Source organism: Bradyrhizobium sp. USDA 4504, from assembly GCF_054063995.1.
In genome coordinates this window covers 5859146-5967868 of record NZ_JBSSGV010000001.1, presented here as the reverse complement: position 1 = coordinate 5967868, position 108723 = coordinate 5859146, and the positions used below count along the sequence as shown (strand labels likewise).

The 108723-nt window shown below is 65.2% G+C and carries 114 protein-coding genes, 1 tRNA gene and 1 pseudogene (2 of these 116 only partly in view); 61 read left to right on the top strand and 55 right to left on the bottom strand.

The window, feature by feature from the left end; translation table 11 throughout:
- Window positions 1-205, top strand: partial view of a carbon-nitrogen hydrolase family protein gene (locus tag ACVMB1_RS28195; protein ID WP_141342314.1) — the 3' portion only. Its footprint begins 779 nt before the window's first position; the window shows 205 of its 984 coding nt (coding positions 780-984); the start codon falls outside the window, past its left edge; it ends in the stop codon at window positions 203-205.
- 59 nt (window positions 206-264) lie between these two features.
- Here the strand turns inward: ACVMB1_RS28195 and ACVMB1_RS28190 are convergent, their stop codons facing one another.
- The 3 genes from ACVMB1_RS28190 to ACVMB1_RS28180 form a co-directional block, all read right to left on the bottom strand.
- On the bottom strand, window positions 265-1632 hold the full coding sequence (locus ACVMB1_RS28190) for an MFS transporter (protein WP_076829638.1): 1368 nt from the start codon (window positions 1630-1632) through the stop codon (window positions 265-267).
- A gap of 79 nt (window positions 1633-1711) precedes the next feature.
- A complete protein-coding gene (locus tag ACVMB1_RS28185) occupies window positions 1712-3241 on the bottom strand; it encodes an aldehyde dehydrogenase (RefSeq protein ID WP_076829640.1) in 1530 nt (509 codons plus the stop codon).
- Complete coding sequence (locus tag ACVMB1_RS28180) at window positions 3238-3891, bottom strand: GntR family transcriptional regulator (RefSeq protein WP_076829643.1); 654 nt, start codon at window positions 3889-3891, stop codon at window positions 3238-3240. Before ACVMB1_RS28180 ends, ACVMB1_RS28185 begins: the two co-directional genes overlap by 4 nt.
- A 157-nt stretch (window positions 3892-4048) precedes the next feature.
- On the opposite strand from ACVMB1_RS28180, the gene ACVMB1_RS28175 reads away from it, so the two are divergent.
- Both ACVMB1_RS28175 and ACVMB1_RS28170 read left to right on the top strand, forming a co-directional pair.
- Complete coding sequence (locus ACVMB1_RS28175) at window positions 4049-4843, top strand: alpha/beta fold hydrolase (RefSeq protein ID WP_076829645.1); 795 nt, start codon at window positions 4049-4051, stop codon at window positions 4841-4843.
- Between the two features lie 131 nt (window positions 4844-4974).
- A complete protein-coding gene (locus tag ACVMB1_RS28170; RefSeq protein ID WP_076829648.1) occupies window positions 4975-5460 on the top strand; it encodes a Crp/Fnr family transcriptional regulator in 486 nt (161 codons plus the stop codon).
- Here the strand turns inward: ACVMB1_RS28170 and ACVMB1_RS28165 are convergent.
- Entirely contained in the window at window positions 5399-6226 is an 828-nt protein-coding gene (locus ACVMB1_RS28165; RefSeq protein WP_076829651.1) for a metallophosphoesterase family protein, read from the bottom strand. The genes ACVMB1_RS28170 and ACVMB1_RS28165 overlap by 62 nt on opposite strands.
- 162 nt (window positions 6227-6388) lie before the next feature.
- Entirely contained in the window at window positions 6389-10264 is a 3876-nt protein-coding gene (locus tag ACVMB1_RS28160) for a PAS domain-containing protein (protein ID WP_076829654.1), read from the bottom strand.
- A gap of 356 nt (window positions 10265-10620) precedes the next feature.
- Between ACVMB1_RS28160 and ACVMB1_RS28155 the strand changes: the two genes are divergently transcribed.
- The 5 genes from ACVMB1_RS28155 to ACVMB1_RS28135 all read left to right on the top strand — a co-directional run bounded on the left by ACVMB1_RS28155 (window position 10621) and on the right by ACVMB1_RS28135 (window position 13186).
- Window positions 10621-11019 carry a phasin family protein gene (locus tag ACVMB1_RS28155; protein WP_057019032.1) on the top strand — a complete coding sequence of 133 codons (399 nt, stop codon included), beginning with the start codon at window positions 10621-10623 and terminating at the stop codon, window positions 11017-11019.
- Window positions 11020-11290: 271 nt separating this feature from the next.
- A complete protein-coding gene (locus tag ACVMB1_RS28150) occupies window positions 11291-11725 on the top strand; it encodes a phasin (RefSeq protein ID WP_028336028.1) in 435 nt (144 codons plus the stop codon).
- 185 nt (window positions 11726-11910) lie between these two features.
- Window positions 11911-11987, top strand: a tRNA-His gene (locus ACVMB1_RS28145).
- A gap of 200 nt (window positions 11988-12187) precedes the next feature.
- On the top strand, window positions 12188-12481 hold the full coding sequence (locus ACVMB1_RS28140; protein WP_371852154.1) for a hypothetical protein: 294 nt from the start codon (window positions 12188-12190) through the stop codon (window positions 12479-12481).
- 387 nt (window positions 12482-12868) lie between these two features.
- Window positions 12869-13186, top strand: coding sequence for a hypothetical protein (locus tag ACVMB1_RS28135; protein WP_016841357.1), 318 nt, complete (start codon window positions 12869-12871; stop codon window positions 13184-13186).
- 13 nt (window positions 13187-13199) lie between these two features.
- Here the strand turns inward: ACVMB1_RS28135 and ACVMB1_RS28130 are convergent, their stop codons facing one another.
- Window positions 13200-13334: a hypothetical protein gene (locus tag ACVMB1_RS28130; RefSeq protein ID WP_256521274.1), complete on the bottom strand. Its 135-nt coding sequence runs from the start codon at window positions 13332-13334 to the stop codon at window positions 13200-13202.
- Between the two features lie 34 nt (window positions 13335-13368).
- On the opposite strand from ACVMB1_RS28130, the gene ACVMB1_RS28125 reads away from it, so the two are divergent.
- Entirely contained in the window at window positions 13369-14049 is a 681-nt protein-coding gene (locus ACVMB1_RS28125) for a ParA family protein (RefSeq protein ID WP_028336032.1), read from the top strand.
- Between the two features lie 163 nt (window positions 14050-14212).
- Here the strand turns inward: ACVMB1_RS28125 and ACVMB1_RS28120 are convergent, their stop codons facing one another.
- Both ACVMB1_RS28120 and ACVMB1_RS28115 read right to left on the bottom strand, forming a co-directional pair.
- The gene (locus ACVMB1_RS28120; RefSeq protein WP_162832441.1) at window positions 14213-14359 is read right to left on the bottom strand and encodes a hypothetical protein; all 147 of its coding nucleotides are present in this window, start codon (window positions 14357-14359) and stop codon (window positions 14213-14215) included.
- 152 nt (window positions 14360-14511) lie between these two features.
- A complete protein-coding gene (locus ACVMB1_RS28115) occupies window positions 14512-14808 on the bottom strand; it encodes a DUF4282 domain-containing protein (RefSeq protein WP_028340592.1) in 297 nt (98 codons plus the stop codon).
- Between the two features lie 319 nt (window positions 14809-15127).
- Between ACVMB1_RS28115 and ACVMB1_RS28110 the strand changes: the two genes are divergently transcribed.
- The 3 genes from ACVMB1_RS28110 to ACVMB1_RS28100 all read left to right on the top strand — a co-directional run bounded on the left by ACVMB1_RS28110 (window position 15128) and on the right by ACVMB1_RS28100 (window position 16393).
- A complete protein-coding gene (locus tag ACVMB1_RS28110; protein ID WP_057019033.1) occupies window positions 15128-15586 on the top strand; it encodes a MaoC family dehydratase in 459 nt (152 codons plus the stop codon).
- A gap of 8 nt (window positions 15587-15594) precedes the next feature.
- On the top strand, window positions 15595-16077 hold the full coding sequence (locus tag ACVMB1_RS28105; RefSeq protein WP_076829845.1) for a MaoC family dehydratase: 483 nt from the start codon (window positions 15595-15597) through the stop codon (window positions 16075-16077).
- 172 nt (window positions 16078-16249) lie between these two features.
- Complete coding sequence (locus ACVMB1_RS28100) at window positions 16250-16393, top strand: hypothetical protein (RefSeq protein WP_016841369.1); 144 nt, start codon at window positions 16250-16252, stop codon at window positions 16391-16393.
- A 107-nt stretch (window positions 16394-16500) separates the two neighbouring features.
- Here ACVMB1_RS28100 and ACVMB1_RS28095 read toward each other — a convergent pair whose 3' ends face one another.
- The 6 genes from ACVMB1_RS28095 to ACVMB1_RS28070 all read right to left on the bottom strand — a co-directional run bounded on the left by ACVMB1_RS28095 (window position 16501) and on the right by ACVMB1_RS28070 (window position 20307).
- Window positions 16501-16641: a hypothetical protein gene (locus ACVMB1_RS28095; RefSeq protein WP_167350365.1), complete on the bottom strand. Its 141-nt coding sequence runs from the start codon at window positions 16639-16641 to the stop codon at window positions 16501-16503.
- A 386-nt stretch (window positions 16642-17027) separates the two neighbouring features.
- Window positions 17028-17450 (bottom strand): hypothetical protein, encoded by a 423-nt coding sequence (locus tag ACVMB1_RS28090; protein WP_076829847.1) that lies wholly within the window; start codon window positions 17448-17450, stop codon window positions 17028-17030.
- Window positions 17451-17605: 155 nt separating this feature from the next.
- Window positions 17606-18547: a hypothetical protein gene (locus tag ACVMB1_RS28085; RefSeq protein ID WP_076829850.1), complete on the bottom strand. Its 942-nt coding sequence runs from the start codon at window positions 18545-18547 to the stop codon at window positions 17606-17608.
- A gap of 249 nt (window positions 18548-18796) precedes the next feature.
- Window positions 18797-19231: a nuclear transport factor 2 family protein gene (locus ACVMB1_RS28080; RefSeq protein ID WP_026193357.1), complete on the bottom strand. Its 435-nt coding sequence runs from the start codon at window positions 19229-19231 to the stop codon at window positions 18797-18799.
- A gap of 284 nt (window positions 19232-19515) precedes the next feature.
- Window positions 19516-19776: a hypothetical protein gene (locus ACVMB1_RS28075; RefSeq protein WP_028336038.1), complete on the bottom strand. Its 261-nt coding sequence runs from the start codon at window positions 19774-19776 to the stop codon at window positions 19516-19518.
- Window positions 19777-19836: 60 nt separating this feature from the next.
- A complete protein-coding gene (locus ACVMB1_RS28070) occupies window positions 19837-20307 on the bottom strand; it encodes a nuclear transport factor 2 family protein (protein WP_057019035.1) in 471 nt (156 codons plus the stop codon).
- Between the two features lie 312 nt (window positions 20308-20619).
- On the opposite strand from ACVMB1_RS28070, the gene ACVMB1_RS28065 reads away from it, so the two are divergent.
- The 4 genes from ACVMB1_RS28065 (at window position 20620) to ACVMB1_RS28050 (ending at window position 23433) form a co-directional block, all read left to right on the top strand.
- Window positions 20620-21738, top strand: coding sequence for an alpha/beta fold hydrolase (locus tag ACVMB1_RS28065; RefSeq protein ID WP_057019036.1), 1119 nt, complete (start codon window positions 20620-20622; stop codon window positions 21736-21738).
- A 419-nt stretch (window positions 21739-22157) separates the two neighbouring features.
- On the top strand, window positions 22158-22391 hold the full coding sequence (locus ACVMB1_RS28060) for a hypothetical protein (protein ID WP_057019037.1): 234 nt from the start codon (window positions 22158-22160) through the stop codon (window positions 22389-22391).
- Window positions 22392-22485: 94 nt separating this feature from the next.
- The gene (locus ACVMB1_RS28055) at window positions 22486-22677 is read left to right on the top strand and encodes a hypothetical protein (protein WP_233475299.1); all 192 of its coding nucleotides are present in this window, start codon (window positions 22486-22488) and stop codon (window positions 22675-22677) included.
- Between the two features lie 255 nt (window positions 22678-22932).
- A complete protein-coding gene (locus ACVMB1_RS28050; protein ID WP_076829853.1) occupies window positions 22933-23433 on the top strand; it encodes a GNAT family N-acetyltransferase in 501 nt (166 codons plus the stop codon).
- A gap of 27 nt (window positions 23434-23460) precedes the next feature.
- On the opposite strand, the gene ACVMB1_RS28045 is transcribed toward ACVMB1_RS28050, so the two are convergent.
- The 6 genes from ACVMB1_RS28045 to ACVMB1_RS28020 form a co-directional block, all read right to left on the bottom strand.
- On the bottom strand, window positions 23461-23877 hold the full coding sequence (locus tag ACVMB1_RS28045; RefSeq protein ID WP_076829856.1) for a pyridoxamine 5'-phosphate oxidase family protein: 417 nt from the start codon (window positions 23875-23877) through the stop codon (window positions 23461-23463).
- A gap of 3 nt (window positions 23878-23880) precedes the next feature.
- Entirely contained in the window at window positions 23881-26793 is a 2913-nt protein-coding gene (gene uvrB / locus ACVMB1_RS28040; RefSeq protein ID WP_076829859.1) for an excinuclease ABC subunit UvrB, read from the bottom strand.
- A gap of 112 nt (window positions 26794-26905) precedes the next feature.
- On the bottom strand, window positions 26906-27112 hold the full coding sequence (locus ACVMB1_RS28035; RefSeq protein WP_371852155.1) for a hypothetical protein: 207 nt from the start codon (window positions 27110-27112) through the stop codon (window positions 26906-26908).
- Entirely contained in the window at window positions 27109-27345 is a 237-nt protein-coding gene (locus ACVMB1_RS28030; RefSeq protein ID WP_038377734.1) for a hypothetical protein, read from the bottom strand. The genes ACVMB1_RS28035 and ACVMB1_RS28030 overlap by 4 nt, the downstream gene beginning before the upstream one ends.
- A 108-nt stretch (window positions 27346-27453) precedes the next feature.
- Window positions 27454-28674: an NAD(P)-binding domain-containing protein gene (locus ACVMB1_RS28025; protein WP_076829861.1), complete on the bottom strand. Its 1221-nt coding sequence runs from the start codon at window positions 28672-28674 to the stop codon at window positions 27454-27456.
- Complete coding sequence (locus ACVMB1_RS28020; RefSeq protein WP_018273588.1) at window positions 28667-29569, bottom strand: LysR substrate-binding domain-containing protein; 903 nt, start codon at window positions 29567-29569, stop codon at window positions 28667-28669. Before ACVMB1_RS28020 ends, ACVMB1_RS28025 begins: the two co-directional genes overlap by 8 nt.
- 112 nt (window positions 29570-29681) lie before the next feature.
- Between ACVMB1_RS28020 and ACVMB1_RS28015 the strand changes: the two genes are divergently transcribed.
- A complete protein-coding gene (locus ACVMB1_RS28015) occupies window positions 29682-29915 on the top strand; it encodes a hypothetical protein (RefSeq protein WP_076829863.1) in 234 nt (77 codons plus the stop codon).
- 106 nt (window positions 29916-30021) lie between these two features.
- Here the strand turns inward: ACVMB1_RS28015 and ACVMB1_RS28010 are convergent, their stop codons facing one another.
- The 3 genes from ACVMB1_RS28010 to ACVMB1_RS28000 are packed head-to-tail and all read right to left on the bottom strand — an operon-like array spanning window position 30022 to window position 32059.
- Window positions 30022-30720 (bottom strand): SCO family protein, encoded by a 699-nt coding sequence (locus ACVMB1_RS28010; RefSeq protein ID WP_083715108.1) that lies wholly within the window; start codon window positions 30718-30720, stop codon window positions 30022-30024.
- Entirely contained in the window at window positions 30717-31832 is a 1116-nt protein-coding gene (locus ACVMB1_RS28005; protein ID WP_456849394.1) for an MBL fold metallo-hydrolase, read from the bottom strand. Before ACVMB1_RS28005 ends, ACVMB1_RS28010 begins: the two co-directional genes overlap by 4 nt.
- A 47-nt stretch (window positions 31833-31879) precedes the next feature.
- On the bottom strand, window positions 31880-32059 hold the full coding sequence (locus ACVMB1_RS28000; RefSeq protein ID WP_057019045.1) for a hypothetical protein: 180 nt from the start codon (window positions 32057-32059) through the stop codon (window positions 31880-31882).
- Here ACVMB1_RS28000 and ACVMB1_RS27995 point away from each other — a divergent pair.
- Complete coding sequence (locus tag ACVMB1_RS27995; protein ID WP_057019046.1) at window positions 32058-32765, top strand: glutathione binding-like protein; 708 nt, start codon at window positions 32058-32060, stop codon at window positions 32763-32765. The genes ACVMB1_RS28000 and ACVMB1_RS27995 overlap by 2 nt on opposite strands.
- A gap of 118 nt (window positions 32766-32883) precedes the next feature.
- On the opposite strand, the gene ACVMB1_RS27990 is transcribed toward ACVMB1_RS27995, so the two are convergent.
- Complete coding sequence (locus tag ACVMB1_RS27990) at window positions 32884-33675, bottom strand: crotonase/enoyl-CoA hydratase family protein (protein WP_076829865.1); 792 nt, start codon at window positions 33673-33675, stop codon at window positions 32884-32886.
- Window positions 33676-33762: 87 nt separating this feature from the next.
- Here ACVMB1_RS27990 and ACVMB1_RS27985 point away from each other — a divergent pair, with 87 nt between their 5' ends.
- Window positions 33763-34365, top strand: a complete 603-nt coding sequence (locus ACVMB1_RS27985; RefSeq protein ID WP_076829867.1) for a TetR/AcrR family transcriptional regulator — start codon at window positions 33763-33765, stop codon at window positions 34363-34365.
- Window positions 34366-34562: 197 nt separating this feature from the next.
- On the opposite strand, the gene ACVMB1_RS27980 is transcribed toward ACVMB1_RS27985, so the two are convergent.
- Complete coding sequence (locus tag ACVMB1_RS27980; protein WP_076829870.1) at window positions 34563-35237, bottom strand: HAD family hydrolase; 675 nt, start codon at window positions 35235-35237, stop codon at window positions 34563-34565.
- A gap of 315 nt (window positions 35238-35552) precedes the next feature.
- Here ACVMB1_RS27980 and ACVMB1_RS27975 point away from each other — a divergent pair, with 315 nt between their 5' ends.
- The 3 genes from ACVMB1_RS27975 to ACVMB1_RS27965 all read left to right on the top strand — a co-directional run bounded on the left by ACVMB1_RS27975 (window position 35553) and on the right by ACVMB1_RS27965 (window position 38787).
- On the top strand, window positions 35553-37136 hold the full coding sequence (locus ACVMB1_RS27975) for a DUF1800 domain-containing protein (protein ID WP_076829875.1): 1584 nt from the start codon (window positions 35553-35555) through the stop codon (window positions 37134-37136).
- Window positions 37133-38362: a DUF1501 domain-containing protein gene (locus ACVMB1_RS27970; protein ID WP_076829878.1), complete on the top strand. Its 1230-nt coding sequence runs from the start codon at window positions 37133-37135 to the stop codon at window positions 38360-38362. Before ACVMB1_RS27975 ends, ACVMB1_RS27970 begins: the two co-directional genes overlap by 4 nt.
- 80 nt (window positions 38363-38442) lie before the next feature.
- On the top strand, window positions 38443-38787 hold the full coding sequence (locus ACVMB1_RS27965; protein ID WP_057015131.1) for an endonuclease domain-containing protein: 345 nt from the start codon (window positions 38443-38445) through the stop codon (window positions 38785-38787).
- Window positions 38788-38854: 67 nt separating this feature from the next.
- Here the strand turns inward: ACVMB1_RS27965 and ACVMB1_RS27960 are convergent, their stop codons facing one another.
- The 3 genes from ACVMB1_RS27960 to ACVMB1_RS27950 form a co-directional block, all read right to left on the bottom strand.
- Complete coding sequence (locus ACVMB1_RS27960; protein WP_076829881.1) at window positions 38855-39796, bottom strand: aldo/keto reductase; 942 nt, start codon at window positions 39794-39796, stop codon at window positions 38855-38857.
- Between the two features lie 271 nt (window positions 39797-40067).
- The gene (locus tag ACVMB1_RS27955) at window positions 40068-40529 is read right to left on the bottom strand and encodes an N-acetyltransferase family protein (RefSeq protein ID WP_456849392.1); all 462 of its coding nucleotides are present in this window, start codon (window positions 40527-40529) and stop codon (window positions 40068-40070) included.
- A gap of 103 nt (window positions 40530-40632) precedes the next feature.
- A complete protein-coding gene (locus ACVMB1_RS27950) occupies window positions 40633-41448 on the bottom strand; it encodes a PAS domain-containing protein (protein ID WP_076829885.1) in 816 nt (271 codons plus the stop codon).
- A gap of 212 nt (window positions 41449-41660) precedes the next feature.
- Between ACVMB1_RS27950 and ACVMB1_RS27945 the strand changes: the two genes are divergently transcribed.
- Complete coding sequence (locus tag ACVMB1_RS27945; RefSeq protein WP_076829887.1) at window positions 41661-42014, top strand: DMT family protein; 354 nt, start codon at window positions 41661-41663, stop codon at window positions 42012-42014.
- Between the two features lie 190 nt (window positions 42015-42204).
- On the opposite strand, the gene ACVMB1_RS27940 is transcribed toward ACVMB1_RS27945, so the two are convergent.
- From ACVMB1_RS27940 to ACVMB1_RS27930, 3 genes are all read right to left on the bottom strand, one after another.
- Window positions 42205-42360: a hypothetical protein gene (locus ACVMB1_RS27940; protein WP_168859260.1), complete on the bottom strand. Its 156-nt coding sequence runs from the start codon at window positions 42358-42360 to the stop codon at window positions 42205-42207.
- A gap of 61 nt (window positions 42361-42421) precedes the next feature.
- On the bottom strand, window positions 42422-42598 hold the full coding sequence (locus tag ACVMB1_RS27935; protein WP_168859259.1) for a hypothetical protein: 177 nt from the start codon (window positions 42596-42598) through the stop codon (window positions 42422-42424).
- Between the two features lie 180 nt (window positions 42599-42778).
- Entirely contained in the window at window positions 42779-43432 is a 654-nt protein-coding gene (locus tag ACVMB1_RS27930; RefSeq protein WP_057015955.1) for a glutathione S-transferase family protein, read from the bottom strand.
- Window positions 43433-44050: 618 nt separating this feature from the next.
- On the opposite strand from ACVMB1_RS27930, the gene ACVMB1_RS27925 reads away from it, so the two are divergent.
- From ACVMB1_RS27925 to ACVMB1_RS27915, 3 genes are all read left to right on the top strand, one after another.
- On the top strand, window positions 44051-45253 hold the full coding sequence (locus tag ACVMB1_RS27925) for a pyridoxal phosphate-dependent aminotransferase (RefSeq protein ID WP_076829889.1): 1203 nt from the start codon (window positions 44051-44053) through the stop codon (window positions 45251-45253).
- Between the two features lie 248 nt (window positions 45254-45501).
- Window positions 45502-46023 carry a DUF992 domain-containing protein gene (locus tag ACVMB1_RS27920; protein ID WP_076829891.1) on the top strand — a complete coding sequence of 174 codons (522 nt, stop codon included), beginning with the start codon at window positions 45502-45504 and terminating at the stop codon, window positions 46021-46023.
- 319 nt (window positions 46024-46342) lie between these two features.
- Window positions 46343-46825, top strand: a complete 483-nt coding sequence (locus ACVMB1_RS27915) for a DUF992 domain-containing protein (protein WP_456849390.1) — start codon at window positions 46343-46345, stop codon at window positions 46823-46825.
- Here ACVMB1_RS27915 and ACVMB1_RS27910 read toward each other — a convergent pair.
- Entirely contained in the window at window positions 46822-47754 is a 933-nt protein-coding gene (locus tag ACVMB1_RS27910; RefSeq protein WP_083715109.1) for an alpha/beta fold hydrolase, read from the bottom strand. The two genes, ACVMB1_RS27915 and ACVMB1_RS27910, sit on opposite strands and share 4 nt — an antisense overlap.
- A 124-nt stretch (window positions 47755-47878) precedes the next feature.
- Here ACVMB1_RS27910 and ACVMB1_RS27905 point away from each other — a divergent pair, with 124 nt between their 5' ends.
- The 6 genes and pseudogenes from ACVMB1_RS27905 to ACVMB1_RS27880 all read left to right on the top strand — a co-directional run bounded on the left by ACVMB1_RS27905 (window position 47879) and on the right by ACVMB1_RS27880 (window position 54222).
- Window positions 47879-48793 carry a LysR substrate-binding domain-containing protein gene (locus ACVMB1_RS27905; RefSeq protein WP_076829893.1) on the top strand — a complete coding sequence of 305 codons (915 nt, stop codon included), beginning with the start codon at window positions 47879-47881 and terminating at the stop codon, window positions 48791-48793.
- A 159-nt stretch (window positions 48794-48952) separates the two neighbouring features.
- Window positions 48953-51003 (top strand): annotated as a pseudogene (locus ACVMB1_RS27900) (elongation factor G).
- A gap of 139 nt (window positions 51004-51142) precedes the next feature.
- Entirely contained in the window at window positions 51143-51784 is a 642-nt protein-coding gene (locus ACVMB1_RS27895) for a YoaK family protein (RefSeq protein ID WP_076829899.1), read from the top strand.
- A gap of 31 nt (window positions 51785-51815) precedes the next feature.
- The gene (locus ACVMB1_RS27890; RefSeq protein ID WP_076830082.1) at window positions 51816-52658 is read left to right on the top strand and encodes a shikimate dehydrogenase; all 843 of its coding nucleotides are present in this window, start codon (window positions 51816-51818) and stop codon (window positions 52656-52658) included.
- Between the two features lie 116 nt (window positions 52659-52774).
- The gene (locus tag ACVMB1_RS27885; RefSeq protein ID WP_194295382.1) at window positions 52775-53353 is read left to right on the top strand and encodes a hypothetical protein; all 579 of its coding nucleotides are present in this window, start codon (window positions 52775-52777) and stop codon (window positions 53351-53353) included.
- Between the two features lie 260 nt (window positions 53354-53613).
- Window positions 53614-54222, top strand: a complete 609-nt coding sequence (locus tag ACVMB1_RS27880; RefSeq protein ID WP_057015947.1) for a single stranded DNA-binding domain-containing protein — start codon at window positions 53614-53616, stop codon at window positions 54220-54222.
- A gap of 175 nt (window positions 54223-54397) precedes the next feature.
- On the opposite strand, the gene ACVMB1_RS27875 is transcribed toward ACVMB1_RS27880, so the two are convergent.
- Entirely contained in the window at window positions 54398-55534 is a 1137-nt protein-coding gene (locus ACVMB1_RS27875; RefSeq protein ID WP_016846679.1) for an alpha-hydroxy acid oxidase, read from the bottom strand.
- A gap of 142 nt (window positions 55535-55676) precedes the next feature.
- Here ACVMB1_RS27875 and ACVMB1_RS27870 point away from each other — a divergent pair, with 142 nt between their 5' ends.
- From ACVMB1_RS27870 to ACVMB1_RS27820, 11 genes are all read left to right on the top strand, one after another.
- Entirely contained in the window at window positions 55677-55850 is a 174-nt protein-coding gene (locus ACVMB1_RS27870; RefSeq protein WP_162832399.1) for a hypothetical protein, read from the top strand.
- Window positions 55851-56066: 216 nt separating this feature from the next.
- A complete protein-coding gene (gene glmM, locus ACVMB1_RS27865) occupies window positions 56067-57413 on the top strand; it encodes a phosphoglucosamine mutase (protein WP_016846677.1) in 1347 nt (448 codons plus the stop codon).
- 305 nt (window positions 57414-57718) lie between these two features.
- A complete protein-coding gene (locus tag ACVMB1_RS27860; protein WP_057017932.1) occupies window positions 57719-58969 on the top strand; it encodes an MFS transporter in 1251 nt (416 codons plus the stop codon).
- 301 nt (window positions 58970-59270) lie between these two features.
- Window positions 59271-60116: an outer membrane protein gene (locus ACVMB1_RS27855; RefSeq protein ID WP_057017933.1), complete on the top strand. Its 846-nt coding sequence runs from the start codon at window positions 59271-59273 to the stop codon at window positions 60114-60116.
- Window positions 60117-60317: 201 nt separating this feature from the next.
- Entirely contained in the window at window positions 60318-61202 is an 885-nt protein-coding gene (locus ACVMB1_RS27850) for an outer membrane protein (RefSeq protein ID WP_229190707.1), read from the top strand.
- 82 nt (window positions 61203-61284) lie between these two features.
- The gene (locus ACVMB1_RS27845; RefSeq protein WP_076829905.1) at window positions 61285-61875 is read left to right on the top strand and encodes a glutathione S-transferase family protein; all 591 of its coding nucleotides are present in this window, start codon (window positions 61285-61287) and stop codon (window positions 61873-61875) included.
- Between the two features lie 18 nt (window positions 61876-61893).
- Window positions 61894-62364: a GNAT family N-acetyltransferase gene (locus ACVMB1_RS27840; RefSeq protein WP_076829907.1), complete on the top strand. Its 471-nt coding sequence runs from the start codon at window positions 61894-61896 to the stop codon at window positions 62362-62364.
- Between the two features lie 168 nt (window positions 62365-62532).
- Window positions 62533-62745 (top strand): hypothetical protein, encoded by a 213-nt coding sequence (locus ACVMB1_RS27835; protein ID WP_050382779.1) that lies wholly within the window; start codon window positions 62533-62535, stop codon window positions 62743-62745.
- A 78-nt stretch (window positions 62746-62823) separates the two neighbouring features.
- A complete protein-coding gene (locus ACVMB1_RS27830) occupies window positions 62824-63996 on the top strand; it encodes a phosphoserine transaminase (RefSeq protein WP_076829910.1) in 1173 nt (390 codons plus the stop codon).
- A gap of 228 nt (window positions 63997-64224) precedes the next feature.
- Entirely contained in the window at window positions 64225-65814 is a 1590-nt protein-coding gene (gene serA, locus ACVMB1_RS27825) for a phosphoglycerate dehydrogenase (protein ID WP_076829913.1), read from the top strand.
- Between the two features lie 260 nt (window positions 65815-66074).
- Window positions 66075-67247, top strand: a complete 1173-nt coding sequence (locus ACVMB1_RS27820; protein ID WP_057017940.1) for a thiolase family protein — start codon at window positions 66075-66077, stop codon at window positions 67245-67247.
- 73 nt (window positions 67248-67320) lie between these two features.
- Here ACVMB1_RS27820 and ACVMB1_RS27815 read toward each other — a convergent pair whose 3' ends face one another.
- Window positions 67321-67779, bottom strand: a complete 459-nt coding sequence (locus tag ACVMB1_RS27815; protein ID WP_076830085.1) for a MarR family winged helix-turn-helix transcriptional regulator — start codon at window positions 67777-67779, stop codon at window positions 67321-67323.
- A gap of 81 nt (window positions 67780-67860) precedes the next feature.
- Between ACVMB1_RS27815 and ACVMB1_RS27810 the strand changes: the two genes are divergently transcribed.
- The 3 genes from ACVMB1_RS27810 (at window position 67861) to ACVMB1_RS27800 (ending at window position 72155) form a co-directional block, all read left to right on the top strand.
- Window positions 67861-69294 carry an MFS transporter gene (locus ACVMB1_RS27810; protein ID WP_083715110.1) on the top strand — a complete coding sequence of 478 codons (1434 nt, stop codon included), beginning with the start codon at window positions 67861-67863 and terminating at the stop codon, window positions 69292-69294.
- Between the two features lie 181 nt (window positions 69295-69475).
- Window positions 69476-71149 carry a mucoidy inhibitor MuiA family protein gene (locus ACVMB1_RS27805; RefSeq protein WP_076829916.1) on the top strand — a complete coding sequence of 558 codons (1674 nt, stop codon included), beginning with the start codon at window positions 69476-69478 and terminating at the stop codon, window positions 71147-71149.
- 169 nt (window positions 71150-71318) lie between these two features.
- Window positions 71319-72155, top strand: a complete 837-nt coding sequence (locus tag ACVMB1_RS27800; protein WP_076829918.1) for an enoyl-CoA hydratase-related protein — start codon at window positions 71319-71321, stop codon at window positions 72153-72155.
- Window positions 72156-72533: 378 nt separating this feature from the next.
- Here ACVMB1_RS27800 and ACVMB1_RS27795 read toward each other — a convergent pair whose 3' ends face one another.
- From ACVMB1_RS27795 to ACVMB1_RS27775, 5 genes are all read right to left on the bottom strand, one after another.
- Entirely contained in the window at window positions 72534-73886 is a 1353-nt protein-coding gene (locus ACVMB1_RS27795; RefSeq protein ID WP_057015588.1) for an esterase-like activity of phytase family protein, read from the bottom strand.
- A gap of 108 nt (window positions 73887-73994) precedes the next feature.
- Window positions 73995-74798 (bottom strand): heme ABC transporter ATP-binding protein, encoded by an 804-nt coding sequence (locus tag ACVMB1_RS27790; protein WP_076829921.1) that lies wholly within the window; start codon window positions 74796-74798, stop codon window positions 73995-73997.
- The gene (locus tag ACVMB1_RS27785) at window positions 74795-75895 is read right to left on the bottom strand and encodes a FecCD family ABC transporter permease (protein WP_076829924.1); all 1101 of its coding nucleotides are present in this window, start codon (window positions 75893-75895) and stop codon (window positions 74795-74797) included. The genes ACVMB1_RS27790 and ACVMB1_RS27785 overlap by 4 nt, the downstream gene beginning before the upstream one ends.
- Window positions 75892-76842, bottom strand: coding sequence for a heme/hemin ABC transporter substrate-binding protein (locus tag ACVMB1_RS27780; protein WP_076829927.1), 951 nt, complete (start codon window positions 76840-76842; stop codon window positions 75892-75894). The genes ACVMB1_RS27785 and ACVMB1_RS27780 overlap by 4 nt, the downstream gene beginning before the upstream one ends.
- Before the next feature lie 8 nt (window positions 76843-76850).
- Window positions 76851-77057 carry a hemin uptake protein HemP gene (locus ACVMB1_RS27775; protein WP_076829930.1) on the bottom strand — a complete coding sequence of 69 codons (207 nt, stop codon included), beginning with the start codon at window positions 77055-77057 and terminating at the stop codon, window positions 76851-76853.
- A gap of 251 nt (window positions 77058-77308) precedes the next feature.
- Between ACVMB1_RS27775 and ACVMB1_RS27770 the strand changes: the two genes are divergently transcribed.
- The 6 genes from ACVMB1_RS27770 to ACVMB1_RS27745 all read left to right on the top strand — a co-directional run bounded on the left by ACVMB1_RS27770 (window position 77309) and on the right by ACVMB1_RS27745 (window position 82892).
- Window positions 77309-79654, top strand: coding sequence for a TonB-dependent hemoglobin/transferrin/lactoferrin family receptor (locus ACVMB1_RS27770; RefSeq protein WP_141342807.1), 2346 nt, complete (start codon window positions 77309-77311; stop codon window positions 79652-79654).
- Window positions 79655-79801: 147 nt separating this feature from the next.
- Entirely contained in the window at window positions 79802-80134 is a 333-nt protein-coding gene (locus tag ACVMB1_RS27765; RefSeq protein WP_021080657.1) for an antibiotic biosynthesis monooxygenase family protein, read from the top strand.
- Entirely contained in the window at window positions 80131-80655 is a 525-nt protein-coding gene (hutX, locus tag ACVMB1_RS27760; RefSeq protein WP_244558898.1) for a heme utilization cystosolic carrier protein HutX, read from the top strand. The genes ACVMB1_RS27765 and hutX overlap by 4 nt, the downstream gene beginning before the upstream one ends.
- Before the next feature lie 224 nt (window positions 80656-80879).
- On the top strand, window positions 80880-81617 hold the full coding sequence (exbB, locus tag ACVMB1_RS27755) for a tonB-system energizer ExbB (protein ID WP_371852156.1): 738 nt from the start codon (window positions 80880-80882) through the stop codon (window positions 81615-81617).
- Between the two features lie 3 nt (window positions 81618-81620).
- The gene (gene exbD, locus ACVMB1_RS27750) at window positions 81621-82067 is read left to right on the top strand and encodes a TonB system transport protein ExbD (protein WP_076829938.1); all 447 of its coding nucleotides are present in this window, start codon (window positions 81621-81623) and stop codon (window positions 82065-82067) included.
- 3 nt (window positions 82068-82070) lie between these two features.
- Entirely contained in the window at window positions 82071-82892 is an 822-nt protein-coding gene (locus tag ACVMB1_RS27745; protein WP_076829939.1) for a TonB family protein, read from the top strand.
- Window positions 82893-83070: 178 nt separating this feature from the next.
- Here ACVMB1_RS27745 and ACVMB1_RS27740 read toward each other — a convergent pair whose 3' ends face one another.
- From ACVMB1_RS27740 to ACVMB1_RS27725, 4 genes are all read right to left on the bottom strand, one after another.
- Window positions 83071-83913 carry a carbohydrate ABC transporter permease gene (locus ACVMB1_RS27740; RefSeq protein WP_016840579.1) on the bottom strand — a complete coding sequence of 281 codons (843 nt, stop codon included), beginning with the start codon at window positions 83911-83913 and terminating at the stop codon, window positions 83071-83073.
- Between the two features lie 46 nt (window positions 83914-83959).
- Window positions 83960-84916, bottom strand: a complete 957-nt coding sequence (locus ACVMB1_RS27735) for a carbohydrate ABC transporter permease (protein ID WP_076829942.1) — start codon at window positions 84914-84916, stop codon at window positions 83960-83962.
- A 128-nt stretch (window positions 84917-85044) separates the two neighbouring features.
- A complete protein-coding gene (locus ACVMB1_RS27730) occupies window positions 85045-86391 on the bottom strand; it encodes an ABC transporter substrate-binding protein (protein WP_016840581.1) in 1347 nt (448 codons plus the stop codon).
- A gap of 141 nt (window positions 86392-86532) precedes the next feature.
- The gene (locus ACVMB1_RS27725) at window positions 86533-87576 is read right to left on the bottom strand and encodes a C-terminal binding protein (RefSeq protein ID WP_028340530.1); all 1044 of its coding nucleotides are present in this window, start codon (window positions 87574-87576) and stop codon (window positions 86533-86535) included.
- A 276-nt stretch (window positions 87577-87852) separates the two neighbouring features.
- Between ACVMB1_RS27725 and ACVMB1_RS27720 the strand changes: the two genes are divergently transcribed.
- Window positions 87853-89538, top strand: a complete 1686-nt coding sequence (locus ACVMB1_RS27720; RefSeq protein ID WP_057015598.1) for a methyl-accepting chemotaxis protein — start codon at window positions 87853-87855, stop codon at window positions 89536-89538.
- A 209-nt stretch (window positions 89539-89747) separates the two neighbouring features.
- Here ACVMB1_RS27720 and ACVMB1_RS27715 read toward each other — a convergent pair whose 3' ends face one another.
- Entirely contained in the window at window positions 89748-90725 is a 978-nt protein-coding gene (locus ACVMB1_RS27715) for a Bug family tripartite tricarboxylate transporter substrate binding protein (RefSeq protein ID WP_076829944.1), read from the bottom strand.
- Between the two features lie 259 nt (window positions 90726-90984).
- The gene (locus ACVMB1_RS27710) at window positions 90985-91368 is read right to left on the bottom strand and encodes a nuclear transport factor 2 family protein (RefSeq protein ID WP_076829947.1); all 384 of its coding nucleotides are present in this window, start codon (window positions 91366-91368) and stop codon (window positions 90985-90987) included.
- A 135-nt stretch (window positions 91369-91503) separates the two neighbouring features.
- Between ACVMB1_RS27710 and ACVMB1_RS27705 the strand changes: the two genes are divergently transcribed.
- The gene (locus ACVMB1_RS27705; protein ID WP_076829948.1) at window positions 91504-92460 is read left to right on the top strand and encodes a LysR family transcriptional regulator; all 957 of its coding nucleotides are present in this window, start codon (window positions 91504-91506) and stop codon (window positions 92458-92460) included.
- Window positions 92461-94457: 1997 nt separating this feature from the next.
- Window positions 94458-94985, top strand: coding sequence for a hypothetical protein (locus tag ACVMB1_RS27700; protein ID WP_141342808.1), 528 nt, complete (start codon window positions 94458-94460; stop codon window positions 94983-94985).
- 10 nt (window positions 94986-94995) lie between these two features.
- Here ACVMB1_RS27700 and ACVMB1_RS27695 read toward each other — a convergent pair whose 3' ends face one another.
- The 3 genes from ACVMB1_RS27695 to ACVMB1_RS27685 all read right to left on the bottom strand — a co-directional run bounded on the left by ACVMB1_RS27695 (window position 94996) and on the right by ACVMB1_RS27685 (window position 97445).
- Window positions 94996-95229 carry a hypothetical protein gene (locus tag ACVMB1_RS27695; RefSeq protein ID WP_057015605.1) on the bottom strand — a complete coding sequence of 78 codons (234 nt, stop codon included), beginning with the start codon at window positions 95227-95229 and terminating at the stop codon, window positions 94996-94998.
- A gap of 176 nt (window positions 95230-95405) precedes the next feature.
- Window positions 95406-96374, bottom strand: a complete 969-nt coding sequence (locus tag ACVMB1_RS27690) for a DMT family transporter (protein ID WP_076829957.1) — start codon at window positions 96372-96374, stop codon at window positions 95406-95408.
- A gap of 225 nt (window positions 96375-96599) precedes the next feature.
- Window positions 96600-97445 carry a metal-dependent phosphohydrolase gene (locus tag ACVMB1_RS27685; RefSeq protein WP_076830093.1) on the bottom strand — a complete coding sequence of 282 codons (846 nt, stop codon included), beginning with the start codon at window positions 97443-97445 and terminating at the stop codon, window positions 96600-96602.
- A 129-nt stretch (window positions 97446-97574) separates the two neighbouring features.
- On the opposite strand from ACVMB1_RS27685, the gene ACVMB1_RS27680 reads away from it, so the two are divergent.
- The gene (locus ACVMB1_RS27680; RefSeq protein ID WP_076829959.1) at window positions 97575-97976 is read left to right on the top strand and encodes a DUF1330 domain-containing protein; all 402 of its coding nucleotides are present in this window, start codon (window positions 97575-97577) and stop codon (window positions 97974-97976) included.
- A 125-nt stretch (window positions 97977-98101) separates the two neighbouring features.
- Here ACVMB1_RS27680 and ACVMB1_RS27675 read toward each other — a convergent pair whose 3' ends face one another.
- A complete protein-coding gene (locus ACVMB1_RS27675; RefSeq protein ID WP_076829962.1) occupies window positions 98102-98716 on the bottom strand; it encodes a TetR/AcrR family transcriptional regulator in 615 nt (204 codons plus the stop codon).
- Between the two features lie 75 nt (window positions 98717-98791).
- Between ACVMB1_RS27675 and ACVMB1_RS27670 the strand changes: the two genes are divergently transcribed.
- Window positions 98792-99196, top strand: a complete 405-nt coding sequence (locus ACVMB1_RS27670; protein WP_076830096.1) for a hypothetical protein — start codon at window positions 98792-98794, stop codon at window positions 99194-99196.
- 205 nt (window positions 99197-99401) lie between these two features.
- On the opposite strand, the gene ACVMB1_RS27665 is transcribed toward ACVMB1_RS27670, so the two are convergent.
- The 5 genes from ACVMB1_RS27665 to ACVMB1_RS27645 all read right to left on the bottom strand — a co-directional run bounded on the left by ACVMB1_RS27665 (window position 99402) and on the right by ACVMB1_RS27645 (window position 104371).
- Window positions 99402-100619 (bottom strand): alpha-hydroxy acid oxidase, encoded by a 1218-nt coding sequence (locus ACVMB1_RS27665; RefSeq protein WP_307720399.1) that lies wholly within the window; start codon window positions 100617-100619, stop codon window positions 99402-99404.
- A 145-nt stretch (window positions 100620-100764) separates the two neighbouring features.
- Window positions 100765-101574, bottom strand: coding sequence for an MlaD family protein (locus tag ACVMB1_RS27660; protein ID WP_057015610.1), 810 nt, complete (start codon window positions 101572-101574; stop codon window positions 100765-100767).
- A gap of 76 nt (window positions 101575-101650) precedes the next feature.
- Complete coding sequence (locus ACVMB1_RS27655; RefSeq protein WP_057015611.1) at window positions 101651-102580, bottom strand: DMT family transporter; 930 nt, start codon at window positions 102578-102580, stop codon at window positions 101651-101653.
- A gap of 218 nt (window positions 102581-102798) precedes the next feature.
- A complete protein-coding gene (locus tag ACVMB1_RS27650) occupies window positions 102799-103185 on the bottom strand; it encodes a hypothetical protein (protein WP_076829965.1) in 387 nt (128 codons plus the stop codon).
- A 412-nt stretch (window positions 103186-103597) separates the two neighbouring features.
- Window positions 103598-104371: a helix-turn-helix transcriptional regulator gene (locus tag ACVMB1_RS27645; RefSeq protein ID WP_016842683.1), complete on the bottom strand. Its 774-nt coding sequence runs from the start codon at window positions 104369-104371 to the stop codon at window positions 103598-103600.
- An 81-nt stretch (window positions 104372-104452) separates the two neighbouring features.
- Here ACVMB1_RS27645 and ACVMB1_RS27640 point away from each other — a divergent pair, with 81 nt between their 5' ends.
- Genes ACVMB1_RS27640 through ACVMB1_RS27630 form a run of 3 tightly spaced genes read left to right on the top strand, consistent with a single transcriptional unit; the run spans window position 104453 to window position 106690 of the window.
- Window positions 104453-105109: an acyl-homoserine-lactone synthase gene (locus ACVMB1_RS27640; protein ID WP_076829968.1), complete on the top strand. Its 657-nt coding sequence runs from the start codon at window positions 104453-104455 to the stop codon at window positions 105107-105109.
- Complete coding sequence (locus ACVMB1_RS27635; RefSeq protein ID WP_246786783.1) at window positions 105069-106433, top strand: cytochrome P450; 1365 nt, start codon at window positions 105069-105071, stop codon at window positions 106431-106433. Before ACVMB1_RS27640 ends, ACVMB1_RS27635 begins: the two co-directional genes overlap by 41 nt.
- 53 nt (window positions 106434-106486) lie before the next feature.
- The gene (locus ACVMB1_RS27630; protein ID WP_244558900.1) at window positions 106487-106690 is read left to right on the top strand and encodes a hypothetical protein; all 204 of its coding nucleotides are present in this window, start codon (window positions 106487-106489) and stop codon (window positions 106688-106690) included.
- A gap of 53 nt (window positions 106691-106743) precedes the next feature.
- On the opposite strand, the gene ybaK is transcribed toward ACVMB1_RS27630, so the two are convergent.
- The gene (gene ybaK / locus ACVMB1_RS27625) at window positions 106744-107226 is read right to left on the bottom strand and encodes a Cys-tRNA(Pro) deacylase (RefSeq protein ID WP_076829980.1); all 483 of its coding nucleotides are present in this window, start codon (window positions 107224-107226) and stop codon (window positions 106744-106746) included.
- A 347-nt stretch (window positions 107227-107573) separates the two neighbouring features.
- Between ybaK and ACVMB1_RS27620 the strand changes: the two genes are divergently transcribed.
- Window positions 107574-108723, top strand: the 5' portion of a protein-coding gene (locus ACVMB1_RS27620) for an adenylosuccinate synthase (RefSeq protein WP_076829982.1). It continues 143 nt past the right edge of the window; only the first 1150 of its 1293 coding nucleotides appear in the window; it begins with the start codon at window positions 107574-107576; its stop codon lies beyond the right edge, outside the window.

Genomic DNA, 108723 nt, shown 5'->3' with positions numbered 1-108723 from the left:
GGTCATCGCAGGTCCGGCGCAGGGCGAGACCATCCTGATCGCGGACGGCTCGCGGGAGGCCGTGCTCGCCGCCAAGGCGCTGTGCGATATCGGCGGCCATTATTCGCGCCCCGACCTGCTGCGGCTGATCGTCGATCGCAATCCGCAGGAGCGGGTCATCGACTGCGGCTTCGCCGGGCGTGTCACGCCGGAGATGTGGGAGTGACGCGAACGGCGCGGGTATCCCGCGCCGTCAAAGCTTGTCGCGAGAGAGGTCGCTCCGCCTCACGAAGCTTCCTGCGGAATTGCGGATGGTGATTCCTCGCCCTTGAGCTCCTCGAGGCTGCGGTGCCGCGGCTCGATGCCGAGCGCCCATACGGTGATGATCTGCACGATGAGCAGTCCGATCATCAGGGCCATCACGCCGGCGACGCCGCGCGCTTCGAACAGCATCACGACCAGGAATGGTGTCACGATGGTGGCACCTCGACCGAGTGTGTTGACTATGCCGGATGCCCGCAGCCGCACCTCGGTCGGGAACAGTTCGGGAATATAGATGCCGAACAACAGTGCGACCAAGACATAGATCGGCACGGTCAGCGCGAAGCCGACGGCCGGCAGCAGGAATGGATCCGAGATCATCGGATAGATGACGCCGAGGATGATCGATATCAGCGATGCGCCGATGATCGTGGGCTTGCGGCCCCAGCGGTCGGCGGTCAGGGCGCCGATCGCCGAGCCGATCGGCGCGCCAAGCGCCATCAGCAGCGAGTAGCCGAACGAGGTCGCGACGGACAGGCCCTGCTTGATGAAGAACACCGGCAGCCAGGTCACGAAACCGTAGAGCAGCGTATTGATGGTAATCAGGCATACCGCGCCGACGATCATGCGGGACAGCAGCGGCGCAGCGAACAGCGTGGCGAGATCGGGCGACACCGGTGCCGGCGTTGCAGCCGCGGGCGCCGGCAAGGGCTGACCCTGGGAAGCTTCCTTCTCGATCGCCTGCATCAGCGCCTCGGCCTCGGCGGTGCGTCCCACCGCCTCCAGCCAGCGCGGCGACTCCGGCAGCGACTTGCGCAGGTACCAGACGATCAAGGCGCCGACGCCGCCCAGCACGAACATCGCGCGCCAGCCGAATTGCGGGACGACGACCGATGCGACCAGCAGCGCGATGGGCAGGCCGGTCACGACGCAGACGGCGGTGAAGCCGAGCCACTTGCCGCGGCTCCGGGCCGGCACGAACTCGGTCATGGTGGAATAGCCGACAACATTTTCGGCGCCGAGACCGACGCCCATCACGAAACGGCAGGCAATCAGAAAGGTCATGTTTGGCGCAAGCGCCGCCGCCAGGGACGCGATGCCGAACAGCAGCAAATTGAACTGGTAGGTGAAACGCCGTCCGTAACGGTCGCCGAGGAAGCCGGTGCCGAAAGATCCGAGCATCATGCCGACGAAGGTTGCGGAGATGAACGCGGCGTTTTGGGCGAGCGTCGAGAACCCGGTTTTCAGCGTCACGCCGAGCACTGTGCCGGCGATATAGATGTCGAAACCGTCGAAGAACATTCCGATCCCGATCAGGATCATGATCCGGCGATGGAATGGTCCGATCGGTAGCCGATCGAGGCGGCTCCCGGCATTGACCGATGTCGACATATGCGCTCTCCCCTTGACTGTTTTCCTCGGTGATGCGGCCCGCCATCTGTGGGCGGTTTGCCGCTTTGCTCGACTGCGGCTAGTTCAACCGGCGCTGGCTGGCCGTGTCGCGGTACCAATCGAACGGCTGTTCGTGGGTCGCGACCATCACGCTCTTGGTGTTGAAATGGTCGTCGAAGCTCTCGGTGCCGCATTCCCGGCCGATGCCGGAATCGTCAACGCCGCCCCAGGGCGAGGCCGGATCGAGTCGGTGGTGATCGTTGATCCAGACGATCCCGGCCTTGACCGCGGCGGCCACGCGATGCGCGCGCGCGACGTCGCGGGTGCGAATGGCGGCGGCGAGGCCAAAGGGCGAATCGTTGGCGAGCCGGAGCGCGTCGGCCTCGTCCTTGAAGGGTGTCACCGAGGTGAAGGGGCCGAACACCTCCTCCTGGAAGATCCGCATGTCGGATTTGACGTCGGCGAACACGGTCGGTTCGACGAAAAAGCCGTTGTCGTGGCCCGCGACCTTTGCGGCCACGCCGCCGGTGAGCAGCCGCGCGCCGTCTTCATGACCGTAGCGCGCATAGCTGAGAACGCGGTCGCGCTGGCGTGCCGAGATCACCGGCCCAAGCTGCGTGTTCGGATCGAACGGATCGCCAATGCGGATGGTGCGGGTCTTGGCCTGCAGCTTTTCGACGAACTCGTCGTAGATCGAGGCCTGCACGATATGGCGCGACGCGCAAACGCAGGTTTGGCCGGCGCCGATGAAGGCGCCGAACGCGGCATAGTTGACGGCGCGGTCGACGTCGAAATCGTCGAATATCATCACCGGCGTCTTGCCGCCGAGCTCCATGGTCTGGTGCGCGAACACCTTCGCCGCGGCGCTGCCCGCGATGCGGCCGGCTTCGGTCCCGCCGGTCAGCACAAGCTTGTCGATGTCGCCATGCTCAGCGAGCATCTTGCCGGCGCTCTGGCCGAGGCCAAGCACGATGTTGAAGACGCCGGGAGGCAGTCCGGCCTCGCTGAAGATCTGGGCGAGCTTCAGTGTCGTCAGCGGCGTGTATTCCGATGGCTTGACCACGGTGACGCATCCGGTCGCCAGCACGACGGCAAGCGACTTGCACAGGATCATGAGCGGGTGATTGAAGGGCGTGCAGTTGGCGACGATTCCGATCGGCGTGCGCAGGGTGTAGTTCAGATACGCGCCTTCGACCGGGATGACGGAATCGCGGCGCGACAGCGCCAGTCCGGCGAAGTAGCGGAAGAAATCCGGCAGGCGCGAAAGCTGCGCGCGGGTTTCGTTGACCGGACGGCCGTTGTTCAACGTCTCCAGCCGGTACAGCGTGTCGAGATTGGCCTCGAACGCGTCGGCGAGCCTGTTGACGAGCCGGGCGCGCGCCCTCGTGTCCATCCCGCCCCACGCCTTGCCTTCGAATGCAGCGCGAGCGCTCTTCATCGCACGGTCGATATCCGCGGCGGTCGAATTCGGAATGCGGGCGATGACGTCGCCGGTCGCGGGATTGCGGACGTCGAGCATCTCGCCGTCTCCGGCCCCGACCTCGCGTCCGTCGATGAAGTTGCCGTGGATCTCGACGTCGATCGTCGCGGGCTTCGACGGAATGTTCATGATGACCTCTCTTCGACGATGACGGCGTTGCGCTTGAGTGCCGGCAGCACGCGCTTTTCGGTCGCCGCGATGTGAGCCTTGATGATGCGGGCCGCGGTGCGTGCCTCGCGCCGCTGCATGGCGTCGATCAATGCGACATGCTCGGCCACGAGCTTCGCCGGGTCGTGGCCCTTCAGATTGGAGACGCTGACGCGCACCAGCCGATCGGCCTGGCCGATCAGGTCGCAGAGCGTGGTCGCCATGCGGCGGTTGCCCGATGCGTGCGCCAGCGCCGAGTGGAAGCCGCGATTGTAGGTGATGAAGTCCTCATGGCTGCCGGAGAAGCGACGGAATTCATCGAGTGATTTCAGGATGCTGTCGGGCGCGCTCTCGATTGCTTCGGCGACGCAGGCCGGTTCGAGCGCAAGGCGGAAGCGCAGCAGATCGCGGGCGTCGGACAGCGAGATCGGATTGACCCGGTAACCCTGGCGGGGCTGCACCGTCACGAGGTGCTCGCGCTCGAGCCGCAGCAGGGCGTCCCGGACCGGCTGGCGGCTGACCGCGTAACGCTCCGCCAGATCCTGCTCTCGTATTTCATCACCGGGAGCAAGCTGGCACGATAAAATATCAGATCGCAGGTTTTCGTAGATATTCTCGCGGAGAAGGATCATTTTTATTGGGCCTCCCTGCCCAGTAAAATGCAGTTTGTGAAATATCACGTCAAGCTGAAATCCTTGAAATCCGCGTGATTTGATTTATCAATCGTCCGCAGGGGCGCTTTGGAGCCCCAATGCGCGAATTTCGGGCGCGATTTGAAAGAGAGCGACGATGGACAGGCTTTTGGCCAACCGCACAGTCAACGCAGCCCAGTCGGGCGAAGGGCCGCCGCTGGTCCTGTTTCACTCGCTGCTGTCGGATCGCGCGAGCTTCGATGCGATCGTGCCGGAACTTGCCCGGTCGTTTCGGACCATCGTGCCGGAACTGCCGGGATTTGGTCGGTCGAGCGCGGTTGAGGGTGGCCTTGCCGCGATTGCCGACCGGATGGCGGACGCGGTGCATGACGCGGCTGATGGCACGCCGGCCATCGTGCTCGGCAATGGTTATGGCGGGTTCGTCGCGCTGCAAATGGCGATCCGCCACCCGGCGATCGCGAGCCGGCTGATCCTCGCCGACAGCGGTGCGGCATTCTCCGAGCCGGGCCGCGAGGCGTTTCGCAACATGGCCAGGGTTTCACGCGAGAAAGGGCTCGCCGCGATCACCGACATTGCAATGCGCCGGCTGTTTGCACCGGATTTCCAGGCACAGCATCCCGCGCTGATGCAGGATCGCCGCGACGCATTCCTGCGCACCGATCTCAACGTGTTCTGCGCGGCCTGTGACGCGCTGGCGAGCCTCGATCTTCGTGCCGAACTACGCAGCGTGACGGTACCGACACTCGTCGTGGTCGGCGAATATGACGAGGCGACGCCGCCGCCGATGTCATACGAATTGGCAGGCGGCCTGCCGAGAGTCAGGCTCAGGGTCATTCCGGGATGTGCGCATGTCCCGCAACTGCAATCGCCAAAACTGTTCCTCGATACGATCGGCGATTTCCTGGCGGTCAAGCATAACGCGCCCGCCTGAGGCGCGCGCAAAGGGCTGGATCGCGCCGCGGGTCACGCGGTGGCGTGCCGACAATTTGGGCAGAACGCCCAGCTAATGCCGTTTGACGCGACAGCATCTCTGCCTAGTCTGACCGGAGACGGAGATGAAACATGCGAGCGATCCTTGATCACTGCACCGGCGGTCGCAGGCGCAGCCTGCCGGCGGGCACGGATTTCATCGAGGAGGGAGGCAAGACCGGTCATCTGTTCGTGCTGCTCGAGGGCAAGGTGGAAGTCGTCAAGGGCGACAGCCTGGTCGCCGTCATCGACGAGCCCGGCGCGGTGTTCGGCGAGATGAGTGTGTTGCTCGACCGGGCGCACAGCGCCAAGGTGCGCACGGCCACTGATTGCGTCCTGTACGAGTTCGACGATGCGGCGTCGTTCCTGCGCGAGCAGCCGGAGGTGGCGCTGCTGATCGCGCAGCTCCTGGCGCAACGGCTTCATGTCGCCACGACCTATCTTGCCGACCTGATGCACCAATATGCCGATCACGGCACCCATCTGGCGATGGTCGGCGAGGTGTTGCAGAGCATGATCAACCTGCCGCCGATGCAGGTCGCGCCAGGCTCGGATCGGCAATCCGATCCAAGGATATGAGCCAGTCCGGCGCCTCGCGCACGGGAGCCGCCGGCCGCGACAGCGGCGCCTTGAGATCGATCATCTGCGCATCGCCGGCGGCGAGCCAGAACGCCTTGTCCTGCGCGAGATCGAGCACGATGTAGACCGGAGGCCGGCCGGGCTGCAGGCCGGTGTTGAACACCCAGCTCGCTCCGATCCGGTCGAACCACGAGCCCATCTGGATGAACGGCGACTGATGCACATGGCCCGAGATCACCAGCGCCGGATGGTGGCGCTCGATCCAGCCGAGCAGCTCGGCGTCGCCGAAAAAGCGCTTGCCGCCCCAGCTGGTCGGCGAATCCGCCGGCGGGGCGTGATGGACCCAGACCCAGCGGCGGTGCGGCATCGCGGCCGCCGCGCGAAGCTGATCGTCGATCCGCGCCTTGACCAGCGGGCCGTCCCACCACGGGCACACCGTGAACAGCGTGTCGCCGATGGCCAGATTGTCGCCGTCGCAGGCGACGCCGAACTCCCTGATGCCCGCGACCCAGCGCGCGATCTTCTCGCCCTCCGGGTTGCGCTCGTCGAGGTCGTGATTGCCCGAGCAGAAGATCACCCGCGTGAGATCGGCGAGCCGCGACAGGTATTTCGTGACGACGACGATCTGGGCGCGGAAATCGACCGCCGAGCCGAGGTTGAGCGCATCGCCTGCGAAGATCACGAGATCGAATTGCGGTGCCGCCGCCAGCAGCCAATCGAACTGCGGCAACGAGTAATGCAGATCGGCGACGACAAGACAGCGCATCGGTGAAATCCGAATGCCCGGAAAACGGGCGGGGCCGCACGGCAATGATTTCAAACAAGCCAAATCGCAGCAAGATCTATGCCGCGCCGCGCGGATCCGACGCGACAGATGTTCGCAGTGTCCTGGAATCGGCCGGCAAGAGCGGGAAGGGCGGATCGCTGCTCACGCCCTTGCTGTGGCGTGGGCGAAGGTCACCTCGATCAGCGTGCCGGTGCGGCCGCCGGTCCGGATCTGGAATTTGGCGCGATTGGCTTCGACCAGCGCCTTGGTCAGCGACAGGCTGACGCCGCCGGAGCCGGCCTGATCTGATGGCGTCGGGGCGCGGAACGGCTCCAGCGCGGCGGCGACCTCGTTGTCGTTGAGACTCTGCCCGGTGTCGCGCACGCGCAGCATCACCTCGCCGAAATCCGACAGCGCGGTCGAGACGATCACCTGGCCGCCGGCATTGGCGAGATGGATCGAATTGCCGATCAGGTTCAGCGTGATCTGGCGCAACGCGCGGGCGTCAGCGACCACAGGCGGCAGCGTGTGGGCGAGCGAGGTGCGGATGATGATGCGCTCGCGGTTGGCCTGCGGCTGCATCACAGCGACGCAGCTCTCCACCATCTCGTTGAGGTTCTGGCTGGCGAAGGCGAGGTCGAGCTTGCCGGTCTCGATCCGCGACAGGTCGAGCAGATCGTTGACGATCGCGATCACCCGCTCGCCGGAGGCGCGGATGTCCTTCATGTATTCGACATAGCGCTCGTTGCCGAGCGCGCCGAAGCGCTCGCCGATCATCACCTCGGCAAATCCGATGATGGCGTTGAGCGGCGTGCGCAGCTCGTGGCTGATCCGCGCCAGCATGTCGGACTTGGCGTTGGCGGCGCGTTCGGCGAGCCGCCGCGCCTCGCGCAATTCGCCCTCGCTCTTCTTCGTTTGCGACAGATCACGGAACACCGCGAAGAAGTTCGGTCCATCGGCGCGGGTGCGGCCCATCGTCACCGACAGCGGGATGATGCCGCCCTGGCGGACGCGGCCGAGCGTCTCGCGGCCATGGTCGAGCAGGCTGGCGACGCCGGCCGATTTCAGGCTGGCAAGATAGTCGAAGATGCCGTGCTGGCTTTCCGGCGCGAACAGATCGGCGAGCTTGCGGGTGACGAACTCGTCGCCGTCATAGCCGAACAGCGCCTCGGCGCTGCGGTTGCAGGAATGGATGTTGCCGTCGGCATCGAACATGATGATGCCTTCGGCCGCGGTGTCGAGGATCGCGCCGAGCTCTTCGGCGTCGGCCTGGCCGGCTTGCGGCTCAGCCGGCGCAAGCAGCGGCTCGGCGGCCGCCGCAGGCTCCGGCTCGGATAGCGCGGCGGCGATCGAGGCATCCTCGTCCAGCGTGCGCGAGAAGATCAGCGCCAGCGCGGAATCGTCGTCCCAGGTGATGGTGTGCAGCCGCGCCTCGGCGGACACCGACTGCGCGCCGTGCTCGGTGCTCTGGTTCGCGGAGATCGTCACCGGCGTGCCGGTGCCCGACGTGCTGCTCGCCTGCGAGACGCCGGGCTCGACATAGAGCGCGTCGAGACCGCCGGCGGCTTCCAGCGCGTGCAGGCTGTCATGGCCCATGCGCGAGAGGAAGGCGCGGTTGGCATAGAGCAGGCGGTCGAGCCGGTAGATCAGGATGCCGACCGGCAACAGATCGAGCAGCGCGCGGTCGCGCCGGGAGTCGGCGCGCGGCGCCGGCTCCGCCGCAGCCAGCCAGCTGGCCTTTGGTGTTTCCGCCGGTGTCTCCAGCCGCGCGATCGCCTCTTGCGCTGGCGCCTCTGCTTGCTGCGGCGGTTCGCTTGCGGGCGGCGCTTCGGCGACCGGCTCGGCCGGCACGCTGTCGTCCGTCGTCGCGGCGAGGCCGGCCTCGTTCTCGAGCCGCGCCGACAATTGACGGGCGAGCTCGTTGAAGGCGTTGTTCTCGACCGGCGTCAGCGACGGCGGCCGGGTGTCGCCGGCGGGACGGAACGGCACCACATTCGGTGGCGGGTCGTGACGCACTTCGTGCGTTTCCTCGTGCGTTTCCACGGCGTGATCCGGATCGGCTCGGTGTGAAGTCTCTGCGGCTGTCGGCTCGGTCAATTCCTCGGGTGGTGCTGCTGCGGTCGTGTCGGGCGGCGGCTCCGCGTGCGGCGGAGGATTGTCCTGTGGCGCGGCGGGCCCAGGCGGCGCAACGGTGCGCGGCGCCGGTGCGACATCGGCCGACAGCGATTGCGGCGCGACCGTGCCGCTGAAGAACTCATAGCGGCGCAATGCGGCGAGTCGCGCAAGCCCGTCGAGGTCGCGACACACACCAAAGCCGCGATAGCCGGCGAAATTCCTGGCACGATCGAACACCGGCAGGCCGGACAGTTCGACCGGCAGCCGGCCGCCGCCGTCGACCGGCCAGTGCAGCGTGATGCCGCTCCAGGTGTCATGGCTGGCGAACGCCTGCATGACGCGGCCTTCGGGATCGAGGCCAAAACTCTCGGCGATGTCGCTCCACAGCCGGCCGAAGCCCGCCGCGGTGTGCAGGCCGATCAGGCGGGTGAATTCATCGGAGCCAAGCGAGAAGCGGGCCTCATGGTCCATCTGCCACATGAAGCGCAGCGGATGGCGCCGCACCGGCAACGGCTCGTCGAGCCATGATGGTGGTGGCACCGGCGCCAATGTCGCGGGCTCCGGCTCGGCGGCAGGCGGCGGCGCGGGCGCATCCGCGATCGCATAAGGCGAGGGGGCGGGATCGGCCGGGGGCGCCGATATTTCCGGCGCGTGCGTGCGTGCCGTCTCTGCGAGATCAGGCGCAGGCTGTTCGACCGGCGCTTCAGCGGGTGCTTCGATCAGCGCTTCCGACAGCGGCTCCTCGACGGCGGGGCTTTCGTCGGGCGTGGTGTCGAGAGGTGCAGTCTCGACGGGCGTCGGCTCTGAATGCGTGAGTTCTGCCGACGCAAGTGGCGGGGCAAGAGGCGTAGGCTCTTCGATCTGCGCGCCGTCCGGCACTTCGATCAGTGCTTCCGACAGAGGTTCCTCGGCGGCAGCTGTTTCGTCTTGCGTGGTGTCGAGAGCTGCGGTCTCTACGTGCGCCGCCTCTGCTGCCGCGGCAGATGGAGCAGCATTCTCAGGTTCGGATTTAGCCGCGCTGACGATCGGCTCGATCGTGACGCGCTCTTCCAACTGCGGATCCAGCGCGTCGAACAAGGCGATCGGTGCTGCGCTGGCCGTCGCGGGCGCTTCGTCATGCGCAACGGCTTGTTCGATAACTGCAGGTGCTGGCGGCGGCTCTACGGCCATGGCCTCTTGCTGCGCTGGCGCTGCGGGAGCCGGTGCTTCGCGCGCCGGCGTCTCCGGCTCAACCGGCGCAGGCACGATCGGCGCCGGCCTTGCGGCGAGATGCGCCGCCGGCTTGATCAACGCGACCAGCGCGCGATCGGCGCCGTGCCCGATCCGCTGCAGCACGACGCGGCCGATCGCAACGCTCGCCGCCGCGCGGCCCTGCGCCAGCGCCTCACCGCGCGCGGCATCGAGACCGGCTTCGGTGAGGTCGTGCAGGCCGGGCAGCGTACGCGCCGCCTCATTGGTTGCGACCAGCAATCCGTTGCTGGTGAAGGCGGCGGCCGGACGCGGCAAGCCCTGCAGCAGCCGCTGCAGGCGTTCCGCGAGCGGCATGCCGCGGCCGGTCGCGTTGAGCGCCGTCATCAGGATGCCGTGGCTGCCGTCCGGCAGGTCGATCCGGGCGCAGCCGCAGGTCGCGAGCATGCCGGGCGCAGCGCCGAAGCCGCGCAGCCGCTCCAGGCGGACCGCGCCATTGGCGTTCAGGCTGTGGCCGAGCCGCGCGACCTGGCGGCGGTGCGGATCGGCCGGGCCGAAGCCGCGCTTCGCCAGCTCGGCGCCGTTGGCGGCACCGAATACCTGCGCGCCGACCGGATTGGCCCAGAGAATCCGCGCGCCGTCGGCCGCCCACAGCCATGCCGGCAGGGCGCCCGTCGCATGATCCGCCAGCCTGACATCGCCGAGCGCCTGGATCTGGAATTCCGCGTCACTCATCACGCAAGATTTGACCGCATGGGTTTGGCTTTCTTCCTTAAGCTCAGCCGAAGGCCCGGCAGCCGCAGGACGACAGCCTTAACAGAAGGTTAGTATCGCAACTGGGGGGCGGCAGGTCCATGTCCGCAGCGAAACTGCCCCCGCCAAAGCCGGGATAACGTTAACTCGGCTGAACGATCCACAGCCGTTTGGCGTTGTCGGGCAAAGAGAGGTTGCTGCGAGCCGCGCGATGCGGAACCAGGCGGCGCCGCGTCACACCTGCGATTGCAGTGCCACGATATATATTCTGCCGTCTATCTTGCCCTGGGCCCGCAGGGCCAAGCGGCGGGCCGATCAGCAAGCGAGGGAGAGCGACCATGAGCGACAACGGGCGTGACCATTTCGAGATCCCCAAGTTCGAGATTCCCAAGGATATGCGGTCGATGGCGGAGGCGAGTTTTGAGCAGGCGCGCAAGGCGTTCGAGCAATTCGTGACCAACGCCAAGGACACCGCCGGCAAGATCGAGGAGCGCAACGCCACGGTGCGCGCCGGCGCCAAGGATCTTTCGGCCAAGGCGCTGTCCTATGCCGAAAAGAACGTGCAGTCGTCGCTGGACTACGCCGAGGCGCTGCTCAAGGCCAAGGACCTCAGCGACGTCATGCGGCTGCACAGCGAATATGTGCAGGGCCAGATGCGCTCGCTCGCCGAGCAGGCCAGCGAGATGGGCCAGGCCGTCAGCCGGGCCGCGATGGACGCGGTCAAGCCGAAGAACTGACGAAGCGCATTGGCCGCGGCCGACCCCGGCGCGTTCAGCCTCGGTCGGCCGCGGTAATCTTTTGTTCCGTCAGATAAAAAATGTGGCGTCGCACGCGATCTTACGTTGCGTTGCACAAAATTGACATGATATGGGTGTTTATTAGGCGCGCCCGACGAAGGGCACTCCCGTGAATCAAGGCAGCGTGATCCATTTCAGCGCTCCCGGCCTGATGGGCTCCGGGACGTTCGCAATGGTCACATCTACTCACCCGTTGCGAAGGATTACACGTATGACCAACCCGTCCGATCCGTTTTCCGCCTCGATCATTCCGTTTGAAGTTCCCGAGCAGATGCGCGCGTTCGCCGAGAAGGGCGTTCTGCAGGCCCGCGACAGCTACGCCAAGTTCAAGGACGCCGCCGAGACCCACAACTCGACGGTCGAGGCCGTGTTCACCTCGGTGAGCAAGGGCGCCAGCGAGTATTCGGCCAAGCTGATCGAGTTCTTCAAGGCCAACACCACCTCCTCGCTCGACTTCGCCCAGGAGCTGTTCAGCGTGAAGTCGCCGACCGAAGCGGTCGAGCTGTGGACGTCGCACGCCCGCAAGCAGTTCGAGACCTATACCGCGCAGGCCAAGGAACTGGCCGAGCTCGGCCAGAAGGTCGCCAGCGAGACCGCCGAGCCGATCAAGGCCAGCGCCTCGAAGTTCTACAAGCCGGCCGCCTGATCGCTGCCGTTTGGGAGACCAGCGAAAGGCCCGGGCCGAAGCGGTCCGGGCCTTTTTGCTGGGCAGGAGCCCGTCAAGCGGCCCGACATAACAGCGGAAATCGGCGCGTTACGGCCTTGCCAAAGCGCGGCGTTGCACCTAGTTTCCGCCCGAAATCGCCGCCCCGCTTGAGCGGGCCGCGGGATGCAGTTGTAGCTCAGTTGGTTAGAGCGCCTGTCTGTGGAACAGGAGGTCGGTGGTTCGAGCCCACCCAACTGTACCATCCGCAAGATCAGTCAGCGCGACATCGCAAAATCCGGCCATCGCAAGGTCGCTCGCCCTTATCGCCCGGCGTGTCATCGCGTCCGCTTGCACTTCTCTGTCCCGTCACCCAAACTGGCTGACACGACGCCTTAACGACGCCTAGTGACACCTTTGGGGGGATGCATGGGGATCGCCTGTTCAAGGAGTTTTTCGTTTGCGTTGATATCAAGCATCGCTCTTGCGGCGCTGCTGCTGCCGGGCCGAAGTGAGGCCTATACGCAAGACCAGCAGCAGGCCTGTACGCCGGATGCGTTCAGGCTTTGCGGCCCCGAGATTCCCGACGTCGATCGCATCACGGCCTGCATGATCAGGAACAAGGCGCAGCTCTCGCCGGCCTGCCGGGTGTTCTTCCGCGGTGGTCCCGAGCCGCGTGAAGCGAGCGAGCGCGTGGAACGGCGTCCTGCCAAGCACAAGGCCGCCAAATCGCACAGGGCGAAGAAGTCCATCCACTAAATGATTCCCATCGCGCGCACGCGGCTAACTTGGCGCATTCTCGTCGAGCGGACCGCTGTGCGCTTCACCTCGCCCCGCGTGCGGGGAGAGGTCGGAACGCATCGTCAGATGCGTTCCGGGTGAGGGGGAGTCTCCACAAGCGCAACTATCGCCATCCACGCGGAGACAGCCCCTCACCCCAACCCTCTCCCCGTAAGAACGGGGAGAGGGAGCGCAGCGCCATCGCGGTCAACGCAATCTCATCGCGCGGTGGATCGCCTCCATGCGATTTCAAGGTTGCGATGCGCGACAGACTGACGCCTTGTGACGCTGTCACGCAGCATCATCTCTGGGGCTTGTATTGTCAGCCAAATCTGTTCCGCTTGTGGAACGGATGGAGCGGGACGCGTGAGCGAATACTACAAACAAGAGATCGATCGGCACTTCGCCTGGTTCGAAGCCAAGCTGCCGGAAAAGCCGGCGCGCTTCGTCGCGTGGCTGCGCAAGCCGTCGTCGCGCTATGTGCGGATTCCGCTCGCGATCCTCCTGATCATCGGCGGCATCTTCAGCTTCCTGCCGGTGCTCGGACTCTGGATGCTGCCGCTCGGACTCCTTTTGTTCGCGCAGGACGTTCCGTTCCTGCAGAAACCGACCGCGCAATTGCTCGGCTGGATCGAGCGCAAGTGGATCGAGCGCGAGCGCGCGAAAGCTGCCGGAAAACGCTAGGCACCGAGTCATATCAAACGCTTAGGGCTTCCATTTGCGGTTGCGTCATAAGTTCGGTGTGACTCAAAAAGCAAAACGCACCGGTAATCTTGGCCACTTTGCGGATTGCAAGAAATTTTTTCTTTCGCGAATCAGCGTGCTGATTCATTTTCGCCTCCTGGGGTCAATCTGGAGGCCAACGTATGAACGTGATTGTTTTCGCTTCGCGTAAGGGGGGCTCGGGAAAAAGTACCCTGGCTGCTCACCTCGCCGCGCAAGTGCACAAGGCAACGAAGCCCTGTCTGCTGATCGATGCCGATCCGCAGGGCTCGCTGACTCTCTGGCACAAGCTGCGCGGCACCAACGAGCCGGCGATCAAGACGGCAGTGAACTCGGTCAGCGGGATCATTGCCCAGGCCAAGCGTGACGGCATCGAGTGGGTGTTCATCGACACGCCGCCGAACCTCTCGGCCGTGGTCGACGACTCCATCAAGAACGCCACGATGGTGATCATTCCGGCGCGGCCCGGCGTGTTCGACGTCAACGCCGTGCAGGAAACCATCCAGACCTGCCGCTCGATGCGCAAGCCCTATGCCGTCGTGATCAACGGCGCGCCCGCGCAGCGTGACGGCGCCGAAAGCCGCATCGTCGCGATCGCGCGTGAGGCGCTGGCGAAATTCCGCGCACCGGTGTGGAGCGGCCAGATCACCAACCGCGCCGATCTTCTGATGGCGCTCGGCCAGGGCGAAGGCGCCCGCGAATATTATGCGGAAGGCCGCGCCGCCGCCGAGATCAATCGGCTGTGGGCCGCGATCGAACGCTCGATCAAGGCGATCCGCGGCACGGCGTCGGCGTCCGGTACGATGCACAAGCAGGCGGCGTAACAACGCCGTTTTGGTTTGAAATGGAAAGAACGCGCGGCTCCCGCGCGTTTTTTGTCGTCGAGAATATTGGAGTCATTCCGGGGCATGCGAAGCATGAGCCCGGAATCTCGAGATTCCGGATTCGATGCTCACGCATCGCTCCGGAATGACGGAGGGGATGCCCTCACGCCACCATCAGCAAATAAAACACGATCACCGGCGCCAGGGTCAGGATCACCGACCAGATGCCGACAGCCCATAAAATATCCTCGGTCGTAAAGCCCGGCTCGGCACCCGGCCTCACGGCAACAAAGCCATTCCTCGAATTCACGACGCCCCCGCGCTGGTCTTGGCAATGCGGAAGGCTGTACGCGAGCGGATTTAAGATCCCGGTCGGAATTTCGCGGGCATTTGCGCGCGGGTGCTACTTCGGATTAACCACGGCATGGGCGGCGGGCCGCGTTCGGCCGGGTGTCGTTCGCCTCAGTGCATTGCTCCGTCCCGATCGCGGATTGCGCCGAGATGCTCGTTGATCCGGAATACGATCAGGATGAACTCGGCGGCGATGCGCGAGAACACGATGCCGACGAAGACGCTGGCGATCGACGCGAGCAGCTGGATGAATCCGACGAACGGGCTGATCGCCATCGCCGTGAGGCTCCACAGGATGCCGGAGATCCCGAACAGCACGATGACCGCGATCACCAGCCAGTAGAACGTCTTGATGATCGTGGGCGTGATGAAGCGGTCCCACTGAAACAGATCCTGGAAATCGAACATCATGGTTCTCCCGGCCAGCCGAAATATGATTCGCGTCTCGTTCATCCTACTGCGTGACCGCCGGCGTGATCACTTCATCCCGGAACCCTGCGCCGCAGGCGTCCGTCAGGACGAGGCCTTTTGCCGGGCCAATGGTTCGGGCGGCGCCAAAGCGCCTCCGCGACCAGAGGGATCGATAACGCAGAACCCCAAACCATCTCGCCTGCGCGAGCCCCGGACCGGGCGCCGGCAGTCCAGGGGCGAGCTATGCGAGTGGGCCGGTTGTGATTGCCGCAAATAACGGCCACAATCGGGCTTCCCTCCGGCATATCCTCACCCAATGACCACGCTGACCTTCGAAGACTTCAAGCCCGGCCGCTTCGGCACGTTCGGCCCGCGCCATGTTTCACGCGAGGAGATCCTCGCCTTTGCCGCCGAATTCGACCCGCAGCCGATGCATCTCGACGAGGAGGCGGCGAAGAAATCGATGCTCCGCGGCCTGTCGGGCTCGGGCTGGCATCTCGGCTCGCTGATGATGCGGATGCTGTTCGACGGCTTCATCGGCCGCACCGCCTCGCTCGGCTCGCCCGGGGTCAACGAGATGCGCTGGGTGGCGCCGCTGCGTCCGGGCGACGATTTGACGCTGGATGTCGACGTCGTCGAGGCGCGCGTCTCGAAGAGCCGGCCCGAGACCGGCATCGTCACCTTCAAGGGCACCATCCGTAACGCGCGCGGCGAGATGCTGTGCGAGATGGAGTCGCCGATCATCGTCAGCCGCCGCGACGGCGCGAGCGCATAGGATGGGTCATGCGCTTTTTTGAAGATATCGAGATCGGCGCGCGGCGCGAGTTCGGCTCCTTCACCTTCACGCCCGAGGACATCAAGCGGTTCGCCGCGCAGTTCGATCCGCAGCGCTTCCATCTCGACGAGGAGGAGGGGCGCAACTCGCTGTTCGGCGGGCTCGCCGCATCGGGCTGGCATGTCGCCAGCGTCTGCATGAAGCTGCTCGTCGCCGACGGCAAGCGGCTCGCCGCGGAAGCCGCCGCGCGCGGCGAGGAGGTCGCGGTCTGGGGGCCGTCGCCGGGCTTTCGCGAACTGCGCTGGATCCGCCCGGTGCTGGCAGGCGATACCATCAGCTTCACCAACCAGGTCGAGACCAAGCGCACGTCCGAAAAGCGGCCCGAATGGGGCATCCTTCAGGCCCGCAACACCGGCGTCAATCAGCGCAACGAAGTGGTGTTCTCGTTCCTCGCCACCGCTTTCGTGCCGCGGCGGAATCCCGGTTCCTGATGTTGCCCGCGCGCCTCTGATGTTGCCCGGACGCCATGGTTAGCGAATGACTTCTGCTGCCGACGCAGTTGTGCGTTGCGTGGAACTCAGTTTTTGCTAACGCATTCTGAACCTTTGTCCCTGCCTTATGGTTTGAGGGCACGGACATCTGGCAAGAATGACTGGGGATACCATGGCAGATCGCAGCGCGCTGAAACTCGTCGGCATTATCTTCGCGACGGTAACGGTTGTGGTGATGCTGGCCACCGGAATGGTCGTGAAGGGCTTTGCCGACGGCAATTATTCCTTCGAGACCACCGCGAGCATCGACCGCTGATTGACCGTCTGTAACTCCCGGCGCTCGAGGGAGCGCAGGTGGCGTGCATTTGCGCTTTTCAATGTGATCTGTCGGCAGGCTGCGTCACATTTCTTCCAAGCTTCAGTCTAACGATTCCAGATCAGCACCATCACGACCGTCGCGGCTGCCAATATGCCGATGAAGCGGATCATGATCGTGCCGATGCCCTGCTGCGGCTGGCGCAGCGGAATCGGATCGGCGGCGTTATCCGGCCGGACGCTCTGCATGACTTCGCCTCCAAATGGATGCCCGGCTAGTGTCCCGAATCCGAAGTTCGCATCATTTGCCGCACCTTCGGAGCGAACTTCGGATTCGATAAGGACACTAGCAAACCTTTGATTCTAGTGTGCTTTATGAATGCGAAGTTCGTGAAAGTGGCTGCCGCGAAATCGCACAAACTTCGCATTCAGCACACTAGGCGCGGTCCGGACGCGAATTCCGGATTGGACGCGGGCTCGACATCCCCAGTTCAAATCGGCTTCTGCAAAAAATTGACGTCGCGGAGTTTACACCGCGCTGAATAACGAATCGTTCCGCGCTGAATCAGGCCGCAAAGCGAAGCCGCCGCCCCCTGTTCAGGAGGCGGCGGCGATCAGTTTGGAAAACTGAAGTATCAGCTGTTGCGCAGGCCGTCGGCGGCGCGCTTCCACTGCGAGACGTTGTCGGCGATCATGCGCGTCGACTTCATCGCGGCCTGGCTGAGCTGGGCATAGCCGGAGATCTCGCGCTGGACGCGCTGGCCCTCGGCATGCAGCAGGTCACGCAGGCTCTCGAGCTCGCCGATCAGCTTCTCGATCTCGGCGAGCGAGGTGCCGGCGACGCGCTGGATCAGCGAGTTGACGTTGCTGACGGTGGCATCGGTGTTGGAGTCGGTCGGCGCGGTCTCCGGGCTCGCCACCGGCCGGCGCAGATAGGCGATATCGTTGCGCACGAAGTCGCGGATGCCGGCTTCGACTTCCGAGACGGCGGCGAGGTTGGTGTCGACCTCGGACGTCGTTTCGACTTCGGCTTCCTCGGTACGGTTGGTGGCGTTCATCGGCTTTCCCCTTGTTCGCAATGGCGAAGCGCGGCTTGTCCCCCGCACGACGAATTGATGAAGTTACGGACCTATCAGTGCCGCCGAATTTGACCGCATCTGGGCCAAGTTGCGGCAATGCCTGATCATTTAGCGCGATAGAGCTAACAGACCGTTCACCATGAGCGCTTGTAGCCGGCGCTGATGCTCTTGCTGGTGGTGCCCTGGGAGGTCTCGCCGACCGAGCCGGAGACGGTAACGCCGTCGAACAGCTTCTGCTCGGCACCGATCCGGCGCAGCCATCTGTCGTCGGAGGTCGACAGCGTCTGGCCTGCCGTGATGCTGGTGCCGGTGTCGTTAACCGACAGGCTCGCCGACTGATCGGTGTCGTAGCTGCGCGAGGAGTGGTTGATGATGCCGGGCACCGGGACCACGCCCTGCTGGATGAGGTTGTAGCCGTTCTGCAGCGTCAGCGAATATTGCTCCGACAGCGGCACCGACTTGCTCAAGGAGGTGCCGACCTTGCTCTGGTCGGCGGAGGGATCGACCCGCGCCTCGACCGAGGTCTTGTCCCAGATCGAGGCCACGCCGCCGGTCGAGATCGCGGCCCAGGCCGAGCCGCCGGACTGCGGCAGGCTGCCGCCATTGGCGAGCCGCTCCGACAATTGCTCCGACGTCGTCATCGTGCCTTGCCTCGCGACCGTCATGTCGGCGCCGATGCGGGTATCGAGGAATGGCGAGATCGACTGCTTGACCGACACCGCCGACGAGCCATTGGCGTTGTAGTTGGTCGACCAGGATGGATCCTTGCCGGCGACGCTGGCGGGCCTGGCCGCACGCTTCGGCGCCAGCGTGGGCAGGCTCGTAGAATCGGTGTCGAGCTGGCTCCAGTCGAGCTTGCTCTCGTCGATGTCCTTCAGGATGTCGGCGTCATTGGCATTGGCCGCCGGCGGCTCCTCGTCGGCCGCAGCCTCGGCGTTATCAGCTGCGGTATCCTGGGCTGCGGGAGCGATCTGCCACGGCGGGGTTTGCGCGGCGGCCGGCTGCGCCATCGCCAGGCTGAAGCCGGCCGCCAGCACCTGCAGCCTTGCCCAGCCAAATCGTAATGTGAAAGTCATTCCCAGCCCGCAAATTCCAGAGCCGCAGCATGCATTGCCGTGGCGCAAAATTGTGGCATCGGCGCTCTGAAAGCAAGTGATCAACGCGTGATCGTCATGTCCGGGACAAACGCGCAGCGCGTTCGCGCGGCGCGTCCCGAGCGCGGCCGTTCGGGGCTGGCAAAACAGGCCGCCGCTGCCGGGGCGCCTGAACGCGAAGACGCGCTTCGCGCTTTAGCGCCCCGGACATGACGAAGGCGTGAAAAGCCGTCAGACCGCGATGCGCGGCAGATGGATCGGGTAGCCGACGGTCTGCTCGACGAGGTCGAAACTGTCGACCAGCACGCGGAAGCTCGTCAGCTTGCCGGCCCTGAACTGCGCGAAATGCGCGATCCGGAGCGAGATCGGCTTGTTGGAGTCGAGTGCCGTCAGCGAATAGCGCAGCATCGAGGCTGCGGAATCCACGCCGAGCATGATCTGTTCCCGGTCGAAGCGGTGAACCCTGAGGTTCTCGCCGATCTGCCGGATCACCTCGAGCACCGCGGCCTTGCCGCGGCGCGCGCCGAAAAAGGAAAACAGGTCGATCGGCCCATAGATGGACCATTCGACCTCGTCGTCGAGCAGCGGCTCGATATCTGCAAGCTGGCGTTCGTTGATCGCGCGATGCAATGCGCGCGAAAAACGCCAGAGACTATGCTCTGTCATTTTGGCCTTGTCCTGAAACTGGATTTTCAAACGCAAACGGATGGCAGGGGGTCAGCGCCGACGCCTTGCCAGGTTGCTGCACATCGCTATTGCGGCCTGAAATATTGCCGAACGGCAAAAACGCAAATGACTTTTTTGCAATGCACAATTGCGCGGAATTTTACCGGAACGTGACCGCCGACCTCTGGATTCTGGTTCTGACGCGCTTTTTTGTCGCGAACCGGCATCCACCCCGCATCACGTGGGGAGCAGGCTTCGCGCGAAAAGGCTCCGGTCGCCGCAATTCAGCGGTCGCGCTGCCGCACCGGTTGCCGCTCGATCACGATTTCGGCGTCGCGGATCGCCACCACCGCGAACAGCAGTGCGCCGCCGATGCCGCCGATCGCGGCGCCGAGCGGCATGAAGGTGAAAAACACCAGCGTTCCGCTGTCGATACCCGAGGTTCTGGCCAATCCGATCCAGCTAAGGCCGGCTCCGATGCCGAAGGCGGCGCCGCCAAGGGCGCCCAGCGCCAGGCCAAGCACAGCGAGCAATGCGATTTTCATGGTGATTTCAGCCCCGACCGCAACAAGCCCGGTAATAAGTCAGCGCCGGGCTGTCGAGGTTCAACGCCGGCGTTGCGAATTTGCCTGCACGATGTCGTCGTGCCCGGTCAGCGCCGCCGCGACGTCGCGCTCCAGCACCTGCTGGACGAGGTCGAAGGTGTCGATGATCTCGCGGATCTCGGTGATCTTGCCGTCGCGCAGCGTGTAGAACACCGCCACATCGAACTGCACCACGCGGGCGTTGTTGCGCTTGCGGAAGAACACGCGCAGCTGCGCGGCGACCCTGTCGCCCTGGGTCACCACGATCGGCGCCTCATAGCGCATGTCCGAATAGCGCTCGTGGATCGTGGTCCACATCTGGCGCAGCGCGGCCTTGCCGCGGTGCTGGCCCATATGCGGAAGAATGTCGATCGGGGCGTTGGCGAGAAACGCGACGTCGTCGCTGCAGCGATCGAGCGCGCCCTCGATGCCGCCGGCATAATAAACGTCGAGGAAGTTCAAGACGCGCTGCCGGTTCAAATCCTCGCCCATGATCGACTCCGCCGGTCCGACTCGCTCTGGCCCGGCATTGTGAACCGGAGCATTCCACAATCAAACAACATATGTTTGACGCGCGAGACGCGATTAGGTTCGGCAACCAGCGCGTGCATTGTGGCGCAAAATGCATGCGGCGCGCCGGTTCGCTCAATGCGACGACGGGCGGCTGTCGCGGTGCAGGCGGCGGTTTATTCCGCGCCTGCGCCGCTTAAATCTTCGCGCCCGCGGCCTTGCCGCGGCGCCGCCGGCCCGTATGCTTCGCGGCGGAAGGCGGCCGAACAGAGCCGCCTCGATGGGGAGAGACCAATGAAGCGCATCACCCACTTCGCCGCGATCCTGTCGCTGCTGGCATGCCCGGCGATCCCGCCCGCCTTCGCACACACGCCGCAGCAGCCTGCCCACCAGCTCTACAACGAAGGCGACCTGAAGCTCGAGAGCGGCGAGGCGATCAAGGATTTCTCGATCTCCTACGTCACCCACGGCACGCTGAACGCGAAGAAGTCGAACGCCATCCTGATGGTGACCGCGATCTCGGGCAATCATCACCGGCTCGATTTCATGATCGGCCCCGGCAAGGCGCTCGACCCCGACAAGTATTTCATCGTCTGCACCGACGCGATCGGCAACGGGCTGACCACGTCGCCGAGCAATTCGAAGGCGCAGCCGCGGATGCAGTTTCCGAAATTCGCGATCCGCGACATGGTGGAATCGCAGTATCGGCTGATGAAGGAGAAGCTCGGCATCGACCATGTCGTCGCCGTGGTCGGCCCCTCGATGGGCGGCATGCAGGCGCTGCAATGGGGCGTCAGCCATCCGGACTTCATGGACGCGCTGGTTGCGATGGTGCCGCTTGCGAAGACGCCGGCCTGGTCGGTCGCGGTGATGGAGGCCTCGCGCAAGGCGATCATGAACGATCCGGCGTGGAAGGAAGGCAATTACGAGGCGCCGCCGGAGAAGGGCCTCAAGCTGTTCCGCGATATCGTCGCGCTGCTCGCGGCGCGCACGCCCGATATGTATGCGGCGCAGTTCAAGTCCGGCCCCGACGTGCTGCCCTGGATGGCCGAGCAGGAGACCGCGCTATGGAAGCTGTTCGACGCCAACGACTGGATCTACCAGAGCTGGGCCTATGACCGGCACGATGTCGGCACCACGGCCGGGTTCGGCGGCGACACGGCGAAGGCGCTGGCTTCGATCAAGGCGAAGACGCTGATCCTCACCGGCACCAAGGACCTGCTCAATCCCGAATTCGAGCCGAACCAGATGGCAAAGGACATTCCCGGCGTGACGATCAAGACGATCAGCCCGGGCACCGTGACCGGCCACGCCTCGGCCGGCGGTTTCTTCCCGGCGGATGTCGAGTTTCTCAACCGCGAGACCGGCGTGTTCCTCGACGGCGTGACCGACGGCGGCAAGAAACTGAACTGATCGGCCAAACCGGCCGCGTCTCGCAGACGCGGAGCATGCGGCGAGTAGCTGTCCGCGAGTTAATGAAACCTCCGCCCGCGCCCCCGGTTGGTTCGGCGTGGGCGACGCATCCGCGATCAGGAGTTCCGTATGAGAAACACCATGCCGCTTGCCGTCGCCGCCCTGGTTGTCTCCAAATAAATCATGCGAGCGCGCACCGCGCGACGGTGAGCCGGCGTCGACACCGGACACGAGGCCTTGAGCTCCTCCGGGGCCGGCCGGTGAAATCGCGCCGGCTCGCTGTCGCGGTGCGTTCGACAACAGCTAATCCGACGGCGCCGCGTTGCCGGCGGCGGGGTCGATGGTGAACCGCTTCGTCTTCCCGGAACCGGCCGTGCCGCTGCGCCGTTGATGCGGCAGCATTGCATTGGAGCCGTATCATGAAATCGATTGTCCTCGCGTCCGTCATTGCCGTCAGCGGGTTTGCCTTGGCGTCGCCTGCCGACGCCAAGGGTTGCATCAAGGGTGCGATCGTCGGCGGCGTCGCCGGTCATTATGCCGGCCATCACGGCATGCTCGGCGCCGCCGCCGGTTGCCTCTATGGCCGCCATCACGCCAAACAGCAGCGCCAGCAGCAGCCGCAGTCACAGCCCGCGCAGCAGGAGAAGCTGTAGGGTCGGTTGTGAAGCCACGCTCCGGGAATGAAGTCTCGTTCCGGGAACGCCGCCCGCGCTGGCCGCGTTGTCTCCATGCGTAACGGAGACGATGATGACGAAACCAAAGACAAAGACCATCCAGCCCGTTCCCGACGACAACAAGAGCCACAAGGGCCCCGGCAGCAGCCCCAGCGTTCCCATCGACACCACCAAGGGGCATCGCGACGACGAGAAGCACAACATCCGCGAGCAGGCCGCGCACGGCAATCTGACCCAGAACACCAGCAACAAGCGATCGGGTTAGACGCAAGGCGAGCATATTCCGCCGTCGTCCCGGCGAAGGCCGGGACCCATAACCCGCGGCGGATGTCGTGAACGGGATTCGTCGCTCCACCGTCGTTCACGATGATCGTCCGTGGTTATGGGTCGCTGCTTTCGCAGGGACGACACCGAATATGTGGTTCGGCCGGTGAGTCATACCTCCGCATTCTCGCGACATGATCTGCCCGAGCTTTGCGTTTCCCTTGCGCGCCGTTCCCGATCGGCCTTATCTGCGAGCATGCAGATCAAGGACGAACGCCCCGAAGACGCCGCCGCGATCAGCCGCATCACGGCGGCAGCATTCGCAACAGCGCCGCACAGCAGCGGCACCGAAGCCCGCATCGTCGAGGCGCTGCGCCAGGCTGACGCGCTGACGATTTCTCTGGTCGCTGTATCCGACGACGGCAGCATCTTCGGCCACGTCGCGTTCTCGCCGCTCCGGATCGAAGGTGTAGTAGGACGTTGGTATGGGCTTGGCCCGGTCTCGGTCGCACCCGACCTGCAACGGCAGGGCACCGGCGGCGCGCTGATCCGCGCGGGACTTGCTCGCCTCGCGGCGATGAATGCTGACGGCTGCGTCCTGCTCGGCGATCCCGCCTATTACAGCCGCTTCGGCTTTGTCAGCGATCCCGCGCTGACCTATGGCGGCGAGCCCAGCCCGTACTTTCAGCGGCTGGTGCTGAAGGGCGATCCGCCGAAGGGGGATGTGAAGTACCATGCGGCGTTCGATGTGACGTGATCAGGTACCGCCTCAAGACGACGTGGCTTACGGCAGAGTCATTTCCTCGATCCGCGCCGGCACCGCGCCAAAATCGCTGAACCGGGCCCAGTTCGGCCGTATCCGCACATAGCCGATGTTCGGCCATGTCTCGCGCTCCGGCCCGTCGGGCCACGCCGCGAAATACACCTGCTTGCAGGCGATGAGCTCCGCGCCGCTCGGGAAGTCTGCGATGCCCTCGACCTGTGCGGTCTGTTCGGCGTCCCAACCGATCACCAATGCCGCGCGCGGATCGGCGCGGAGGTTCTGGTATTTGCGCGAGGTGGTCAGCGTGTCGAAGAAGATCTCGAGATTGTCGCTGACCGCGATCCCGACGACCGCCGCCTGGGGCGCGCCGTCGTGAGCCGTGCTGACCACCGCGAGCCGATGCACCCGCAGGAAGGCGAGAAGCTCGGCGCGCGTCATGATCTACCTTTTCTTCCACCCGCCCCGCTTGCCCGGCGCGCCGCCGCTCGACCGCGGCGACGGGCCGAACTCCGGCCCCGACTGCCGCGAGTCGGTCGGCTGGATGATGCGGCTCGTGGTGCCGAACGGCTTTGCGGGCAGCGCGCCGCTGGGGCGGAAGGGCAGCGATTCCGGGCCGTGCATCTCGTCGAGATCGGGCTTGTGGATGCGTGAGCCGGACTTGCCGCCGCGGCTCGCCTTGAGCGAGGTCTGCGCCGACTTGTTCTTCAATGCGCTGACCGGCAGGTTGGCGGCATCGCCGTATTTTCTTGTGCCGGCATAGGCGCCGGCCTGCTTCTGCACGTTGCGCTGCTTGGCGGTGGGGTCGTCGACCACGGCCATCTCGGTGGCGCGCAGCCGCTTGACCTCGTCGCGCAGTCGCGCGGCCTCCTCGAAGTTCAAATCGGCCGCGGCCTCGCGCATCCGCGTTTCGAGATCGCTCAGCACGGCCTCGAAATTATGCCCGATACTGATGACGTCGTCGGCGATGCCGCCGTCGCCGATCTCGACCAGCACGTGGTCGCGCTCGTAGACGGAGTTGAGGATGTCGCCGATCGACTTCTTCACGCTCTCCGGCGTGATGCCGTTGGCCTCGTTGTACTCGACCTGCTTCTCGCGGCGCCGCGTGGTCTCGGCCATCGCGCGCTCCATCGAGCCGGTCATGCTGTCGGCATAGAGGATCACCTTGCCGTCGACGTTGCGCGCGGCACGGCCGATGGTCTGGATCAGCGAGGTCTCGCTGCGCAGGAAGCCTTCCTTGTCGGCATCGAGGATCGCGACCAGCGCGCATTCGGGAATGTCGAGGCCCTCGCGCAACAGGTTGATGCCGACCAGCGCGTCGAATGCGCCGAGCCTGAGGTCGCGGATGATCTCGATGCGCTCGATGGTGTCGATATCCGAGTGCATGTAGCGGACGCGGATGCCCTGCTCGTGCAGATATTCGGTGAGGTCCTCCGCCATGCGCTTGGTGAGCACCGTGATCAGCGAGCGATAGCCGGCCGCCGCGGTGGCGCGCACCTCGCCGACGAGATCGTCGACTTGGGTGCGGGCAGGGCGGATGTCCACGGGAGGATCGATGAGGCCGGTCGGACGGATCACCTGCTCGACGAACACGCCGCCGCTTTCGTTCAGCTCCCAGCCGCTCGGCGTCGCCGACACCGCAACCGTCTGCGGCCGCATCATGTCCCACTCCTCGAAGCGGAGCGGCCGGTTGTCCATGCAGGAGGGCAGGCGGAAGCCGTATTCGGCGAGCGTCGCCTTGCGGCGGAAGTCGCCGCGGAACATGGCGCCGATCTGCGGCACGGTGACGTGGCTCTCGTCGGCGAAGATCAGCGCGTTGTCCGGTACATATTCGAACAGCGTCGGCGGCGGTTCGCCGGGGCGGCGCCCGGTGAGATAGCGCGAATAGTTCTCGATGCCGGCGCAGCTTCCGGTCGCCTCCATCATCTCGAGATCGAAGGTGGTGCGCTGCTCGAGTCGCTGTGCCTCCAAGAGGCGGCCCTGGTCGTTGAGCTGGTCGAGGCGCTGCTTCAACTCCGATTTGATCGACTTGATCGCCTGCACCAGCGTCGGGCGCGGCGTCACATAGTGCGAGTTGGCGTACATCTTGATGAATTCGAGCTCGTCCTGCTTGTGGCCGGTGAGCGGATCGAACTCCTCGATGGTTTCGATGGTGTCGCCGAACAGGTTCACCCGCCAGGCGCGGTCCTCATAGTGCGCCGGGAAGATGTCGATGACGTCGCCGCGGACGCGGAAGGTGCCGCGGGTGAAGTCGGCCTGGGTGCGCTTGTACTGGAGAGCAACGAGGTCGGCGATGAGCTGCCGCTGATCGATGCGCTCGCCCTTCTTCAAGGCGAAGGTCATCGCGGTGTAGGTCTCGACCGAGCCGATACCGTAGATGCAGGACACGGAAGCGACGATGATGACGTCGTCGCGCTCGAGCAGCGCGCGCGTCGCCGAGTGACGCATGCGGTCGATCTGTTCGTTGATCGAGGAATCCTTCTCGATATAGGTGTCGGTGCGCGGGACGTAGGCTTCCGGCTGGTAGTAGTCGTAATAGCTGACGAAATACTCGACCGCGTTGTCGGGGAAGAAGTTCTTGAACTCGCCATAGAGCTGGGCGGCCAGCGTCTTGTTCGGCGCCAGGATCAGCGCCGGGCGCTGCGTCGCCTCGATCACCTTGGCCATGGTGTAGGTCTTGCCCGAGCCGGTGACGCCGAGCAGCACCTGGGTGCGGTCGTTGCGGTCGATGCCCTCGACCAGCTCGGCGATCGCGGTCGGCTGGTCGCCTTTCGGCTGGTAGTCGGACTTGATCTCGAAGCGCACGCCGCCTTCGGATTTTTCCGGGCGCGGCGGGCGGTGCGGGGTCCACACCCGCATCGAGCCGTCGTCCTTGCGGAATTCCGGGCGGCCGTCGCGGATCAGGTTCTCCAGCGCGTCGGCAGTCGCCTTGACGCCGAGCGCCTCCATCTTGCTGCGCGGCGGCCGCGCCAGGGCTTCGTCGTCGTCCTCGGCGGTCGGCAGGCCGAGCTGCCGCGCCAGTTCCGGATCGAGGGTCGGGATCGTGGCCGAGGTTCCGTAATTCGCCTGCGGGGCCTCCTCGAGCCCGGAAGCATCGCGCTTCGCGACGCCCTCGCTGGTCTCGCGCGTCGACGCCCGCGCGCGATGCGCGGCGGCCTCGCCGCCGGCGCGACGGTCCCAGGAATTGTCCGGCGGCGGCTGCAGGCCGGTGCCCGAACCCATGCCGGCATCGCCGCGGTTGATCGCCGGATTGAGCAATTCGGCAAGCGCGGGCCCGATCGGGAGGACCTCGGGCCGGTGTGCTTTGGATTTGGGGGTTTTGCCGGGCTTTTTCGGAGTGTTCGGTGTCTTCGCCATGCCCCGAATATGGGACGAGTCCGGCAGCGAGAAAAGGGCAAACGGCGGCCGGATCGCTGCTCGGGCAAGGCTGCTGACAGCAGGGTGTCAGCAGGCGGCGGCTTCGCGGACTTTACGCCCGCGGCAGGTCGACGATGTCGAGATGGATCCCGCCGCAGCCGTCGCAGCGCATGGTCCAGTATTCGGCGGCGCGGCCGGGGATCACGCGCAGCAGCGAAAGCGATGCGGCACATTCCGGGCAGCTGGTGCGGACCTGCGCCGGCCAGACCGGATCCGGCTCGCATTGCGGGACGGCGGCGACCACGACGTTACCGGTCACGCCGACGCTTCGGCCGCCGGCATTGTCATGCCATAGCGTTGCGGGAACCGGTCGATAGCCCGCTTCGCGTCGGCGATCGCCGCATCCGGATCGGACCACGCAAAGCCGATGTCGAGCGTCGGAAACAGCATGCCATCGATGACGACCGGCCTTTGATCGACCCGTTGAACCCTGGCGTGCCATTGCCCCTTCCCCACTTCGAACGACTTGATCTCAAAACCGCTGTAAATCATGTGCGACCTCGAAATGCCCTTCTCATAGGAAGCACGAGCGCGTTGCGCTAAATGTGAAGCAGTTCACAACTCGCCGGGTTTATTTCCGCGCAGCAAAGGAACCCGGAGCTAGCCGCGGCCGGCGATGTGGTCGGCGAGCACCGCGGCATCGTCGCCGACGCCTGACAGGAACGAGGATTTCATCTTCGACAGCCATTGCAGGCCGAGGAAATAGAGGCCCGGCACTTCGGAGACGCCATGGCGGTGGCGCGGGGCCCCGGCGGCATCCAGCACCGGTATGTCGATCCAGTTCAGATCGAGACCGTAGCCGGTGGCCCAGATCACGCTCCTGATCCGCGTGGCGCGCAGGTCGATCGCGTCGAGCGGCGCGGTGAGGCACGGCGGATCGGGCAGGCGGAGGCGCGCCAAGGGATCATCGGGATGATCGAGGCCGCGCGCCGCGACGAAGTCGTCGACGATCCCGAGGAACGTCGCGTAATAGGCGTCGCCATTGGCGATGTTGGCGGCGAGATCGGGCGCGATCTCGAGCACGCCGTCGCGCGCCGCCGTCACGCGGCCGAGCAGGGTCACGCCGCCGGCGGCGAAGCGGCGGAAATCGACGGTGTGGCCGCCATGGGCGCCGGAAATCACCGGCAGCAGCCGCGACGGGCCGCGCTGCTCGACCGGCGTCCGGTCGATGCCCATCTCGGCCAGCCACCAGATCAGATCGCGGCCGCGATAGCGGCGCGGCAGGCGGTTGTGACGTCCGACCGAGAGGAAGACATCACGGCCGGCGCGCATCAGCTCTTCGGCGATCTGCGCGCCCGAGGCGCCGGCACCGACCACCAGCACTGCGCCGTCAGGCAATTGCGCCGGATTCTTGTAGCCGGCGGCATCGACCTGGAACAGGCCGGGGTGATCGCGCAGCAGCGCGGGCCGCAGCGGCCGTTGATAGGGACCGGTGGCGATGACGACGTTGCGGGCTGCGATGCTGCCGCCGGCAAATTCGGCGAGGAAACCGCCGGCGTCGTGGCGCAGCCTGGTGACCGCGACACCGCAGCGGATCGGCGGCGCGATGAACGCGGCGTAGTCCTCGATGAAGGCGATGATGGCGGCGGTGTCCGAGAAGCCGTCGGGATCGCTGTGCGGAAACGCGAAATCCGGCAGCCGCACCGACCAGTTCGGAAACTGGAACATGAGGCCGTCCCAGCGTTCGCTGCGCCAGCGCTCGGCGATGCGCCCCCGCTCCAGCACCAGATGGGCTATGCCGCGCTGCTTCAGCCGATGGCTCATGGTGAGCCCGGCTTGGCCGCCGCCGATCACCAGCGTATCGACGGTCTCGTCAGGCACTGCGCGTTCCCTTGCGGCGGGCCGCGGGCTCCGCCGCGGCGCGGATGATCCAGCGCCGGAACGCGGCGAAATCGCGCTGCTCGGCGTGGAAGCCGCGATAGACCAGATACCAGCGCATGCCCTTCGGCACGCTGAGCGCAAACGGCGCCACCAGCCGGCCGGCGGCGAGATCGTCGTCGATATAGGGCCGGATGCCCATCGCGATGCCGAGCCCGTCGCTAGCTGCCTGCAGCGCCTGGCCGTAGAACTGGAATTCCGGCCCGCGCGCGGTCAGGCGCGGCACGCCCGCCGCCTTCAGCCAGGACGGCCAGTCGTCGGGCGAATGCGCGACGCGGATCAGGCTCGGGCCCTTGAGGTCGGCGGGGCGCTTCAGGGTGTTGGCGAGCCGCGCCGTGCACACCGGCATCAGATCGGCGGCGAACAGCGGCTCGGCGACGAGGCCCGGCCACTGGCCGTCGCCGAGCTGGATGCCGCAGCTCCAGTCGTCGGCGAACGGCACCGCCATGCCGCCGGTCGTGATCCGCACCTCGATGTCGGGCTCCGCTTTGCGGAACTCGGCGAGGTGCGGGATCATCCATTTCAGCGCAAAGGTCGGTCCGACGCCGACGGTCAGCACCCGCGCGCTCGCGGATGCCGTGACCTGCGCGGTGAGGCTCGCCAGCGCGTCGAAGATCGGCGTCAGCCCGCCCTGATAGGCGCGGCCCGCCGGCGTGGTGACGAGGCGGTTGGCCTTGCGCTCGAACAGCGCGACGCCGAGCCGCTCCTCGAGCAGATGCACCATCCGGCTGATCGCGGCGGCCGAGACATTGAGCTCGCTGCCCGCCGCCGCGAAGCTGCCGGTCCGCGCCGCGGCTTCGAACGCCTTGATGCCGTTGAGAAAGAGCAGCCGCCGCATGAACCCTCAGGAAAACTGATGCAAGGTCAAGATAACTCAGTTTGCCGGAAGAGGCCAAGCGGCGCAGAAATACCGGAGACAATGAATCCCTGCTGATCCCGGCGAGGACCACATGACAGAGACCACAGACGCCCTGGTGCTCGATCTCGTGGAATGGGTGGCGCGCGAGCCGCGGCCTTATGCCGAGGTGCTCGAGGTCTGGCGCACCTCATGCCCGCGGCTGACGATCTGGGAGGACGCCGTCGACCGCGGCTATGTCGCGCGCCGACCCTCGGTTGAGGGCATGCGGGTAACGGTGACGGAAACCGGTGAGACATTCTTGCGCGCGCATGGGCGGATACATTGAGTCCGGCGATTTGTCCGATCCGCCTGCCGAACTGCTTTCTTCACCTCACCCGCAAGCGGGAGAGGGGGCGCAGTATTGACGCGGCTGGAATTGCCAATCTCTGATGTCAGCGTACCGGTTCGGCGAGCCGTGGCCGGATGATCTCGACCATCCGGTCGGCTGATGTCCCCGGCGGAAAGAAGCCGAGATAATTGCCCTCGCGGTCCATCAAATAGATGTAGGCGGTGTGATCGACGGTATAGTCGCCGGCATCCTTCAGCGGCACCCGCGCGAAGTAGACCTTGTAGGCATCAGCGAGCTTGCGGATCGCATCACCGCTGCCGGTCAGTCCGATCAGGCGCGGGTGGAACATCGGCACGTAGTCTGCGAGATGCGCCGCGGTGTCGCGCTCGGGATCGACCGTGATGAAGATCGGTTGCACCTGGCCGCCGTCGCGGCCGAGCTTGTCGAGCGCCAGGGCGATCGCCTGCAGATCGGTCGGGCAGACGTCTGGGCAGGTGGTGAAGCCGAAATAGATCAGCATCAGCTTGCCGCGAAACTCCTTGTCGGTGCGTTCATGGCCGGCCTGATCGGTCAGCGCGAACGGGCCGCCGACCGGCTCCCTGTTCCACATCAGGATGTCCATGATCTCGGCGGCCGAGCGCGCCGATTGCGGCGGCGCATCGGCGGCCAGCACCAGCGCCAGCGTCAGCCACAGGCCGGCGCCGGCGAATGCCAGGCCCGCGCCAGCGAATGCCAGGCCCGCGCCAGCGAATGCCAAGCCCGCGCCAGCGAATGCAATGACGCGCAGGACCGGCGCGATCATATGCCGAAGGAGAGGCGGCTGCCCGTCGTCGTGACCAGCACCTTGTCGCCCATCTGCGCGGTCGCCTCCTGCACGAAGTTGAGCCCGGAGCAATGCATCGGGATCAGCACATCGGGGTCGAGCTTCTTGATCTCGGCGACCACCTCGGTGAGGTAGTCCTTCGGCGCCGGCCCGAGATGGAAGCCGCCGACGATGGCGTGAACCTTCTGGATGCCGGAGACCTCCTGTGCCTGCTTCACCGAATTGACGATGCCGACATGGCCGCAGGACGAGATCACGACGAGGCCGAAGTCCCGCACGTTGAAGCAGGTGGCGTGCTCATGGATGTGCTCGTCGGGCACGATCTTGCCGTCCATCTCGGCCGGCAGATAGTGACTGGCATTGCAGCCGAGCCCGTCCTTGATGCCGAACTCGACCCAGGTCTGCGGCAGCACACGCTCGATGCTGCGGCGGGTGATCTTGCCGGTGGTGAAGGCATGGCCCGCGATCACGGTCGGGGTCTCGCACAGCACCGTGGTGACGCGCTGCGCCGCGAGCTGGCGGCGATCGAGCGCGCCGAAATCGTTGAACTGGCCCTTGGTCGGCGTTGCGCTGACGCGGTGGCAGAAATTGTCCTCGCCGCCGGCATAGAGCTTCACGTCGGCCGGCAGCTTGTCGCGGAATTTGTCGAGGAAGCCGTTGAGGCCGCCGAAATGGTCGTAATGCCCGTGGCTCACGATCAGGGCATCGAGCTTCGCCGGATCGACGCCGACCAGCGCCATGTTGTTGAGCAGCACCTCCGGCGTGTAGCCGTAGTCGAGCATCAGCGTGCGCTGTGCGCCCTTGGCTTCCGACTCCAGCCACAGCGACAGGCCCCATTCGTTGTGCAGCGACTTCTGGTAGTCGGCGGAGCGCGGCGGCGGCGCGATGGTGACGCCGCCCGACTGCTTCGGCTTGAAGAACAAATCGAAGCTGGAATCGACCAGCACGCGGATCGAGAGCTTGTCGACGGTCGGCACCTCGATCGGTGCGGCGCTCGCGATCTCGACGCAAGAGAAGGCGCCCGCGGCTGCTGCGCCGGCGATCGCGGCCGAACCTTTCAGGAAATCACGCCGTGCCAAATCCCGTGTCATCGCAATCCCCGTGTTTTGAAAACTTTTCAATACCAAACACGTTGAGCCTAGGAGCAATCGGGACGCGGCTCAATCGGGCACTTGCGCTGGCCGCAGATCACATTCGCGCGCGCTGCAATGCGGGCGCCATTGACTTGGCTGCGGTTATGCGCCCAAGTCAATGCATTCGCATCTTTCTCGCCGATGCACGACATCGGCAGTCCCTGGCAATGCAGGATCACGCCCATGATCGACCTTCACTACTGGTCCACGCCGAACGGTCACAAGATAACGATGTTCCTTGAGGAAACCGGATTGGAGTACAAGATTTTCCCGGTGAACATCGGCAAGGGCGATCAGTTCAAGCCGGATTTTTTGCAGATCGCGCCGAACAACCGCATCCCCGCAATCCTCGATCACGCGCCGAAAGGCGGCGGCAAGCCGCTACAGCTGTTCGAGTCCGGCGCGATCCTGCTCTATCTCGCCGAGAAGACCGGACAATTCCTGCCGGCCGATATCCATGGCCGCTATGACGCGATCCAGTGGACGTTCTGGCAGATGGGCGGGCTCGGGCCGATGGCCGGGCAGAACCACCATTTCCGCAACTACGCCGTCGAGAAGCTGCCTTACGCGATCGACCGCTATGTCAACGAGACCAACCGGCTCTACGGCGTGCTCAACAAGCGGCTCGCCGACCGCGAATTCGTCGCCGGCGACTACTCGATCGCCGACATGGCGAGCTATCCCTGGGTCGTGCCCTACAAGAACCAGGGCCAGGAGATCGACGATTTCCCGCATCTGAAGCGCTGGCTGGAGACGATCGGCAAGCGCCCGGCGACCGTGCGCGCCTATGCCAAGGCGAAGGAGGTCAATCCGAATTTCGGCCAGCCCGCGATCCGCACCGAGGAAGAGCGCAAGCTCTTGTTCGGGCAGACCGCGGCGGTGGTGCGGTAGGGCGAACTCCTCCGTCATTGCGAGGAGCGAAGCGACGAAGCAATCCATCTTTCCGCGTATGCGGGTCGATGGATTGCTTCGCTTCGCTCGCAATGACGGATGTAGCACTCGCGGGTTTTCAAGCCCCGACATACCTCGCCGGCCGCCGTTCCTTCCACGCCGAGAGCCCCTCGGCGAGATCGCGGCCCGGCACCAGCGCGGCGAACTGCTCGCTCTCGACCAAAAGGCCCTCGGCAATCGGCATGTTGAGCCCGCGAGTCACCGCGGTGATGGTGCCGGCGACCGATCCGGGCGAATGCCTGGTGATCCGGCCGGCGAGTTCGCGCGCGGCGGTCAGCAGCTGATCGTGCGGCACGACCTGATTGACCAGCCCGATCTCGCGCGCATGCTCGGGCGGGAACGGATCGCCCGTCAGCAGCAATTCAAGTCCGCGCTTGCGTCCGGCCAGCCGCGGCAGCCGCTGCGTGCCGCCGAAGGTCGGGGGCATGCCGAGCTTGATCTCGGGTTTTGCAAATAGCGCGCGGTCGCTGGCGACAGCGAGATGCACCGCCTCGGTGATCTCGCAGCCGCCGCCGAAGGCGAGCCCGTTGATCGCGGCGATCACGGGCTTCTTGAATGCCTCGAGCCGCGCGGTCATGGCCTGGCCGCGGCGGACGAAGTCGCGCACCGCGACGGCGGAGCCCTGCTTGACGCTCTCGGAAAACTCCTTGATGTCGGCGCCGGCCGAGAAGGCCCGCTCGCCGGCCCCGGTCAAAATCACGGCGCGCACCTCAGCGTCGCCCTCGATGCGGTCGAGCGCGGCCATCAGCTGATCGATCAGCGCGTAGTTCAGCGCGTTGAGCTGCTCCGGACGGTTCAGGGTGATCAGGGCGATCGCGTCGGTGATCTCGAGCAGGATGGGGGCGGGCATGATGCAGTCTCCAGCAATTGTGTGTCGGGCCGAATGTAGGGCCAGCCGCAATTTGTATATATTCACTGGTTAGTATACATACGCGCCATGCCCAGACCCTCCGAGCCCACCCGCGAGCGCATCGTCCAGGCGGCGAGCGCGCTGTTCTACAATGAAGGCATTCGCCGCGTCAGCGTCGACGAGGTCGCCGCCAAGGCCGGCCTCACCAAGCGCACGCTGTACTATCACTTCAAGAGCAAGGACGATCTGGTCGCTGCCTATCTCGCCGCGCGCGACCAGCCCAATCTCGCGCTGTTCCGAAAGTGGTTCGCGGAGGCCGAGGGTGGCCTGCCGGTGAAGGTCGAGGCGATCTTCAGGAACCTCGCGCGCTCGGCGCGGCATCCGAAGTGGAAGGGCTGCGGCTTCCTGCGCACCTCCGCCGAACTCGCCAACATGCCCGGGCATCCCGCGATCAGGATCGGCGCCGCGCACAAGAAGAAGTTCGAGGACTGGCTGCGCGCGACCTTCGCGGAGCAGGGCATCGCCGATCCGCTCAAACTGGCGCGGCAGATCCTCTTGCTGCTGGACGGATCGTTCGCCGTGGTGCTGCTGCATCGCGACCCGAGCTACATGGAGACCGCCGGCGAGGCCGCGCGCACACTGATCGAGACGGCGCTGGGGAAGCAGGGCTTAAGCGGGGTTAGGACATGACGAGAGTAGGTTGAATGGTAGTCGCGAAGGCGGTGCGCTCCCTGCCCCGCAAGCGGGAGAGGGCTGGGGTGGGGGCTCTCTCCACGAGTCACATCGTGGAGAGAGCCCCCACCCGAATCGCATCTTCGATGCGATACGACCTCCCCGCACGCGAGAGAGGTGCAGCAGCCTGCGGCGAGACCTTCTCGCAATGACGATTAAAGCGCGCCGCGCTCCTGCAGCAGCGCCAGCACGGCGTTGAGATCCGGCAACACGGCTGCGCATTTCGCACGGGTCTCGTCGGTCGGTGGCGCCATGTCCGGCACCATCAGCGTGATCGCGCCGGCGGCGTGCGCCGCCGCCACGCCGTGGTTGGAGTCTTCCACCGGGATGCAGGACGCCGGCCTCACGCCGAGCCGCGCGGCGGCCTTGAGATAGAGCTCCGGATCCGGCTTGCCCTGCGCGACATCGTCAAGCGTCAGCAGCGTGTCGAAGCGCGCGCGGATGCCGGCGAGGGTGAGGTTGCGTTCGGCCGAACGGCGCGATGACGAGGTGACGATCGCCATCGGGCGCTCCGCAAGCGCGAGCGCATCGAGCAGAGCGAGCGTGCCTGATTTGAGCGGCAGGCCCGACCGCATCATCCGATCGCGATGTTCGAGAAACGCTTGGTTGACGTCCGCGAGCGGAAACGCCGCGCCGTAATGGTCGCGCAGCATCGCCTCGCAGACCGGGCCGGGAAGCCCGACCATGGAGTGGCACAGCGCGACGACGTCGTCGGTGTAGCCGCACACGTTCAGCGCCGCGACCAGGCTGTCGAAGTAAACCTTCTCGGTGTCGAGCAGCGTGCCGTCCATGTCGAGCAGGACGGCGTCGACGGTCCAGCGTGCGTTCACGTGGCGCTCACCGCTGCTTGCTGTTCCGCGAGCTTCCGCAAGCATGCGGGGCACAGGCAGTCGCCGCCATCGGTCGGCATCGGCAGGCGAAAACTCTCATCGCAGCACCAGCATGCTCCGGTGAGCGAGCAGGAAAATTCGCTGCCGCATGCCGTGCAGGCAAGCTGGCGCGGAGATGCTGGTTTGGAACGATCGTTTGACGAGAGGTCCATTCTAACCGCGATTTAATGCGCGAATTAATCTCGGGTTCATCCCGGACCGCGCTATGATGCCAGGCAACTGATATAGCCGGGATAGGCCGTTAAGGGAATTCTGATGGCCCGTGATTCGCAAGCCGCGCTGGTTGCTCTCAACCGGTTTGGATTCGGTGCCCGCGGCGGGGCGTCCGGCGACTTCATCAACGCCGCCTCCGATCCGCGCGGTTTCGTGCTGGCGGAACTGGCGCGTCCGAACGGCGCGCTGCTCGAAGTGCCGGGCCTGCTCTCGACGCCGGAGCTCGGCAAGCAGGTGTTCGACTATCAGTTCGAGATCCAGCAGGCGCGCAATGCCGCGAAGGTCGCGCAGCAAGGCGCGAGCGAGACACCGCCGCAAGGGTCCGACGCAAAGCCGGCGCAGCGGCGCAATCTGTCGCTGTCCACGGCCGCCAAGGAGATCGCCGGCAAGGATCCGGCGATGCAGGCGCAGGGCGCCGATGGCGCCAACGCGGCGATGACGCCGTCGGCTCCGATGCAGCCTCCGACGATGCAGACGGTGCCCGGTCCCCCCAAGCCGCCGGCGCAACCGCTCAACATCATCCAGAAGACGTTCCGCGCCGAGGCGCTGGCGCGCCTGCAGCGCGGCGTGGTCGCCGATTGCGGCTTCGTCGAACGGCTCGTGGTGTTCTGGTCCAACCACTTCTGCGTCTCCGCCAACAAGGGCGCGCTGGCGCGGATGTGGGCCGGCTCGTTCGAGCGCGAGGCGATCCGTCCGCATGTGCTCGGCCGTTTCCCGGACATGCTGAAGGCCGTCGAGCAGCATCCGGCGATGCTGTTCTTTCTCGACAATCAGCAATCGCTCGGCCCGGAGTCGCGCGCTGGCATCAACCGCAATCGCGGCCTGAATGAGAACCTCGCGCGCGAGATCATGGAGCTGCATACGCTCGGCGTCGGCGGCGGCTACACCCAGGACGACGTGACCTCGCTGGCGCGCGTCATCACCGGCTGGACCTTTGCCGGCCGCCGTGGGCAGTTAGGTGTGCCCGGCAGCTTCGTGTTCAACGCCAATGCGCACCAGCCCGGACCGCAGCAGGTGCTCGGCAAGACCTACGCGCAGGCGGGCGTTGCGCAGGGCGAGGCCGTGCTGTCGGACATCGCGCGGCATCCCTCGACCGCAAAATTCATCGCGACCAAGTTCGCGCGCCACTTCGTTGCCGACGATCCGCCGCCGGCGCTGGTGGCGAGGCTGCAGGATACATTCACGAAAACGGACGGCGATCTCAGGGCGCTGGCCACCGCGCTCGTTCAGTCCAGCGAGGCCTGGCAGGCGCCGCTGACAAAGATGCGTTCGCCTTACGAATTCCTGGTCGCCTCCGGCCGCCTGCTGGCGCGCAATCCCGAGGATCCGAGCCGCTATCTCAATGGCCTCAATGTGCTCGGCCAGCCGCTGTGGTCGCCGGCCGGGCCGAACGGATTTTCGGACACCGCCGCGGCCTGGGCGGCGCCTGAAGGCATCAAGCTCAGGCTCGACATTTCGGCGCAAGTCGCCTCCCAGCTCGCCGACCGGTTCGACCCGCGCGACCTGCTCGAGCTCATTGCCGCCGATGCAGCCTCGCCCGAGACGCGGCGCACCATCGAGCGCGCGGAATCGCGGCAGCAGGCGCTGGCGCTGCTGTTGATGTCGCCCGAGTTCCAGAGGAGATGACGATGGAATGCTCCGAGAGCCTGATGCTGCAGGCGACGTCGCGGCGCGCGCTGCTGCTCGGCGGCGCCTCCTTTGCGGCCTGGGCCTACCTCCCGAAATTCGCGCGCGCCGCCGATGGCCGCGATCCGCGCTTCGTCACCATCATCCTGCGCGGTGCACTCGACGGCCTCGCCACGGTCGCACCGGTCGGCGATCCTGATTATGCCGGCTTGCACGGCGCGATCGCGCTGCGCCCCGATGGCCCGAACGCGGCGGTGATGCTGGATCAGTTCTTCGCCCTGCATCCGGCGATGCCGGAATTTTCGCGGATGTATCGCGCCAAGCAGGCCGCGGTGGTTCATGCGGTGGCGACCTCCTATCGCGATCGCTCGCATTTCGACGGTCAGGACGTGCTGGAAAGCGGCTTCCCCGGTCCGGGCCGCGTGCAGTCCGGCTGGCTCAATCGCGCGCTGGAAGCCTTGCCGAAAGGCGAGCGGGTGACGAGCGCGCTCGCGGTCGGCCCGACCACGCCGCTGGTGCTGCGCGGCGCGGCGCCGACCGTCGGCTGGGCCCCGACCGCGCTACCGCAAGCCGCCGACGACACCGCGATGCGGCTGCTCGATCTCTATCAGCACCGCGATCCGGCGCTGGCGAGCGCGCTGACGCAAGGCTTGCAGCTCGAGAAGCAGGCGCAGGGCGAGGAGATGAAGCCGAAGCCCGGGGCGGGCGGCGTGGCGGCGATGCGCCTCGTGGCGCGGGGCGCCGCGAAATTGATGGCGGCCGATGACGGCCCGAGGATCGGCGCGCTCGCCTTCGACGGCTGGGATACCCATGCCAATGAAGGCGGGCCGGTCGGCCGCCTCGCGCAACTGCTCGGCGGCCTCGACGGCGCGCTGGCGGAATTCCAGAGCGGCCTCGGCGCGCGCTGGCGCGACACCGTGATCGTGGTCGCGACCGAGTTCGGCCGCACCGCGCGCATCAACGGCACCGAGGGCACCGACCACGGCACCGGCACCATCGCGCTGCTCGCCGGCGGCGCGGTGAATGGCGGCCGCATGATCACCGACTGGCCCGGCCTCAAGCCCGCCAATCTCTACCAGGCCCGCGACCTCGCCCCGACCACCGACCTGCGCGCCGTGATCAAGGGCGTGCTGCACGACCAGTTCGGCCTCGGCGAGCGCGTGCTGGCCGATGCCGTGTTTCCGGACAGCGCCCCGGTAAAGCCGATGAAGGGGCTGGTGGCTTGACTTCCTCGACCTCTCCCCGCTCTTTGCGGGGAGAGGTCGGAAGCGACGCATCGCGTTGCTTCCGGGTGAGGGGCAGGGCAATGCGTGGCCGCAAGGAAACACCTATCCGACTCGCGAAAGGGCTGCGCGCCAATCAAACGGACGCGGAGACCGTGCTTTGGAATCGCATCCGCAATCGCCAGATTGATGGCCATAAGTTCGCACGGCAGGTGCCGGTCGGGAGTTACATTTGCGACTTCGTCTGCCGCGAGCGACGGCTCGTGATCGAAGTGGATGGCGGTCAGCACGCGGACTCAGCTGCAGACGTGGTCCGGGACTGGTATCTCACCGGGGAGGGCTATCGCGTGCTTCGCTTCTGGAACAACGATGTGCTCGGCAACGTCGAGGGTGTGTTGATTACAATTCAGACTGAGTTGCGCGGATAGATGCCCCTCACCCCAACCCTCTCCCCGTGAAGGACGGGGACAGGGAGCGGAGAGAGTGCCGTTCGCTTCACGCCTTCGTTATCCCATCGATCTCCGCCATCTCCTCCGCGGAGAACTTCCAGCTGATCGCCTTGACGTTCTGCTCGATCTGCTCGGGACGCGTCGCCCCGGCGATGACGCTTGCGACTTGCGGGCGGGCGGCGAGCCAGGAGAAGGCGAGCTCGAGCATGGCGTGGCCGCGCTCCCTGGCAAACGCCTGCAGCTTCTCGACGATGTCCTCGTTGCGCGGCGTGACGTAGCGATCCTTCAGGGCCGGCGCCTTGGCGAAGCGGGTATCGGCGGGTGCAGCGGCGCCGCGCTGGTACTTGCCGGTCAACAGGCCGCTGGCGAGCGGGAAGAACGGCAGCAGGCCGAGATTGTATTGCTGCGCCGCCGGCAGCAGGTCCTTCTCGATGCCGCGCACCAGGAGGCTGTATTCGTCCTGGCAGGACACGAAGCGGTTCATGTTCATCTGGCGCGCGACGTACTCGGCTTCGGCGATCCGCCAGGCCGGGAAGTTGGAGTTGCCGATGTAGCGCACCTTGCCCTGGCGGACGAGATCGTCGAGCGCGCGCAGCGTCTCGTCGATCGGGGTGAGCGGATCGTAGTCGTGCTGCTGGTAGAGATCGATATAGTCGGTCTTCAGGCGAGTGAGGCTCGCTTCGACCGCCGACATGATGTAGCGCCGCGAGGCGCCCTGCTTGGTGCCGTCGGTCGCCATCGGCTTGGAGAATTTGGTGGCGAGCACGATGTCCTTGCGGCGGTCGCCCAGCACGGTGCCGAGCACGGTCTCCGAGCCGCCCATGCCGGCATAGATGTCGGCGGTGTCGAACAGCGTGATGCCGAGATCGATCGCCTTGTGGATTACCTTGCGCGAGGTCTCGAGGTCGGTGCGCTGGCCGAAATTGTTGCAGCCGAGGCCGACCGCGGACACGCGCAGCCCGGAGCCGCCGAGATTACGAATTTCCATGAGACAATCCTGTGGGATAGGCGAGCGGTGCCGCGTATTGTGACAAGCACACTAGGGCCCGGCAAGGCGCCGTCCTACCGCCGATCACGCATGACGATGTCGCAAAATGAGATGCCGCAAAAAAAGCGGTCCCGGTCAGACGCGGCGACTGACGGGGACCGCTTGGCGAAGATCTGAGACGGGGGGCCTGATCTGCGCGAGCGGAAGCCTAGCCGGGCTTTGTAACGTGCCGGTGACACCTCTATTCAATCCACAGGCCGCGAAGATCCGCTCAGACAATCTTGCGATAGATGACGAAGCCCGGCTTGTCTGCGACCTTGTCATAAAGCTGCATCGCGGTGTGGTTGGTCTCATGCGTCTGCCAGTAGACGCGTGGCGATCCCGCGAGCTTGGCCTGCGCGTAAACCCCGTTGATCAACGCGCGGCCAACGCCCTTGCCGCGTGCGGCTTCGCTGGTGAACAGATCCTGCAAATAGCAGGTTGGCGCGATCGCGGTGGTCGAGCGGTGAAACAGATAATGCGTCAGCCCGAGCAATCTGCCGCCGGCGTCGGCGACCAGCGCGTGCACCGGCTCATAGGCATCGAAGAAGCGTTCCCACGTCATCGCGGTGATCTCGGGCGCGAGCGCGGTCGGCCCGGATCGCTCATAGAAGGCATTGTAGCCGTCCCACAGAGGAAGCCACTGGGCGTAGTCGTCGCGGGTGACGAAGCGGATGGTGACGTCGTTGGCCATGGAGGATTCCTGGATGATCCTGCGTTGCGGGCGATGTCTCCGCACCGCTCGCAAGGTTCTACCGTCGCTATCTCGCAGGATCAATTGCGGACGAGGTCGCGCCTCACTCGGCGGCGCGCAGCAGCCGCGCCAGACGGCGCTCGCGCCCGGCGCGCTGGGCCCGATATTCATCGGCCTTGGCGGGATCGTCGGTGTGCCGCACGAGGTCGGTGACCGGAGTGTAGCTCAGCATGCGGCCGCCGTCCGGCAGTGCGGTGCAGCTGAAGCGCAGCACCTGGCCGTCGGCGAGGTTGAGATTGATCGGCGTGGAGTCGCCGGCGCGCATCATCGCGATGCGCTCGGCGATGAATGCGCTCAGCTCGTCTTCCGGCAGTTCATAGGCGCCGGTGTCGCGGCCGTGATACATCAGTGCGACGAAGGGCGGCTTGCTCTCGGCCTGCGCATCCGACAGCGCGAAATAGTCGCGGAAGGCGCGGTTGATGAATTCGGCGCGGGTGTCGGCGTCGAGCAGCACGATGCCGATGTCGACCTGGTCGAGCGCGGCTGCGAGCCGCTCCGCGGTGGCGTGATGCTGCTGGTCCGCAGCAAAGGCGTCGATCCATTTCTGCCGTAGCATTCCGGTGATCACGGCGGTGCCGGCCGCGGTCGCCGCCAGCATCAGCATCCGCGCGACGTCGGCGGTGTCGTAACCGGGCAGCGCGCGATGATTGAGGAAGAACAGCGCCGAGGCGGCCACCGCGATCGCGGCGGAGATCAGCCCGGAGGTGATGCCGCTGATCGAGCTCGCAAGCGCCACGATGCAGACGAACAGCGGCGCGGGATTGGGGACGGCGACAACGAGGCGATCGAGCAGGAAGGCGGCGGATGCCGTGATCGCCGTCAGGGCCGGACCTGAAATTGCACGCCAGTCGAACCGCATGCGCGTTCTCGCTATCTATCAAACGAACGATAAAGCCGCAGTTTGACGACAGGGCCGCAACCGCGCCGGCATTTCCGTCCCGACCGTTAAGCGGGCGTTGCGGGGGCCGAACCAGCTTTCGCTGCTTTCAAATCAAATGATATGCAGATCGGCACGGAACCCGGTTCCGTGCCTGCGGGTTACCGCGTGCTTTGCTTGCAAGAGGACATTCGATGCCCGCCATTTCGCCGTCGCTGCTGCCGATCCTGATGCTGTTCGCCTCGAACGTCTTCATGACCTTCGCCTGGTACGGCCATCTCAAGTTCAAGGATCACTCGCTCCCCATCGTCATCATGGTGAGCTGGGGCATCGCCTTCTTCGAGTACTGGCTGGCAGTGCCGGCCAATCGCTGGGGCAGCGCGGTCTACTCGGCGGCGCAGCTCAAGACCATGCAGGAGGTGATCACGCTGGTCGTGTTCGCCGCCTTCTCGGTGTTGTACCTGAAGGAGCCGCTGGGCTGGAATCACGCGCTCGGATTTGCCTTCATCGCCGCCGGCGCGTTTCTGATCTTCCACAAATGGGGCTAATGCTTCACCTCGCCCCGTGTGCGGGGAGAGGTCGGAACGCATCGTTAGATGCGTTCCGGGTGAGGGGGACTCTCCGCAAATGCAGCGATCTCCGAATACGCGGAAAGAGCCCCTCACCCCAACCCTCTCCCCGTAAGAACGGGGCGAGGGAGCACACTGCCGCCGCGGTTCGACCTGATCTCATTGCGCTTTAGTGGTGCGGGGCCGGCTTGGCGGTCGGCGTCGTGACATGCGCGGGGCGTGCGCGGTCTTCGCCTTGCGTGCCGGTCACGATCAGGAGCGATGCCGCCAGCAGGATCGCCGCCGACAGCGTCACGGTCACCAGTCCGACGGGGGTCTTCATCATGTCGCGCCGCTGTCTCTCCCGCGCCTTGCCGCGGATCAGGTGCCAACCGGAAATTGCTTGATTACGCCGGGATCGCCGTTGCCATGGTGATGTTGCTCGACAGCACCGTCACGGCGACGACCAGGCACAACGTCAGCGCGCCGAGCGCGAGCGACGCGGCGATCGCGTTCGTCAGCCGGGATGATGCCACCGGGGCAGGGCGGCCATCGAAGCCTGCCGTGCCGGACCACCGTTTCATGGTCTAAATCCCTCAGGCCGCGAGCGAATCACTCGCGACATCCGCGCGAATCTGCCGGTTGTCACCGGCAACATTGCGGCGGCGGCGCCGTCCAAAAATGGCTAAAATACGGCGGTGGCGCGAGTTTTGCCCGTTATTTGGGCAGTTTCCCCGTTATTCCCTGGATTCACACCCGGCCGTTCAGACGCCGGCCGCGAGGCGAGGCTCAGGCTCGGCCTCGGTACCAGGCTGCCAGTCCATCGAGACAAATCCGGGGGTCTGCTCGACCCGCTTGAGCCAGGCGCGGATCGACGGAAAGGTCGCCAGGTCGAAGTCGCAGCGGTCGGCGACGTGGGTGTAGCCGTAAAGGGCGATGTCGGCGACGGTGAGCTGTCCGGCGGCGAAATAGGCGTGTTCCTTGAGGTGATTTTCCATCACCTGCAGCGCCGCATAGCCGCGCTCCATCCAGTCCTCCAGCGCGTGCGTCTGCAGGTCGCGTCCGCCCTTGACCAGCGACAGCCAGAAATAGGCAGCGCCGATGTTCGGCTCCAGCGCGTGCTGCTCGAAGAACATCCACTGCAGCGCCTCGGCGCGCTCGATCCGCGACTCCGGCGCCAGCGGCGTGCCGATCGCGACATACCAGAGGATGGCATTGGACTCGGCGAGATGGCGGCCCTCGGCGACCTCGAGCAGCGGCACCTGGCCGCTCGGATTCTTGGCCAGGAATTCCGGCGTGCGGCTCTCGCCGCGCAGGATGTCGATCTCGATCGCCTCGTACGGCGTGTTCAGCACGGCAAGCGCCAGCCGGACCTTGTAGCTGTTGCCGGAGCGCTGCATCGAATAGAGCTTGTACATTGCGTCGTGGTTCACTCGGTCAGGGAGACGGTACGCTTAAAAATTGCGCGGCCTGTCACACCGCAACGCCGCTAAACAATGATGCTGACGGGGGTGCGTCGCAAGCCCTGCAGTGTGGAAAAAGTCGAAACGTCTACTGCACTGCACACGTGCAGAACGATTCCATCCACACGGCAGAACAACTCGGATCACGCCTGCGCGACGCTCTGCACGGTGGCGGTCGATCGCCAAGGTCGCGACCATGGCCGGCGCGCTGCAATTCACAAACCTTAACGCGCGTCCTTGGCGGCACGACGCGCGCCGGTCTGCGTTGACGACCCGCCGTTAGCGCCGTCAGGCAGGTTGCCGCGCGGCATTGTCCTCGGAGCAATCCGCGCTGGCGCATGCCGCCGAAGGGCCCGCCGGCAAGACCGGAGCTATGGTCGCCGGCCTTGCCGGATATGAGTCATCCGGTGCCGGAACTTGCGGAAAATTGCGCGCGCCGCGAGCCATGCGCGAAAGTTTTCGTGCTTTACCGCCAAGCTTCTTGCGGTGCAGCGGCGACAGGCCTAGGGTGCCGCGATCCCATTCAAATCAAGTCGTGGCCCTACGGCTCACGACGTTTGCCAGGAGATGATAATGGCCTTCCTGTCCGCTGCGCTCGACCGTGTGAAGCCGTCCGCGACGATCGCGGTCACGGACAAAGCACGCGCGCTGAAAGCCGCGGGCCGCAACGTCATCGGCCTCGGCGCCGGCGAGCCTGACTTCGATACGCCCGCCAACATCAAGCTGGCAGCGATCCACGCGATCGAGGCCGGCAAGACCAAGTACACCGATGTCGGCGGCATTCCGGAGCTCAAGGAAGCCATCATCAACAAGTTCGCGCGCGAGAACGGCCTGACCTACAAGCCGAACCAGGTCATCGTCGGCACCGGCGGCAAGCAGGTGCTCTACAACGCGCTGATGGCGACCATCAATCCGGGCGATGAGGTGATCATCCCGGCGCCGTACTGGGTCAGCTATCCCGAGATGGTGGCGCTCGCCGGCGGCGAGTCGGTGCCGGTGGTGTGCCCGGCCTCGACCGGCTTCAAGCTGCGTCCGGAAGATCTCGAGAAGGCGATCACGCCGAAGACCAAGTGGGTGATCCTGTGCTCGCCGTCGAACCCGACCGGCTCGGCCTATACGAAGAGCGAGCTCAAGGCGATCACCGACGTGCTGGTCAAGCATCCGCATGTCTGGGTGATGACCGACGACATGTACGAGCACCTCGTCTATGACGACTTCGTCTTCACCACGGCGGCGCAGGTCGAGCCGAGCCTGTACGATCGCACGCTGACCGTGAACGGCGTGTCGAAGGCCTACTGCATGACCGGCTGGCGCATCGGCTATGCCGGCGGCCCGGCGCAGCTGATCAAGGCGATGGCGACGATCCAGTCGCAGTCGACCTCGAACCCGTCGTCGATCGCGCAATGGGCGTCGGTCGAGGCGCTCAACGGTCCGCAGGACTTCATCGCCGCGAACAACAAGGTGTTCAAGGAGCGTCGCGACCTCGTGGTGTCGATGCTCAACCAGGCGAGCGGCATCGAATGCCCGCGGCCGGAAGGCGCGTTCTACGTCTATCCGTCCTGCGCCGGCACGATCGGCAAGCAGGCGCCGTCGGGCAAGCTGATCGACAACGACGAGGCGTTCGTCACCGAATTGCTCGAGAGCGAAGGCGTCGCCGTGGTGCAGGGATCGGCATTCGGGCTCGGCCCCGCGTTCCGCATCTCCTACGCCACCAAGACTTCCGATCTCGAGGATGCCTGCAAGCGCATCCAGCGCTTCTGCGGTAATCTGCGGTAGGTCGATCCGAAATCAAGAAACGCTCCCGCACCTGGTGCGGGAGCGTTTTTGTTTGTGTGCTGAAATCGCGCCGGTAGATTCGACGAGTCAAATCACATCCTGCTCACCTCACGCGCGTGTGTGCGAACATCGATGCCACACGCGGGAAGTTTTTACGGCGTCTTTGCGCGCTGCCTTGTTTTGGACACGAGCCTTCCTTCCTGTCCGCCGCGCGAATTCAATTCAGTTCACCTTGCGGAGACAGTTCAATGCGACTTTCGACCCTCACCCTTGCAGCGCTTGCGTTGCTGGCGCAGTTCGCCACCGCCAACGCGGCGCCTCAGGTTCAAGCCGGGGTCCTGCAATGCCAGGGCGGCGAGAATGTCGGCTTCGTTGTCGGCTCTGTCGCGCGCCTCGAATGCGTGTTTCAGAGCGGCGGCCGTCGGCCCGAGCCCTATGTTGCGACCGTGAAGCGGATCGGCGTCGACCTCGGCGTCACCGCGACGACCCAGCTCGCCTGGGCCGTGAGCGCGCCGACCACGCAGCTTCCGCGCGGTGCGCTGGCCGGCAGCTACGGCGGCGTCGGCGTCAACGCCTCGGTCGGCCTCGGTGCCGGCGGTAACTTCCTGTTCGGCGGCCCGAACAATGCCTACGCGCTGCAGCCGGTCAGCGTGCAGGGCCAGACCGGCCTCAACGTCGCGGCCGGCATCGCCGGGATCGATCTCGAGCCGGTCGCCTACGGCGGTCCGCGCCGTCATCATCGTCACCACCGTCATCATCACCACCACTAGATTTTGTTTTGACGCGTTTTCTTCACGCGAACCGGTATCCGCTTCGCTCGAAAACGCTCTAGGCTGGTCGGTGTTCGATCAAAGAGGCCCGCGAAGGCGGGCCTCTTTTTTGTTGTCTGTTGTTTGCTGTCCATTGCTCGATCAATCGGCAGACCGAAAGGAACAGCAGCGCCGCAACATCTCCTGACAATCGGTGGCCGGGCACCGCAAATTCTGGCTGGACGTTCGATGTTGTGGCATAGGATGCGAACGGCGCCGCAGACACGGCGCCGTTCTGTTCTCTGCTCGCGTCATGCCTCTCAGCCGGAGACTCCCCAACATGCGTCGCTTCACTCTCCTCGCCGGTGCCGCCATCGCCACGCTGACCGCAATCGTTGGCGCCAGCGCCCAACAGCCGATCCAGCGCGTGCAGGTCGGCGTCCTTGAATGCCGCGGCGGCGCGAGCGTCGGCTTCATCGTCGGTTCCGTGACCCATCTCGGTTGCGTGCTGCGCGCCAATGGTCTGCCTGAGGATCGCTACATCGCGACCATCCAGAAGGTCGGCATCGATCTCGGCATCACCCAGGAATCGGCGCTGGCCTGGGGCGTCTATGCGCCGGTGGAGCGGCTCGGGCCGGGTGCGCTCTCCGGCAACTATGCCGGCGCGCAGGGCAGCGCGACGCTCGGTGTCGGCGTCGGCGGCAACGTGCTGGTCCGCGGCTCCGACAACACGATCGCCCTGCAGCCGCTCAGCGTGCAGGGCCAGGTCGGCATCAACATCGCCGCCGGCCTCGAGAGCCTGGAGCTGCGTCCGGGCCGCTAACGCGCGCCCGTGCGGTTGATCAGCTTGCCGAAGAAGCCGCTTGCTTCTTCGGCAACGATCCCGGGCGCCTCGGCGTGAACATAGTGCCCGGTCTCGACGAACCTGATCGAAGGTTCGCTCCAATAGTCTTTCAACCTGTCCGACCATTCGGGCGCGATCAACGGATCGCGGCGGCCCCAGAGAAAGCGCGACGGCACGTCGATGCGCGGCTGCGCCGGCAGCTTGCCTTCCAGCCAGAGCCGGCGATTGGGCGCGGACGAGAGATACCAGTCGAAGCCGCCCTGGATGTTGCCCGGCTTCATGAAGTTGTCGACATAGGCTTCCAGCAGGTCGCCGAACACCGCGGGATCGTCGCCCGACCAGTGGTCGAGGAAATGCCGGAAGTAGAGCCGGCATGACTCGCGCGAGCTTCCGACCAATTGCGCGGCCCATGGCAGCTGCTGGAAGTATTGATACCAGACCTCGATCAGGTGGCCGGGCTGGCCGTAGCGATGGCCGAGGCCCGGATAGGGCGTGCAGAGATAGAGCGTGCCGGTCAGCCGCTGCGGCTGACGATGCGACATCGCCTGCATGACATAGGCGCCGAGATCGCCGCCGATGACGCCGAAGCCGTCATGACCGAGCGCGTCCATGACGGCAAACATGTCCAGCGCGTGGCGCTCAGCGGTGGCGGACGCATCGGGCCCCGGTGTCGGCTTGCCGGTGTCGCCGCAGCCGCGCAAGTCGGGCGCGATCAGTTCAAAACTGTCGCCGAGGCGCAGCATCAGCGGGCGCCACACCAGCCAGAACTCCGGCCAGCCGTGAAGCAGGAGCAGCGGCGGCCCTTTGCCGAAGCGCGCGACATTGACGCGCAGGCCGCCGATATCGATCTTCTGTTGTGTGATGCCTGCCGCGGCTGCTTCCGCGAAGGCTTTTTCCAGCGCCGTCATGAGGACTCCCTGTGCTTTGCCGCAGGCTGTCCGCGTTCGCGCGTCCGGTCCAATACTCGTTCGATACGGTTGCAGAGCTGTTGCGTATGACTGACGGCACCCGCCGCCGTGCTATACCGACGGCATGGAATTGCGACATCTCAGATATTTCGTGGCGCTCGGCGAGGAATTGAACTTCACCCGCGCGGCCGAGCGGCTGCACATCGCGCAACCGCCGCTAAGCCAGCAGATCCGTCAGCTCGAGGACGAACTCGGCGTGACGTTGCTGCAGCGGAATAGCCGTCCTGTCAGGCTCACCGAGGCGGGCGAGCTGCTGCTTGCGCGCGCCCGCTCCCTGCTCGCAAATTTCGAGGCCGCGGTTGCGGACACGCGGCGCGTCGGGCGCGGCCAGGCCGGCAAGCTCGCGATCGGATTCGTCGGCTCCGCGATGTTCGCCGGTCTGCCCGATATCATAGGCAGCTATCGCGACGCCTGTCCCGACGTCGAGCTCGTGCTTGACGAGATGCTGGCGGCCGAGATTGCCGAAGCGCTGCGGCGACGCCGGATCGATGTCGGCTTCGCACGCCCGGCGCTATTGCCGGAGGCGGGTCTTGCCCAGCGCCTGATCCTGGAGGAGCCCTATATCGCGGCGTTGCCGCGCGCGCATCCGCTTGCCGAGAGGGACGACATTGCGCTTGCCGAATTGTCCGATGATGCCTTCGTGCTCTATCCGGCGCGGCCGGAGCCATCGGTCACCGGCCTGATCGTCGCCGCGTGCCAGGCCGCCGGATTCACGCCGCGACTCGCGCAGGAGGTGCTGCATCTGCAAACCGCGATTGGCCTGATCGCCGCCGGCGTCGGTGTATCGCTCGTCCCGGAGGCCGCGGCACGCGCGCAGACCGGTCGCGGCGTGGCGTATGTCCGCTTGGCCGCGCCGGCGGTGACGGCGCCGCTCACGATTGCGTGGCGTGAAGAAGATGTCTCGCCCGCCGTGCAGCGTCTGCTCGACCTTGCGACACGCTGGCGCGAGATTGCTCCGGGACTTGCGCGAAGGAACTGACGCAGCGGATGCAATTGTCCGGACGATGGCTCGGAATTGCAAACCTCCGCGACGCCGCACCGCAGCGACGTTTTCCCGCTTGCCAAATGTCAAACGCAGGCAGAGCATAAACGGTCGCCGACCCAATCATGGGCCGAGCTCCAAAACGAGGAGGCGGCAATGGGACAAGACGTCAGAAGTCCCCGAGGTCCACGGTGCATCGCATTGGTGGGCCCTTTCCAAAGCGGTAAAACCACACTTCTGGAAGCGATCCTGGCGCGCACTGGCGCCATTAAAACTGCCGGCAGCGTCGATGCCGGAACCTCCGTCGGCGATGCCAGCCCCGAGGCGCGTCAGCACAAGATGGGCGTAGGCCTGACCGCCGCCACCACCACCTTTATGGGGGACAGCTACACCTTTATCGATTGTCCCGGCTCGATCGAATTCGCGCACGATATGCGTGCAGCGTTGCCGGCGGTCGATGCCGCGGTCGTGGTCTGCGAAGCCGACGAGAAAAAGCTGCCGCAGCTGCAGATCATCCTGCGCGAGCTCGAGGAGCTCGGAATTCCCCGTTTCCTGTTCCTGAACAAGATCGACCGCGCCAACAAGCGCGTCCGCGAGACGCTTGCGACGCTGCAGCCGGCCTCGCGCGTGCCGCTGGTGCTGCGCCAGATCCCGATCTGGAACGGCGATCTGATCGAAGGCTTTGTCGATCTCGCGCTGGAGCGCGCCTTCGTCTATCGCGAGCACAAGCCGTCGGAGGTGATGGCGCTCGAGGGCGGCAATCTCGATCGCGAGAAGGAAGCCCGCTTCTCGATGCTGGAGAAGCTTGCCGACCACGACGACGCGCTGATGGAGCAGTTGCTGGAGGATATCCAGCCGCCGCGCGATGCCGTGTTCGACGATCTCGCCCGCGAACTGCGCGAAGGGCAGATCTGTCCGGTGCTGCTCGGCGCTGCGAGCCGCGAGAACGGCGTGCTGCGCCTGATGAAGGCGCTGCGCCATGAGGCGCCCGGCGTCGCCGAGACCGCCGATCGGCTCGGCATCAAGGATCAGAAGGATGCGCTGGCCTACGTGTTCAAGACCGTGCACTTGCAGCACGGCGGCAAGCTGTCGCTGGCGCGCGTGCTTGCGGGCCGGCTCGACGACGGCGCGACGCTGCAATCCTCAAGCGGCGAGAGCGGACGCGTCTCAGGCATCCTCGCGGTCTCGGGCGGGCATGACAGCAAGCGGCCGCAGGCCGAGGCCGGCGACACCGTCGCGCTCGGCAAGCTCGATGCGATCAAGACCGGCGATACGGTCTCGAGCGGCAAGACGGCGCCGGCCTCGCTGGTCAAGGTCGAGCCGGCCGCGGCCGTGCTGTCGATCTCGATTGCCGCGACCGACCGCAAGGACGATGTCAAGCTCGGCCAGGCGCTGCTGCGGCTGAACGAGGAAGATCCCTCGCTGACGATGATCCAGAACCCGCGCACCCACGACACCGTGCTGTGGGGGCAGGGCGAGATGCATCTGCGCGTGGCGCAGGAGCGGCTGAAGGACCGCTACGGCGTCAACGTCAAATCGCATCCGCCGGCGATCGGCTATCAGGAGACCATCCGCAAGCCGATCACCCAGCGCGGCCGGCACAAGAAGCAGTCCGGCGGCCATGGCCAGTTCGGCGACGTCGTGCTCGACATCAAGCCGAAGCCGCGCGGGTCAGGCTTCGAATTCCACGAGAAAGTGGTCGGGGGCGCGGTGCCGCGCAACTATATCGGCGCGGTGGAAGAGGGCGTTGTCGACGCGCTGGCGCGCGGCCCGCTCGGCTTCCCCGTGATCGACGTCGACGTCACGCTGACCGACGGCTCCTATCACAGCGTCGACTCGTCCGATCTCGCGTTCCGTACCGCGGCGAGGATCGGGGTCAGCGAAGGGTTGCCGCAGTGCCAGCCGGTGCTGCTGGAGCCGATCCATATGGTCGAGATCGTCTGTCCGACCGACGCCACCGCCAAGATCAACGCGATCCTGTCGGCGCGCCGCGGCCAGATCCTCGGCTTCGACACCCGCGACGGCTGGATCGGCTGGGATTGCGTCCGCGCCACGATGCCGGAAAATCGGAGATCGGCGACTTGATTGTCGAACTGCGCTCCGCCACGGCCGGCGCCGGCACCTTCACCCGCCAGTTCGACCGCATGGCCGAAGTGACGGGCCGCGCCGCCGACCAGATCATCGCCGCGCATCGCGACGCGGCGTGATCGAATTGTCATTCCGGGATGGTCCGAAGGACCAGACCCGGAATCTCGAGATTCCGGGTTCGATGCTGTCGCATCGCCCCGGAATGACGGGCCAAGATAGCGCCCGTGATTCCCTTCCTATGACGCAGTTTCCGCCAGCATGCTTGAATCCCGCCGTAACCTGGCGCTGGCCTGCGCGCTCAGCGCAATGGCCGGCTATGTCGACGGCATCGGCTATCTGCATCTCGGCGGGCTGTTCGTCTCCTTCATGAGCGGTAACTCGACGCGGCTTGGCGTGACGCTGGCCGAGGGGCATTGGCAGCACGCCCTGGAAGCGCTGGAGCTGATCGTGCTGTTCGTCGCCGGCGCCGCAGCCGGCAGCCTGATCGTGCTCAGCGCGCTGGTGCATCGCCAGCCCCTGCTCCTGCTCATCGAGGCGTGGCTGCTCACGGCGGCGGCGGTGGCCTATGCCTATGGCCTGTCGAACGCCGCGGTCGCCGCCATCGTGCTGGCGATGGGGCTCGAGAACGCCGTATTCCAGCTCGAAGGCGGGGCCGGGCTCGGCCTCACCTATGTCACCGGGGCGCTGGTGAAGGCCGGTCAGCTGATCGCCGCCGCGCTCACAGGCGGTGCGGGCTGGGCCTGGCTCCCGAACCTGCTGCTGTGGGCGGCGCTGGTCGCGGGCGCGCTCGCCGGCGGGCTGGTCTATGGCTGGATCAACCTCGCCGCGATCTGGTTCGCCGCAGCCGCCGCGTTCGCCCTCAGCGCGCTGGTTGCCGCAACCGCGAAGCGGACGCATTGACAGCGCGCCCGCCTTGGCCGATGTCACGATCATGACGTCCTCAAGCAAAACCCGCGCCGCGTGCCTGATCGGCTGGCCCGCCGCGCATTCCCGCTCGCCGTTGATCCATCATTACTGGCTGCGCACGCTCGGCATCGAGGGCGGTTATGTGATCGAGGCGGTGCCGCCGGAGGACTTCAAGGATTTCCTGTTCCGCCTGTCGCTGCGCGGCTTCGTCGGCGCCAACGTCACCATTCCGCACAAGGAGCGCGCGCTGGCGCTGTCGGCACCGGATGCGCGCGCCCGCGCCGTCGGCGCCGCCAACACGCTGTGGTTCGCCGATGGCGAGCTGCGCTCGACCAACACCGATGTCGAAGGCTTCATCAACAATCTCGACGCCTGCGCGCCCGGCTGGGACAAGACGGAGGACGCGCTGGTGCTCGGCGCCGGTGGCGCGGCACGTGCGGTGGTGTTCGGCCTGATCGAGCGCGGCATCGCGCGCGTGCATCTGGTCAACCGCAGCATCGATCGCGCCCGCGCGCTGGCCGGGCAATTCGGCGCGCGGGTTCATCCCGCGACATGGGACGAGGTTGATGAGCTGCTGCCGCGCGCCGGCCTGCTGGTGAATACCACCTCGCTCGGCATGCATGGTCAGCCCGCGCTCGAGATCGATGTCGGCCTGCTGCCGCAACACGCGGTCGTTTCCGATCTCGTCTATGTGCCGCTGGTGACGCCGCTGCTTGCGGCGGCAGAGGCGCGTGGTCTGAAGACCGCTGATGGACTGGGCATGCTGTTGCACCAGGCGGTGCGCGGTTTCGAATTGTGGTTCGGGCGGCGTCCGCAGGTCACGCCGGAGCTGCGCACGCTTGTTGAGGCCGATCTCACAAAGACTTGAGGCCTGGAATAGCATCTCCGGAACGGGGTCTGGTGTTAGTCCCCCCGCGTTCCCTCCGGAGATCAGTCATGCCTGCCAGCCGCTCCCATCTCATTCGGCCGTTCATCGCGCTTGCGATGGTGACGGTGTCCACGCTCTACGCGCTCGCGCAGCAGCCGCCGACACCGACGCGGGTGCGTGGAACCGTCGAGAGCGTCGACGGCGATACGCTCGCGGTGAAGTCGCGCAGCGGCGAGGACGTCAAGCTGCACATGGCAGGCAACATGGTGGTGCTCGGTCTCACCAAGATCGCGCTGTCCGACATCAAGGTTGGTTCCTTCATCGGCACGACCACCGTGCCCGGCCCCGACGGCACGCCGAAGGCGGTCGAGGTGCACGTCTTCCCGGAGAACATGCGCGGCACCGGCGAAGGCTCGCGGCCGTACGATCTGAAGCCGAACAGCAGCATGACCAATGCGACCGTCGCGCAATCCGTCGTCAGCAATGACGGCCACACATTGCTGGTCAAATACAAGGACGGCGAGAAGAAGGTGGAAGTCGCACCCGATACACCGGTCGTGACCTATGTTCCCGGCGACAAGGCGGACCTGAAGGCCGGCGCCAAGGTCATCGCCTTCATGAAGAAACTGCCAGACGGCTCGCTTGAAACCGATCGCGTCAGCGTCGGCCGCGACGGGCTTACGCCGCCGATGTGACGCGCAGCGCGTAGCCCGGATGGAGCGGAGCGAAATCCGGGAATCTTCCCAGGAAGGCGGTCCCCGGATTGCGCTCCGCTCCATCCGGGCTACGGCAGAACATGCAAACGCATCACCTGTCCGTTATCGCAGTAACGGCCCCCTCATCCGGTCCGTAGTTGTTGAACGGTCACCTTTCCCGCGAACGGGAGGTAGCCGCACGGAATACCTTCAACTCCCCGGTGTTCCCTGATTCGCCAGCCCAACCCATGAGGGACACCATGCCGAAATCGACGCTGTTCGCCGCATTGCTTCTCGTTGCCTTTGCCTCGGCTGCATCCGCGCAGCAGCCGCCGGCGGTGCGTATCCGAGGCACCATCGAGGCCGTCGACGGCGCGATGCTGTCGATCAAGTCGCGCGACGGTGCCGACATGAAGGTGCGGACCACTGACAACGTCGCGGTGTTCGGCGTCGCCAAGACCGATCTGTCGGAGATCAAGCCCGGTTCCTATATCGGTGTCACCGCGATGCCCGAGCCCGACGGAACGCAGAAGGCGATCGCGGTTCACATCTTCCCGGAGAACCAGCGCGGCGCCGCCGAAGGCTTCCGCCCCTGGGACCTGCGCGCCAATTCGACCATGACCAACGCCACCGTCGCCGAGACCGTGAAGGGCACCGACGGCCAGAACATCACGGTGAAGTACAAGGACGGCGAGAAGAAAGTCGTGGTGCCGCCGGGCACCCCGGTCGTCACCTTCGTCGCCGGCGACAAGTCGGAGCTGAAGCCGGGCGCCAAGATCATCATCTTCGGCGCGCTGAAGAAGGATGACGGCACGCTGGAAGCCAACCGCGTCAATGTCGGCCGCGACGGGATTGCGCCGCCGATGTGAGGCAGAGCAGGCTCCGCTGTCGTCCCTGCGAAAGCAGGACCCATAACCACAGGGTTGAGTTGTTGAAGCGCGCTGTCGCCGCGGCGTTGCGAAACGACGGCCATCGGTGGTTATGGGTCCCGGGTCGCGCTTCGCTTGCCCGGGACGACGTGTTGAGAGAGGCTGCCGCTCCGCGCTAAACCGCCAGCACGTGATCGTCGATCTCGGCGATGGTGTTGACGCCGCACAGTCCCATCGTGGTGGTGAGCTCCTTGCCCAGAATATCGATCGCCTTGGCGACGCCTTCCTGGCCGCCGGCGCCGAGGCCATAGGCATAGGCGCGGCCGATCATGCAGGACTTCGCGCCGAGCGCGAGCGCCCGCATGACGTCCATGCCGGTGCGGATACCGCCGTCGAACATGATCTCGAGCTTCGAGCCGACCTCATCGACGATCTCCGGCAGCACCTCGATCGAGGACGGCGCGCCGTCGAGCTGGCGGCCGCCATGGTTGGAGACCACGATCGCCTGGGCGCCGGTCTTGGCGGCAAGCTCGGCGTCCTCGACGTCGAGGATGCCTTTAAGGATCAGCTTGCCCGGCCAAATGCTGCGGATCCAGTCGATGTCCTTCCAGTTCAGCGAGGTGTCGAACTGCGAGGCGGTCCATTCCGACAGTTTCGTCAGATCCTCGGTGCCTTTGACGTGGCCGGCAATGTTGCCGAAGGTGCGGCGCTTGCCTTGCAGCACGCCTGATACCCAGGCGGGCTTGGTCGCGAAGTCGATCAGCTTCGACAGTGACCATTCCGGCGGCACCGTCATGCCGTTCTTGATGTCCTGGTGGCGCTGGCCGATCACCTGCAGGTCGACGGTCAACACCAGCGCCGAGCATTTCGCCGCGATCGCGCGCTCGATCAGCGACTTGATGAAGCCGCGGTCCTTCATGACGTAGAGCTGGAACCAGAACGGCTTGTCGACGGCGGCGGCGATGTCCTCGATCGAGCAGATCGACATCGTGCTCTGGGTGAAGGGAATGCCGGCCGCCTGCGCGGCGCGGCAGGCATAGATCTCGCCGTCGCCATGCTGCATGCCGAGCAGGCCGACCGGCGCCAGGATCAGCGGCATCGCGGCCGGCTCGCCGAGGATCGTGGTCGCCAGGGTGCGCTTGGACACATCGACCAGGATGCGCTGGCGGAACTTGATCTGCTGCAGATCTTCCGAATTCGCGCGCAGCGTGTCCTCGGTGTAGGAGCCGCGGTCCGCATAATCGAAAAACGCCTTCGGCACCCGGCGCTTGTGCAGCTGGCGCAGATCTTCGATGCAGGTAATGTGCTTCATGGACGGTCCCGGCCCTTCTTCTGTGTCGCAAGTTCGATATCGCGAGCCTTGTTTTAGGCAGCAAGTCTTGCGGGTGTTCGATCTTGCCGTCATCTAGCATGGATGGGAGGCCTGCCAAATCGAAGACGGATGGGAGAGCGCGATGACCCAATCAGGCTCCAAACCGAAAGCAGACGAGAACGCCGAGAAGCGCCGGCTCGACGAGGCCCTGGAAGAGGGGCTTGAGGAGACGTTTCCCGGTTCCGACCCCGTCAATGTCACCCAGCCGGCCCCCAGCAAGGGCGACCAGCACGTCAAGCGCAACGGCAAAGGGTAGGGGACGGCGTTCGTTCCCCAGGTTGCCGAAAGAGTAATAATGTTATATCTTTCAGTGCCTTAATGTAGAGGCACGGGGTTTAGCCCCGGTAATGATTCATCATATTTTTTGAAGTCCTTTTAGCGCCTGGCAGTCTATAAGGCCGATGCACGCTAGACTGGTAGGCGTTCAGGACTCTCTCGCCGGGTGGTTCGAGAGGTCCGTCTTGGGGGTTACATGAGCCGCAAATATTTCGGGACCGATGGAATTCGGGGCCGCGCCAATGGGCTGATCACGCCGGAGCTCGCGCTCAAGGTGGGGCAGGCCGCAGGGTTGGTGTTTCAGCGTGGCGATCATCGCCATCGCGTCGTGATCGGCAAGGACACGCGGCTGTCCGGCTACATGATCGAATACGCCATGGTCGCGGGCTTCACCTCGGTCGGTATGGACGTGCTGCTGGTCGGCCCGATGCCGACCCCGGCGATCGCGATGCTCACCAAGTCGATGCGCGCCGATCTCGGCGTCATGATCTCGGCGTCGCATAATCTTTTCGAAGACAACGGCATCAAGCTGTTCGGCCCGCAGGGCTTCAAGCTGTCGGACGATGTCGAGAAGCAGATCGAGCAGCTGCTCGACGAATCGCTCGACCGCCGCCTGGCGCAGAGCGCGAGCCTCGGCCGCGCCCGCCGCATCGACGGCGTCCATGACCGCTACATCGAATTCGCCAAGCGCACGCTGCCGCGCGATCTCTCGCTCGACGGCCTGCGCGTCGTGGTCGATTGCGCCAATGGCGCCGCCTACAAGGTGGTGCCGGAAGCGCTGTGGGAGCTCGGCGCCGACGTGGTGCCGATCGGGGTCGAACCCGACGGCTTCAACATCAACAAGGAATGCGGCTCCACCTCGCCGGAAGCGCTGTCGCGGAAGGTGCGCGAGATGCGCGCCGACATCGGCATCGCGCTCGACGGCGATGCCGATCGCGTCATCCTGGTCGACGAGCGCGGCCACATCGTCGACGGCGACCAGCTGCTCGCGGTGATAGCGCAGAGCTGGAAGGAGGAGGGGCGCCTCGCCAAGCCCGGCATCGTCACGACCGTGATGTCCAATCTCGGGCTGGAGCGCTTCCTGCAGGGCCTCGGGCTGCAGATGGTCCGCACGCCGGTCGGCGACCGCTATGTGCTCGAGCAGATGCTGAGCGGCGGCTACAATCTCGGCGGCGAGCCGTCGGGCCATATCATCATGTCGGACTATTCGACGACCGGCGACGGTTTCGTCGCGGCACTGCAGGTGCTGGCCGTGGTGCAGAAGCTGCGCCGCCCGGTGTCGGAGATCTGCCGGCGTTTCGACCCGTTGCCGCAAATCCTGAAGAACGTGCGCTATCGCAGCGGCAAGCCGCTCGACGACGCCGAGGTCAAGTCCGCGATCACCGACGGCGAGAAGCGCCTCAACGGCCATGGCCGTCTGTTGATCCGCCCCTCCGGCACCGAGCCGGTGATCCGCGTGATGGGCGAGGGCGACGATCGTATCCTGGTGGAAGAGGTCGTCGACAACATCGTCAGCGCACTCGGCCACGCCGCCGCGGCTTAAGCCCCGTCCGGCCTCGTCAGCTCGTGATCCTGAGGAGCGCGCCCTTGCGCGCGTCTCGAAGGATGCACGGCCCATTGTCGCAATGTGGCGAGCGCCGGGCCGTGGACCCTTCGAGACGCGCGGAGCCTGTCATCGGGCCGCGCTTTGCGCGGACCCGTTGGCGCTCCTCAGGGTGACGGGGATAGAGTTTGGCCGCCGGCTGGCCACACAGCGCATCGCTGCCATCGGCTAACGCAACTGGTTTGCCTCACCTCCGCGTCGTACGACACGGAGGTATTTTTGCGAATCTGTCCGGGAATGCTGCATTGAACAAACCCGTCGTGAGCAAACAGGCGCTGGGCGAGCCGGTGGCGGTGCCGGAGCTGACGGCCGCGAAGGTTGCCGCCGCTGCGGGGCCGGCCTATGTCGTGCTTGCCGGCATCAGCTTCTCGCACTTCCTCAACGACACGATGCAGTCGCTGATCGCTTCGGTCTATCCGATCCTGAAGGACAATTACGCGCTCGACTTCGCGCAGATCGGCATGATCACGCTGGCGTTCCAGTTCACGGCGTCGCTGCTGCAGCCGCTGGTCGGGCATTTCACCGACAAGAAGGCGCAGCCGTTCTCGCTTGCGATCGGCATGGGCTTCACCTTTTTCGGTCTGTTGCTGCTCAGCGTTGCGCATACCTATGGGGTCATCCTGATTGCGGCTTCGCTGGTCGGCCTTGGCTCCGCGGTGTTCCACCCGGAATCGTCGCGTATCGCGCGGCTGGCGTCAGGCGGACGTTACGGTTTCGCGCAATCGGTGTTCCAGCTCGGCGGCAGTTTCGGCACCTCGATGGGGCCGGTGCTCGCAGCACTGATCGTGGTGCCGTTCGGTCAGCCCTCGATCGCCTGGTTCTCCTCGATCGCGTTCCTTGCCATCGTGATCCTCTGGCGCATCGGCGTCTGGTACAAACCGCAGATATCGGGCAAGAAGACGGCCGCCAGCGCGCGGCATCCCGACCATCCGGATCAGCGGCGCGTGAAGATCGCGCTCATCGTGCTGGTCGCGCTGCTGTTCTCCAAGCAGCTCTATGTCTCGAGCCTGTCGAGCTATTACATCTTCTATCTGATCGACCGGTTCGGTGTCTCGACGCAGGCGGCGCAGCTCTATCTGTTCGTCTTCCTTGCCGCCAACGCCGCGGGTGCGTTCATCGGCGGTCCGCTCGGCGACCGCTTCGGCCGCAAATACGTGATCTGGTTCTCGATCCTCGGCGCGCTGCCGTTCACGCTGGCGCTGCCCTATGCCGGCCTGTTCGCCAGCGCCGTGCTGACGGTGGTGATCGGTTTGATCATCTCGTCGGCGACGTCGGCGATCATCGTGTTCGCGCAGGAATTGATGCCGCATCGCTTCGGCATGATCTCTGGCGTGTTCTTCGGCGTCGCCTTCGGGATCGGCGGTCTCGGCGCCGCCGTGCTCGGCAAGCTCGCCGACCACACCTCGATCGCCTTCGTCTATCAGCTGTGCGCCTTCCTGCCGGCGATCGGCCTGCTCGCGGTGTTCCTGCCGAGGATGCCGCGGGCCGTGCGCTGAACGCCCGGCCGCGGACGCGACGCCCGCGTTAAGCATTCGCTAACACACCCGGCCCGCGTGCCTTGCGAACGGCGCGGATGCGTCAACGCTTCATTAGCACTTTTGGCGGGATCGCGATGTTTCGTCGCCAACCTGCGTCATTTATGGACCCATAAGCGACAGCCGCAGAGAAAGGTGAGAGAAAATCAACCTTAAAAATTAGGGTTAAGTGCCGCTTAAACATTTCCTGCCATCGTCCGGGCCGTGAGTTTCAGACGTGGGGCTTTCGTGTCGCCTCACTTGGCCCAAAAGGACGAAGCCAATGCGTAGCGTAAAGACCCTGATTGCCGCCGGTGCGGCATCTCTGTTGTCCTCGGCGGCGTTCGCCGCCGACATGCCCATCATGCCGCCACCTCCGATGGCGTATGCTCCTCCGCCGGTCCAGGATTTCGGCGGCTGGTATCTGCGCGGCGACATCGGCATGACCAACACCCAGGCCAAGCTGCACGTCAACGCCTACGACACACTGCCGGCCGGCACTGCCTTCAACCAGTATGGCCACGGCTTCGACGGCGGCGTGCTCTACGGCATCGGCGTCGGCTATCAGTTCAACAGCTGGTTCCGCGCCGACATCACCGGTGAGTATCGCTCGAAGGTGAGCTTCAACGGCACCGATTTCTTCACGTTCCCCGGGCCCAGCCCGCTGAGCGACGCCTATCATGGCGGCATCCAGAGCTGGGTTGGCCTCGTCAACGTCTACGCTGATCTCGGCACCTGGGGCTGTTTGACCCCGTTCATCGGTGCCGGTGTCGGTGCCGCGACGATCAAGACCTCGGCCTTCTCCGACGTCGCGACGTTCCCGAGCGGGTCGGGCCTCACCAGCTCCTTCATCGCCGATGGCGCCACCAAGACCAACTTCGCCTGGGCGCTGCATGCCGGTGTCGCCTACAAGGTCACCAACAACTTCACGGTTGAACTGGCCTATCGCTACCTCGACATGGGCACTGCCGCCCACGGCCAAGGTCACTTCTTCGACGGCACGCCGGCCGGTCCCTCGAGCTTCCAGTACCGCGACATCACCTCGCAGGACGTGAAGCTCGGCGTGCGCTTCAACTTGCCGTGCTGCGACGTGCCGCCGCCTCCGCCGCCGCTGATCCGCAAGGGTTAATTTCGGGCCTTCACGGTTAACGATTGCAACGGCGCGGGACCATCCCGCGCCGTTTTTCTTTGCCGCGTCATGTCGCGAACTTGCCGCGTCATGTCGCGCACTTCTGCAACTTGCATGCTCGAAAACGGGCGGCGACAACGATTGGTTAAGGTTAACAGGCGATGATCAGCGCGAAATCGGTGCGGTGGATGGAGCGTTGCAATGCGTAGGTTGGTGCTGGCGGCGATGATGATTGGAACGGTGACCGGCGCGCAGGCTGCCGACCTGCCGGACTTTCCGATCCTGCGCGGCTCCTATGTCGATGCACCGAGCAGGAGCGGGAACTGGGAAGGATGGTACGTCGGCGGCCAGATCGGCTATTCCTCCGGCGACATCGATTTCAGCCACGCGCCAAGCGCGATGACCTCCTTCATGCTGCGCGAGAGCGTTCTGGCCGACCCGGTTTCGGGTTGGGCCCTGCTGCCGAAGAACCATGCGCAGAGCAACGGGTTCGGCGCGTTCGTCGGCCGCAACTGGCAATGGGACGACGTCGTGCTCGGCGTCGAGGCCAACTACAATTACCTGAACGGCCTCGAAAGTTCGGCGGGCGACTCGATGACGCGGCAGATCGTGAATCCCAAGGGCGAGACTCCTCCGAGCGGGCACACCTACACCTACAACACCACGTTGTCGGGGAGCGCCGCCTTGCAGGTCAAGGACGTCACGACCTTCCGTGGACGCGCCGGATGGGCGGCAGGCAACTTCTTGCCTTACATGTTCGGCGGTGTTGCGGTGGGACGCATGTCCGTGTCGCGTTCGGCGACGGTGTCGTTTGACAAGTACGATGCCTGGGCCGAGACCCAGACGGTCGGCAACAACACCGTTACAATTCAGCATAACGACTACCTGGGCTCAGGCAGCGCCGCCCAGACGGAGCAGCGGGTGAACAACTATGCGGTCGGCTGGACCGCGGGCCTCGGGCTTGAATATTGCGTGGTCGGCGGGTTGTTTCTCCGCGGCGAGTGGGAATATGTGCGCTTCGCGGCGGTCAAGAATATCGCCGTCGACATGAACAGCTTCCGGGTCGGCGCCGGCTACAAGTTCTGATCGCCGCTGCCGTAGCCGGCGACGGTTGACAGACCGGGGAGCGACTGCTGCTCTGTCGCCACACGGTGCGGAGCGCGATCACATGAAAATCTACGGCGACGCCAATTCAGGCAACTGCCTGAAGGTGAAATGGGTGTGCGACAGGCTGGCGCTGCCGTACACATGGGTCGAGATCGACACCATGAAGGGCGGCAGCCGGACCGCGGAATTCCTCAAGCGAAACGGCTGGGGCCAAGTGCCGACGATGGAGCTGGATGACGGCCGCACGCTGGCACAATCCAACGCCATCATCCGCTATCTCGCGCGCGGCAGCGACCTGATCCCGAGCGATCCCTATCGCGCGGCGCAGATGGATGCCTGGATGTTCTGGGAGCAGAACAGCCACGAGCCTTATGTGGCCGTCTGCCGCTTTCAGGCCGTGTATCTCGGCAAGGCCATCTCGGAGATCGATCCGAACCTCGTCAAGCGCGGCTATGTCGCGCTCGATCATCTGGAGCGGCATCTTGCGGGGACGCAATTTTTGGTCGGAGACGCGTTCTCGCTCGCCGACGTCTCGCTGCTCGCCTATACGCGTGTCGCGGAGGATGGCGGCCTCGAGCTCGCGCGCTATCCCGTGATCCGTCGCTGGATCGCCGATGCCGAGCGCGTGCTCGCGCTGCCGCCGGTCCGCTGACCTCAGGTGAATGCCGCCATGACTGAAGCTTCATCCATCACGATCCGCCGCGCTCGCCGCGAAGACGTCGCCGCCATCGTCGGCATGCTTGCGGACGATCCGCTCGGCAGTGCGCGCGAGCGGATCGAGGATCCGCTGCCGCAAAGCTATTACGAGGCCTTCGCGCGGGTCGAGCGCGATCCCAATTTGCAGCTCGTCGTCGCCGTCGACGGGGACGGCGTCGTCGTCGGCTGTCTGCAACTCGCGGTTCTGCCGGGCATCAGCTCGCAAGGCGGCTCGCGCGGCCTGCTCGAGGACGTTCGCGTTGCAAAGCATTGCCGCAGCCGCGGCATCGGCGAGAAGCTCGTGCAGTGGGCAGTCATGGAGGCGCGCGCGCGAGGCTGCATGCTCGTCGAGTTGCTGACGCATCAGACGCGGGTCGATGCGCAGCGCTTCTATGAAAGGCTCGGGTTCGCGCGCAGCCATGTCGGGATGACGATTCGCTTTTGAAACGCGTGCAAGAAGTTGTGCCATCTACCAGGCAATACCTGCAGCAGCGGATAGTCTGCGATCCGGTTAACAGCCAATAAACTAAGCCGGTCTCTGTGATTTTACGGGTCGGAACGAGTCCGGTATGTCGGACGTCTCCCACGGGGCGGCGGGCAACTGGGGATTGGAATGTCGGATTATTCGATCGTGCGGGTCGGCAACGAATACATCGTGCAGGCCGGCGAGAAGCGCATTCTGAAAGTATCGAGCCGGCGCAGGGCAGTTAAGATCATGACTCTGGCGGCAGATTTGCTCGATCAGGAGACGATCCAGCAGGTCGAGGACGCCCCATCAATCAGCCGTGATGCCCGGATTGTTCCAGACGAGTCCGAACTTTCTTGACGTTTGGGTACCTTTCCACTATCCCCGACTGCGGGAAACCTCTCCCCACCGAGAGGCAGCTATCTGGAAGGGTAGATTATGACTGCAGCGAAGCCCGCTTCGCGGCCTGAAGTGCCGCATTTTTCCTCCGGCCCCTGTGCCAAGCGCCCCGGCTGGAACCCCAACAATCTCAAGGACGCTGCCCTCGGCCGCTCGCATCGCGCGAAAGTCGGCAAGCTCAAGCTCAAGCTCGCGATCGAACTGACGCGCGAGGTGCTTGAGGTGCCCGCCGATTACAAGATCGGCATCGTGCCGGCGTCGGACACCGGCGCGGTCGAGATGGCGCTGTGGTCGCTGCTCGGCGCGCGGCCCGTCACCACGCTCGCCTGGGAATCCTTCGGCGAGGGCTGGGTCAGCGATATCGTCAAGGAATTGAAGCTGAAGGACGTCACCAAGCTCAACGCGGCTTATGGTGAAATCCCCGATCTCTCCAAGGTCGATCCGAAGTCGGATATCGTCTTCACCTGGAACGGCACCACCTCGGGTGTGCGCGTGCCGAACGCTGACTGGATCAGCGCGGATCGCGAAGGCCTGACGATTTGCGACGCGACCTCGGCCGCCTTCGCGCAGCCGCTCGATTTCGCCAAGCTCGATGTCGTCACCTTCTCCTGGCAGAAGGCGCTCGGCGGTGAAGCCGCGCACGGGATGCTGATCCTGTCGCCGCGCGCGGTGGAACGGCTCGAGACCTACAAGCCGGCCTGGCCGCTGCCGAAGATCTTCCGCCTCACCAAGGGCGGCAAGCTCAACCAGGGCATCTTTGAAGGCGAGACCATCAACACGCCGTCGATGCTCTGCGTCGAGGACTATCTCGATGCGTTGAACTGGGCGAAGTCGATCGGCGGCCTGAAGGCGCTGATCGCCCGCGCCGATGCCAACACCAAGGCGCTCGCCGACTGGAAGGCGAAGACGCCGTGGATCGACTTCCTGGCCAAGGATCCCGCGATCCGCTCCAACACCTCGGTGTGCCTCAAGTTCACCGATCCCGCGATCACCTCGCTTCCATCGGACGCACAGGCCGACTTCTGCAAGAAGCTGGTCGCGCTGGTGGAGAAGGAGAACGCCGGCTTCGACTTCGCGTATTACCGCGATGCGCCGGCGGGTCTGCGGATCTGGTGCGGCGCCACCGTCGAGGCCAAGGATGTCGAGCTGCTGACGCAGTGGATCGACTGGGCGTTTGCCGAGACCAAGGCAGCGTTGCCCAAGGCGGCATAAGCTTTCTCTTGTCACCTCTTCCCGTTCTTGCGGGGAGAGGTCGGATTGCTCGGCAGCGCAATTGCGCGCCTGAGCGATCCGGGTGAGGGGCCCTTTCGGCTTGTTCCTCGCCCGTGGCTGCCGTCACCCCAACCCTCCCCCGCAAGAGCGGGAGAGGGAGAAGTGATCAGAGACTTCACCAGATCGGTCCAGGAGACCCGCCCGCGGCAGGGCAAAGGAACAATCGAGATGACAAAACCCAAAGTTCTGATTTCCGACGCGCTGTCTCCCGCCGCCGTCCAGATCTTCAAGGATCGCGGCGTCGAGGTCGACTTCCAGCCCAACCTCGGCAAGGACAAGGAAAAGCTCGCCGAGATCATCGGCAATTACGACGGCCTCGCGATCCGCTCGGCCACCAAGGCGACCGCCAAGCTCATCGAGAAGGCGACGAGGCTCAAGGTGATCGGCCGCGCCGGCATCGGCGTCGACAATGTCGAGATCCCGGCCGCGACCGCCAAGGGCATCATCGTGATGAATACGCCGTTCGGCAATTCGATCACGACCGCCGAGCACGCGATCACGCTGATGCTGGCGCTGGCGCGCGAGATTCCGCAGGCCGACGCCTCGACCCAGGCCGGCAAGTGGGAGAAGAACCGCTTCATGGGCGTCGAAATCACCGCCAAGACCATCGGCGTGATCGGCTGCGGCAATATCGGCACGATCGTCGCCGACCGCGCGCTCGGCCTGCGCATGAAGGTGATCGCGTTCGATCCGTTCCTGTCGCCGGAGCGCGCCAAGGACATCGGCGTCGAGAAGGTCGAGCTCGACGATCTCTTGAAGCGCGCCGACTTCATCACGCTGCATACGCCGCTGACCGAGAAGACCCGCAACGTGATCGATGCGGCCGCGATCGCCAAGATGAAGAAGGGCGTGCGCATCATCAACTGCGCGCGTGGCGGCCTGGTCGACGAGCAGGCGCTGGTCGACGCGCTGAATTCCAAGCATGTCGCGGGCGCCGCCTTCGACGTGTTCGTCGAGGAGCCGGCGACCTCGAACGTGCTGTTCGGCCATCCCAACGTGATCTGCACCCCGCATCTAGGCGCCTCCACCACCGAAGCGCAGGAAAACGTCGCGCTGCAGGTCGCCGAGCAGATGTCGGACTATCTGTTGTCGGGCGCGATTTCCAACGCGGTCAACTTCCCCTCGATCACCGCGGAAGAGGCGCCGAAGCTGAAGCCGTTCATCGAGCTCGCCGAGAAGCTCGGCTCGTTCGCCGGCCAGCTCACCGAGAGCGGCATCCTCAAGACTGAGATCACCTATGAGGGCCACGTCGCCGAGATGAAGATCAAGGCGATCACCTCGGCGGTGCTGTCGGGCCTGCTGCGGCCGATGCTGGGCGAGGTCAACGTGGTCTCGGCGCCGGTCGTCGCCAAGGAGCGCGGCATGGTGGTGGACGAGGTCGTCCGCGCCGCGCAGAGCGACTATGAAAGCCTGATCACGGTCACAGTCACCACCGAGCGTCAGGAGCGTTCGGTGTCCGGCACCGTCTACGCCGACGGCAAGCCGCGTCTCGTCGACATCAAGGGCATCCGTGTCGACGCCGAGTTCGGCAAGTCGATGATCTACGTGACCAACGAGGACAAGCCGGGCTTCATCGGCGCGTTCGCGAGCCTCTTGGGTGATGCGAAAATCAATATCGCGACCTTCCATCTCGGCCGCGTCAAGCAGGGCGGCGATGCCATTGCGCTGGTCGAGGTCGACGGCGCGGTGCCGGCGGAGCTGCTCGCCAAGGTACAGACACTGCCGCAGGTGAAGCAGGCCAAGGCACTGACGTTCTGAGCCGCTGACGTTTTAAAGGCGCTGGCGTTTCAAACGCTGTTTGAGCGGTCCTCGTCATCGCCCGGAACGCCCGGCATGACGGAAGGAAGATACCGCTCAAGCAGTCCATATTCCGATCTGCGGAACATGACGCCGTCTCCGGTCCCGGAGGCGGCGTTTGTCGTTCCGGGGCGTCCGGTATTGCTGTTGCGCCCGCCGAAAAATGTGTACGAACGGGCCACGACGCGCCACAATGACCGTCATCTCAGAGGGAGAAAACAATGCGTGAAGCCGTAATCGTTTCCTACGCGCGCACCGGCCTGGCAAAGTCCGGCCGTGGCGGATTCAACATCACCCCGCCGATGTCGCTCGCCGCGCACGCCATCAAGCACGCGGTCGACCGCGCCGGCGTCGACAAGGAATATGTCGAGGATTGCTATCTCGGCAATTGCGCGCATGGCGCGCCGAACATCGGCCGCCAGGCGGCGCTGCTCGCCGGCCTGCCGAAGTCGACCGCGGGCGTCTCCGTGAACCGCTTCTGCTCGTCGGGCCTGCAGACCATCGCGATGGCCGCCAACTCGATCCGTTCCGACGGCTCCGATTGCATCGTCGCCGGCGGCGTCGAGAGCATCTCGATTCCCGGCGGCGGCTCGCCGAAGGAATCGATCGATCCCGAGCTGCTCAAGACCGCGCCCGACATCTTCATGGCGATGATCGATACCGCCGACATCGTGGCCGAGCGCTACAAGCTCAGCCGCGAATACCAGGACGAGTATTCGCTGGAGTCGCAGCGCCGCATGGCCGCCGCGCAGCAGGCCAACAAGTTCAAGGACGAAATCGTCCCGATGAAGACGAAGATGAAGGTGGTCGACAAGGCGACCAAGGCCGAGTCGATCGTCGACTACGTGGTCGATCGCGACGAGTGCAACCGCCCCGAGACCACGCTGGAAGGCCTCGCCAAGCTCGAGCCGGTCAAGGGCCCGGGCAAGTTCATCACCGCCGGCAATGCCAGCCAGCTCTCCGATGGCGCCGCCGCCGTGGTGCTGATGGAGGCCAAGGACGCCGAGAAGCGCGGCCTCAATCCGCTCGGCCGCTTCGTGGCCTGGGCCTCGGCCGGCTGCGAGCCCGACGAGATGGGCATCGGTCCGGTGTTTGCGGTGCCGAAGCTGCTCAAGCGCCACGGCCTGAAGGTGGACGACATCGATCTCTGGGAGCTCAACGAGGCGTTCGCCAGCCAGTGCCTCTATTCGCGCGACCAGCTCGGCATCGATCCCGAGAAGTATAACGTCAATGGCGGTTCGATCGCGATCGGCCATCCCTTCGGCATGACCGGCGCCCGGCTCACCGGCCACCTGCTGCAGGAGGGCCGTCGCCGCAAGGCCAAGTGGGGCGTCGTGACCATGTGCATCGGCGGCGGCCAGGGCGGCGCCGGCCTGTTCGAGATCTACAGCTAAGCGCGATCGACACTGATCGTGTGCGAACGAGCGGCCCGGCGGCAACGCCGGGCCGCTTTTCATTTGGAGCCGGCTAGCTCGCCGGTGAGGTAAGCGCGCGCTCGTCAAACTCGAGCGAGGCAATCAGTTCGAGCGTCTGCCGGAGATCGGCGGCCTGCCTTGCGCCGAAGGCGGTCTCGAAGCGCTCCTGCGCCTTGAGCCATGCGGCCTGTGATTCCTCGAGCCTGGCTTCGCCGCGCTTGGTGAGCCGCACCAGCCGGCTGCGCCGGTCGCTCTTGTCGACGGTGATGGTCAACAGACCGTCGCGCTCGAGCGGCTTGAGGTTGTGGTTCAGCGCGGTGCGGTCGAGCACCAGGGCTGCGGCAAGCTCGCCCATCGTCGGCGCGCCCGACCGCCTGACATAGACCAGAATCGCCCGTTGCGTGCCGCGCAGGCCGGATGTCGCAAGGACCTGATCGTAGAGCTGCGACACCCGCCGCGTCGCCTTGCGCAACGCCGTGAGATTACACCGGCTGGGTTCCGTTTTCGCCATCGCTGCCTCCGAGGACTTGACAGATACATGCATATGCACCTAATGGCAATAGATGCATATGCACGTATTTCGGAGGGTGTGATGTCGGAGGTAGAGGCGGAGACCATCGATCTGGTCGTCGAACCTGATGCGCGGCCGCGGTCCTGCGTCGCCACCGCAACCCCGCGCCAGGTGCTTGCGATCGTGTCGGTCGGAATTTGCCTCGCCAATCTCGATCTGTTCATCGTCAATGTCGGGCTGTCGAACATCGCGCAGGAATTTCGCGCCGCCTCGCTTGAGGATTTGTCCTGGATCCTCAATGCCTACGCCATTGCCTACGCGGCGTTGCTGGTGTTCTTCGGCCGGCTCGCCGAACGCCACAGCCGCAATCTCAGCTTCCTGCTCGGCGTCGCGCTGTTCACGGCCGCGTCGGCGGCATGTGCGCTGGCCTCCAGTGTCGAGTTCCTGGTCGTCTCCCGCGTGGCGCAAGCGGCCGGTGCGGCATTGATGACGCCAACCTCGATCGGCCTGCTGCTGGCGTCGTTTCCGCCCGAGCAACGCGCCGGGGCGGTGCGCACCTGGACGGCGATCGGCGGCCTTGCCGCCGCACTGGGCCCGCTCGCGGGAGGCGTGCTGGTCACCTTCGACTGGCGCTGGATCTTCATCGTCAATGTCCCGATCGGCGTCGTCGCGCTGATCGTCGGCTGGCTGAAATTGCCCGAAGTGCCCGGTCACGACGTGCCGCGTCCGAGTTCATGGGCTGCGCTGCTGGTGACCTCCGGTATCGGTGCGCTGACATTTGCGATCGTGAAGGCGAACGATTGGGGATGGAGTTCGCGCGGCGTCGTGCTTGGCTTTGCCGTCGCGACCGTCTCGCTCGCGGCCTTCGCGTGGCATTGCCTCAGATCGAGGAATCCCTTCGTCGATCCTGCGCTGTTCGCGGTCAGGCCGTTCACCGGCGCGTCGTTGGTGATGGCGCCTTATTCGGCGGCCTTCGGCGCCATGCTGCTGTCCTGCGTCTTGTGGGAGCAGACGGTATGGGGCTGGTCGGCGTTGAAGACCGGCCTTGCGATCGCTCCCGGCCCGCTGATGGTGCCGATCACCTCGCTGCTGTTTGCCGGCCGGCTGATTGCGCGGTTTGGCGCCGCGGCCGTCGTCTCCGCCGGAATCCTACTGTTCGCGGCCGGCCTCGCGATCTGGGCGACGCTGCTCGGGGCCGACCCGAATGCGCCTGCCGTCGTCGCGGGCGTGATGCTGATCGGTATCGGCGTCGGGCTGACCTTTCCGACCCTGATGGGCGTCGGCGCCGGCGCGCTGCCGCCGTCGTCGTTTGCCACCGGCTCCGGCGTCATCAACATGATCCGGCAGGCGGCACTGGCGATCGGCGTCGCGATCTTTGTGGCGATCCTTGCAACGCCGGTCTCGATGACCGAGCGGATCGCAGCGTTTCAGCGCGGCTGGTGGATCATGATCGCGATCACCTTGGCCGGCTTCGTGCCGAATTATCTGTTCATCCGGCGCAAGGCAGATCGCTAACGCCCGAAAGACATCGCCGCGCCATGCGGCAGCCGCGGCGGCGCCATCGTCGCGCCGCAGGGAAACCTCAATCGAACCAGTCCCTTCCTCGCTGCGTCTCACCACGAGAAACGGCGCGCAGTCGAGCCCGGCGCGCCGTTCGTCTCGCGCGCGATGCGGCGTTTTTTTCTGGAGGGATGTCATGTGTAGGATTGCGAATTATCTTGTGACCACCAGCCTGGTGCTGGCGGGTGCGCTGGTTGCCGGGCCGCTGCAAGCGGCCAATCTCGATGCGGCCTCGCAGGTCGATGCCGTGACCGTCTATCCCGATGGCGCGAGCGTCACCCGCGTCATCACGCTGGATCTGCCTGCCGGCGACAACACCCTCATCGCTAGGGATTTCCCGATCGGGCTCGATCCGTCCTCGCTGCGGGTCGAAGGCGAGGGCGGAGCGAAGCTCACGATAGGCGCGATCGACACCAAGCTGCCGGGGCCGCTGCTGCCGCAAAATCTCTCCGAGATCGACAAGCGCATCGAGGCGCTGAACGATCAGCGCGCCGATTTGCAGGGACTGATCAGCGCGGCCGAGGCGCGGCGCAAATTTGCCGAGCGGTTTGCCGAGGCGTCACCCGCGGGCCTCGGCGAAAAGGGCGAGGCGCGTCCGCTCAGCGAGTGGCGCGCGGCGTTCTCGGCGGTGGCCGACGAGGTCGCAACCGCCGACAGCGCGATCCGTGACGCCGAGCGCAAGATCCGCGTGATCGACCGCGATCTTGCGCAGCTCGCAGCCGATCGCACCAGCAAGCCGCCGAGCAAGGTCGAGGTGCGGATCGATGTCGCCTCGCAGGCGGCGACCAAGGCGACCTTGCGGGTCACCTATGCGGTTCCCAACGCGCGCTGGACGCCGCTCTATGACGCCCGGCTCGACACCGGCGCCAAAGACCGCAAGCCCGCGATCGAACTGGTCCGCCGCGCCGAGATCACCCAGTCGACCGGCGAGGACTGGTCGAGCGTGGCGCTCGTCGTCTCCACCGTGCGGGTCGCGCGCGGCGGCAATGCGCCCGACCTCCGCTCGCTGATCGTGCAATATCCGCAGCCGCCGCGGCCGCTGGCGAAGCTTTCGGGAGAGGCCAGCATGCGGTCGCGCGAGGCGCTGGCACCCGCGCCGGCCGCCGACGCGGTTCAGCAATTCCGCTTTGGTGGGGGACGCATGGACGAACTGGAAGCCACCGCCGAGGTCGGCGCCTTCCAGGCCACCTTCAAGATTCCCGGCCGCGTCAGCGTTGCCGCCAATGAGGGCGCGAAGAGCCTGCGCATCTCGACGGCGACCATCACCCCCGATCTCGCGGTTCGCGCCGTTCCGGTGATCGACCCGACCGCGTTCCTGGAAGCGAGCTTCGTGCAGGCCGACGATGCGCCGTTGCTGCCGGGGCAAATCTCGATCTACCGCGACGGTATCTTTGTCGGCCGCAGCCGGATGGCCACCGCCGCCAAGGACGAGACCGTGCGGCTCGGCTTCGGCGCCGACGACAAGGTCAAGATCGAACGCACGGTGGTGAAGCGCAACGAGGGCTCCGCCGGCCTGATCGTGACCACGTCGAAGACCGACGAGCGCGCCTTCAAGACCACGGTGCGCAACGGCCACGACTTCCCGATCAAGGTCGCGGTCCAGGATCAGCTCCCGGTCAGCGAGAACGACGATATCGTGGTGGAGATGCTGCCGTCGTCGACGCCTGCCACGACCACCAATCTGCGCGACAAGCGCGGCGTGCTGGAATGGGCGTTCGAGGCCAAGGCCGGTGATATCAGGGACATCAATTTCGCCTGGCGAATGCGCTGGCCCAAGGACAAGGGCGTCGTGATGGTGCCGGCGGGCTAGAGCCCGTGCCGGGGCTCTAGCGTTGTTGCTTGACGCGTTTTCTTCACACGAACCGGAACCCACTTCGCTTGAAAACGCTTTGAGGACCTGCGTCATCTGCCGATGACAACCCTCCCGATCTCGGGCATCACTTTGCCAAAGGCAACAAAGCCTGAGATCGGGAGGATCCATGAGCTACCAGCACATCATCGTCGATGATCCGCGTCCGCGCGTCCGCCGCATCACGCTGAACCGACCCGAGAAGCGCAACGCGCTGAACAATCGCCTGCGCGGCGAGATCTTCGAGGTGCTGGAGCAGGCCGACCGCGATCCCGAAATTTCGATCTCGATCCTGCGCGGCGCCGGACCCTGCTTCTCGGCGGGCTACGATCTCTCCGCCGACAACCGCGTCGACCAGCCCTATCATTCGGCATCCGGCCCCGGCCAGTGGTCGCGCCATGTCGTCGAGGGCTGGTTCTCGATCTGGGATCTCGCAAAGCCCGTGATCGCGCAGGTGCACGGCTATTGCCTCGCCGGTGGCACCGAGCTCGCGACCGCCTGCGACGTGGTTTATGTCGCCGACGACGCCCAGATCGGCTATCCGCCGGTGCGGCTGATGAGCCCGCCCGACATGCAGTATCACCCGTGGCTGGTCGGCATGCGACGCGCGATGGAATTGATGCTGACGGGCGACGCGATGTCCGGCCGCGAGGCCGCCGAATGGGGCTATGCGACCCGGTCGTTTCCGCTCACCGAACTGGAGGCGAAGACGCTGGATTTCGCCGAGCGCGCGGCGAAGGTGCCGATCGAGCTTCAGCAGCTCAACAAGCGTAGCGTCCACCGCGCGATGGAAATCATGGGTGCCCGCGCCGCGATGCGGGCCGGCACCGAGATCCAGGCGCTGGCCTTCACCACCGAGGCCAGCAAGGCCTACATGGCAGGCTTCCGACGCGACGGCGGCAGCGTGAAGGCCCAGCTCGACCAGCGCGACACGACGTTCGGAGATTACCGGACGAAGAAGGAGTGACGATCACGCAAGCCGCGCGCTGAGCTGTATCACCGTCACCCTGAGGAGGCCGCAAAGCGGCCGTCTCGAAGGGCGGCAGCCCGGCTCTCCGCGCGGCTGCATCGGGGGCCGTGCATCCTTCGAGGCTCACCCAGCGGCGCAATTGCGCCGCAAGGCTCGCACCTCCAGCGACAAAGGCGTAGCCTTTGCGCGGGGAGGACGGAATGGCTGTCGTGCCGGGATGAGCATCACGCTATCCGCATATTCGCTGTCATGCCCCGCCTTGAGCGGGGCATCCAGTACGCCGCGGCCCATCCACTAAGTTCGGACGTCTCTGCAATACCGGGTCGCCCGGCCGAGCCGGGCAACGACACGCGTGTGATCGGCGAAAGCAGCCCTTCACTTCGCCTTCAGGAACTCGCCGACCTCGAGCAGCACGAACTCGTCGTCATCGGCCTTGTTCGGGTCGCGGCTGGAGGAGAACGGCAGGTTGTTGTCGTTGCCGACGATGATGTGGGTCTCGTCGACCCGGTCGACATTCTCGATGGTGAAGAACGGGAAGGTGTAGACGCCGTCGTTGAGCGGCTTGCGCGCCTTCTTGTTCGGATCGCGGATCTTCATCAGGTCGATATAGGCGATCTTGCGCACCGGCTTGCCGACATTGGCATCGGACAGCTCGATCTTGTAGACGCGCTTGAACTTGGCGAGGTCAGGAAAACAGTTCTCGCCGCGCTGGCCTTGCGGGCAGGCCTTGTCGGCGGTGCCTTCGCCATTGTCGCGCTCGATCACGAGGCCCTGGGCCGGATCGATCATGTTGAAGTCGCCGATCGCATTGCCGTTCTGCTCGAACGCATATTGCCAGTAGCGTCCAGTGAACTTCTCCGCCGCGACGTCGAATTCCAGGATGCGCGAGGCTTCCTTGCCGTCGACCTTCTCCCAATCCTTCTTGTCGGCATCCCACAGCGGCCCCTCGAGCAGGCCGTAAAGGAACTTGCCGTCCTTGGAGGAAGCAAAACCTTCATAGCCCTTGGAGCGGCGCAGGTTGACGTTGGTGTAGCTGGCGCCGGGCGCGCCGGGCGACTGCACCGCCCAGTGATCCGGCGAGCGCACCGGCTTGCCGTCGGCGACGGTCTCGAACACGGCGAGGATCTTGCCGGTCTTGTCGGCCTTGAGGATGTAGGGCCCGAATTCATCGCCGATCCAGAAAATGTCGTTGATGATCTGGAAGCCTTCGGTGTCGAAATCGGCACCGGTCAAATAGCGCTTGGCGGTGTCCTCGTGGACGATGCGGAACGGCACCTTCCTGTCGGGATCGTGCAGGAACACGGTCTCCTGACGCTCGATCTTGCCGCTCGCCCAGTCGATCTTGTGCCGGTTCAGGTACAGCATCGAGTCTGCCGAGTTGTAGCGCGAGCCCATGCCGTTGTCGGTGATCACCCAGAACGAGCCGTCGGGCATCACCTTGATGCCGGAATGGCCCTGCAGCGGCTGGCCTTTGAACGGCAGCGACACGCCGGTCGGCCGCTCGTACGATTTGCCCATCACGGTGCCGATGGCGTCGACGCGCTTGCCGGTGGTGTATTTGCCCGAGGTCTTCAGATCATCAGGGGCGTCGGCGGGCGCGTCGATGAAGCTCTCCGCCGGCATCACGGCGTGTCCCGCCAGCGTCGCCGGGAATTCGCCCTCACCCTGCGCGAATGCCGATGTGGCGAGCAGGATCGAGGCGACGGAGCAGAGCAGGGACAGGCGCATGGTTGATCTCCCAAAGGATAAACGATGCGGTGTTCTCCGAGCCGCCTGTTACAGCCGGCTGACAGTTTTGTGAACCGCGGATGTTGCGGCGGGATAAGGCTTGCGGCGTTACGTCGCCTTGCCCGCCGGCTGCATCGTCTGCGGCAGCAGGAACGGCACGCCACCTCCGGTATAGGCGATCGCAGCGTCGATCTCGAAGATCTCGCGCAGCGTCTCGGCCTTCATCGCCGCCGTACGGTCGCCGTCGACGGCAAGCCGGCCGCGGTGCAGCAGCAGGATGCGGTCGGCGAACCGCATCGCGAGGTTGAGGTCGTGCAGGATCGCGATCACCGCGGTGCCGCGGGCGGCGCGCCGCCGGGCCGTTTCGACCAGGTCGATCTGGTGCCGCAGATCGAGGCTCGAGGTCGGCTCGTCCAGCAGCAACAGTCCCGGTCCATGCAGCGCTTCGCCGCAGGCGAGCTGCACCAGCACGCGGGCGAAATGCGCCCGCTGCTGCTCGCCGCCCGACAGCGTCGGCAATTGCCTGAAACGGAAACGCGCGAGCCCGACCTCGTCGAGCGCCGCCTCGACCAGCGCGCGCGCCACCGCGCGCGGGCTTTCGCCGGCGCCCATGCTGACGATTTCCTCGACGGTGAACGGGAAGGTGACGTTGACGTGCTGCGACAGCATCGCGCGGTGCTGCGCCAGCGCGCGCGGGCCGTAAACCTGCAGGTCGCGCTGCCTCAGCCTGATCGCTCCGCGCGACGGGCGCAGGTCGCCCGACAGCATCCGCAGCAGGGTCGATTTGCCGGCGCCGTTGGGACCGACGATCGCGACCATCTCGCCGGCACCGATCTGCAGCGACACCGCATCGACCAGCGTCGCGCCGCCGACCGTCATCGATACCGACTGTGCTTCGAGCAGGGCCGTCATAGCGACACCAGCCCGCGCTGCCGCAGCAGCATAGCGAGGAAGAACGGCGCGCCGATCGCTGCCGTCAGGATGCCGATCGGCATTTCCGCGGGTGCCACGATGGTGCGCGCCACGGTGTCGGCGCCGACCAGGAGGATGGCGCCGAGCAGCGCGGAGGCCGGCAGCAGCAGCCGATGCGCGGGCCCGATCACCAGCCGCAACAGATGCGGCACCACGATGCCGACGAAACCGACCACGCCGCAGACCGAGACCGCGACCCCGGTCATCGCCGACACCAGCACGATCGAGATCCGCTTCAGCCGTTCGACGTCGACGCCGCTGTGGAACGCCTCCGCCTCGCCGAGCACCAGCACGTCGAGCCCGCGCGAGATCGAGAGGCAGGCGACCAGCGCGACCGCCAGCACCGGCGCCAGCGCCGTGAGCTTGCTCCAGGTCGCACCGCTGAGCGAGCCGAGCAGCCAGAAGGTGATGTCGCGAAGCTGGCGATCGTCGGCGACGAACACCAGAAGGCCGATGCCGGCATTGGCGATCGCGGCGATCGCAAGCCCGGCCAGCAGGAAGATCGCGATCGATGTCCGGCCGCCGCGGCTGGCGATGCCGTAAAGCACGACGGTCGTGATCAGCGAGCCGGCAAAGGCCGCGATCGGCAGCAGCTGGTGTTGCAGGAAGCGCAGGCTTTCGCCGAGATGGCTGTCGGTGAACACGATCGCGGCCGCCGCGGCAAACGCGCCGCCGGAGGAGACGCCGACCAGCGCGGGGTCGGCAAGGGGATTGCGGAACAGGCCCTGCATGATCGAGCCTGATACGGCAAGGAGGCCGCCGACCATCGCCGCCGCCGCGATCCGCGGGATGCGGATCGACCACACCACGAGCTGGTCGCGTGCGAGCAGCGGGTTGGCGACACGATCAGCCCAAAGCCCAAGCGCCGCCGGAAGCCGAGCCATTGGAATGCCGGCAGCCCCGACCGTCAGGGCGACGAGGGCGGTGCCTGCGAGCGCCGCAAGCAGGCAGAGCAGGGTGAGTGTCGCGGCCGGCCGCAGCGACATGCCGGCGCGCCGTCGTTTCGCACGCCGGCGGCGTTCGGCCAGCACGCTCATTGCCGGCAATTCGCGGTCAGCGCTGCCGGCTTGAAGTAGTCGGCCTCCGGCGCCAGCGCCGGATAAAGCTTGACCGAGAGGTCGCGTGCCGCGGCCGCGGTGCGCGGTCCGAAGCCGAGCAGATAAAGGCCTTCCATCGAGATGAAGGCCTTGTTGGCCGCGACCGGCGTCAGCGCGAAGGCCGGATGCGCGAACACGGCATCCGACGTCAGCGAATCCTTGCCGCGATCGATCGACAGCACGACATCCGGTTTCGCCGCCACGATGGCCTCGTCATTGACCGGCTTGTAGCCGTCGTAACCATCGATGGCGTTGACGCCGCCGGCAAGCCGGATGATCTCGTCCGCCGCGGTCTTGTGGCCCGCCGCCATCGCCCGGCCGTTCAACAGCGACATCACGAACATCACGCGCACCGGCTTCGTTACCTTGGCACGCAGCGCGCGCAGTTGCGCGAGATCGCTCTCCACCGCCGTGGTCAGGCAGGCGGCGCGCGGATCGGCGCCCATGGCGTGGCCCACCAGTCTGATCTTCTCGACCAGCCCGGCCTCCGAGAACGTCTCCGGCACCAGCACCAGCGGCACCTTGGCCGCCTCGAGCACGTCCATGGTCTCCTTCGGCCCTGAGCCCTGCACCGCGAGCACCAGCGACGGGTGCAGGCCAAGCACGCCCTCCGGCGACAGCTGACGCATGTAGCCGACGTCGGGCTTCTCGCGCAGCGCAGCCGGCGGGTAGAGGCTGGTCGCATCGACGCCGGCGATGCGGTCCTCGAAGCCGAGGGCGTAGAGGATCTCGGTGATCGCGCCGCCGATCGAGACGATCCGCGACGGATTGTCGATCACGACGTCGCGGTCGCGCGCGTCATGCACGGTGATGCCCTCGGCCGTCACGGCTTCGATCGGCAGCAGGCAGGAGAAGGCGAGCAAAGCGAGCGTGCGACAAATTGTCATCGGGGCCGTCACTTGGTCAGGATCAGCTTGTTCTGCGAGGTCAGCCGCAACCGGTAATGTTCTTCGCCGTGCGTGATGATGATCTCGCGCTCCGCAGCGAACAGGTCGCGGCTGTCGAGACGATTACCGCGCATGATCAGCGTTTTGGCCGCGCCGGATGCAGGCTCGGTCTGCTTTCCGGCTGCGTCGATATTGTCTTCGGAAGCTGCGGACATATTGTGGTGCTGCGCCTGCGAAAATTTTCAAATGGTGTTTGCTTGTATAAGCGGACGAAGGCGCATTCCAACGGCGGCACTTTACAATCGATATAAACAGCGCTGCCGCATTCTTGACCGTTTTGTTGCCGGCTCGTAACCAATCCTCACGCGATGCAGGCGGGTGACTTGCATCGCGATGTAGCCAGCAAGCCGCTCGTCGGAGCGCACGCCAGCCAAACCAGAAAAGCGATGATCAGGCTGGGGCTAGAATGGCTGATGGGGCTAGGGTTTCGCGCGCCCTGATTTTGGGCGCGTCGGTGTTTTCATTTGCGGCAGCACTGCCGGAACGCGGTTTCGCGCAGACCGCCGATCCGTCGGCTGCGCATCCTTCTACCGAGCGGCTGAAGCAGGCCAAGCGGAAGCCGAAGCCGGCGGCCGAAGCTCAGGCGGCGTCGGCGGCGATGAATGCGCGCGCGCAGATCGGCGCGGTGCCGGTGCAATCGCTCGACACCATCACGGCGGTGGCCTCCAAGACCGAGGAGCGCGCGATCGATGCGCTGGCGCCGGTCAGCTCCGTCACGCTGGAGAAGATCCAGGGCCTGCAGCCGAACCGGCTCTCCGATATTTTCTATAACGTGCCCGGCGTCTCGGTTCAGGAGCGCGGCGACGATCCGGCAACCGTCATCAACATCCGCGGCTTGCAGGATTTCGGCCGTGTCGCTGTTGTCGTTGACGGCGCGCGGCAGAACTATCAGCGCACCGGCCACAACGCCAACGGCTCGTTCTTCCTCGATCCCGAATTGATCGGCGGCGTCGACGTGGTGCGCGGCCCGACCGCGAACATCTACGGCTCCGGCGCGATCGGCGGCGTGGTCTCATTCCGCACCAAGGACATCGACGACGTAGTGCGTCCCGGTGAGCGCTGGGGTGTCGACATGTCGGGGTCCTACGGCACCAACAAGGACCGCGGCATGGGCTCCGTGTTCGGCGGTGTACGCGTCGATCCGAATGTCGATGTGTTCGGCGGCGCGGTTTATCGCACCCAGGGCAATTACAAGGACGGCGCGGGCACCGAGATCGGTAACACCGGCAACGATATCGCGGCCGGCCTGATGAAGGTGACGTTCCGCCCGGCCGAAGGCCACGAGTTCAAGATCGGCGGCATCTTCCAGGACTACCAATACAATATCGGTCAGCCGAACCGCGGCCCGACCACGGCGGCGGCACCGCTCGCCGCGATCGCGGGCTCCTCGGTCTATGCCTCCGACGCCAAGAACTACACGGGCACCTTGAGCTGGCGATATTCCAAGCCCGACGACATGCTGTTCGACTGGAATATCTCGGTCTACGGCAACCGCACCGACAACGACCAGGTCAAGACCTACAGCAACCGCATCACCACCGGCGGCGGGGTCTGCACGCTCGCCAATCCCGGCAACAACATCTCCGGCTGCGTCGGCGACAAGCGCGGCTATTTGCTGGATACGGTTGGTGTCGACGTCAACAACACCTCGCGCTTCAATTTCGGCGACTGGCGCAACGCCGTGACCTACGGTTTCGACGCCTTCCGCGACGATGTCGAGACGTTCGATTCGCGCGGCAATTCCAACATCACGACGCCGGGCGGCCAGCGCACCGTGTCCGGCGGCTTCGTGCAGCTGAAGCAGAACTATTCGACCTGGCTCGAGCTGATCAGCGCTGTCCGCTACGACCATTACGAACTCAATTCGATCAACACCACGACCAGCGGCGACCGGCTGTCGCCGAAGATCACGCTCGGCGTCACGCCGGTTGCCGGCTTCACGCCCTATGCGAGCTATGCCGAAGGCTATCGCGCGCCGTCCATCACCGAGACGCTGATCGCGGGCGGCCACGCCACCGGCGGCGGGCCGGCGCTGTTCAACTGCCCTGACGGCACCAGCGGCCTGTTCTGCTTCCTGCCCAATGCAGCGCTGCGGCCGGAGGTCGGCAAGAACAAGGAAGCCGGCATCAACCTGAAATATGACGGCATCTTCACCGCGAGCGACTCGTTCCGCGGCAAGGTCAACGTGTTCCGTAACGACGTCGACGGCTATATCGACCTCGTCGCCTCGGCGCCGACCCTGACGCCGTTCGGGCGGTTCAGCCAGTTCTACCAGTACCAGAACATCGCCCACGCCCGCATCGAGGGCTTCGAGCTCGAGACGATGTATGATGCAGGCGACTGGTTCGTCGGCGTCGCCGGCCATCTGATGCGCGGCCGGAACACCCAGACCAATGTCGGGCTCGCCACCATCACGCCGCGCAAGGTGACGACGACGGGCGGCGTCCGCCTGCTCGACCGTTCGCTGATCGTTGCCGCGCAATGGTCCTCGTTCGGCGCCAACAACGACCTGCCGGCGGGCTATCTGCCCTCGACCGGCTACGAGCTCGTCAACCTCTATCTGACCTGGAACGCCACCAAGGACATCACCTTCACGGCATCGGTCGACAACCTCTTGAACCAGTACTACCGGCCTTATGCGATCCCGGGCTCCTCGACCGACGGCACGACGCAGAACGACGTGCTGTTCTCGAGCCCCGGTCCGGGCACCGTTTACAAGGCCGGACTCAGGATTCACCTAGGTGGAGCGTAACGCGAGACGCCGATCATTCCATCCAGGTTGCTCCGGCCGCGCTGGTGCCCCCAGCGCGGCCTTGGCGTATTCCTTGGCGCGTTCATGTTATTAACGAGATCAACCGGCAGGATCCGGGCATCCGCCGTCAAACAGGAGAGAGTTTTCATGTTCATCGCAATGAACCGGTTCCAGGTGATCAAGGGCAAGGAGCAGGCGTTCGAGACGGTCTGGAAGACGCGCGAATCCTATCTCGGCGATCTGCCGGGCTTCATCGAATTTCATCTGGTGAAGGGACCCGAGGCCGAGGACCACACGCTCTATGCGACCCATACCGTCTGGGCCAGCAAGGCGGCGTTCGAGGACTGGACGAAATCCGATGCGTTCCGCCGCGCCCATTCGCGCGCCGGCAACGAGACCGGCGGCAGCCTCTATCTCGGCCATCCCAAATTCGAGGGTTTTGAGGTGCTGATCACCGAGCGCGCGAAGAGCCCGGCATGACGGAGACGGCCGTGCAGAACGCGGAGCTTGCGGGATTGAAGGCCTATATGGCCGACAATCCCGGCACGGTCATCGAGGACGTCGCGCGCGAGCGCAAGGTGACGCCGCGCGCGGTGCTCGAGGCGCTCCCCGAGAGCATGGTGCGGATCGGCGCCGGTGAATTTGCCGCCGCGATGCAGGACATCGCGGAGTGGGGCGAGGTGACGCTGATCGTGCATACCGATGACGCGATCTTCGAGTTCACCGGCGCCATTCCGAACGGCGCGGTCGGTCGCGGCTATTTCAACCTGATGCAGCCGAAGGGCTTGCACGGCCATCTGAGGCACGATCGCTGCGCGGCGATCGCGTTCGTCGAGCGGCCTTTCATGGGCAAGGTGTCGGCGTTCATCGCCTTCATCAATCGCGACGGCGGCATCATGTTCAAGGTGTTCGTCGGCCGCGACGAGACGCGCGCGCTGCGTAGCGATCAGCTGGTGCGCTTTCATGCGCTGGCGGACCGCCTCGCACCGAACGCGGGCTGAAGATTTCTTCTCCCTCTCCCGCTTGCGGGGAGAGGGTCGGGGTGAGGGGACCCTCCGGGCACCGTGCTCGTGGAGAGTCCCCCTCACCCGGCTCGCAACTTGCGATGCGATCCGACCTCTCCCCGCAGGCGGGGCGAGGTGAGATGCGGTTGGAGGTGAGTATGCTAATTCGCACGTTTGGCAGAAGTAGCCAGCTATCAATCGTCGTCCAGTTGATTGCGGTCGTGACTGCATCTCTCCCAAGCAGTAGCCTTGCCGCATCCGACGCCGCACTGCTGCCGCGCAACCTCTCGCCCTGGGGCATGTTCGAAAGCGCCGACATCGTCGTGAAGGCGGTGATGGTTGGGCTCGCCTTCGCCTCGCTCGTCACCTGGACGGTCTGGCTCGCCAAGACCGTCGAGATCCGCCGCAAGACCGCGCTCGCCCGGCAGCGGATCGGCCTCCTTGAGCGCGACACCCAGCTTGCCGAGGTCGAGCAGGCGAGCCGCGACGGCAGCGATGCGGTAGCGCAGATCGTGCAATCGGCCTCGCGCGAGGCTGCGCTGTCCGGCGGGATGTTCGACGACGGCTTCAAGGAGCGCACCGCGCTGCGGCTGGAGCGGGTCGAGGCGGCGATGTCGCGGCAGATCGCGCGCGGCACCGGCGTATTGGCGACGATCGGCGCCACCGCGCCGTTCGTCGGCCTGTTCGGCACGGTATGGGGCATCATGAACGCCTTCATCGGCATCTCCGAGGCCCACACCACCAATCTCGCGGTGGTCGCGCCCGGCATCGCCGAGGCGCTGCTTGCGACCGCGCTCGGCCTGGTCGCCGCGATCCCGGCGGTCGTGATCTACAATCACCTGACCCGTTCGATCGCGTCCTACCGCGCATTGCTCGGCGACGCCTCCGCCATGGTGATGCTGCTGGTCAGCCGCGAGGGCGATCGCAGCCTGTTCCGGCTGGCACGCGCTGCGGAGTAGGCGATGGGCGCGAAGCTTGGCACTGGCGGCGCATTCGGCGGCCGGCGTCGTGGCGACGACGATCTGGTCGAGGCGCATGAGATCAACGTCACCCCGTTCATCGACGTGATGTTGGTGCTGCTGATCATCTTCATGGTGGCGGCGCCGCTCGCGACCGTCGATCTCGGCGTCGATCTGCCGGCCTCGACCGCCGAGCCGCAGCCGCGGCCGGACAAGCCGGTGTTCGTCACCGTGAAGTCCGATCTCTCCGTCGCGGTCGGCGAGGACGTGATCGCGCGCGAGACGCTGACGTCGACGCTCGATGGCGCCACACAAGGCAGGAAGGACGAGCGCATCTTCCTGCGCGCCGACAAGGCGGTCAGCTATGGCGATCTGATGGAGGTGATGAACCTGCTGCGCAACGCCGGCTATCTCAAGATTGCGCTGGTTGGCCTCGACGGGCGTAGCTGATCCATGAATGCGTACGCGCTTCATGATGCGGGCGACGAGATCTGGCTGCGGCGCTGGGGCCTGTCGGTGGCTGCGATCCTGGCGGCGCATGCGGCAGTGCTCGCGGTTGGCACGAGCTGGGTCCCGGCGCCGCCGCCCGGCGTTGCGGTGCCGGCGGTGCTGGTCGATCTGACGCCGATCACCTCGGCGCCGGAGATTTCGGAGACCGAGCTGCCGCCGGGGCCGGCGATGCAGGAGGCCGACGCGTCGCCGCCGGAGCCTGCCGCCGCGCAGCCAGTGCCGCAGGAGATCGCGCCGACGCCGATGCAGGAGAAGCCCGACGTCGTCGCGCCGCCGGAACAGAAGCAGCAGATCACGCCGCCGAAACCCGAGCCCGCGAAAGTCGTTCCGGAGACGAAGGTCGAACCGGTCAAGCCGAAAGTGGTTCGTCGGGAAGCAAAGCAGCCGTCCGAGGCAACCCCGGCACCGCGCACCATCGCACCAAGCCGCGCCGAACGGCAGGCGCCGGCTGCGTCCGCGATCAGTGCCGGCGCGGCCGCGTCAGCGATCGCCGCTTATAACGCCCGCGTCCGCGCGCATCTGTTGCGCTTCCATTCCTATCCCGCAGGCGGCAACGGCCAGCGCGGGGTGGTCCGCCTGGTGTTCACGCTCGGCCGCGGCGGGCAGGTGCTGTCGAGCCATCTCGGCGGCTCCTCCGGCAATCCGACCTTCGACGCGCGCGCGCTGGCGATGGTGCGCCAGGCCCAGCCGTTTCCGGCGTTTCCGTCCGAGATCACGCAAGGCTCGATGGGTTTTTCCGTGCCGGTCGCGTTTGTGCTGCGGTAGTGTCAGATTCTTGTTGATCCAGGCCGCGCTTCCTTCCCCGTCATCCTGAGGTGCGAGCGGAGCGAGCCTCGAAGGATGAATCGGCCACCGGCGGGGCCGTGCATCCTTCGAGGGTCGCCGAAAAAGCTCGCACCTCAGGATGACGGAGATAGAGCGAATTGCGCGTACCTGTGCCCAGTTACTCCTTCACCGCCCCCGTCAGCGACGACACGTAGTAGTCGACGAACAGCGAGTAGAACAGCGCGACCGGCAGCGAGCCGAGCAGCGAGCCGGCCATCAGCGCGCCCCACTGGTAGACGTCGCCGGTGACGAGCTCGGTCAGGATCGCGACCGGCACCGTCTTGTTGGCGCCGCTCTGGATGAAGGCGAGCGCGTAGATGAACTCGTTCCAGGACAGCGTGAAGGAGAAGATGCCGGCCGAGATCAGGCCGGGCACCGCGAGCGGCAGCGTGATCCGCCACAGGATCTGCAACCGCGTCGCACCGTCGACCAGCGCGCATTCCTCGAGCTCGTAGGGGATCGACTTGAAATAGCCGATCAACAGCCAGGTGCAGAACGGCACCAGGAAGGTCGGATAGACCAGGATCAGCGCCAGCGGCGAGTCGAACAGGCCGAACTGCACGATCACGGTGGCGAGCGGAATGAACAGGATCGACGGCGGCACCAGATAGGCGAGGTAGATGCCGAGGCCGACATAGGGACTGCCGCGGAAGCGCAGCCGCTCGATCGCGTAGGCGGCGAGCGTCGAGGCGAACAGCGACAGGAAGGTCGAGCCGATCGCGACCAGCATGGTGGTCTTCAGCCAGCGCGGATAGGCCGTGTCGAACAACAGATGCTTGATATGCGCGAGCGTCGGCGAGGTGATCCAGAACGGATTGTGCTCCTTGTAGTTCAGCAGCTCGGCGTTCGGTTTGAACGAGGTGACCGCCATCCAGTAGAACGGAAACAGCAGGATCAGGATGAAGCAGGCGAGCGGCAGATAGATCATCACCACGCGCCGGGCGCGGGAGTCCCACGCCATCGTATCGGGCGTGGCGCTGGCGACGTTGGAGGATTGGGCTGCAACGTCAGTCATTGGCTTCTCCCTGCTGCCATTTGCGGCGCGCGAGGCCGAAGTAGCTGAACAATGTTGCGAACACCAGGAACGGGATCATCGAGACGGCGATCGCGGCACCCTCGCCGAGTTCGCCGCCGGCGATGCCGCGCTGGAACGCCAGTGTCGCGAGCAGATGGGTCGAGTTGACCGGGCCGCCGCGGGTGATGGCGTAGACCAGCTGGAAGTCGGTGAAGGTGAAGATGATCGAGAACGTCATCACGATCGCCAGGATCGGCATCATCATCGGGAAGGTGATGTAGCGGAAGCGCTGCCAGGAGGTGGCGCCGTCGAGCATCGCCGCCTCGTAGAGCGAGGGCGAGATGGTCTGCAGCCCCGCCAGCAGCGAGATCGCGACGAACGGGATGCCGCGCCAGATATTGGCGGCGATCAGCGAGAACCGCGCCGGCCAGGGCGAGCCGAGGAAGTCGACATTGCTGTCGCGCCAGTGCAGCACGTCGACCAGGAGATAGGAGATGATCGAGAACTGCGGATCGTAGATCCACCAGAACGCCAGCGCGGAGAGCACCGTCGGCACGATCCACGGCAGCAGCACGATGGCGCGGATCAGGCTCTTGAACGGGAAATGGTTGTTGAGCAGCAGCGCCAGCCAGAAGCCGAGCGCGAACTTTCCGAAAGTTGCGATCGCGGTGTAGAAGATCGAATAGAACACCGCGTTCCACCACAACGGATCCTTGAGCAGATACTGGAAGTTCTCAAGTCCGATGTAGATGCCGCGCTGGCCGATCGTGGTGTCGGTGAAGGCAAGCCAGATGCCGAGGCCCAGCGGATAGGTGAGGAACACCAGCAGCAGGCCGATCGCGGGCGCAAGGCACATCACGATCAGGAACGGCTTGTAGTCGAACAGGCGCGCGAGCCAGCCCGGCTGGTGCAGCGCCGCGCTGCGTGAGGGGAGGGTGGTGACAGACATCAGGTTCTTGTCTCGGTCCGACTTCCAGGGGCATTCCGGGATGGTGCGTTAGCACCAGACCCGGAATCTCGAGATTCCGGATTCGACGCTACGCATCGCCCCGGAATGACAGCGGCTTGAGGTCGATCTTACCGGCCCTGCCGCCGGAAGTACCGCTTGGCGCGCTGTTCGGCTTCGGCGGCTGCGGCTTCGGGCGTTGCGGCATCGGTCGCGACCGAGGCGCACATCTGCACCAGCACATAGTCGGCGTTGACGGCGCCGGTCGCGGTCGAGATCGGCCCCTTGTAGCCGTTGTAGTAGGGGCTCCGCATCGTGTCCTTGAAGATCGCGACCTTGGGGTCGCTCGACCACACCGCGGCGTCGGCATAGGCCGCCAGCGGCTGCGACCAGTAGCCGGAGTTGGCGTTGAGCCACGGCTCGTACTGTTCGTGCTCGAGCATGAACTGCAAGAACGCCTTCGCGGCGTTGGGATACTTGCTGTGCTTGAACACCATTGCGTTCAAGGTCAGGCCGGACATCGGAGAGGTGGGAGCCAACCCCTTGATCAGGAACTGATGCGCGGTGTCGTCGGCGATCGCCTTGGTCGCGGGATCGTTCTTCAGCGAGAAATACAGCGAGACGCCGTTTGCGGTCAGGCCGATCTCCTGCGACGAGTAAGCGCGGTTGTTGGAGACGTCGTTCCAGGACGGGGTGCCGGCGATGAAGGTCGGATAGAGTTCCTTCAGATATTTCAGCGCCGCGATCGTCTCCTTGCTGTTGATGATGATGTTGCCTTCCTCATCGAGCAGCGCGGCGTTGTGCGACCACAACAGCCAGTTGGCGAAGCCGTTGCCGTCGCCGACCGCGTTGCCGAGTGCGAAGCCCGCGGGCTTGCCGGCCGCCTTCAGCTTCTTGCAGAGTTCGAGGAAGCCGGCGTGGTCCTCCGGCACCTTGTCGAAGCCGGCGGCGTTGACCAGCGACTTGCGGTAGACCAGCGGGCCGCCCGAGGCGCCGAACGGCAGGCCGACCCAGCTCTTCGACTTCGAGCGCATGCCGTATCGGCGCGCCAGCGTGAGCCATCCGCCATAGCGCTTGTCGAGATAGTCGGCGACATCGGTCAGCTCGATCAGCTTGTCGATATAGATGTGCGGCGCGTCGCCGAAGCCGATGATGATGTCGGGGCCGGCGCCGGAGTTCGAGGTCACGGCGGTCTGCTGGTTGATGTCCTCCCAGCCGACGAAGTCGACCTTGATGTCGACGCCGGTCTTGTCGGTGAATTTCTTGGCATTGGCGCGGAACACGTCCTCGTCGGCCTGGACGAAGCGCACCGGCCGCAGCATGCGTAAGGTGGCGTCCTTTTCGATCGGCAGCGACGGCGCCGCCACGTCGGCTGCCTTCACCTTCGACGCCTCCTGCGCCGAAGCGCCGGTAACCGCCAGCGCCGCCGCGGAAGCCCCCAGCACCAGCGCGTCGCGACGCGTGATCTCGTACTTCATGTCGTTCGCACTCCCGTTCTTATTGTTTCGTTGTTTTTTCCTTCCCGGCGTTTGGCCGCCGGTGAAGGTGTCTTGGTCTCGGCGCCTGCCGCGCAAAGGGCCCGCAAGAGACGGGCCCCGCACGAAAAACGCATTCCCGCCCTAGCTGTTCGGACCGCGATCCATGCTGACGGGCTGCCAGCGGCGCAACGCGGTGTTTTGCAGCACCGACGGGTTGACGCAGCTTACCGGCCACATGCCTTGCAGCACTAGTGACAATTCGTAGCCCACCCGGCGCTTGCGCGCCTCGTCAAAACGTGCCGACGCCGACGCGACATGGGCGGTCAAGGTAACATTGTCCATCCCGAGCATCGGATTGTTGTGCGACGGCGGCTCCTTTTCCAGCACGTCGAGCGCGGCGTGGGCGATCCAGCCCTCCTGCAGCGCCTTGATCAGCGATTCCTCGTCGACCGTGGCGCCGCGGCCGGTGTTGATGAAGATCGCCGACTTTTTCATCTGGCGAAAATGCTTCTCGGTCAGCATGTGGTGCACTTCGGGCCGCGCCGGGGCGTGCATCGAGACGAAATCCGACTGAGACAGCACCTCCGACAGCGTCGAGGGGATCACGCCGTGGTCGTACATCAGGGTTTCCTGGATGAAGGGATCGTAAGCCACCATCCTGAGGCCGAACGGCGCGGCGCGCTTGGCCACAGCGCGAGCGACCCGGCCGAACGAGATGAAGCCGAGCGTCTGGCCCATCAGCCGCGGAATCTTCAAAAGCGCCGGGCGGCCCTCGGCCCAGCGGCCGGTGCGCACCATCTTGTCCTGCTCGATCAGGCGGCGGAAGCCGGCGAGCAGCAGCATCATGGCGTGATCGGCGACCTCCTCGATGAAGGTGTCGGGGATGTTGGTGACAGGAATGCCGCGGGCGGTCGCGGCCTTGACGTCGACCGAGTCGACGCCGACGCTGCCGAGCGTGATCACCTTGCAGTTCTCGAGCGCGTCGATGACCGCCTTGGTGATCGGCATGCCCTTGGCGTAGATCGCGTCCGCGGTGCGTGCCGCCGCGATGAATTCGGCCTCGTTGGCCGGCGCCTCGACGATCTCGGCGCCGATCGGATCGAGCGCCTCGCGCTCATAATCGTAGCCGCCGCCGGCGACCGTGAAGCTCGCGCCCTTCGGCGTGACCACCCTGAATTTCGACATTGTCTGCTCCCGATGTGAGTCTGCTGTTCTTGCTTCTTGCTGGTTTGCTTCTTGATCTTGATTCTTCTTGCTTCTTGGAGCGCGGCTGGGTCGCCGCCTTCCCATGCTTGTACGCGAGCCGCGCTGTTCTCTCCACAATTGCCGGTTGGTCCGCGGCCTGATTCTCCGGGCTTCTACGGGGAACCTCCGTAACCATCAGGTAAAGGGTCTCACATTACGGTGCGCGGAATCAATCCGCCAATCGCGTCGCGTTCCCCGCCTCTTCTGGAGACCCCCGTGAAGCTGTCAAATCTGAAGATCACCCCCAAGCTCGGCATTCTGGTGGGGGTGACCCTCCTTGGCCTGTGCACGGCCGGCATCCTCGCCGGTCACCTGATGCAGCGGGAGATGATGAATGCGCGCATCGACCAGGCCAAGGCCATCGTCGAGATGGCGAAGAACATGGCGGCGGGCCTGAAGAAGGATGTCGACGCCGGCAAGCTGACCAAGGAAGCGGCACTGGCCGAGTTCGGCAAGCGCGCCAACACCCTGACCTACGACAACGGCGCCGGCTATCTGTTCGGCACCGACTACAGCGGCATCACGGTGCTGGCGCCCGATCCGAAGCAGGTCGGAACCAATCGCATGGACATCGTGACCAATGGTCGCAAGCTCTCGCAGGAACTGATGGACGGCGTGAAGGCCAAGGGCGAGATCCTGCTGTTCTATGATTATGTGAAGCCCGGCCAGGAGACGCCGATCCGCAAGCTCGGCTACGCCGTCGCGGTCCCCGGCTTCGATATGTATCTCGGCACCGGCGCCTATCTCGACGATATCGATGCCAAGATGCGGCCGATTGCCTGGCTGCTCGGCCTCGCGATCCTCGGCATCGGCATCGTTTCCGGCTCGGTCGCCTGGCTGATCGGCCGCAGCATCTCCCGTCCGCTCAACCTCCTCGGCGCTCGCATGCGCGACATCGCCGACGGCAAGCTCGACGGTGACATCCCCGGCGTCGGCCGCGGTGACGAGGTCGGCGGAATGGCGGCCACGGTTCAGGTCTTCAAGGACAACGCGGTTCGCATCCGCGGCCTGGAACAGGCCGAGGCCGAGACCAAAGCACGCGCGGAGGCCGAGCGCCGTGGTGCGATGGAGAATATCGCCAACGATTTCGAGCGCAGCGTGAACGGCATCGTCCGCACGGTGGCCTCCGCCGCCGCCGGCATGCAGACCACGGCGCAGTCGATGACCGCGACCGCAAGCGACGCCAGCGCGCGGGCCGCGACCGTCGGCGCTGCGTCCGACAGCGCCTCCAACAATGTCGGCACCGTCGCCGCTGCCGCCGAGGAGCTCTCCAGCTCGGTTGCGGAGATCTCCCGCCAGGTGGCGCGCTCCAGCGAGGTCGCGAGCCAGGCGGTGGCCGATGCCGAGCGCACCAACGCGACCGTGCAGGCGCTCTCCACCGGCGCCGAGAAGATCGGCGAGGTGGTCAAGCTGATTCACTCGATCGCAGCCCAAACCAACCTGCTCGCGCTCAACGCCACCATCGAGGCGGCACGCGCCGGCGAATCCGGCCGCGGTTTCGCGGTGGTCGCCTCCGAAGTGAAGGCGCTGGCCAACCAGACCGCGAAGGCGACCGAGGAGATCTCGGCGCAGGTCGCCGCGATGCAGGCGTCCACCGGCGAGGCGGTGACCTCGATCGGCGGCATCACAGCGACGATCGCGCAGATGAGCGAGATCACCGCCTCGATCTCGACCGCGATCGACCAGCAGGGCGATGCGACGCGCGAGATCGCGCGCAACATCCAGCAGGTCGCGGCCGGCTCGAGCGAGATCTCCGCCCATATCGGCGGCGTCACGTCAGCGGCCGCCGCCACCGGCACCGCGGCCGGCGACGTGCTGTCGAATGCCCGCGAGCTCGACACGCAATCGGGCATGCTGCGCAACGCGGTCGACGAGTTCCTGCAAAAGGTGCGCGCGGCGTAAGCGAGCCGCGTAGGGTGGGGTAGCGACGCTACGCCACCCTACGATTCCGCATCCCCCGTCATCCTGAGGAGCGCGCTCTTGCGCGCGTCTCGAAGGATGCACGGCCACCAGTGGGGCCGTCGATCCTTCGAGACGGCCGCGTTGCGGCCTCCTCAGGATGACGGAGTTGGCAGACTTCGTCGCGTCGCTTCGCTCGCAACGACCGGGGCCTACTGCTTCTCGATTCCGGCGTCGGCGATCAGCTTCTCCCACAGCACGAGCTGCTCCTTGAGGAATGCCTCAAACTCCTCGGGCGTGCCGGAGAATGCCTCCATGCCGCGCTCGGCGAGCTGGCTCTTGATGTCCGGCCGCTCGACGATCTTGCGGATCTCCGCATTCAGCCTGACCACGACGTCCTTCGGCATGTTGGCGGGGCCGAGATAGCCCTGCCAGGAGGTGATATCGAAGCCCTTCACGGTGTCGTCCATCGTCGGCAGGTCCGGCAGCAGTGCCGACTTCCGTTTGGTGGTGACGGCGAGCGGCTTCAGCACCTTGGCGTTGACGTGCGGCAGCCCGGTCGGCACGTCGATGAACATCATCGAGATGCGGCCGGCGATGACGTCGGTCAGTGCCGGCGGTGAGCTCTTGTAGGGCACATGCAGCAGGTCGATGCCGGCGAGGCGCGCGAAGGTCGCGCCGGAGACGCTCGCCGATGACGAGCCACTGGCGTAGCTGTACTTGCCCGGCTCCTTCTTGGCGAGCGCGATCAGCTCGGCGACCGAGTTCGCCGGGATGTCCGGATGGATCACCAGCATGAAGGGCAGGTCGCCGGTGCGCGCGATCGGCGTGAAATCCTTGATCGGATCGTAGTTCATGGTCTTGAGCAGATACGGATTGGCCGAGTGCGTCGTGTTCGTGGTGACGAACAGCGTGTAGCCGTCGGGGGCGGAGCGGGCGACATAGTTCGCCGCGATCGAGCCGTTGGCGCCGGCCCGGTTGTCGATCACCATGCCGACGCCGAGCGCAACGCCGAGCTCCTTGGAGATCAGCCGCGTCGTGGTGTCGGTGCCGCTGCCGGCGGCAAACGGCAGCACCAGCGTGATGTTGCGGGTGGGATAGGTCTGGGCAAGTGCCGCCCCGGATATCGCCGCAAGCGCGGCGGTGGCTGCGGCCGCCAGGCAGCAGTATCGTCTCAATCCCATGATCATGTCGTCGTCCCCCCGCGCAGGCCCTGAACAGGCCCATTGCGGCCGAAGCTAACCCGGCCGCCATGGCCGCGGAAGCCGTGCCGGGAGCAGCCTTTCGCCGCATGGCTACTCCCGGGCCTCGCAGGGGCGCGCTGCCAAAAATATCGAAAACAACCCCATGCAAAGGAGCCGGTGGCGGCCGGCGCTCGACCAGGCAGCTTGACACGTCGGGCAAATCAGTGTCATATTTCTAATATTCCGAAAGTCGGCCGTGAGTGCGTTACGATCCCGCCGGAAAGACCTGCGCGACGTGAAACGCCTTGGTGGTGATGAGCCACCGGCCGTCGATCCGATGAAACACCAGATGATCGATGAAGCCGGTTTGGCCGGCCCTGACGCGCACCTTGGCGATGGCCAGGTCGGACGCGGTCTGGTCGATGCTGATGATGGCCTCCTCGCGCGGCGATTTCATCGACGCCGGCGAGGGACGGCTGCGGATGAAGTCGCGGAATTCGGCGGCCGACCGCACCGTGTGCCTGCCGTCCCGGATGCCGTGCACGATGCAGGCATCGGAGAAGACGTCGCGGAACCGGCTATCGTCGACGTCGTACATCAGGTTGAAATATCCATCGATCGCGGATGCGATGGCCTGGATGTCGCTCATTGCAAAATCTCCTTGGCGGTTGATGTGGCGGTGACCGCACCGGATCGAACCGGTGATCTGCGCCGACAGTGGCCGATATGGCGGCGGAGTGCTACGACTGGGCGGTCATCTCTTGGATGACTGAAGGGCATCGGCATGGACGAAGTTGACGGTCGGCTGGTTGGCGGCCTGGTGGTCCTCGCGGCGCTGGCGGATGCGCGCAGTTTTGGCCGGGCCGCCGAACGGCTCGGCATGACGCAATCCGGGGTCAGCAAGGCGATCGCCAAGCTCGAGGCGCGCCTCGATGCCAGGTTGGTTCACCGCACGAGCCGCGCCGTCGAGCTCACCGAGGAAGGACGCGCGCTGTGCGAGCGGGTTGCTGCGCATCTGGCCGGGATCGGCGAAGCGGCGGCGGAGACCTCGAAATCGCGCGATGCGGTCCGCGGCAGGTTGCGGGTCAATGTCGACCCGCTGTTCTCCCGCATGGTGCTGTCGCCGAAGCTGAGCGAGTTCCTGCTGCAGAATCCAGGCATGGAGCTGCGTATCGAGACCCGCGACCGGATCGCGGATCTGGTCAGCGACGGTTTTGATCTGGCGGTGCGTTTCGGCGAGCCGGTGCCGTCGGCGCTGATTGCGCGCCGCGTGCTCGATGCGCGCGTGCTCACCGTGGCCTCGCCGATCTATCTCGAACGACACGGCCGGCCGCTTGATCCGCGCGAGCTGGCAAGCCGCGACCATCAGTGCATCCATGCAATCGATGCGGCGACCGGGCGTCCCTTCGATTGGGAGTTTCGGCGCGGCAACGAGGTCGTGCCGGTCGCGGTCAACGGGCGGCTCACCGTAACCGATTCAGGAACCAAGCTCGGCGCTTGCCTGGCCGGCTTCGGCATCGCGCAGGTGATCGATCTCGGCCTCGACGATCACCTGAGGAGCGGCGCGCTGATCGAGCTGTTTCCGGACTGGCCCGACGAGTGTTTTCCGCTCTACGTCTATTACGCCTCGCGTAACCACGTGCCGGCGAAGGTGAGGCGGTTTATCGACTTCATCACGGACACGCTGGCGGCAAAGCCATATTCGCCACGCAAATCCGCCGGCTTGCGCAAGGTCAGCTAGCCATCTCCTCGGCGTCTGCTAGAGCGGGATGGGTTTGGTTGGATTGGCTTGGCGCGCTCTCGGTTCACCTATCCCGTTGGGGAGAGGTCGGATTGCGCCTGGCGATGCGAAGCATCGTCCAGTGCAATCCGGGTGAGGGCTCTTGCTCTCTCGATAGATGGTGCTGTCCTAGCACGCAGCGCGGACCAGGACACCCCGACCGTTAAGCATCCGGACGATTTGTTTACCTTTGATTCACTCAAGTTAATTGACTGGCACACGCTTTGATTCGATCATTCCCGCACTGGGCAAGGCGGTTTCATTAAGGACAATTTTTTCAGGCCCAGAGGGGCTAGCCCGATTACCGACGCGGCGGCTCGGCAAGCAATGGAATGAGGAGCGGCCTCAGCATCACCTCCAAGGGTGCTGGGGCCGTTTCTTTTGCCGTTAGGCAGTTCGCTGACTTGCCTATGCGAATGCGGTGGCTCGGAACCGGGCGCAGACTGGGCGCCATGTTCAGGCTCAGTCACTACGATGGCGTCGAGTACACCTTTATGGCGTTGGCGGCGATATCGTTCGTAGCGCTCATCGTAGGCGTCGGCGTCCTGTTGTCGGCGTCCTGTTTATGTGATGAACCTGTCATCTCATGGATTGATCCAACCGCCTTGGCCTCAGCGTGTACCCCCTCGCCGGGGCCATTTCTTTGGATAGGAACGGCCGACGTGGATCCCGGTTACCGCAACGTCCATTGCTGACTACCTGCCCACAGCGCATGGACGAATCCACGGGAAATCGGCCCCAGCCAGTCGCCTCGCTGGGGCTGCTTCTTTGGAGCGCTCCCAAGAGCGCCCACCGTCGATTACGGTGAAGTTGCGCGTTACGCGCAAAGTGAAAGAGGCCATCAAACTGGGGCGGTCTCGATCTCAAACAAATAGAACGATGGCAACCAGAGCGATGGGGCTCAGCCCCAACGCTACAATGCTCGCCCTATAAAGTAGCTCACTAGTCATGATACAACCCCTGCGTGGGGTTGAAATCTAGCTCGGGATGACTGGCGACCGAAGTGCAGTTTGTGCCACTGCTAGGAAATTAATCGTGCGCTGGATGAGAATAGGCCGCCAGCTGAGGCGGTCTTACTTGCCGTATGCCCGCGACGGTCATTTGCACGCCGAACACCGCGCGGCTTGTTCGGCATCGGTTTGATGGCGGTCCACTCGTAGTCGCTGAGTTCGCCGCGCATGCTCCGAGGCTCCGGTTTTCGGAGCTTGAATCACGTCTCGGGCAGCGCCATCAACTGGCAACGCCCCGTGCCGTGTCGCTAATGCTCTGAATTGACTTCCGCTTTCGGCGGCACAGCGGACTGGGCCGGACTTGCTACTGGCTCGACCCGGTCGCGGATGACCCGCAACGGACTTTAGGAACGCCCCGGGCCGATAGGAACAATCCATTCCGCATGGCTTTTACGTGCGATGGACGATCTGCTCAAGCGCGCCGACCGCGCTATTGAGGATAGCTATCGCGTCAAGGAAGAAGCGATAGAGCACCTTATACGGGCCCAAAGGGTAGCCCGGGAGGTGAGAGCTACTATCGTTCGTGCCGAAAGCGCTAGGTCCCGCTATCGTCAGCTTGGGCTGGAAACGGCTGAGAGGCAGGGCGCGTTTCAGGAAAATCCTGCGGGTACCTCACCTTCCGATCAGCGGGACTGAAGCCCAATAGTCGTCGCGCGGATATTTGGTCCAGCAGGCGTTTATGCGCTGCAGAAACAGCCTCCGCCAGCTGTCTGGAACGCTGTATAGCGGCGTCGGCACGCGCGAACAGTGTCTCAAGGTCCTGTGCCATGCCAGATAACGCGGGGGGGGGGGGGGCGCCGTTCCGGCGAAGGCGCCTCAAGTGAACTGCCGCCCGCTTCGCTGTATTCAGTGCCCTAATTCCAGTAAAGTGCCCTTGTCGTCGGCGGCGGTTCCGCGTCCCCCCGACTGGGGCCGGTCGCGCTTCCGCCTACGACAGGGAGCGCCGGGATGGTGTTGCCAGGTTTCCGCTTTTTCCGTCTCTCGTCGCTCGACAGAGAGCACGACGCTCGTCACCTGGCGTCGGGACGCGCAGCCATTGCGCTGGGCCGCAAAGTGCTTTCGGAAAATCCTCGACCAAACATTCCAAAAACCAAGCAGCGCGAGATCAAAAAACCATTACCTCAGCAGCCTCACGGCTTTCGGATGCAAGCAGCTATCGATAGAAAAAGGAAGGCGCAGGAGCGGCGCTCTTTTGAGCGGCAACAGCTATCTATTGCCAATAAACACGTAGCAAAGGCTGAATGCGTGATCAGGGAGCAAGTGGCCTTGATCGAGAACCTACGATGCAGCGGCCAAGACACGAAGCTCGCGGAGGAAACGTTGCGGGTATTCGAGGCCAATCTACAGGTAATGCAAGAACACCGCGAGCTTATCGTTAGGGCCATCGAGGAGACCGAGGAAGGGCTTCAAGGCAACCTTGTTAGTTGGCCAGCTCCCGCATGGGGAAAACAGGGAGCCGATTCGGCCGAACCGTAACGTCCGGTGATCAAGCCAGCCCCTCGTCGATCTGCTCAATCGTTTTGACAATTATCGCTCGATGCTCACGCAGCGTCTTTAGATTGTGCTCAAAGCCCGTGAGCATCTCCTCCGCAACTTTGGTGTCGTGACCTTCCGCCCGCAAATTATCAAGTAAAAGTCGTTGCTTCGTGATGTGTTGCTCGGCGGTCGCGATATGCCTGTCGGACTGCGCAAGGTGTTCGACTTCGGCTTGTCGATCCATGTTTTAGCTCCACGACGCCCATCTTCAAACGCGTCCACGGAGATGTCGTTCCTTTGGGCGGTACGTCAAAATGTACCGAAGTTGCCTATTGGCCCATCGCGTCATTTAGCTGCGCTGCAGAATTTGGTCGCTATCGGTGCTATAGCAGACTTTGGCAAGCTGTCCGCCCGGCAGATTTATGGGTTCACGGCCTCGCGCTTCGCCGACGTCTTGGCCGATCCTTGCCGCGAGGCGATGATGACGCCGGCGAGCACCAGCGCGTAGCCGATCAGATGGAACGGCGCGAGCGTCTCGCCGAGCAGCAGGATCGCCATCGCCGAGCCGAACACCGGCACCAGATGGAAGAACGGCGCGGCGCGGTTCGGACCGATCAGCGCGACGCCGCGGTTGAAGAACAGATAGGCGAGCGTGGACGGGAAGATCAGCACATAGGCGAGCGTTGCGCCGGTCAGCAAGTCGAACTTCAGCGTCACGCCGTTGGCGAACTCCCAGGCCGCCACCGGCAGCAGCATCAGCGCACCGCAGCAGGTGGTGAACGAGATCAGCGAGAGCTGGTGGATTTTCGGCCGCCGCGGGATCAGCGCCGAATAGAGTCCGAACGACACCAGCGAGGCGCCGAACATGATGTCGCCACGGTTGAAGCTGATGCCGGCGAGCGCGGAGAAGTCGCCGCGCAGGATGATGGTCAGCACGCCGGCCAGCGAGATCGCGATGCCGGCCAGCTGCGCCGGCGTCAGCCGCACGCCGAACAGGATCAGTGACCACAGCGCCACGAACAGCGGCCCCGCCGACTGGATCAAGAGCGCGTTGAGCGCCTCGGTATACTGCATCGCCCAGTAGGAGATCGCGTTGTTGAAGGCGAAGCCGACCGCGGACAGCAGCAGCATCAGCGGCAGGGCGCCGCGCAGCTTCGGCCAGTCCAGCTTCAGATGCGGCCAGGCGAACGGCAACAGGATCAGGAAGACGCCGAACCAGCGGATCGTGGTCAGCGTGACCGGCGGCACATGGCTGCCGACATGCCGCGCCAGCACGATGTTGGCGGCCCAGAACAGCGATGTCAGGCTGAGCAGCAGATAGGGCTGGTTATTGAGCCAGCTGAGCGGCGAGCGGCGTGGGGTTGTGGCAGGTGCGGGCAAGGCGGTCATTATCGGGCGGATGTTGTGCCCGAATCCGGCGCCGCGACAAGACGAAAGAGCGGATTGGAGCCATGCGCGGGCGCTCAATCTGACGCGGAAGCCACACTGCCGCGGAATAACCGAACCCGTCATCCTGAGAGACCGTGAATGAATGCCTCTCGATGCCGCAACATACTCGATGTCGTCCCGGCGAAAGCCGGGACGACGAGCGGAGAGATTGCGCTGCATCCCTGCCTATTTCTGCGGCCCCGACAGCGAGATGTCGCGCTCGGCGCGAAACACGTTGCTGTAGAGATTGGCGATCCATTGCCGTCCGCTCGAGGTGATGTTGAGGTAGCGGATCGCCTTCTGCACATGCGGGGCGACGCTGTCCCAGTAGAACCGCGGATAGCGGTCGACGAGATCGGCCGGCGAATCGTAGCCGAGCTGGCGGTTCAGTCCGGCCTCCTCGAATTCGATGTACAGCGCGTTGGCCTTGCGGATGTAGTGGGGATCGCCGAGCTGGCCGATCAAATCGGCGGCCCGCAGCAGGGTGGCCTCTTCACCGAAATCCTCGTCGTCATCAGGGGCGCTCAGCGGAAAGCGGGTGCCTTCGATGGCACGCACAATGCGCTCCTTGTCGAGCAGGGTGACGCCCTTGAGCCGCTCTATCACGAAGATCTTGGAGCGGTCGACGTGGTAGGACATCAGCGCCGCATCCGACGACCCGCGCGGCAGGATGATCTTGCGGCCGTCGGCCTCGACCAGATAGCCGTCCTGGCCGTCGGCCTCGAACAGCCCGCGCACATAGCCGATGTCATGGGTGAGGCAGGCGATGATGACATGGGCATAGTCTTCGGCGCTCATATGCGAGTGCAGCGCGCGGCCGCGCAGGATGTCGTGGCCGGCCAGCGTCACCAGCATGGTGTGCTCGACATTGTGATAGAGCGCGTCGCTGTTGCCGATGCATTCGAGCGCGATCCGGGCGATCGAGGGCACCATTTCCACCAGCTGGGTCTGCGAAGAGCCGAACCGGCGCTGCATGTATTCGCCGAGGAACTTGCCGAGCGCGTCGGCCGCTAGTTCTGGAAGGGTCATCACGGCCTTGACCTCCGAGAGCTGACCTGAGCTTACGGCGCGGCGGTATTTCAGGCTAGTCCCGCGATGTGACATAATCGTTGCGGCCGGACCGATGTGGCGGGAGTGACGGGCTTTGGGCGGGAGCGGGTGATGGGTGTCGATCTCTTGAACGTCAAAGGCTTGAACGAGCTGGACCGCGAGGCGCCGGTCGTGATGGTCAATCTGATGCGGTTTCGCGCGCGGTCGCTCGACGGCGACGGCTCGGGCTGGGATGCCTATTTGCGCTACAGCGCGCTCACCGTCCCGATGATCAAGGCGCGCGGCGGCACGCTGTTGTGGACCGGCAGCGCCGAGACTGTCGCCCTCGGCGAGCCGGCCGGCCAGAGCTGGGATTATCTCGCGCTGGTCTACTACCCGAGCGTCGCCGCCTTCATCGACATGATGACCTCGGCCGACTACGAAGACCGCTGCGACCCGCATCGCCGCAACGGCTGCGAGGAGCACGTCATCATCGCGACGCGCGAGGCCTACAGCAAGTTCAAGATGGGGTAGCCGACGAGCCGGCTCCCATCCCGTCATTGCGAGCGTAGCGAAGCAATTCATTTCACTGCGTAGTGGAACGATGGATTGCTTCGTCGCTAACGCTCCTCGCAATGACGGTTGATGGACAGCGACCCTCAGGATGACGGGTTTGCGAGCGGCTGCAGCGCCGCGTGGCAGGCGCTCTGCACGACACGGCAGACATCATCGCTCGACCGCCCCGCGCTCAGCGAGGCGAAGGTCGGATAGCTCGTCAGCGCGAAGATCAGGTCGACCGCGTCGCTGCGGGCCTGCTGTGACGCGCTCTTGCCCGCGATGCGGTCGATCAATGCGGTGACGCCGCGGCGGCGGCGCTCGTTGCGCTCGCGCACGGCCTCGGCGAATTCGGGATCGGTCGCCATCGCGTCGTGCAGCCGGCCGACCGCGGAATCCCGACTCCAGAATCCGCAGAAGATCTCGACCATCCGGTCGAGCGCGGCGCGCGGATCGGCCATCGTCATGGCGTCGGCGAGCTGGTGCAGCCCGCCATGGCGCGCGATCTCGTCGAACACCGCCTCGAGCAGCCCGCGCCGCGAGCCGAACTGGTTGTAGACGGTCAGCCGGGTCACGCCGGCCGCCTTGGCCACCGTATCCAGCGAGAAGCGCGCGATGCTCTCGTCGCGCAATGTGCGCGAGGCGGCCTCGATCACGCGCTCGCGGGTCTCGGCGGCGGCGGCGCTGCGCGCCGGGCTCACATAGCTGCGCGGCGGCATCGGTTTGCCTTGCTTTCGTCAGATTGACTATACATTATGTATATCTAATTTCCAATGCCCATCCGGAGCGACATCATGCAGACCGCCCTCATCATAGCGCTGTCCCTTCACGTCCTGTCATCGGTGTTTTGGGCCGGCTCGAGCTTCACTCTGGCGCGCACCGGCGGCCTCGGCGGCGAAAAGCTGCTGTTTCCGCAAATCGGCGCCGCGACGGTCGCGATCGTGACCGGCGGCACGCTCTGGCGCCTGGTCCACGAAGGCTCGTTCGGGCTGTCGGAGCAGATTCTGGCGGGCGGCGCGATCGCGGCGCTGGCCGCGATCGCCGTGCAGGTCATCGTCGGCGGCGGCGCGGTCCGGCAGCTGCGCAGCAGCGCGGGCGATACCTCAGCCGCGCGCTCGCGCCTGGCGGTCGCCCAGCGCATCGCCGCCGGGCTGCTCGCGATCACCGCGCTCTGCATGGGCGCGGCGCGCTATGCGTGAGCCTGGAGCCTTTCCCGTTCCGGTAGAATCGCAACGGGGCTCTAAAGCGCGATGAGATTGGGTTGAATCATCATCGCGCTTTAGCTCCTTGTTTGAGCATGATCTTTTCGGAAAACCGCTTCGCACTTTTCCGGATCATGCTTTGGACTCTTGTTGTGACGCGTTTTCTTCACGCGAACCGGTATCCACTTCGCTCGAAAACGCTCTAGAACTTCCGCACCAGGTCCGGGGTGATCTCTTTCAGGCTGCGGATGCCGAGCAACGCGAGGTCGCGGTCGATCTCGGCATGCAGCAGCGAGATCGCGCGCGCCACGCCGGCCTCGCCGGCGACCACGGCGGCATAGAGGAACGGCCGCCCGACCCAGACGAAATCCGCACCGAGCGCCAGCGCCTTGATCACGTCGGTGCCGCGGCGGATGCCGCCGTCGACCATCACGGTCATGTTGCCCTTCTGCGCCGCGATCTCCGGCAGCGTGCGCAAGCCGGAGACGGTGTAGTCGAGCTGGCGGCCGCCATGGTTGGAGACCATGACGCCGTCGCAGCCATGCTCGCGCGCCAGCCGGGCGTCTTCCGGCGAGATCAGTCCTTTGACCACGAGCTTGCCGCGCCAGCGCTTGCGGATCAGCTCGACATGCTTCCAGGCCAGCTGGTCGCGGCTGCCGATGTTGCGCATCAAATTCTTGGACAGCACCGGCGGGCCCTGCTTGGCGTCCATGTTCTCGAAATGCGGCATGCCGTGGTTGAACACGGTGCGCGCCCAGGTGTTGAGCAGCCAGTCGGGATGGGTGATGGTGTCCCAGAACACCCGCGGCGTGATCTCGAGCGGCACCTGGAAGCCGTTGCGGATATTGTTCTCGCGGTTGGGCGGCACCGGCACGTCGGCGGTGACGACGAAGGTGTCGTAGCCGGCGGCTGCGACACGGTCGACCAGCGGCTCGATCCGCTCGGGAAGGCCGGCGAGATAGGCCTGGTACCAGGCCGAAGGATTGGCGGCGCGAACGTCCTCCAGCGTGATCAGCGAGGAGGCCGACAGGATCATCGGGATGTTGGCGGCAGAAGCGGCGCGCGTCAGCACGATGTCGCCGCGATAGGCGCAAAGCGCGGACGAGCCCATCGGCGGAATGCCGAACGGCGAGGCGTAGGTCTTGCCGAACAGCGTCGTGGTCTGGTCGCGGCCGGAGACGTCCTGCAGCACCCGCGGCACGAAGCCGTATTCCTCGAACGCCCGGCGATTGTCGGTGCGGGCCATATCGGTCTCGGCGCCGCCGGAGATGTAGCCGTAGAGGAATTTCGGCAGCAGCCGGCGCGCCTGCGGCTCGAAATCGTCGAGCGTGAGATAGCGCCGCAGATGCCGCGGTACGGCGGGTGCTGCGCGGTTGACGGTTACGGGAGGCGGAGAGGGGGCTGCGGTCCGGTCGTGCACGTTGAGCGTTTCCGTTGTTCTTGGTTCTTGGTCGGAAGGCCAGACTAGAGCATGATCCGGAAAAGTGGATACCGGTTTTCCGAAAAGATCATGCTCAAACAAAGAGATGAGATCATGATGCGATTCCATGGAAACGCATCATGATCTAGCGCCTGCCGGCGGGCCCGACAAATTTCTCGTTGAACTTGTTGACGGACTGGCTGACGTCGCTGAGCGTCTTGCGGGTCTCGGCGATCATGGCGCCGGATTTCTTGTCGAAGCTCTGGATCAGCTCGCGCAGCGAGATCACGGTCGGCAGTAGCTCGCCGCCATATTTGTCGCTGCCGAAGCTTTTCAGGAACTTGTCGGCCGAGTTCATCTTGGCGTCGACCGCGCTGATGCCGTCGTCGGCGGCGTCGATGAAGCCGGCGATCAGCTCGCCATTGCCGGACAGCGAGTTGGTGAAGTTCTCGAGCCCGAGCAGCGAGTCCTTGATGTCGGCCTCGTTCTCGCTGATGACGCGGTCGACATTGCGCAGCGCGACCCGCAGCTTCTCCTGGATCCCCATCGTGCCTTCGGCGTCGGCCGTCAGTTCGGGAATGCCGTCGGCGCCGAGCGTCGGCGGCGGCGCATCGTCGGTGCCGCCGGTGAAGGAGATCGAGGCGATCCCGGTCAGGCCCTGGAATTCGAGGCCGGCCTGGGTATCCTTCTTGATCGGGGCGTTGCCTTCGATCCGCGTCATCGCCACCACGCGGTGCCGGTCGAGCCTGATCGAGACCACCTCGCCGATCCGCACGCCGGCGAAGTTGACGCTGCCGCCGCGGCGCAGGCCGGAGGCCGAGCCCTCGAAGATGACGCGGAACGGCACCATCCGCTTGATGCCGGCATAGCGCTGATAGCCGAGCCAGCCGCCGAGCGAGCCGGCGATCAGGGCCAGCGTCAGGGTGCCGATCAAGAGATTGCTGGCGCGCGCCATGCGTAAAACCCGTCTGCGAAGCAGACCCTAGGAGATAGCGGATTTGCCGCCGATAGTCACCGCGCTCCGCGGGGGATCAGGCCGACTGCTTCCGCGACGCCGCGAACACGCCGGCCAGCACCAGCGCGAAGCCGATGAAGTGGAAGGCCTGCGGATGCTCGCCGATGAACACGATCGACATGATGGTGCCGAACACCGGAACCATGTGGAAGAACGGTGCGGCCCGGTTGGCGCCGATCAGCTGCACACCGCGGTTGAAGCACAGATAGGCCAGTGTCGAGGGGAACACCGCGACATAGAACAGCGACAGCAGGTTGTTGATCGTAAGCTGCATCACCGGACGCGTGCCGAGTTCCCAGATGTAGAGCGGGATCAGGACCAGCGCGCCGCAGCCGAAGGTGAAGGCGGCGACCGACAGGCCGTGGATCTTGGGCCGCTTCAGGGTCAGCACCGAATACAGCGCGAAGATCACCAATGCGACGATGAAGATCAGATCGCCCTTGTTGAACTCGATCTTCGACAGCGTCGTGAGATCACCGTGCAGCAGGATCACCAGCACGCCGGCGAGCGACAGCAGCACGCCGAACAATTGCGCCAGCGTCAGCCGTGCGCCGAGCAGGATCAGCGACCACAGCGCGACCACCAGCGGTGCCGCGGATTGCAGCAGCAGCGTGTTGAGCGCCTGGGTGTGCTCGAGCGCCCAGTATTGCAGCGTGTTGAAGGCGCTGATGCCGGTGATCGACATCAGCACCATGATGCCGAGATTGTTGCGGATCACCGGCCAGTCGCGGACGAGGTGCTTCCAGGCAAACGGCAGGATGATCAGGAATGCCGCCGACCAGCGCAGGAACGACAGCGTCACCGGCGGAATGTGGCCGGCGGCGAGGCGGCCGACGATCGCATTGCCGGCCCAGCACGTCGCGGTGATGCAGAGCAGCAGATAGGGCTGGTTGGCGATCCAGGAGCCGGCCGCAGGCGTTGATGTGGTGGAATCGGAGGCAGACATGAAGAGGGCCCGGGTTCACGACGCCGCGGCCTGCCCGGCTGGCACCGCCGGGCCGGTATGGATCTCCCCGGCTCGGATCACAGACACGGATTTCGTCATTCCATCAATGGGGATAGACGCATCGCGACCATGCGCGAAGGCCCCCTCACCAAGGCAGCCTGACGGCGCCTGGCCGGGCCAGCCCCGGGCCGGTCGCGCAGGGAATCGAACGCTTGGTCCTAGCCGGTCTCCGGCGGCGTGGTCTGGCGCTTGACGATCTGCTCGGCGAGCTCGATCAGGATCCGCTTGGTGTCGGGGTCCTGCACGTCGCGAAACACCCGCAGCATGCGCAGTTCGAGCAGGGACTGCAGCGATTCCGCTGTCTGGCCGGCTTGCGTCGGCACTGCCGTGACCGGCCGGCGATTGAGGATGTCGGCGGCGATTCCGAGCATCTCGGCGACCGTCGCCAGGCGACCGGTATCGATCTTCACCGTGCCGTCGACGCCGTTCTTTTGCAGGGAGGCCCCTGCGCACAGGATCTCGGCGAGATCCGCCTGCGACAGCCCGATGGCGCGCCAGCGCGCCTGCACCAATTGGTCGATCTGGTCGTCCTGTGATGTGCTCATGATGCGTTCAGACCATCTCCAGCTAGGTCCGTGGACAGCATTTCCGCTACAAAAGTTGGTAGCAAATGAACCGGCGGTTCGTCGCGATGGGACTTCTACGGATCAAGCGGCTGGACAACGGGTCCTGCCGTACCGGGCAACGTGCAGGATGATCCGCGCCTCGACGCCGGCCGGGCAGTCGCGCCGGACGGGCACCGGAGTGCGCACCCTGGTCTGGGATGCTCGCATCAGCGTCATCCGGCCACGGCCCTTATTATCAAGACCGTGCGCGAATGCAATCAGGGGGCGATCGGGAAGATGAACCCAACCGGATGTGTGACCGCGCCACATATCGCGGTGTCTGGTCCTGGCAGGGCGATGCGGTCGGCATGGCGGCAGCCCCGGGAGCGCCGCCATGGCTGCGCGGCGCCGCTCACAAATCGATGATTCCGAGCGCGATGCTCTTGGCCACCCCATGGGTCTTGTTGGATGCCTCGAGCTTGCGCAGCGCCTGCTTGATGAAGCCTTCCACCGTCTCCGGTGAAATGCCGAGGATCTGCGCGGTGTCGGCCACGGTCTTGCCGCGCGCCGCCCAGGCGATCACTTCCTTTTCCCGCCCGGTGAGCTTGATGGTTTCGGCGGCGTCCGCGGGCTTGAGGATGGTCGGCGCGTTGCGCTGGTCGCGGTTGACGATGTCCATCGCCCGCTGCACCCAGTAGATCATCAACAGATGCAGTTCATGGCGATGGCAGACGAACAGCTTGTCGAAGTCGCGCGGCTCGTCTTCCCAGAAGAACACCGTCGAGCTCGAATGCACCGCGCCGAGCCGGTCGCGATAGTGGAAGGGAACGACGAAGCCGTCCTTGAATCCGAACTCCCGGGCGGCATCCATCGTCTTGACCTCGGGCGGTCGCTTGCGTCCGCTTCGCTCCGGCAGCTTCAGGCTGCTCCAGCTGAACGGCGTGTTGGTACGTCGTGACCGCGCCAGCGCCGGATCGGCATGAACGAACTCGTTCTGCACATACGCTCGCTTCCAGGCATCGGGAAATGTGCCGATATGATAGGGCAGATCAAGGTCGGGCCGGCCGGCATCGACAAAGGCAAAGCCCGAGAAGCCGTAATTCTGGACAACGCGATGCAATGACGAGCTGAGCTCGTCGATGGTATCCGACGCCTCGATGGTCGAAATCGCGTCTACCAGGCCCATTGACGAATACCCCCGGTTTTAGGGGGTACCACAGTTAACCCCTTTTGTTCCAGATGTTCCCGCATTTGGAGGAAGGGACAAATGCTTCATTCATTGGACGGCTACCACGCCCTCATTACCAGGGAAGAGCTTGATCCGGCGCATGTCGGGGCGATGTTGCGGCTGCGCAAGCGCCTGTTCGTCGACCATTGCGGCTGGCTTCTGACCACGGTCGGGGATGTCGAACGCGATCAGTTCGACTGCTGGTATACCGAGCACTGCCTGTTGTTCTCCGGCGTCGAGCTCGTCGGCGGCTTCCGGGCCATCCGCACCGATTATCCCTATCTCACCAGGTCGGTGTTCCCGCAGCTTGCGCTGCGTCGCTTTCCGAGCAGCCGCGACGCCTGGGAGATCAGCCGTTTCGGCGTGCTGCCGAACGTTGCGAGGTCGCAGGCCGCACGCGTGACCTACGCGCTGATGTTCCGCTTCGCCGAGCTGCGCGGAGCGAAGGCGCTGGTGGCGCTGGCCGACCTCTCCTATGAGCGTTTTCTCACCCGCATGGACATCCGCACCCGCCGCTACGGCCCGCCGCAGGTGATCGGCAATGATCGCATGGGCCGCCCGCTGACGGCGCTCGCCGGAGAAATTCCGCTCGGTCTCGCCGCCAATCCCGGCCTGACCAAATTCCTCGATCTTGGACGGCAATTGGAGATCCACGATGCTTCACATGTTCTCGGACGTTCGAGCATTCCAGCGTGATCCGCTGCGTCTGCTGCTGACGCGCGGCAACGAGTCCGCGCTGGGGCTGGTGCCGTTGCAGCTCGGTCCCGCGCCGGTGTTCCTGGTGAACGATCCGGATCTGCTGCGCCCGATTCTCAAGGCGCCGGAGACCGACATCGGAAAGGGCAAGCTGATCAAGAAGCTGACGCCGGTGCTCGGCCGCAGCTCGCTGATGCTGAGCGGCGAGGAGCACAAGCGGCGCCGAGCGGTGCTGCAGAAGCACATGGCCAAGGGCAGCGTCGAGAAATTCCTGCCGCATATGTGCGCCGAGATCCGCGCGGTCGGCGCCAGCCTGGCGCGGCTCGGATCGTTCGATCCGCACCATGTCACCGCGATGCTGGCGCTGCGGACGATCTGCGTCGCGATCTTCGGCTCCCAGGTGATGTCGTCCGGCGACGAGGAAGCCCTGGTTCAGGCGGTGGGCGCGATCGAGGACGATCTTGCGGAAGAGATGTTCCGCGCGTTGCCGTTCGGTCCGGTGGCCTGGTATCGGCGGCGCAAGAACCGGATCTGCGCCAAGCTTGCGATGTCGACGGTGGTGCAGCGCCTGCGCCGCAAGGCCGGCTCGAGCAGCGCGCTGCGCGATCTCGAGGCGCTCGGCCTGACCGATCGCGATCTCGAGGACGAGATCCTGACATTGCTGCTGGCCGGCCATCACACCACAGGTTCGACTGCGGCGTGGATGTTCTACCAGATGGCCACCAATCCCGCCCTGATGGACGAGATTGCCGACGAGGCGGCGGAGTGCCTCGGCGACGACGGCGAGCTGCGGCTCGAGGCGGTGAAGCGCGCCAATCTGAGCGCGACGTTGGTCAAGGAGGTCTGCCGGCTCTACCCCAGCGCCTGGTGGTTCTCGCGCGAGGTGATGCAGCCGGTGACGATCGGTGGGCGCGATCTCAAGGTCGGCACCTCGCTGTTGATCTGCCCCTGGCAGCTGCAGCGCGATGGCAGGCATTTCGAGGATCCGGACCGCTTCCTGCTGACGCGGCGCTACAACACCGACGCCTACATCCCGTTCGGCGCCGGTCCGCGCGCCTGCGCCGGGATGGGGGTTGCGATGCTCGAGCTGCAACTGCTCGCGCTCGAGATCGCCGCGGCCTATCGCTTCACCGGCGTCAGCCCGAATCCGGCGCCGTGGCCGAAAGCCTCGGTGACGCTGATTCCCCCGCCGATGACCATCGACATCGAAATCCGCGAGATGCGCCCGCGCATCCCGCATCTCGGCGACGAAGCCGAGCATCTGCCGTACATCCCAACCGTGGGTGCGGCGTCCATCAGCACACTACAATCGGTATCCCAATGACAACTCAGCTAACAACGGCCAGCGCCGGGCAAAGGGCCATGGATCAAGTGCAAATGCGCAGTTTGCGCGACGTCATCGCTGTCTTGATCGAGCAGCGCAGCATCGTGAGGGCGGCCGGCGCAAGCTTCGCCGCGCATCTGCTCGACCTCGCGATCATGCAGCTGCGGCTCAACGTCAACGATATTACGGCGGAGGAATTATCCGGTCTGTCCGACTTCGTCGGCGCGGAGTTCATGAGGGACAAATCCTCGCATTGATCGCGGCGACCGGTCTTCGGATCAGTCTTGCGCAGGATCGGTCTCGCGTAGGTTCAGTCCTGCGTCGCCACCAGCGGCTTCATCGTGGCGCCGGCGGCAAGCGCGGCGTCGTTCGGATCGATCTCGATCTGCAGGCCGCGCTGGCCGCCATTGACGAAGACCGTGACGTGGGTGAGGGCGGTCTCGTCGATCGCGGTCGGCACCTTCTTCTTCTGGCCGAACGGGCTGATGCCGCCGACATGATAGCCGGTCAGCCGCTCGGCATCGGCCGGGCGCATCATCCTGGCCGACTTGCCGCCGAGGGCGGCGGCAAGTTTCTTCATGCTGACCTCGCAGTCGGACGGCACCACGGCGCAGACCGGTTTGCCGTCGACCTCCGCCATCAGCGTCTTGAGCATGCGATTCGGGTCGACGCCGAGCGCCTCGGCCGCCTGCAGCCCGATGCTCTCGGCGCTGGAATCGTAGACATAGGTGTGAAGCTTGAAGGCAATGCCGAGCTTGCGCAGCGCCATCGTCGCTTGGGTGGAATTGGGCATGGACCCTGCCGGTTAATCTAGGTGAATGATCGCCGTAATAGGAGCTGCGATCAATCCACAGCAGATCCAGCGTCACGTTGCCGTAACATTAAATTCCCGCCAGCCCGGCGCAGCCGGGCGCAGCATGGAATTTAATGGGGATATCAAAGGGTTGTAGGTCGTCTAAAAGGCGTAAACGAGCCCCTTCTTGCTTGCGCAGCCGAGCCGCTTCCTTTATCCGGTAGGCGCCTTGCGTGCGCGCGGCCGGGCGCCGCGATTTAGGCTGGGCATATCAATGCAGGTCGCTGTGGGCGGACGCGTTTTCGCCGCGATCATGGTCTGAAACACCTGAAGGGAACATCTTCGCAATGGCCAATGTTGTCGTCGTCGGCGCCCAATGGGGTGACGAAGGGAAGGGCAAGATCGTCGACTGGCTGTCGGAACAGGCCGACATCGTCGTGCGCTTCCAGGGCGGCCACAATGCCGGCCATACGCTCGTGATCAATGGCGAGACCTACAAGCTGGCGCTGCTGCCCTCCGGCGTGCTGCGGGCGAACAAGCTCGCGGTGATCGGCAATGGCGTGGTGTTCGATCCGCAGGCCTTCCTCGACGAAGTCGCCAAGCTGAAGGGGCAGGGCGTCGCGGTCGGACCGGACAATCTGCGGATCGCCGAGAACGTCACGCTGATCCTGCCGCTGCATCGCGAGCTCGACGCCTTGCGCGAATCGTCCAACGCCATCACCTCGATCGGCACGACCCGCCGCGGCATCGGCCCGGCCTATGAGGACAAGGTCGGCCGCCGCGCCATCCGCCTGATGGATCTCGCCGACCTCGACACCCTGCCGCACAAGATCGAACGCCTGCTGGCGCATCACAATGCGCTGCGCCGCGGCCTCAACCTCGCGGAGATCGACGGCAAGAGCATCCTGAGCGAGCTGTCGGCGATGGCGCCGAAGCTATTGCCCTATGCCGAGACGGTGTGGCGGCTGCTGGACCTCAAGCGCCGCGAGGGCAAGCGCATCCTGTTCGAGGGCGCGCAGGGCGCGCTGCTCGACGTCGACCACGGCACCTATCCCTATGTGACGTCGTCCAACACGGTGGCGGCGCAGGCCGCGACCGGCACCGGCCTCGGCCCGGGCGCGGTCGGCTATGTGCTGGGCATCTGCAAGGCCTACACCACCCGGGTCGGCCAGGGTCCGTTCCCGACCGAGCTGAACGACGAGATCGGCGAGGAAATCGGCCGTCGCGGCAAGGAATTCGGCGTCAATACCGGGCGCAAGCGCCGGGTCGGCTGGTTCGATGCCATGCTGGTGCGACAGACTGTCCGCACCTGCGGAATTGCCGGGCTGGCGCTGACCAAGCTCGATATTCTCGACGGGTTCGACAGCATCAAGGTCTGCATCGGCTACAAGCTCGACGGCAAGGAAATCGACCATCTGCCGGCGGGCGAGGGCGCGCAGGCCCGGGTCGAGCCGATCTATGAGATCATCGAGGGCTGGAAACAGCCGACCGCCAATG

Excerpts from the sequence above, each read along its gene's own strand:
- ACVMB1_RS27690 (WP_076829957.1), bottom strand. The coding sequence starts at position 96,374 with ATGACCGCCTTGCCCGCACCTGCCACAACCCCACGCCGCTCGCCGCTC.
- ACVMB1_RS28105 (WP_076829845.1), top strand. The coding sequence starts at position 15,595 with ATGCGCTTTTTTGAAGATATCGAGATCGGCGCGCGGCGCGAGTTCGGC.
- exbD (WP_076829938.1), top strand. The coding sequence starts at position 81,621 with ATGGGCGCGAAGCTTGGCACTGGCGGCGCATTCGGCGGCCGGCGTCGT.
- ACVMB1_RS27745 (WP_076829939.1), top strand. The coding sequence starts at position 82,071 with ATGAATGCGTACGCGCTTCATGATGCGGGCGACGAGATCTGGCTGCGG.
- ACVMB1_RS27905 (WP_076829893.1), top strand. The coding sequence starts at position 47,879 with ATGGAATTGCGACATCTCAGATATTTCGTGGCGCTCGGCGAGGAATTG.
- ACVMB1_RS28180 (WP_076829643.1), bottom strand. The coding sequence starts at position 3,891 with ATGATCCTTCTCCGCGAGAATATCTACGAAAACCTGCGATCTGATATT.
- ACVMB1_RS28020 (WP_018273588.1), bottom strand. The coding sequence starts at position 29,569 with ATGCGGCGGCTGCTCTTTCTCAACGGCATCAAGGCGTTCGAAGCCGCG.
- ACVMB1_RS28155 (WP_057019032.1), top strand. The coding sequence starts at position 10,621 with ATGAGCGACAACGGGCGTGACCATTTCGAGATCCCCAAGTTCGAGATT.
- serA (WP_076829913.1), top strand. The coding sequence starts at position 64,225 with ATGACAAAACCCAAAGTTCTGATTTCCGACGCGCTGTCTCCCGCCGCC.
- ACVMB1_RS27940 (WP_168859260.1), bottom strand. The coding sequence starts at position 42,360 with ATGATGAAGACCCCCGTCGGACTGGTGACCGTGACGCTGTCGGCGGCG.
- ACVMB1_RS27700 (WP_141342808.1), top strand. The coding sequence starts at position 94,458 with ATGGTGTTGCCAGGTTTCCGCTTTTTCCGTCTCTCGTCGCTCGACAGA.
- ACVMB1_RS27655 (WP_057015611.1), bottom strand. The coding sequence starts at position 102,580 with ATGTCTGCCTCCGATTCCACCACATCAACGCCTGCGGCCGGCTCCTGG.
- ACVMB1_RS27955 (WP_456849392.1), bottom strand. The coding sequence starts at position 40,529 with ATGGCCAACGACGTCACCATCCGCTTCGTCACCCGCGACGACTACGCC.
- ACVMB1_RS27920 (WP_076829891.1), top strand. The coding sequence starts at position 45,502 with ATGCGACTTTCGACCCTCACCCTTGCAGCGCTTGCGTTGCTGGCGCAG.
- glmM (WP_016846677.1), top strand. The coding sequence starts at position 56,067 with ATGAGCCGCAAATATTTCGGGACCGATGGAATTCGGGGCCGCGCCAAT.
- ACVMB1_RS27785 (WP_076829924.1), bottom strand. The coding sequence starts at position 75,895 with ATGAGCGTGCTGGCCGAACGCCGCCGGCGTGCGAAACGACGGCGCGCC.
- ACVMB1_RS28130 (WP_256521274.1), bottom strand. The coding sequence starts at position 13,334 with ATGAATCAGCACGCTGATTCGCGAAAGAAAAAATTTCTTGCAATCCGC.
- ACVMB1_RS28100 (WP_016841369.1), top strand. The coding sequence starts at position 16,250 with ATGGCAGATCGCAGCGCGCTGAAACTCGTCGGCATTATCTTCGCGACG.
- ACVMB1_RS27735 (WP_076829942.1), bottom strand. The coding sequence starts at position 84,916 with ATGTCTGTCACCACCCTCCCCTCACGCAGCGCGGCGCTGCACCAGCCG.
- ACVMB1_RS28065 (WP_057019036.1), top strand. The coding sequence starts at position 20,620 with ATGAAGCGCATCACCCACTTCGCCGCGATCCTGTCGCTGCTGGCATGC.
- ACVMB1_RS28015 (WP_076829863.1), top strand. The coding sequence starts at position 29,682 with ATGACAGAGACCACAGACGCCCTGGTGCTCGATCTCGTGGAATGGGTG.
- ACVMB1_RS27845 (WP_076829905.1), top strand. The coding sequence starts at position 61,285 with ATGAAAATCTACGGCGACGCCAATTCAGGCAACTGCCTGAAGGTGAAA.
- ACVMB1_RS28005 (WP_456849394.1), bottom strand. The coding sequence starts at position 31,832 with ATGACACGGGATTTGGCACGGCGTGATTTCCTGAAAGGTTCGGCCGCG.
- ACVMB1_RS27810 (WP_083715110.1), top strand. The coding sequence starts at position 67,861 with ATGTCGGAGGTAGAGGCGGAGACCATCGATCTGGTCGTCGAACCTGAT.
- ACVMB1_RS28165 (WP_076829651.1), bottom strand. The coding sequence starts at position 6,226 with ATGCGCTGTCTTGTCGTCGCCGATCTGCATTACTCGTTGCCGCAGTTC.
- ACVMB1_RS27970 (WP_076829878.1), top strand. The coding sequence starts at position 37,133 with ATGACGATGGAATGCTCCGAGAGCCTGATGCTGCAGGCGACGTCGCGG.
- ACVMB1_RS28090 (WP_076829847.1), bottom strand. The coding sequence starts at position 17,450 with ATGAACGCCACCAACCGTACCGAGGAAGCCGAAGTCGAAACGACGTCC.
- ACVMB1_RS28150 (WP_028336028.1), top strand. The coding sequence starts at position 11,291 with ATGACCAACCCGTCCGATCCGTTTTCCGCCTCGATCATTCCGTTTGAA.
- ACVMB1_RS27830 (WP_076829910.1), top strand. The coding sequence starts at position 62,824 with ATGACTGCAGCGAAGCCCGCTTCGCGGCCTGAAGTGCCGCATTTTTCC.
- ACVMB1_RS27650 (WP_076829965.1), bottom strand. The coding sequence starts at position 103,185 with ATGAGCACATCACAGGACGACCAGATCGACCAATTGGTGCAGGCGCGC.
- ACVMB1_RS28045 (WP_076829856.1), bottom strand. The coding sequence starts at position 23,877 with ATGACGCGCGCCGAGCTTCTCGCCTTCCTGCGGGTGCATCGGCTCGCG.
- ACVMB1_RS27910 (WP_083715109.1), bottom strand. The coding sequence starts at position 47,754 with ATGACGGCGCTGGAAAAAGCCTTCGCGGAAGCAGCCGCGGCAGGCATC.
- ACVMB1_RS27850 (WP_229190707.1), top strand. The coding sequence starts at position 60,318 with ATGCGTAGGTTGGTGCTGGCGGCGATGATGATTGGAACGGTGACCGGC.
- ACVMB1_RS27960 (WP_076829881.1), bottom strand. The coding sequence starts at position 39,796 with ATGGAAATTCGTAATCTCGGCGGCTCCGGGCTGCGCGTGTCCGCGGTC.
- ACVMB1_RS27780 (WP_076829927.1), bottom strand. The coding sequence starts at position 76,842 with ATGACAATTTGTCGCACGCTCGCTTTGCTCGCCTTCTCCTGCCTGCTG.
- ACVMB1_RS27630 (WP_244558900.1), top strand. The coding sequence starts at position 106,487 with ATGCGCAGTTTGCGCGACGTCATCGCTGTCTTGATCGAGCAGCGCAGC.
- ACVMB1_RS27740 (WP_016840579.1), bottom strand. The coding sequence starts at position 83,913 with ATGGCGTGGGACTCCCGCGCCCGGCGCGTGGTGATGATCTATCTGCCG.
- ACVMB1_RS27985 (WP_076829867.1), top strand. The coding sequence starts at position 33,763 with ATGCCCAGACCCTCCGAGCCCACCCGCGAGCGCATCGTCCAGGCGGCG.
- ACVMB1_RS27930 (WP_057015955.1), bottom strand. The coding sequence starts at position 43,432 with ATGTACAAGCTCTATTCGATGCAGCGCTCCGGCAACAGCTACAAGGTC.
- ACVMB1_RS27880 (WP_057015947.1), top strand. The coding sequence starts at position 53,614 with ATGCCGAAATCGACGCTGTTCGCCGCATTGCTTCTCGTTGCCTTTGCC.
- ACVMB1_RS27695 (WP_057015605.1), bottom strand. The coding sequence starts at position 95,229 with ATGGATCGACAAGCCGAAGTCGAACACCTTGCGCAGTCCGACAGGCAT.
- ACVMB1_RS28000 (WP_057019045.1), bottom strand. The coding sequence starts at position 32,059 with ATGGGCGTGATCCTGCATTGCCAGGGACTGCCGATGTCGTGCATCGGC.
- ACVMB1_RS27640 (WP_076829968.1), top strand. The coding sequence starts at position 104,453 with ATGCTTCATTCATTGGACGGCTACCACGCCCTCATTACCAGGGAAGAG.
- ACVMB1_RS27775 (WP_076829930.1), bottom strand. The coding sequence starts at position 77,057 with ATGTCCGCAGCTTCCGAAGACAATATCGACGCAGCCGGAAAGCAGACC.
- ACVMB1_RS27805 (WP_076829916.1), top strand. The coding sequence starts at position 69,476 with ATGTGTAGGATTGCGAATTATCTTGTGACCACCAGCCTGGTGCTGGCG.
- ACVMB1_RS27710 (WP_076829947.1), bottom strand. The coding sequence starts at position 91,368 with ATGAGCGACATCCAGGCCATCGCATCCGCGATCGATGGATATTTCAAC.
- ACVMB1_RS27990 (WP_076829865.1), bottom strand. The coding sequence starts at position 33,675 with ATGCCCGCCCCCATCCTGCTCGAGATCACCGACGCGATCGCCCTGATC.
- ACVMB1_RS27855 (WP_057017933.1), top strand. The coding sequence starts at position 59,271 with ATGCGTAGCGTAAAGACCCTGATTGCCGCCGGTGCGGCATCTCTGTTG.
- ACVMB1_RS27670 (WP_076830096.1), top strand. The coding sequence starts at position 98,792 with ATGCAGACCGCCCTCATCATAGCGCTGTCCCTTCACGTCCTGTCATCG.
- ACVMB1_RS27995 (WP_057019046.1), top strand. The coding sequence starts at position 32,058 with ATGATCGACCTTCACTACTGGTCCACGCCGAACGGTCACAAGATAACG.
- ACVMB1_RS27645 (WP_016842683.1), bottom strand. The coding sequence starts at position 104,371 with ATGGGCCTGGTAGACGCGATTTCGACCATCGAGGCGTCGGATACCATC.
- ACVMB1_RS27705 (WP_076829948.1), top strand. The coding sequence starts at position 91,504 with ATGGACGAAGTTGACGGTCGGCTGGTTGGCGGCCTGGTGGTCCTCGCG.
- ACVMB1_RS27730 (WP_016840581.1), bottom strand. The coding sequence starts at position 86,391 with ATGAAGTACGAGATCACGCGTCGCGACGCGCTGGTGCTGGGGGCTTCC.
- ACVMB1_RS28060 (WP_057019037.1), top strand. The coding sequence starts at position 22,158 with ATGAAATCGATTGTCCTCGCGTCCGTCATTGCCGTCAGCGGGTTTGCC.
- ACVMB1_RS28070 (WP_057019035.1), bottom strand. The coding sequence starts at position 20,307 with ATGGGCGAGGATTTGAACCGGCAGCGCGTCTTGAACTTCCTCGACGTT.
- ACVMB1_RS27815 (WP_076830085.1), bottom strand. The coding sequence starts at position 67,779 with ATGGCGAAAACGGAACCCAGCCGGTGTAATCTCACGGCGTTGCGCAAG.
- ACVMB1_RS28010 (WP_083715108.1), bottom strand. The coding sequence starts at position 30,720 with ATGATCGCGCCGGTCCTGCGCGTCATTGCATTCGCTGGCGCGGGCTTG.
- ACVMB1_RS28110 (WP_057019033.1), top strand. The coding sequence starts at position 15,128 with ATGACCACGCTGACCTTCGAAGACTTCAAGCCCGGCCGCTTCGGCACG.
- ACVMB1_RS27875 (WP_016846679.1), bottom strand. The coding sequence starts at position 55,534 with ATGAAGCACATTACCTGCATCGAAGATCTGCGCCAGCTGCACAAGCGC.
- ACVMB1_RS27770 (WP_141342807.1), top strand. The coding sequence starts at position 77,309 with ATGGCTGATGGGGCTAGGGTTTCGCGCGCCCTGATTTTGGGCGCGTCG.
- ACVMB1_RS28075 (WP_028336038.1), bottom strand. The coding sequence starts at position 19,776 with ATGAAAATCGCATTGCTCGCTGTGCTTGGCCTGGCGCTGGGCGCCCTT.
- ACVMB1_RS28185 (WP_076829640.1), bottom strand. The coding sequence starts at position 3,241 with ATGAACATTCCGTCGAAGCCCGCGACGATCGACGTCGAGATCCACGGC.
- ACVMB1_RS27890 (WP_076830082.1), top strand. The coding sequence starts at position 51,816 with ATGACGTCCTCAAGCAAAACCCGCGCCGCGTGCCTGATCGGCTGGCCC.
- ACVMB1_RS27660 (WP_057015610.1), bottom strand. The coding sequence starts at position 101,574 with ATGGCGCGCGCCAGCAATCTCTTGATCGGCACCCTGACGCTGGCCCTG.
- ACVMB1_RS27795 (WP_057015588.1), bottom strand. The coding sequence starts at position 73,886 with ATGCGCCTGTCCCTGCTCTGCTCCGTCGCCTCGATCCTGCTCGCCACA.
- ACVMB1_RS27950 (WP_076829885.1), bottom strand. The coding sequence starts at position 41,448 with ATGCGGTTCGACTGGCGTGCAATTTCAGGTCCGGCCCTGACGGCGATC.
- ACVMB1_RS27790 (WP_076829921.1), bottom strand. The coding sequence starts at position 74,798 with ATGACGGCCCTGCTCGAAGCACAGTCGGTATCGATGACGGTCGGCGGC.
- ACVMB1_RS28115 (WP_028340592.1), bottom strand. The coding sequence starts at position 14,808 with ATGTTCGATTTCCAGGATCTGTTTCAGTGGGACCGCTTCATCACGCCC.
- ACVMB1_RS27840 (WP_076829907.1), top strand. The coding sequence starts at position 61,894 with ATGACTGAAGCTTCATCCATCACGATCCGCCGCGCTCGCCGCGAAGAC.
- ACVMB1_RS27935 (WP_168859259.1), bottom strand. The coding sequence starts at position 42,598 with ATGAAACGGTGGTCCGGCACGGCAGGCTTCGATGGCCGCCCTGCCCCG.
- ACVMB1_RS27925 (WP_076829889.1), top strand. The coding sequence starts at position 44,051 with ATGGCCTTCCTGTCCGCTGCGCTCGACCGTGTGAAGCCGTCCGCGACG.
- ACVMB1_RS28170 (WP_076829648.1), top strand. The coding sequence starts at position 4,975 with ATGCGAGCGATCCTTGATCACTGCACCGGCGGTCGCAGGCGCAGCCTG.
- uvrB (WP_076829859.1), bottom strand. The coding sequence starts at position 26,793 with ATGGCGAAGACACCGAACACTCCGAAAAAGCCCGGCAAAACCCCCAAA.
- ACVMB1_RS27635 (WP_246786783.1), top strand. The coding sequence starts at position 105,069 with ATGCTTCACATGTTCTCGGACGTTCGAGCATTCCAGCGTGATCCGCTG.
- ACVMB1_RS28030 (WP_038377734.1), bottom strand. The coding sequence starts at position 27,345 with ATGATTTACAGCGGTTTTGAGATCAAGTCGTTCGAAGTGGGGAAGGGG.
- ACVMB1_RS27725 (WP_028340530.1), bottom strand. The coding sequence starts at position 87,576 with ATGTCGAAATTCAGGGTGGTCACGCCGAAGGGCGCGAGCTTCACGGTC.
- ACVMB1_RS27835 (WP_050382779.1), top strand. The coding sequence starts at position 62,533 with ATGTCGGATTATTCGATCGTGCGGGTCGGCAACGAATACATCGTGCAG.
- ACVMB1_RS27915 (WP_456849390.1), top strand. The coding sequence starts at position 46,343 with ATGCGTCGCTTCACTCTCCTCGCCGGTGCCGCCATCGCCACGCTGACC.
- ACVMB1_RS28055 (WP_233475299.1), top strand. The coding sequence starts at position 22,486 with ATGACGAAACCAAAGACAAAGACCATCCAGCCCGTTCCCGACGACAAC.
- ACVMB1_RS28080 (WP_026193357.1), bottom strand. The coding sequence starts at position 19,231 with ATGACAGAGCATAGTCTCTGGCGTTTTTCGCGCGCATTGCATCGCGCG.
- ACVMB1_RS27885 (WP_194295382.1), top strand. The coding sequence starts at position 52,775 with ATGGTGACGGTGTCCACGCTCTACGCGCTCGCGCAGCAGCCGCCGACA.
- ACVMB1_RS27765 (WP_021080657.1), top strand. The coding sequence starts at position 79,802 with ATGTTCATCGCAATGAACCGGTTCCAGGTGATCAAGGGCAAGGAGCAG.
- hutX (WP_244558898.1), top strand. The coding sequence starts at position 80,131 with ATGACGGAGACGGCCGTGCAGAACGCGGAGCTTGCGGGATTGAAGGCC.
- ACVMB1_RS28125 (WP_028336032.1), top strand. The coding sequence starts at position 13,369 with ATGAACGTGATTGTTTTCGCTTCGCGTAAGGGGGGCTCGGGAAAAAGT.
- ACVMB1_RS28085 (WP_076829850.1), bottom strand. The coding sequence starts at position 18,547 with ATGACTTTCACATTACGATTTGGCTGGGCAAGGCTGCAGGTGCTGGCG.
- ACVMB1_RS28175 (WP_076829645.1), top strand. The coding sequence starts at position 4,049 with ATGGACAGGCTTTTGGCCAACCGCACAGTCAACGCAGCCCAGTCGGGC.
- ACVMB1_RS27965 (WP_057015131.1), top strand. The coding sequence starts at position 38,443 with ATGCGTGGCCGCAAGGAAACACCTATCCGACTCGCGAAAGGGCTGCGC.
- ACVMB1_RS27870 (WP_162832399.1), top strand. The coding sequence starts at position 55,677 with ATGACCCAATCAGGCTCCAAACCGAAAGCAGACGAGAACGCCGAGAAG.
- ACVMB1_RS27675 (WP_076829962.1), bottom strand. The coding sequence starts at position 98,716 with ATGCCGCCGCGCAGCTATGTGAGCCCGGCGCGCAGCGCCGCCGCCGCC.
- ACVMB1_RS27715 (WP_076829944.1), bottom strand. The coding sequence starts at position 90,725 with ATGATCATGGGATTGAGACGATACTGCTGCCTGGCGGCCGCAGCCACC.
- ACVMB1_RS28160 (WP_076829654.1), bottom strand. The coding sequence starts at position 10,264 with ATGAGTGACGCGGAATTCCAGATCCAGGCGCTCGGCGATGTCAGGCTG.
- ACVMB1_RS28190 (WP_076829638.1), bottom strand. The coding sequence starts at position 1,632 with ATGTCGACATCGGTCAATGCCGGGAGCCGCCTCGATCGGCTACCGATC.
- ACVMB1_RS27945 (WP_076829887.1), top strand. The coding sequence starts at position 41,661 with ATGCCCGCCATTTCGCCGTCGCTGCTGCCGATCCTGATGCTGTTCGCC.
- ACVMB1_RS27800 (WP_076829918.1), top strand. The coding sequence starts at position 71,319 with ATGAGCTACCAGCACATCATCGTCGATGATCCGCGTCCGCGCGTCCGC.
- ybaK (WP_076829980.1), bottom strand. The coding sequence starts at position 107,226 with ATGCCCAATTCCACCCAAGCGACGATGGCGCTGCGCAAGCTCGGCATT.
- ACVMB1_RS28095 (WP_167350365.1), bottom strand. The coding sequence starts at position 16,641 with ATGCAGAGCGTCCGGCCGGATAACGCCGCCGATCCGATTCCGCTGCGC.
- ACVMB1_RS27895 (WP_076829899.1), top strand. The coding sequence starts at position 51,143 with ATGCTTGAATCCCGCCGTAACCTGGCGCTGGCCTGCGCGCTCAGCGCA.
- ACVMB1_RS27820 (WP_057017940.1), top strand. The coding sequence starts at position 66,075 with ATGCGTGAAGCCGTAATCGTTTCCTACGCGCGCACCGGCCTGGCAAAG.
- ACVMB1_RS28050 (WP_076829853.1), top strand. The coding sequence starts at position 22,933 with ATGCAGATCAAGGACGAACGCCCCGAAGACGCCGCCGCGATCAGCCGC.
- ACVMB1_RS27975 (WP_076829875.1), top strand. The coding sequence starts at position 35,553 with ATGGCCCGTGATTCGCAAGCCGCGCTGGTTGCTCTCAACCGGTTTGGA.
- ACVMB1_RS27680 (WP_076829959.1), top strand. The coding sequence starts at position 97,575 with ATGGGTGTCGATCTCTTGAACGTCAAAGGCTTGAACGAGCTGGACCGC.